Source organism: Corynebacterium glutamicum ATCC 13032 (assembly GCF_000011325.1).
Taxonomy (GTDB): Bacteria; Actinomycetota; Actinomycetes; order Mycobacteriales; family Mycobacteriaceae; genus Corynebacterium; species Corynebacterium glutamicum.
On record NC_003450.3, the window covers coordinates 3,169,605 to 3,284,947 of the forward strand.

The window sequence follows — 115,343 nt, forward strand, 5'->3', positions numbered from 1 at the left end:
TCTCCCTGGATATCGGCGGCATCGAAGCCAAGACGTGGGGATACGTCTCTGACACCGGGGATGCGGCCATTGAGGCCACCGCCGGCGACGTCCTCCAGGTCGATATCACCAATGAACTGCCTGAGAGCACCTCCATCCACTGGCATGGCATCGCACTCCACAACGCAGCCGACGGTGTGCCCGGCATGACCCAGGACCCCATTGAACCTGGCGAGTCTTTCTCCTATGTTTTTGAAGTCCCCCACGGTGGCACCTACTTCTACCATTCCCACACCGGCCTGCAGCTTGATCGCGGCCTCCACGCCCCACTGATCATCCGTGACCCGCAAGACGCTGAGGACCAGGACGTCGAGTGGACCATCGTGCTCGACGACTGGGTCGATGGCATTCAGGGCACTCCCGACGATGAGCTCGACAAGCTCACCGGAATGGGTTCGGGCGACCATAACGGGAGGATGGGAATGGGAGGTCACGGCCAGATGATGCACGGCACCCCGGACCGGGTACTGGGCGGGGATGTCGGCGATGTGATGTATCCGCACTACCTCATCAACGGACGTATCCCCCGTGCTCACCGGACCTTCGAGGCTCGCCCGGGCGACAAGGCCCGCCTGCGGTTTATCAACTCCGGCGGTGACACCATCTTCAAGGTGGCCCTCGGTGGTCACCGCATGACTGTCACCCACACCGACGGCTTCCCTGTCCAGCCCTGGGAGACCGAATCGATCTACCTGTCGATGGGCGAGCGTGTCGACGTCGAGGTCATCCTCGGCGACGGCATCTTCCCGCTCACGGCTTTGGCGGTGGGTAAGGACGACCGCGCCTTCGCCGTCATCCGCACCGCCGGCGGCCAGGCCCCCCGCCCCGATGTCGACTTCCCCGAGTTGTCGTCCACCGGACTGCTTCTGTCCTCCCTGAAGCCAGCAGACCGTGCACTCCTGCCCGAGGGCACACCAGACCGAGAAGTCAGCATCGACCTGGGCGGGCAGATGATGCCGTATGAATGGAGCATTCTCACCGACGGCCAATCCTCCTCCGCGACCGTGCAGGAGGGCCAGCGCCTGCGGATGGTCATGCGCAACAGGACCATGATGCCCCATCCCATGCACATCCACGGCCACACGTGGGCGCTGCCCGGCAGCGGCGGGCTACGCAAGGACACCGTCCTTCTCCGCCACGGTGAAACCATGATCGCCGACCTGATCGCTGACAACCCCGGTGAGTGGGCATTTCACTGCCATAACGCCTATCACATGGAAACCGGGATGGTCAGCTCGCTTCGCTACGAGTAACCCCCACAGCAGGGTTGAGTGCCGAGGTGGGCAGAGTCGCTGCAGACCACCCACCGGGCAGCACGATGACCTTCCTCGGTGTTGTGGTCTTCCGGGACAACCAGAACACCGTCTTCTTCCTCACCGCCCCGGAATAAGGAGATCTAATCCATGCCGAGCACACCCCGCAGAGCCGCCATCGCGGTTGCCGCGGTGCTCACCGCCGTGACCCTGGTGGCCTGTTCCTCAGGCGACGGCGCCCGAAACGCCGTCGCCGTCGGGGGGCACCTTCCAGTTCCACTCACCAGGAGGCCAAACCGAGATTATCTACGCAGAGGAGGAACGTGCCCCGCTGCCGGACTTCTCCGGCCCGTCGCTGATGGAGGAGGGTGAGGAGATCAGCCTGTCTGATTTTGAAGGCGAGGTCGTCGTCCTCAACGCTTGGGGCCAGTGGTGTGCACCGTGTCGGGCGGAAGTCGATGACCTGCAGCTTGTCCAGGAGACTCTCGACCCCCTCGGTGGCACGGTGCTGGGCATCAACGTCCGTGACTACAACCAGACCATCGCCCAGGACTTCAAACTCGACAACGCGGTGACCTATCCCTCGATCTACGACCCGCCGTTTCGTATCGCTGCGGCCCTGGGTGGGGTGCCGACCTCGGTCATCCCGACCACCATTGTCCTGGACCGAAGCCACCGCCCGGCCGCGGTGTTCCTGAGGGAGGTCACCGCGTTGTCTGGTTAGTCCTGGGAGGTGATGAGCTCGAGGACGATCTTGCCGCGGGCGTGGCCCTGCTCAACGTGGGCCAGGGCCTTACCGGCCTGTTCCAGCGGGTAGGTCGTATCGACCTTCGGGTCGACCAGCCCGTACTGGACCACCCCGGTGATCTGTCCGACCATTTCCGGGGTGCGGCGCAGCACCTGTCCACCGAGTTCTCCCACGGTGGCAGCATCAGCCGCCGAGATCACGTGCGCCGGATTCTTCGCTAAGGGAGCAACCACCCGCAACGCCTCCCCGCCGACTAGGTCGAAGACTACGTCCACACCGTCAGGGAGCAGCGCACGCACCTGCTCCGCGACGGCGTCGCCGGTGGCGACGAAGATAGCACCGGTGGATTCGATGAGCTCGCGCTTGTCCTCGTGGTCAACGCCGACGACCTGGAACTTGTGGACCCGTCCGATCTGCGCGGCCATCAGCCCGACCCCACCACCGGCCCCATTGATCAGCAACGACTGGCCTGGTTCAAGCTCGACCTGGTGAGTGCCGGCGTAGGCGCTCGCCCCAGCGACCGGGATCGCGGCGGCGTCGGTGAACGAGATCTCCTCCGGCTTTAGCACGGTACTCTCTGCCACCAGCAGGGTGTCCTCGGCATATCCGCCGACGCCGGGGGCCACCAGGCCGAGCACCGGATCGCCGACCGCGAAGCCCTCCACACCGTCTCCAACGGCGGTGACGATCCCGGAGGCCTCCTCGCCCAGGGGTGCCGGAAGCTCTCGCGGGGTTCCGGCAACCCCGGAACGGACCTTCCAATCAAGCGGGTTGACCCCGGCCGCGTGGACCTTGACCCCGAGTTCTCCCGGGCCTGGCTGGGGGGTGTTGCGGGTGATCAGTTCCTGGTTTTCCGGGCCGCCGTACTCGTTGGACACGTATACCTTCGACATCGTGTGCTTCCTCTCCTCGTGAATTTCTTTCCTGTGGTCACGGCCGTTTGCGGCCTTGCCTGTCACGGTAGGAAGATGATCACCGCGAGACCATGACGTGGATCAAAGAGTGAAAGAAGTGATCACGAAGGACCCCACCGACATTGGGGGATCTATCGCGCAGGCCCCTTCGTGCCGCTAAGGTCGGTGTCGCTTGCCACAGCGTGCCCAGGGCCTCTCGATGCCCTAGGTGAGGCCTGCCCCTGTTCCCAGCAGGAGCAGGCATTTTTCTCCGTCGTCACCCTTCGGGGACGGCAGGACCCTGACATGCATATCCCACACCGCCTCAACGGTTGCGCACCATGAATCCCGAAAAACCGGCTAGTACCGGTTAAACCTGCGGCAGTGGGGAGGCCCTGAGGCGAAGGTCGGTGATGCAGGTGGCTCCGTCCGTACCGGTGGTGAAGTAGGAGTAGCCGATGAACCCGTTGTCGAAGGTGGTTGCCTGCTCCGAGACGAGCACCGCACCCGTGCCGTCCTCAATGATCTCCAACTCCTGGGCGATTGAGACCACCTGCGCGCTCTACCTGCCCGTCGAGGCCCTGGCCGAGGTCGTGGACGCCTACCCGCAACTGGCGTTGGCGATCATGCGGATGCAGCAGGACCAATTGGTCCGGTCCCGGGAACGCGAGACCGCACAGACCACCTCGACTGTCGAGCAGCGCGTGGCCGCCGCCCTCCAACACCTGGACGCCAAGCTCGGGCAAATCCGACAAGACGGATCCAGCCTGCTGCAGGTCCGCCTGCGCCGCGACGACGTGGCCGGCACCACCGTCGAGTCCGCCTCCCGGGCAATGGCGCGGATGAAGAAAACCGGTGTCATCGACTCCGGCCGCGAATGGATCGCCATTACCAACCACCAGGCCCTGGCCGACCTGGTCGCCGGCCTCTAAACGCCCACATCCCTCTCTCTTTCCCAGGACAATTTCCCGGTAGGAGAGATTTGTCGTTGTTTGATCCAGGTCAAGGAATTAACCCGGAAAGGACCGTATCTTTAAAGGTGCAAGCACAGGAACATGACGATAAAAGATGAAAGGACCTGGTTACGATGACCGCCCCCGCCACGCTGAAGAACACCACCTTGCGCTCTGATGAGTTCACCTGTCCGAGCTGTGTCGCCAAGATCGAAAACAAGCTGAATGGTTTGGACGGCGTGGAGAATGCGGAGGTGAAGTTCTCCTCCGGACGCATCCTGATCACCCACGACCCACAGAAGGTCTCCGTACGTGACCTGGTCACCGCGGTAGCCGAGGTCGGTTACACCGCCAAGCCGTCGGCGATCTGACGCACTCCCGACCCCACAAGCCCGCCCGCACCAGAAAGTGCCGGCGGGCCATCTGTGCCCCCGGGCTACGAGCACCACAGTCTTTTTGCGATCCATATCTCACTTTGCGGGTACTTGATGCGGATCAAGGTACTTTCTCCGGATTGTTCATAACTTAATGAGTATCACAGAAAACACCTGATCTTCATCATGAAAGGACACCACCATGGCCGAAGTAACCTTTGCCAGTCTCCACGAGAAAATGAACTTCCTGCTCAAGGACCACGGGGTCGAGAACTTCGACGAGTCGGATCTGGACCTCGAATCCGTCTCCTCACTGCACGCCAAGGCGAACGCGTTATGCGCCGCCCACGGCGGTGACCCCTCCCGCATGGCGAACGATACCCTCGCCCAGCTGCACCCGAAGCTGGACTTCCTGATGAAGGGGCACGGCGTGGACACCGACACTGCCCGCCTGGACTTGAGCACACTGGAGGCTGTGGATGCCAAGGTCAACGCCGTTGTCAACGCCCACGATCATTAGCGACTGGACCATCTTTCCGAAGTGGGAGCCGCGCTGTCCTCATGTCCACACCGACCCGTGAACGACAGGGACCGAATCTTCTCGCAAGAACTCGAGCCCTGAATACAGGCGACATCCAGGGTGCCATACGCAACGGCTACTCCCGCCTATCACAGTGTGGCGGCGTTGTACCGCGTGAGCCGTCCTGCGGGCCAGGACGACACTATCCACCTAGGACATCTCAAGGAGACCCGTGACGCCTACCAGTGACGCGTAGATGACGACCTCGCCCTGTTCCCCTCCCTTGCGGCGCCCGACCCACACGGCCGCCACCCGATCCGGGAATGGCTGAGCACTCACACCGGCCCTCTCATGGACCCCGGCTGTACCGCCAAACCCTCGGCCTACTAAACACCCCCTATCCGAGTACCCGGGAAAGGAGCATGATCGACGCCACGTCATCTCCACGCCAGGAACCCACCAGCACCGTGCGGTGCTGGTGGGTTCCTGGCGTTGACAGGCCACGTGGCATGCTCTTCTGCTCCACCTCGTCAGGTCGGAGGTGTGTGGGTGATTGATCCAGGTCAAGGAAGTTTCTCCGGAATTGTCCTAACTTAATGAGTGTCACAAGAAAAAGACCCTCAAAAAGTAAAGGACACCCATCATGAAGACCTGGAAAACCTGGGGCATCGTCGCCGTCTCAGGCCTGTTGATTATCCTGTCCTGGCTCACCCCCGCTGGGTGGCTGTCAGACGGATTCATGATCGCCGCCGCGGTGGTCGCCGGCTGGCAGATCGCCCTCTCCGCCGTCCAGGCCCTGCGCATTAGGATGATCTCGATTGACCTGCTGGTCATCGTCGCCGCCATCGGCGCGCTGTTCATCAACAACTACTGGGAATCCGCCGCCGTCACCTTCCTCTTCGCCCTCGGCAAGGCACTGGAGAAGGCCACGATGAACCGCACCCGCAAGGCACTGTCTGACCTGGTGGACGCTGCCCCCGAGACCGCCACCGTGCTGCGCGACGGTGAGCCCGAAACCGTTGAGATCTGGGAACTGGCCCCCGGTGACGTCGTGCTCGTGAAAAACGGCGAGCAGATCCCCGTCGATGGACGCGTGCTCTCCGGACACGGTGGGGTCGATGAGGCCACCATCACCGGAGAATCCGTCCCGGCCGAGAAGGCCGCGGACTCCGAGGTCTTCGCCGGCACCTGGCTGCGCTCCGGTGTGCTGCGCATTGAGGCGATCGGCATCGGCTCGGATTCCACCCTGGCCAAGATCATCCACCGTGTCGAAGACGCCCAGGATGACAAGGCAAAAACCCAGACGTTCCTGGAGAAATTCTCGAAGTACTACACCCCCGGCGTCATGATCGCCGCCCTGGCCGTCGGCCTGATCACCCTGAACGTTGAACTGGCCCTGACCCTGCTGGTCATCGCCTGCCCGGGTGCCCTGGTCATCTCGATCCCGGTCTCGATCGTCGCCGGTATCGGCCGCTCCGCCAAGGACGGCGTCCTGATCAAGGGCGGGGAATACCTGGAGACCTCCGCGAAGGTCGACACCGTAGTCGTCGACAAGACCGGCACCCTGACCAACGGCCGCCCCGAGCTGACCAACGTCGACGTCCTTGACCCCGCCTACTCGGACGATGAGGTGCTCACCCTGGCCGCCCGCGCGGAAACCGCCTCCGAGCACCCCCTGGCCGAGGCCATCATCCGCGGCGCGGAGAACAGGGGCTTGACCGTGGCGATGGTAGAAAAGGCCGAACCGGTCGCCGGCCGCGGCATCCGCGCTGACGTGGACGGTGCCACCGTGGCCGTGGGCTCAGCCGACCTGCTCGATCACACCCCGGATAACACCCGCATTCTCGAGCTCAACGAACAGGGCAGGACCGCCATGTACGTCGGCATCAACGGCAAGGCCGTGGGCATCGTCGCTGTGGCCGACACCATCCGAGATGATGCCCCGGCCGCGATCAGGTCCCTGCACAATAAGGGAATCCGCGTGGTCATGGCCACCGGTGATGCCGAACGCGTCGCCCGCAACGTCGCCGCCGAGCTCGGTGTCGATGAGGTGAGGGCAGAACTGATGCCTGAGGACAAGCTCGAGATCGTCAAGGAGCTGCAGGCGCAGGGCCGGGTCGTGGCCATGGTTGGCGACGGTGTCAATGACACCCCGGCACTGGCCACCGCGGACATCGGTGTGGCGATGGGTGCGGCCGGTTCGCCTGCCGCCATCGAGACCGCCGATATCGCCCTGATGGCCGACAAGCTGCCGCGGCTGCCCTACGCCCTGGGTCTGGCCCAGCGCACGGTGCGCACCATGCGGGTCAACATCGGCATCGCCCTGCTCACTGTCACGATCCTGCTGGCCGGTGTCCTGCTCGGTGGAGTGACCATGTCGATTGGCATGCTCGTCCACGAGGCCTCCGTCCTGCTGGTCATCGCGATTGCGATGCTCCTGCTGCGCCCCACCCTGAAGGAAGACAAGGACAAGGCAGACGTCAGTACTGCTGACGCCGCGAAGGAGACGCTGAGCGCCTAACGACACAATCGCCACAGCCAGCCCCGCCGGTTTCCTCCAGGTCTTCCCGGTGGGGCTTTCCCCTGTGCACCAGATCCCCGATCTCATGTAGCTGCACTGTGACGGTGCTGTTGCAAAGTTGGGCGGAGAGCAGCGAAGACTCAGTTTCTCATTCCCTGATCGCCGCTGCGTGTGGGCGTTGTTAGGCCGTCTCGAAGACCCGGTTGACGATCACCGCGTCCGGGTTCGGTTGCCCGTGAGGGCAAACATCATGCCTTGCCCTTTCCGCAATGAGTGCATCGCCTCCATCCCTTTCAACGTCCGATATGCAGATGTCTAAGTTCTTAAACGCGCCTTTCGGCCCGAGGATCCGTTTCAGCCGACCATGGTCGCCTTCCAGGATGTTGTTGAGGTATTTCACCTACCGGTGTTCCACTGTTGGCGGGCAGATTCCCTCTGACTTCAACTCGGTGATTGCCCTGGCTAGGGAGGGTGCTTTATCGGTGTTGATCACTCTGGGATACCCGGCTGACGCATTGGATCTGAGGGCCTTGGCCAGGAAACGCTTCGCTGCGGCCACGTTCCGCTTCGGAGAGAGGTAAAAGTCCAGGGTCTGGCCACCGGCGGTGATCGCCAGATCAGAGGTAGCACCACCTGCCGCCGACCCGGATATAGGTCTCATCCACCCGCCAGGAACTGGCCTGCCAGTCAGGCACCTGCCGGTACCACCGTGTTTGCTTGTCCAGCTCAGGGGCGTATTTCTGGACCCAGCGGTAGATCATGGTGTGATCGACCGGCACGCCCCGCTGAAGTCATCATTTCCTCCAGATCTTAGGTCAGCTCACCCCGTAGCGGCAGTGACCTGCGCACTGCCCACAGAATGATCTCACGGGGAAATGACGACCGGAGAAGATACCCATGGCTGTGATTATTTCACGTCGCTCTTCCTACTGCCCCAACTTTGCAACAACACCCAAAATCCCACCCTGACCTCAGAAAAAGTGCCCCTCTAGATTCGCTTCAAACGGTCTAAGGAGGCCAAACCCACACTCTGGCCCCTTCGACATTTTCGACGCCTTAAATCGCCACCAAATCAGCCATCCCCAAAACCCCGCAACAGACACAAAAGCCTCAAAAGCCGCAAGACCCCAAAGCTCCCAAAAAGGACGAAAACCGCCGAGAAGAAGTTCTCCTCAGCGGTTTTCACCAAAACACAATTGGAAGCTTATGCCTCTGCAGAACCCTGCTGCTCTGCGACCTGGCGACGAACGTCATCCATGTCGAGTGCCTTAACCTGGTTGACCAGATCATCCAGTGCAGGAGCTGGCATGGTGCCGGCTTCGCGGTAGACCATGATGCCGTCGCGGAAAACCATCAGAGTTGGGATGGACTGGATCTGCAGTGCTGCAGCCAGGCCCTGGTTTGCTTCGGTATCAAGCTTGGCGAAGGTTGCGTCGGTGTGGGTTTCGGAAACCTTCTCGTAGGTTGGGGCGAACTGGCGGCAAGGTCCGCACCAGGATGCCCATGCGTCTACGAGGACAATTCCGTCGCCGGTAACTGTGCTCTCAAATGTTTCTTCGGTTACATCGATGGTTGCCATTAAGAATCTCCGTTCAAGATTTGTAAGGTCTATATATAGACCAACTTTCAGCGGACTGTAGTTATTCCCGGCCAAGGATTTTCTTCATTGACCGGCAGCTCGTCTGATTCACTGCACATCGTACATTGGACGGTGGACACGTTTCAGAGTCCGCTGGATTTCATCACATCGGAAGGAAGAGAATTTTGAGTACCAAAAATTACCACGTCGAGGGTTTGACCTGCGCAAACGGTGTAGCTTCCGTAGAGGATGAAATCGGCATTGTTGCGGGCACCCAGGGTGTGGATATTGATATTGAGACCGGCCGCGTCACGGTGACTGGTGAAGGTTTCACTGACGAGGAAATCATTGAGGCTGTCGCGAACGCGGGCTACAAAGTTTCTGGGCGGTAGCACAATTACACATTCATCTCATCGATTCCGATGAGATTGCCACCCCCAAAATGGGGCGCCTATTTTTTTGACCGCCACCCACGGTAGCGCTTGTGCGCTCAGCCGGGGTGGCCGTTTGCGTGTACGGGTTTTGCTTATCGACGCCCACTTCTGATTTTAAAGGCAAATATTTTGTGTCACAGCGAGTAATCTTTTCGGGCATGAACCTAACCCGGAATGACAGGCTCGATCGACTGCCCGTAACTTCCAAACATAAAAAGATTCTTGGCGGCTCAGGTATCGGCTGGGCATTGGATGCCATGGATGTCGGACTGATCTCTTTCGTCATGGCTGCGTTGGCCACTCATTGGGGCCTATCCCCTACTGAAACTTCCCTGCTCGGATCCATCGGTTTCGTTGGCATGGCCATCGGCGCTTCGCTGGGCGGTTTGCTGGCGGACAAGTTGGGGCGTCGACAAGTTTTTGCGTTGTCTTTGCTAGTTTATGGCGTTGCCACTGGCGCGTCGGCGCTTTCAGTGTCGCTGGCAATGTTGATGGCGCTGCGCTTCGTCGTTGGACTTGGCCTGGGCGCTGAACTCCCCGTTGCATCCACTCTGATTTCCGAGTTTTCTCCACGAAAAGTTCGTGGCCGCATGGTCGTTATCCTGGAGGCGTTTTGGGCGCTGGGCTGGATCATGGCTGCAATCGTCGGAACCTTTGTCGTGGCAGGATCCGATAATGGTTGGCGTTGGGCGTTAGCTCTTGGCTGTGTCCCTGCAATTTACGCGGTGTATGTCCGTCTCGGACTTCCAGAATCAGTACGTTTCCTGGAGAAGAAAGGCCGGCACGACGAAGCAGAAGCCATCGTTGTTTCCTTCGAAGAAGCTGCCGCTGCCGAAGGTAAAGCTGCCGATGCCACCACCGCTGTGGTTCATGACAACGCTGCCGAGGGTTCCGTATCCATCTGGTCAGCTGCTTTGCGCAAGCGCACCGTCGCGCTGTGGATCGTGTGGTTCTGCATCAACTTGTCCTACTACGGAGCCTTCATTTGGATTCCATCGCTGCTGGTTGCCGACGGTTTCACCCTCGTGAAGTCTTTCCAATTCACTCTGATCATCACCTTGGCTCAGCTTCCAGGCTATGCGGTTGCAGCGTGGTTGATTGAAAAGTGGGGCCGTCGCAGCACATTGGCCACGTTCCTGGTTGGTTCTGCTATCTCTGCAGCGCTCTACGGCTTGGCAAATGTGGAGTGGCAGATCCTGGTCGCAGGTTGTTTACTATCCTTCTTCAACCTGGGCGCATGGGGCGCACTGTATGCCATTGGGCCGGAGCTTTATCCCACTAATGTCCGTGGAACTGGAACGGGTGCTGCCGCGGGATTCGGGCGCATTGCTTCCATCATCGCTCCGCTCATTGTTCCGCCAGTGATTGCTTTTGGTGGACCAATTGCTTTGTTCGCTCTCTTTGCCACCGCGTTTGCGATCGCAGCGATTGCGGCGTTTACGCTGCCTGAGCAGAAGGGTAAGTCTCTCGCTGATTAGTGAGATCCTTCCACCAGTTTTTCACCTGCCCAACGATGGTGCGTTTCTGCGCCTGGCGGAAGTCCTCCAAATTGCGGGGCAGGTTCGCGATAACCGTGGCACCCTGGGTGCGGGTGACCACGATATCTTCGCGCAGCTGCATGGTACTGGGGTTATAGTCTCTTGATGTCATCTGCTGCTCTCCTTAAAATCTCGATTATTTGCTCTGCTTTATCGTCGGGAGCAGCTTTCGCTGCTTCCCTGACCTTGTGAAACTCAGAGCGAATGTTAAACACCCGCACCTCTCGGGATTCTGGATTGCGATAAGCCTCCAGAATTGATCCCCACGCATCCTTGTTCTTTGCCACTTCCTGCGCGCCTTCTTCTGTAAGGCGCGCCATTTTTCTGCCCATTTCATGGGAGATGGAAATCAGGCCTTCATCTTCAAGCATGGACAAGGTTGGATAGATGGTTCCTGGGCTTGGAGTCCAGTTACCTTCTGTTTGCTCACTGATGGTGGTGATGATCTGGTAGCCGTGCATTGACTCAGCTTCCAGCAGCACCAAAATCACATTGCGCAGATCGCCTCTGCCAGCACGTCCACCGCGACCACGTCCGGGTCGCCTGCCGTGATGATGTCCATGTCCGTGCCCTTCAGCGTGCCGTTGAGCATGACGCCTGCCCGGCCTTCCCCTGAATTCTCCGGATCCGCGTGATCCACAAGATTCATTGTTTAGTTCTTCAAAATGCATATCATTATCTCCTGTTCTTGAACTGAAGTTAACGATATATCGCAACATATCTCTACGTCAACGATATGGCTATTCTAGAACAACTTTGCAGGTCAGTCTATGTCGGTAAGTCTTGCCAAAGATAGGATTGCCTGGGCTGAGTGACTTAGAATCACTAAAGGCAGTGCCCCACATCGGAGTCACTGCCTTTAGAAAAATGAACTTTTCTTAACCGCGCGCCATGTCCACAAAACGTGAATAGTGCAGCTGGTGCGCCACCTGGACGGTATCGATCGGGCCACCACGGTGCTTAGCCAAAATGATGTCGGCCTCGCCCGCGCGCTCGTCGTCCTTATCCTGGGAGTCTGGGCGGTATAGCAGCATAACGATATCGGCGTCCTGCTCCAGCGAGCCGGATTCACGAAGGTCAGCAAGCTGTGGTCGCTTATCGGTACGGGATTCAGGTCCACGGTTCAGCTGGGAAATCGCGATCAACGGCACATCGAGTTCTTTGGCCAGCAGCTTGAGCTGACGGGAGAACTCGGAGACTTCCTGCTGACGGGATTCCACGCGTTTACCGGAGCTCATCAGCTGGAGGTAGTCCACCACGATCATTTTCAGATCATGCTTCTGCTTCAGCTTTCTGGCCTTGGAGCGGATTTCCATCATGGTGAGGTTCGCGGAGTCATCGATGAACAAAGGTGCCTGGGCTACCTTGTCTAACTTCTGCACCATCTTTTCCCATGCGGTTTCATCCATCTTTCCACCACGCATATCAGCCAGGCGGATTTCTGTTTCTGCAGAGAGCAAACGCATCACGATCTCTGACTTGGACATTTCCAAGGAGAAAATGACAGACGCCATGTTGTTCTTGATGGATGCCGAACGCATGAAGTCCAAGGCGATGGTGGATTTACCCACACCAGGACGAGCTGCAACGATGATCATCTGGCCACCGCGCAGACCGTTGGTGAGGTCATCGAGATCTTTGAAGCCGGTTGGAATACCGGTGGCGATGCCGCCGTCGTTGAGCATTTCCAGCTCAGCCATGGTTTCATCCAGAATATCGGCTAGGACTGCATAGTCTTCGCTCTGATTCTTTTGGGAAACGGCGAAGACTTCTTGCTGCGCGCGGTCAATCACCGCGTCAATTTCGGCGCCTTCATCGCCCTCGTAGCCGAGCTGGACGACGCGGGTGCCGGCGTCGACAAGCCTGCGAAGCACTGCCTTTTCCGAAACGATTTCCGCATAGTAGCGCGCGTTGGCTGCGGTGGGAACGGACTGGATGAGGTCGTGGAGGTACGCGCCACCGCCGACGCGGTCCAGATCGTTGGTTCGATCGAGGCGACCGGAGACAATCACGGGGTCAATATCACGGTTGTCACTGAACAGGTCAATGATCGCCTGGAAAATCAGCTGGTGGGACGGCCTGTAGAAGTCTTCTGGGGTGAGGATATCCAGAATGTCGATGACCGTGGTCGGACTGAGCAGCATCGCGCCCAGCACGCCCATCTCAGCGTCATTGTCATAGGGAGGTTGGCGGAAGTCTCGGTATTCACGGGACTCGTCCTTGCGACCCCTCTTCTTGAAGCCCTGAGAGTCTCCTCCCCTAGTTCCCTGACCAAAGGCCTGGGCCGGGGAGAAATCTTCAAACGCCGGAGCAGGGACATCTACGTGTGCGTCATCCGCGAAGGAATCGCTTGGCTCCTGTGGAGGTACGTAGTCATCATCAAAACTTGCGGCGTGTGTATCTGTAGCCATTTTCTTTTCCCCAATCTGATTCTAAGTTCACTCTAGCCCCTGCATAGGCCTTTCCAGAAGGCACGAAAGCCCCCACCCCGAGGCTTTGTGATTTCCAACTCAACAAGCCGTACAGACACATTCTTTTACAAAAACAATCCACAGAGCGTTAGGTTAACAACCCTAATTATCCACAGTTTTTAAAAGTTGCACACATTTGCACTCCACGCCTGTGGATAACTTGTGGATAACTTCCCCACAATTGACATGAATTGAGTCATATCTGCAGGTCACGACGGCGTGTCACACTGTGGATAACTAGTCTCAATCGGTGGATAACTATTCTCACCTGCGGTTTTAGTGTCCCAAACTCACCGACAATAGGCCTAAGCAGGGGTTATACAGAAAGAGAATAGAAGGTTAACTATCCACAATTACTCACAGTTATCCACAGGCCTGGGATAACTTTAAATTCGGGAAAATATCCCTTGTATATTTGTCAAAGTGTGTTAGATAAAAAATACTTCAGCCCCACTCCTGCTGTTTGGAGTGGGGCTGAAGAATGCTGTTGTCGTTGGGTGATTTACCTCTTCTGTGGGTAGATCACCGCCGTCGCGTGCGCGTTGTCGTTACGCTGCGACGACCTCAAACTTCACGCGGGAAACAATTCCGTCGGTGAGCTTTGCTTCTACCTGGTACTTACCGGTGGTCTTAACCAGGTTCTTCGGGAGAACAATGGCACGCTTGTCCAGGTTCGGGCCGCCGGCTGCCTTGACTGCGTCGACGATGTCGTCAGTCTTAACGGAGCCGAACAGTTTTCCGCTCTCGGAGGTGCGGACTGCAATGGTAACACCTTCAAGTGCTTCCAGTGCTACCTTAACTTCGCGAGCGTGGTCGAGGTCGCGAATCTCGCGAGCCTCCTGGGCACGCTTGATGCCCTCGATCTGCTTCTCAGCACCCGGGGTGGCTACGATTGCCAGGCCACGGGGGAGCAGCAGGTTACGTCCGTAGCCGTTCTTAACCTCTACGATGTCGCCAGCGACACCAAGGTTTTCAACGGCGGCGGTGAGGATCAGCTTCATGATCCCTGCCTTTCGTGGTTTTTGAGTGTTTGTGAATGTTTTAGAAAAGAAAAGCTTTAGAACGGTGGCTCATCGTCTGCGCCGCCGAACCCGCCGGAGCCAGCTGGTGGTGCAGAATTCCAAGGGTCATTGTCCGGTGCTGCCTGTGGGCTGCCTCCGCCAAATCCACCTTGGTTGAAGTTGTTACCCTGGGACTGGTTTTGGTTTCCACCAAATCCGCCCTGGTTGCTTTGCTGCTGGTTGCCTTGGTTTCCACCGAAGCCGCCAGAGTTCTGGTTGCTGAATCCACCTTGCTGGTTGCCTTGGTTTCCACCGAGGCCACCACCTTGGTTGCCGCCACCGTAGTTTCCGCCAGAGTTTCCACCGCGCGGTGTGCGCTGGACATCTGCCTTGGCAAATGTTAGTGATGGTCCGACTTCATCCGCTTCGACCTCAAAAACGCTGCGCTTTTCGCCCTCACGGGTTTCATAGGAGCGCTGCTTGAGGCGACCGGTGACGATAACGCGCATACCCTTGGACAGGGACTCTGCAACGTTTTCAGCTGCCTGACGCCAAACGTTAACGGTGAGAAAGAGGGCTTCGCCGTCTTCCCACTGGTTGGTTTGGCGGTTGAACGAGCGGGGAGTTGATGCAATGCGGAAGTTAGCCACTGCTGCACCCGATGGGGTGAAGCGGAGTTCCGGGTCAGCAACAATGTTGCCAACGACGGTGATGTTAGTATCTCCGATTGCCATAATCCTTCAACTACCTCTCTAGAGCCTTAAAGTTCTTTACTTGTCGAGTCGCAGAACCTTGGTGCGCAGGACACCATCATTCAGGTTCAGAACACGATCGAGCTCGAGTACGGTCGCAGACTCACACTTGAGATCGACGACGGCGTAAACGCCCTCTTCCTTCTTGTCGATTGGGTATGCAAGACGGCGCTTGCCCCAAACATCAACCTTCACAACGTCACCCTTGTCCTTGCGGACAACCTCGAGGAATTTATCCAGGGACGGGGCAACAGTGCGCTCATCCTGAGAAGGATCGAGAATGATCATAAGTTCGTATTGACGCACGGACCTCATCACCTCCTATGGTCTAGTAATTGTTTTTTCGGCCATGCCGTCGTTGGCATAGCAGGAGGGTCGTTGCGTCAGCAACCTATTCAAGGTACACCAAACGCGCGGAAATGTCGATTCCTGATTTATGCGTTTTCGTTCACAGTTCCCGCATGGAAGTTATGCTCTGCTTCCAGCGGCCTCGCTTCAGCGGTGGAGATGCTTGCCAACGTCAAAGCTGAAGCCGCGAGCATGCCTACAAAGGTGGTTGAAGTCTTAGATTTTTTCATCTGTTACCTGCCTTTCTACCTTCCTTAACGCACTTAGTTAGAGGAAAGTTCCCACGGGAGGAGGGAGACGTCGAAAAGCAAAATCTTTTAGGCGGGCGTGGTGGCCCAGAAAACCGCAATCGTCACCGGAATCACCGTGATCAGCACAATCGCGATGCTGAACAGCGTCCAAATCTGCTTATTCGATTTCTTATACATGAAGCTGGCAAACGCGCCGCCGAAACAGAGAAAACCCACAAAAACGCTGACCATGGTGACCAGCAAAACTGTTGTGCTCAACTTACTTCCTTCAATGCTTTTCGACGCTCGCCTGCGCCGAAGGGCCCGGCCAACAAATCGCGCCCGGCGTGCGCATCCATCACCGGATCTGCACGTCGTCCGAGCATCTGCCGGATTACACCTACTATCATGACCACAATGAAGGCATCTCGGGAAATCACGATGAGATCCAACATTTCATGGGGGAGTCCCTTGTTGTCCGTGCCGAGCATGTGCCACATCAAAATTGGCCACACCATGGCGTCTGTAACCATCCACGGGAACAGCACTTTCCACTGAGGAAATGCCAGAACAGCCAACGGGACCAGCCACAGTGAATACTGAGGACTCCACACCTTGTTAAACAGCAAAAACGCCGCGACAATCAAAAAGGCCAGCTCAGCGACTCGGGGAGTGCGCTGCACCTTGAGCCCAAGGATCAAAATGGCCACACACGATGCACCAAACAAGCCGAAGCTCAGCACATTAAGCAGCACTGGATCATTCAAATTGATCGGCAAATTACGGTCGATGACCTGGTAAATCGTGGTCCACTCCGCACCACGCTCCCGGTTCAGGCGCAAGAATTCATTCCACGCCTTGGGGTACGCGATCATCACTGGCACATTCACCACGAGCCATGTCACCGCAGCCGCTGCAGCCATGGTGATAAACGGCTTGAGATTCTTATTCTTGACCGCCAGCACCAAATACGCACCAAGAAGATAAAGCGGCCACAATTTGAACGCCGTACCCGCGCCGATCAGCACACCCGCAACCAAGGGGTTTCCGCGTTTCACCGCAAGCATCGCACCAATCACCGCCGCAATGGCTGGAGTATCCCAGTTGGTAAACGCATGCACAGCAACCAGGGGAGACGCCGCAACAAGGACGGTATCCCACACTCGATTGCCAGTGAGCTCCACCATCATGCGGATGACCAACACCCAAAAGAACGCCAACGCAAGCGCGGTGACGATGAAATAAAGACCAGATTCAGGCAGCGTATGAAACGGAATGACATCAACAACCGGGTACAAAAACCGCGTGATAATGCCACAAATCCACTGGAAAATTCCGCCCAACACCGGGTACTCCATGTACCTGGTGAGATCACCTTCCTGCCACGAAAAGGCATAAGGGAAACCTGGCGCATCAATTCCGCGCCCCCCATAGAGCGGAACGATGTCGTTGTAACAGGCTGAGGTGTACTGGCGACTTCCCGACCAGTTCAAAGAAACCACACCATCAGTACCTCTAGAACCCTGGATGCAATTGGCTTTTGTTAAAAACCCCATGGCCAAAAACACCAGGGAAGTGGTGATCAAAACACGCAGGGGAGTCCAGAACCGCTGAGTGCCCACCTGCGCAAAACGACCAAACCGACCGCCGATTGCATTGATAAAATCCCGTGCCACCGGTTCACTATCACCGGGCGATACGCGGTCTACCTTCTGCTGGTCCAATTTCTGGTCCATCGGCGGTCGGCTCCTTTTTAAGGTCGTTTAGGCTACGACCGGATTTTAGCCGATCCCTAAGAGATCTCCCGGGATAGTCAGCCCCGGCAGGATTTCTACCTGACCGTTACCGGTCTCCTCTGCAGGTGCAGTGGGATCTACAGCAGGGGTATCGATTACTGCATTTGGATCCTCCACTGGAGCTTCCTCGGTTGCTCCTTCTGGATCATTAGTCGCGATGTTTGGACTTGGAGTCCACACATATTCCGGAACTGGTGGGTTACCGTACCCCAATGCTGGAGCGATATCCCAAGTTTCGAGAGGGGAGTTCTCGAGGGCGTTATCCATGGTCTGCTTCCAGATCGTGGCAGGGGAGTTAGAACCATACATACTGCCACCCCAGGTGTTATACAATGCAGTGTTATCAGCAGTTCCGACCCACACCGCAGTAGCTAGCTGAGGTGCCGCACCCAACATCCACGCATCCTTGTTTGCACCGGTATCACCAAGCTGAGTGGTACCAGTCTTGGATGCAGAAACCTGGCCATCAGCCAGAGCGTTTCCGTTGGAGTATGCAGCGATTGGCCCCATGGCCTTGAGCAGATTCAGTGCAACCTTTTCAGAAACACGACGCTCGCCGTCGCCATCCTCGAACTCGTAGAGAACCTCACCGCTGACAGTCTCCACCTTGGACACGAAGTGCGGGCGGTGCCAGACACCTTCATTAGCGATAGTTGCCATCGCAGAAGCCATATCAAGTGGGCGGGACTCATACTGACCCAAGATGATGCCCTCATAAGGGGTCTCTCCGTTTTCAGTCAGTGTCTCAGGGATAGTTGGCAAAGACTTCGCGATACCCAAAGCATGCGCCATGTCCGCAGTATCCTGTGAACCATTTTCCAGATCCTGCTGCAAACGAATGAAGCTGGTGTTGTAAGAATGCAACAACGCCTGCTCGATGGAACAGGAACCACAACCGCTGCCACCGACGTTTCCGATTTGAGCATCACCCACAGTCACCGGCGCAGAGCTGTATGGCTGAGACAGTGGAATACCTTGCTGAAGTGCTGCTGCCAGACCAAAGATCTTGAATGTAGAACCGGTCTGAAGCGGAGCGTTTGCAAAGTCCCAACCAGTCGCATCCTCGCCGCCGTAATAAGCACGAACCGCACCATTAGAAGGATCAATGGAGACTACCGCTGCACGGTTGTTCTCAGACAGAAGATCCAACTGGTTTTGTACCGCTTCAACGGCACCTTCCTGAGTCTTTGGATCAATGGTGGTGGTGACCTGCAAACCACGGGTTTGCACATCATCCTCAGTGATACCAAGCTCAGACAACTCCGCCATCACTTGGTTCTTAATCAAACCATTAGTGCCGGTGGCTTCGGTGTACGCACTGTTGGACGCAGGGTCAGTGGTTTCAGGGTAGGTAGCAACTGCGCGCTCCTCTGCCGAGATAGCGCCAATTTCCACCAGGCCGTCCATGACATAGTTCCAACGCGTTTCCGCCTCAACTGGATTTGTCCAAGGATCCAACTGGCTTGGCAGCTGAATACTGGCCGCCAGCACTGCGCCCTCAGCAGCCGTGAGCTCTTCTACTGGCTTATCAAAGAATGCATGAGCTGCAGCCTGCACACCATAGGCATTTCGACCGAAGTACACAGTGTTGAGATAAGCCTCAAGGACCTCGTCCTTAGACCACTCATTGGCCATCTTCGCGGAATAGACCAATTCCTTAGCCTTACGGATCAGCGAACGCTCATCACCAACCACAGCCTTCTTCACATACTGCTGAGTAATGGTGGAACCACCACCCGCTGAAGAATCACCAGTGATTACGCCAAGTGCTGCTCGGGCATAGCCAGTAATGGAAAAACCGGGGTTTGTGTAAAACTCTCGGTCTTCCGCAGCCACCACCGCATTTTTCACAGTGTCAGGCACCTGATCGATCGTCACCATCTGGCGGTTGCCTTCTGGAGGAACGATGCGTGCCAATTCAGTCTCACCGTCAGATGCGTAAATCTGCGAAACCTGGGGTGAAACCAACTCTTCCGGTTCTGGAACATCAACCATGATGTAAGCACCCATGAAGACCATTACTGGAATCAAAATGACAGCAACAATGGCACCAATGATGGTGTTTCTTACAGCGTAGCCCTTAGAGTCGCTCTTTAAGCGCCTTTTGCCGCTGCTCTTTTTGGCAGGAGGATTTTTACTATTCGTCAACTGGTGTTTCCGTTCAATCAGATCTGGTTCTTATCTGAAGCTTGTGCTGTAGAGAATACTGCGCCTAAGCCTATTCATCTGAATCTGAGAATCAGCTGGCCGTCGCGGTTTCCGCCTTAAGCAGGTGATTCCACTTGCAGGTGGGACATACTTCAACAGTATGCACCGTTGCCTGCCGTCCATTCTTTACCAACTGTTCGATTTCTTCTTCACTTCGAGCAGAACCTGCCGCCCGACCGATTTCATCGCCATAAACCCACAAAACCACACGTAGATCCTCGCTGCCACAAATCGGGCAAGGATAATCTGCGAGGTGTCCGTGATATTTGCTCGCAGTCACCAAGATGAACTCGGCGTCACAAATTGTGTCTTTTTGCACCAACCCCGCCCGAAACTGACGGAGAGTCTGCCTACGAGCTAGTTGGTGACTGATCTCATTTTGATATTGCACCACGATTAAAAAGTGTAGCCGTAAGCCGACCAATGAAACGACCCTCTAGAAGCATCGTTTAGAATTGCTTTTAAGTGAATAAGGAACAGCACAGAATTAAGGCCTCGGAGTTATCGCTCACGCTACTTCTCAAGTGACGCCAAGGTAAGTTGTACTTTTTCTGTCCAAATTATTGCTTTTTCCGTAGATAGGTTATCGAACGGAAATTACTTGGCAATACCGCTATGCTGGCAGGCATGCCTAATTTAAACGCTGAGGAGCTAGCAGTCCGCGTGCGACCCGCGCTGACAAAACTCTACGTTCTCTATTTCCGCCGCTCTGTGAATTCTGACCTCTCGGGTCCACAGCTCACTATTTTGAGTCGCCTGGAAGAAAACGGCCCATCCCGAATTAGTCGCATCGCGGAACTTGAAGATATTCGTATGCCAACCGCTTCGAATGCTCTGCATCAGCTGGAGCAACTCAACCTGGTTGAGCGTATCCGCGACACCAAAGACCGCCGAGGCGTGCAGGTTCAGCTCACTGATCATGGACGCGAAGAGCTTGAGCGCGTGAACAATGAACGAAACGCAGAGATGGCTCGACTCCTTGAAATGCTCACCCCAGAGCAGCTGGAACGTACCGAAGACCTGGTGGATATCATTACTGAGCTTGCAGAGGTGTACGGTAGCTGGAAAGAGACCGACAGCGGTTCTTAACAGTTTTCTCCATCTCAACTCCGGAATTTGATGAAACAACCCCTTCGCGTACTTATTTCTTGTCGACCCGAAGAAAATTCGGGTGGCAAACGTAGTGAACAAAATGATGCTGTTTTTGAGTTCGCCGCATGGCTAGCTCGTACTTCAGACATCAATGTTCGTGGAATCACAACTTTCATACGCCCTTGGCCGTCTTCCTCCATCAGTAAGCTCGGAGGAAAATATCATAAGTGGTATAAGAATTTAGATTCTTACTACCGCAGTCGCACGATCAAGGGACTCAAAGAGGCCGGAGTTGAGAAGTCCCAATGGGACGATGATGTTTCAGTTTTTGTAGATGGTCCTTCTGAATCCACGCTGCTCACCCATGCTGCTGAAGAATTCGAAGCGGACCTCATTCTGCTTGGCTCTGATGCGACCGCACCAAAAGGCCGCTTTCTGGCCAGCTCCACCGCAGATGCCCTCCTTCACTCCTCGCCCGTCCCACTAGGACTTGTGCCGCGAGGGGTGAAGCTTTCCAAAAAGGGTGTCACCCGCGTCAACTACGCTTTCACCAATGAAAGCGATGACTTTGAGCAAGGTTTACGCTCTTCCGCGGAGCTCGCCACCAATTGGAACGTTCCTCTTCGGATCCTTGCTTTTTCACCCACAGGCATTACTTCCGCACCAACGTCGCGGAGCTTGGATATTTCCACTGAGCTTTCCTCCGAGTGGCGTGAACTAACGCTCGCCATGCTTGATCGAGCCCGTGATGGCGTCCTCACAGACCACCCAAACTTGAGCGTGAGCAGTGAAACCGGTTCTGGCTGGGGTTGGAGCGGTGCAATTGATGCTTTGCGATGGAAGAAAGGTGACCTGCTGTGCATGGGAAGCCATCGCACAGACACCCTTTCACGTGTCTTTGTCGGTTCGGAAACAATGGAAATTATCCGAAACTCTCCTGTACCGACCATCATTTATCCCGGTCTTTAGGCTCTCCAACAGCAGAGGACTAGACTTAAGTATGCCTGCAAAGGAGGACAACTTCATGAACACCCAACCAGAGCATCCAGAAAATGATCTAGTCGACGAAGCCGATTTTTCTAACCGGCCCAGGATCTACTCGGACGATCCTGATTCCTTGGCTGATGCGCCAGACCCAGCGCTGGAGCATGAGAAGAACAAGAAATCTTCACGCCAAGCACTCATTTATCTGTTTGCAGTTCCACTAGTTACATTCGTTTCTGCATACGTATTGGCCTGGGTGTCACGACTCCAGGGCGGTCCCATCTGTGACGCCGGTGAGGCCGTGTGGATTTGTTCCCGTGCTGCAGAACTGTGGTGGCCAATTACCACTAGCGTCATCGCATTTGGTGGCATGCTTGGATCTGCATGGATCCTCTATGACAAATACCGAAATTACCTACGCTGGCGTCCTTGGATGGGCGTGTTGTGGATTTTGATTCCATTCAGCATGCTGTGGGGAACCTCGGTGCTCACCTTGTCCATCTTGGGGCACTAAAAACTTCACATAAATGACAAAAGTCGGAACCTTTGAATCTTTCAAAGGTTCCGACTTTTCTCTTTCCCTACTTAGCGCCGGTAGATCCTAGGACTACTTCGAACTCCAGCAGGGAAGCGCCGGAAGCGACAGGCTTCTTATCTGAGCCGTGGGCTCCCTGGCCATGACCGCCCTTGGCCTTTTCGGCATCACGCCACGCGTTATAGCTGTCTTCATCAGCCCACTGGGTGACTACAAAGTAGCGGTCTTCACCGGAAACAGGGCGTAACAGTTGAAAGCCCTCAAATCCCGGAGCGGAATCCACGGCATTTTGGCGGGCTGCGAAGCGCTTCTCAAGCTCTTCACCAGCGCCTTCGGGTACGGAAATTGCGTTGATCTTAACGATGCTCATACCCAGCCACCATACCCTTTTTAAGAAGTAACGAGCGGATCAATTCCTTGCTCAGCGAAATCCGCAGCAATTGCTGCACAGCGTTCGCGCTTGCAATGACGGGTCTCAACATTGGCGAAGCAATCAGGGCACATCAACACGAGCTCGCGGCAATCATCTTCGTTGAGGCAGTGCTCAAATTTGTTGGTGGGAGTATCGCAATGGATGCAGTGTCCGACCTCTTTGTAATCCTCGCCGAATTCCATATGCATGCGCTTATCGAAAACGTAGAGGGAGCCTTCCCACAGGCCCTTGTTGCCAAACTGCTCGCCGTAGCGAACGATGCCGCCATCGATTTGGTAGACCTCTTTGAAACCACGGTTGATCATGAGTGAACTCAGGATCTCACAACGAATTCCGCCGGTGCAGTAGGTGACCACAGGCTTGTCTTTGAGATCGTCGTATTTTCCAGACTCAATTTCTGCGATGAAATCATGAGTGGTTTCTACGTCAGGGACAACAGCGTCCTTGAACTTGCCGATCTGGGCTTCCATTGCGTTGCGGCCGTCAAAGAACACAACTTCATCGCCACGGGCTTCCACAAGCTCATTGACCTGCTGTGGTTTCAGGTGAACGCCGCCACCGACGACGCCGTTTTCATCCACTTTGAGCTCATCTGGAGCGCCGAAGGCAACGATCTCATCGCGGACTTTGACACTGAGCTTTGGGAAATCCTCAGCGCCACCCTCGGACCACTTAAACTGCATGCGGTTGAAACCTGGGTACTCGCGGGTCTTTTTAATGTACGCCTTGCAATCATCAATATCTCCGCCCACGGTTCCATTGATGCCGTGAGTGGAGATCAGGATGCGGCCACGAAGATTCAGTGACTCGCAGAGCTCACGCTGCCACAGCTGAACCGCTTTAGGGTCAGAGAGCGGGGTGAATGCGTAATAAAGAAGAATTTTTGAGGTAGCCACAGTTCTTCAGTCTAGTGCGATGTGTGGCTACCTTAAAAACGAGGCTTTTACTCATAACGCAAGGCGTCAATTGGATCGAGCTTTGCTGCCTTGTTGGCGGGGTAGTAGCCGAAAAACAGGCCGATAGCCATGGAAAATACCAAGGCGATCACGATTCCACTCAGTGGTGGCAAGGAAATGTAGCCAATAGCGCTGGACATGATCAATCCCAAAATGCCGCCCAAAAGCACGCCGAGGATGCCACCGATGAAACAAATGATCATGGCTTCAACGACGAATTGCAGGCGAATGTCACGTCGACGAGCGCCGAGGGCTTTTCGGACACCGATTTCGCGGGTTCGCTCGGTGACAGACACCAACATAATGTTCATCACTCCGATGCCACCGACAAGCAAGGAAATTCCGCCGATGGCTGAGATACCCAAACTCATTGCGCCGAGAATGGTGTTGAACTCTTCGATCTGTTTACGGAAGTCCAACATGGCAACGTGGTGCGAGTCATTGTTGGCGTACAGCGCGTCGAAGTAGGTTTGCAGTGAACCCTTAAGTGAATCCTGGTCTACGCCCTGAGCTGCACGGATACTTAACGTGTTCAATCCATCTTCCGTGTGGGTGATGTCATTGGCCACCGTATATGGGGTGTAGGTGTGGACGGTTGGATTGCTTCCCACAAGTCCACCTGCTGCGGCTTCTTTATACACACCGATAACCCGCAAAAATGTCTCTTGACCGTTGAGTTCAAAAGCTACTTCGGACCCCAGAGCGAGGTTGGGGTTTGCGTCGAAAAGCGTATTAAAGGTGTCTGGGGCGATGACCGCAACGGGGCGCTGAGCGGCAACATCGTCTTGCGTGATGGCGCGGCCGTAGTTCATTTCGACGCCATTCATCCACATATAATCCTCGTTGACGCCGAGGAGATCGGATTTAAGATCTGCGGTGTCGCCGATGAGAGTGCCTTGCGTACCCATTCCGCCAACGCTGATTCCCGTGATGCTGCCTGCGAAACGATCGCGCAGCGTATCAACTGTTTCTTCCGGAATCAGATTGCCACTAGAGTTTGCAGCCCCAGAAAAAGCGAACATATCGGGTTCGGGGGAATCTTCGTCGGGGCGTTCCTCCACCTGCGCCGACAGATCATTCGCGCCCAAGCTTTCCAAACTATTCAAAGTTTGATCCTGCAGGGCTTTACCAATGGTCAAAATTCCGATGACTGATGCGATACCAATGATGACTCCTAACAGCGTCAACAATGCACGCATCTTGTTGCTTCTCAGGCTGGTGAGCGCCAAAAGAATTGATTCTGCAAGGCTCATGAGTGTTTCACCTCAGACCCAATGATGCGCCCGTCAACCATGGTGACCACCCGATCAGATTCATCAGCAAGCTCAGGGTTGTGAGTAATAAACACGATGGTTTTGCCCTGCTCCTTGTTGAGCTGGTGGAAAATATCCATCACCATCCGGCCCGTTGCAGAATCCAACGCACCAGTTGGTTCATCAGCAAGAATGATCTCAGGATCGTTCGCCAACGCGCGAGCAATGGCCACGCGCTGCTTCTGACCACCCGAAAGCTCATTGGGCTCATGGTTGAGACGCTCACCCATCCCGACCATTTCCAATAATTCAACCGCACGACTTCTCCGCTGCTTAGCCGGAATGCCCGCATACATCATGGGCATTTCCACATTCTTCAACGCATCGATCCGGCCAATCAGATTGAAGTTCTGAAACACAAAACCAATCGATTTAGCGCGGTGGCTCGCCAAAGCATCATCGCTGATATCCAACACATCCACGCCATCCAAGGTGTACGTGCCATCAGTTGGCTTATCCAACAACCCAATGATGTTCATCATCGTTGATTTACCTGAGCCGGACGTACCCACAACCGACACGAATTCGCCACGGTCCACATGGAAATCCACACCGTGCAACACGGTGAGTTCACCTTCAGATCCAATGTTGTAGGTCTTGACAATATTTCGCATTTCGATGAGGCTCATAGGCTAAATCACCTGGCCCACGGTTTGCTTGGCAGAAACGGCAGGGGCTGCAGGGTCAAAAGGGGCCGCAGGACTAAAAGGAGCCGCCGCCTGCTCCACCGTATCTGCGTGAAGTTTCACAGTTTCTCCGATGAGGCCCCGGTAGTTTCCAGGCTGGGTGAGCACTCGAGCGTCTTCTGAAATTCCAGCACCGCTGACTGCGATATCAAAGTCATCGGATTCAGCTGTTTTTACTTCTACTTCTTCTACTTTGTTGTCGTCGCTGATGATCAAAACAGCGTCTTTGCCGTCATCATTTTTGTACACAGCTTCCAAAGGAACGGTCAGTACGTGTGGTGCGATTTCATGGACGATGCGTACTCGAGCGGATCCGCCGAGGTTGAGGCCTTCGCGGTCGCCGGTGACGGAAATTTCGATGGGGAAGGTGACGTCAGTGTTGGTGGTTGTGGCGCCTGCGGCAGCTCCTTCACCTGTAGCTGGGGCACTGGCGGCAGCTGCAATGGGGGAGACTTTGGATACTCGGCCGGCGAATTCTTTGGTTCCGGTCGATGGGGTAGTGAAGGTGACGCGGGATCCGATGGTGACGTTGCTGATCTCCGCTTCTTTTACATTCGCGGTGATCTTCAGTTCGGAATCATCAGCAACACTCAACAGTGCGCCGGCTGCTGGTTGACCTTGGGCTGCCTGCACGGATGAAACAATGCCTGAGTATGGGGAGCGAACGGTGGTGTTGTTGATATCCATCCGCAGCTGGGACGTGGATCTGGTGGCGGCTTCATTATCTACTGATGCCAAACCTAAAGCTGCATCGATGGCGCTTGATTGGGCTTCCAATTGGTGTTGGGTGGAAAGCTGCGCGGTCTCGAGGCCAAGTGCTGCGTCTTGTTGTGCTGAGTGGGCTTCGGCAACGGCGCGCTGTGCGGCGGCTAGTTCTGAGTCAACTTTTCCGAGTGAATCAATGTAGATCCGCTCGGCTATTTCTAGAGCTTCAGTGGTGGATGCGACGCGTCGCTCAGCTTCCTCCAAAGCGGTGTAGGACTGCAAGTAAGTCTGATCTTGGCTAGGCCACGTGGAGGTTTTGGAAGCAATTGATTGTTCCAGGCCTGCAACCTTTGCTTCAGCTGCAGCGACTGCCTCTAGGTCACCTGCAGCGCGGGCTTGAGCTAGTTCGGATTCCGCAGAAGCCAAAGATTCTCTCTCATCGAGCAGACCAATGACATCGTTGAGGTTGCTGCGATCGTTGTTGAGCAGTCCGAAGTCCGCGCGCAGTCGTTCAATTTCAGCAGCATCTGCTTGCTCACGAGCTGCCTTGAGAGCATCCGATTGAGCGACCATGGTGGAATCCAATCCGCCATCCACATCTCGCTGCTTCGCTTCAAAACTGCGGATCGCATCCTGATATGCCTGTGAGGACGCCCGCAACGAGGACCGCGCCGAGTTGATCTCCGGGCTCAAACCACTATCAAGAAGTTCCCTGGACTGCTCATATGCTTGCTGCGACTGCGCGATGGAATTGCGGTTCGCCATGGCTGCACGCGCATTGTTGGCATCAGTTTCATCCAACTGTCGTTGCAGGGCAGAGGCATCCAACTCAGCCAACACCTGATCAGCTGCCACACGGTCACCAACCGCAACCGGCAAGTTCGCGACCGGCACAGTCAGACTGGTGTAAATGGTGGTGGTTCGCGCAGCTTCAATATTTCCGTTGACAGACACACGCGCCACGATTCCCTCGGAGGAAATCTCCCGAACATCAGAAGTGGCAATCACCTGGTCATTCGATGATGAACGCAGAAAATAAAACGAGGCAGCCGCAATGATCAAAATCAGGACCACGGCCACAATGATTAATTTCTTCGGGGCCAAGGAAAGCGAAGGTGGTAGTGCCACAGTGAGATGGCCCCGAGGATCAGGTAACCCCGGGGCACTCCTTTCATAAGTTCTTACAACAAGTCTGTATCCAAAATGCCAGGGTACGGACATACCATTCACAACACATCAGGGAATCCACCTACTTTGTTTTCCCCTAGAAATCCCCCATTTCATCACTCCCGAATGGGGGTAATGCTTGATCGATCAATTGAGTTGCTTGATCGATCAGGTCTGATTTCTGCTGGGAATCCCCACATTTTGGAACGTAGCGTCGATAAGCGTGCGGCGAAGCTTTTTCGGTCGCGGCCGTTATCTTTTTAAGAGGAGAAATTTTAGATGAGCACGTCCACCATCAGGGTTGCCATTGCCGGAGTCGGAAACTGCGCGACCTCCCTCATTCAGGGTGTGGAATATTACCGAAATGCGGATCCTTCCGAAACTGTCCCGGGTTTGATGCACGTCAAATTCGGTGATTACCACGTTGGCGACATTGAATTCGTGGCCGCGTTCGACGTCGACGCCGAAAAAGTAGGCATCGATCTTGCCGACGCCACCGAGGCTTCACAAAACTGCACTATCAAAATCGCCGATGTCCCACAGACCGGCATCAACGTGCTGCGTGGCCCGACTCTCGACGGCCTGGGCGATCATTACCGCGCGACCATCGACGAGTCCACCGCCGAGCCAGTCGACGTTGTCCAGGCGCTTATCGACGCAAAAGCCGATGTTTTGGTGTCCTACCTCCCAGTGGGCTCCGAAGAAGCCGACAAATTCTACGCACAAGCCGCCATCGATGCAGGCTGCGCCTTTGTCAACGCTCTCCCAGTATTCATCGCCTCCGACCCTGAGTGGGCTAAGAAGTTCACTGACGCTGGCATCCCAATTGTTGGCGATGACATCAAATCCCAGATCGGTGCAACCATCACCCACCGTGTCCTCGCACGCCTTTTTGAAGAACGTGGCGTTCGCGTAGATCGCACCATGCAGCTCAACGTCGGCGGCAACATGGACTTCAAAAACATGCTTGACCGCAATCGCTTGGAATCCAAGAAGGTCTCCAAAACCCAAGCAGTGACCTCCAACATTCCAGATGGTCCACTGTCTGGAAAGGTGGAAGACCGCAACGTCCACATCGGACCATCCGACCACGTCCAATGGCTCGATGACCGCAAGTGGGCTTATGTCCGCCTCGAAGGCACCGCATTCGGTGGAGTTCCCCTCAACCTTGAGTACAAACTCGAGGTGTGGGATTCACCCAACTCTGCCGGCATCATCATCGACGCTGTTCGCGCCGCCAAGATCGCCCTCGATCGCGGTATCGGCGGACCGATCATGCCAGCAAGCTCCTACCTGATGAAGTCCCCACCTGAGCAGCTTCCAGACGATGTTGCTCGTGAACGCCTAGAGGCATTCATCATCGAGGCGTAAAATTAGGCTAAAAATTTGGGTTAAGGTCCAGTTTCGATCCGGACTTTAACCCAATTCTTTTGCCAGATTCACGTTTTAGAAATAATCCTCGCACCACTGTTGACCGGCTTCAACAAAGTCTTCGGCAGTACCGAACACATGAGTCGACTCGGTATACATATCCCGCATGACTAGACCTGGATCTATTCCTTCAAGCATTCCTACTGATGTGGAAACACTCGGCATATACTTTTCTTTTGCGAAAGGAATCGGCCAACCTTTATCTACCAACCTCGGATTGGCAATAATGTACTTTCCCTGTTCCGTGGGCAAATTGATTGGCTCAACAACTTCCCACGGTGCTGGATCAGCGATGTTGACTACAACATAACCCGACTCAGGGTTGGAAGTTTTCAACATCCCAAGGGCTGGGTTGTTTGTCCCAGGTGGGCCATCGTAAAAACCACCGCTAAGTATCAGTTCATCCACCGCATTATCACCACAGATGTACATGTGAACGCTTATATTTCCGTCCTCATCATGGGAAATTCCAGATTTCCCTTGCGACTCTACGTTGACGTAGTTTCCGCAGCCTGCAAGGGCCAAAACCGGAAGAATTGGTGCAATCCACTTCAACTTCATGAGCTTCACCTTATACATCTCTATAAGAACTCGCCCGCTAAACAGCCTGAAACTGCTCGACAAAATCCAGTGCCTTAACGCTTCCGGTACAAAGCTTTGCGCTGGTACTTCGGCTCTGAAGTAACCAAAACTCCGAGGTTGCGGAAAATGCCCTCATCAACTGATCCGAGGATCGTGGTGGTGTGGACATCGCAGCCGCGGAGATTTTTCAGCTCGTCCAGAGCCCGGCGGGCAGTTTCGGAGTTCGCAGCAGACACTGACAAAGCAATAAGCACTTCATCAGTGTGCAGGCGAGGGTTGCGGGATCCCAGGTGCTGGGTCTTCAGCGATTGGATTGGCTCGATGGATTCAGGGGAGAGGAGATCCACGCTGCGATCAATGCCAGCGAGTTCCTTCAGTGCATTAAGCACCATCGCTGCGGAGCATCCGAGAAGTTCTGAAGTCTTGCCGGTGACGAGTCGACCATCGTTAAGTTCAATGGCACAACCCGGCGCGCCGGTGGATTCTTCAACATCAAGTGCTCGGGCAACCACGCGGCGGTCTTCAACGGTGCAACCGGCCTTGCTCATGACAATGGCGATGCGCGCTGAAATGGTATCGTCCTGCTCCTCGCGACGCTCGTCGACAAGCGCCTTGAAGTAACGCCGAACAATTTCTTGGCGGGCGGCTTCCTGGCACGCGGCGTCGTCGATAATTGCGCTTCCGACCATGTTGACACCCATGTCGGTGGGGGATTTGTACGGCGATGAGCCCGACAGCATTTCCAGCATGGTTTTCAGCAGCGGGAAGACTTCCACGTCGCGGTTGTAGCTGGTGGCTTTGGTGTCATAGGCGGCGAGGTGGAAAGGATCGATGATGTTGATGTCATCGAGATCTGCCGTGGCAGCCTCATAAGCCAAGTTAACTGGGTGCTCAAGAGGCAGGTTCCAAATGGGGAAAGTTTCAAACTTTGCGTAGCCGGACTTGATTCCGCGCTGGTGATCGCCATAAATCTGGCTCAAGCAGGTAGCGAGCTTTCCAGAACCTGGGCCCGGTGCGGTCACAACAACCAAATTGCGGGTGGTTTCCACATACTCGTTGATGCCGAAACCTTCCTCGCTAACAATGCGGCGAGCATCAGTTGGGTAACCTGGAATCACGCGGTGAACAGCAACCTTCAGGCCAAGGCGCTCTAGGCGCTGCTTGAACGCGAGTGCCTGATAGTTGTCATCCTCCAACTGTGTGAGCACCACATGCTCCGCCAAAAAGCCCAGCTCACGGAACACATCAATGAGGCGTAAAACATCTTCCTCATAAGAAATGTCGAGGTCGGCGCGGGTTTTCTTGCGCTCCAGATCCTTCGCATTGATTGCGACGAGGATTTCCAGCTCATCTTTAAGCTCAGTGAGCATAGCGATCTTGTTGTCAGGCGTGAAACCTGGCAGCACACGGGAAGCGTGCATGTCGTCGAAAAGCTTGCCGCCCATTTCCAGATACAGCTTGCCGCCGATCTGCTCGCGGCGCTCATTGATGTGCTGCGACTGCATCTTAATATAAAGGTCGCGGTCGAATCCGATGCTCATAGCGCCAACTCCCCAGTTGCTTCAGCTGAAATCTAACCCCTGAAACATTACCTGGACACCCTATGAAATGGGCAAGGCCCCAGGGAGGAGGCTTATCGCCGAGGTTGGTGGAAGTCGGTTTTCGCGAGGGGTCGGGGCGTAGCGATTTAAAGGGCTTTGAGGTTGCAGTGACCCATAGATTGGTTTTGAGTGGGTTAGGCCCTTAGAGGCGATTCTAGGAGCGTTACTTTTGAGGCGATTGAGGCTGCTGTGATTCCTGCGGGGTCACTGCAGGTTGACTGTTCAACTTCTCGTTACAGATCAGCGGAGAACTTAAAAATCGAACGAATTTTAGCAATCCCAACACTCCGTCCCCCAACTTGCACCTCCTGTGAGGTTCCACAGCAAGGATCCACCACATCCCACGGCAAATTCCGGAGTCTGTGGTGGATTCGTGCAGGATCCGGCGACGAAAAGTGCAAAAATCCACCACAAATTTCAGGATCAAAAATTTTGTGGTGGATTTTTGCACTAAGGAAGCCACTGACCCCCGGGCTGGTGGGGGTCAGCGCCTTAACGCTTTTCGACGTTTTACTCTTGGATGTTTCCGTCTACATCAACAATGTGTGCGCGGATGAACCACTGGAATTTCTCCAGCTCCGCGGCCTGGCTGATGTAGATGTCTTCAGTTACTGGATCCACTGGGCCGGCTGATGCCATGGACTCGCGAACTCCGGTCAGCACTTGGGTGTACACGCGATTGAGGTCAGTGAGGTGTGCTTGGACATTTCCGGCATTGCGCTCATATTGCAGTGGGGTGCGGTCAGCAACGTGGCCTTCTGGGGTTCCAACTGGTGCGCCTCCGAGGGTGGAAATGCGCTCTGCAACTTCGTCAGCATAGCCACGAACAAGGTCAACCTGTGGGTCGAGCATTTCGTGAACAGCAATGAAGTTGGGGCCAGTGACGTTCCAGTGCACGTGCTTCAAGATGAGGTGAAGATCGTTGTAGTCGGTGAGACGCTCCTGCAGTCCATCAATAAGCTGCTTTGCGTCATTCTCGTTGATTCCAGGGACTGTGTAGTTTGCCATGACCCCTATTATAGCACTGCTTGATAAATTGTCACCGGCCCTTAGCCTAAGCTTATTTATATTAGGTTGTCCTATCCTGAAAGTGCCGATTCCCGCAGGCCACGCTTAGTTTTTTATCAAATCGGCACACCGGCTACTAAGGTTGGTGATTATGCCTGAAGGACACGTGATTCATCGACTAGCTGGGGAACTCACCAAGAATTTTGGCGATACCATTTTGGACGCCACTTCACCTCAAGGACGCTTTACTTCTGAAGCGGCGATCATCAACGGTCACCGCATCGCGGTTGCGGAGGCTTACGGCAAGCACCTGTTCGTCGAGTTCGATGCGGATCACCCTGAGCACATTTTGTATATCCATTTGGGGCTGATTGGCACGTTGCAGTTTGAACCTGCGGAAGAAACCCGCGGGCAGATTCGCCTGCACCTTTCCGACGGGGAGATCGCAGCTAATTTGCGCGGACCCCAATGGTGCAGGTTGATCACCGATGCAGAGCGCACCCAGGCCATTGGAAAATTGGGCGCTGATCCGATTCGCGATGATGCCGATCCGGAACCAATTCGGATTAAGGTGCAGCGCTCAGGGCGAAGCATTGGTTCGTTGTTGATGGATCAGAAGCTTTTCGCAGGTGTGGGAAATATCTACCGTGCGGAGACACTTTTCCGCCTGGGGATTTCACCGTTCACCATTGGAAAAGACATCACCACGGCACAGTTCCGATCCATTTGGGCGGATCTTGTTGGGTTGATGAAAGACGGTGTTGTGACTGGTCGGATTGATACTGTGCGCCCGGAACACACACCGGAGGCGATGGGTAGGCCACCGCGGAAAGATGATCACGGCGGTGAGGTTTACACCTATCGGCGAACCGGTCAAGAGTGCTTTCTGTGCGCAACTCCCATCAAGGAGCAGGTCATGGAGGGTCGCAACTTATTTTGGTGTCCCGGCTGCCAACGCTAGACAGATTCACCTTTTGCTGTCATCATTGGCTCTACACGTTTAAATGAGGAAGTTAAGGAGTCGGCCGTGCGCTTTTATCAGCAACTACACCTGCTGCAAAAGCCTGCGCCGCCATGCCTTCTAAACGTGTTGAACTTCTAAAAACACATTTTTAAGCCCTCCCGGCGCAGCTGAAAACTCAGTCGCCGGGAGGGCTTTTTTGTACCCGAATTTGTACCCGAATTTAAGGAATCGCTATGAATCATGTTGTTAATTTTGCTTCACATTTGGAAGACGCAGCCCTGAAGCAAGCCGAAGCTACTGCCACCATGCCGTTTATTTACCCGCATGTGGCGTTGATGCCTGATGCTCACTTTGGGCTGGGTTCGTCGGTGGGAACGGTGTTCGGCACCAAGGGTGCGATCATTCCGGCGGCTGTGGGTGTGGATATAGGTTGCGGAATGATAGGAGTGTGTACCAATTACACGGCCTCTGACCTGGAGGGACGTGATTTGGTGACGCTTCGGGATTACATCGAGCGGGTGATTCCGTTGTCTCCTGGAAATTACAATTCCACCACCTTGAAGGAAACCGCGAAGGTGAAGGTCGCGGAGTTGGAGGAACTCGCGGAGCGCGATGGTGTAGATTTGTCGCACTCTCCGACGTGGAAGCGCCAGTTGGGTTCGCTTGGTGGAGGTAATCACTTCATTGAGTTGTGTCTTGATGAGTTGGATCGGGTGTGGATGTTTTTGCACTCTGGTTCCCGCGGTGTGGGTAACAAGATTGCCCAGAAGCACATCAAGATCGCGCAGGCCGAGTGTAAGAATGAGGAGCTTCCCGATAAGGATCTTGCGTACTTGACCGAGGGGACTGAGGAGTTTGAGTCTTACATCAAGGAACTGAATTGGGCGCAGCGTTTTGCGTTCCTCAACAGGGAAGAAATGATGGACAGATTCGCACGGGAGCTGGGTTTTTTCGTCGACAAGCAGCTTGAAGAGGTCGAGCGCATCAACTGCCACCATAACTACACGGTCCAGGAGGAGCACTACGGCGAGACCATTTGGCTCACCCGTAAGGGTGCCGTGTTGGCGGACGAAGGCACGCCGGCGTTGATTCCGGGGTCGATGGGCACCGCGTCGTACGTGGTCAGTGGCAAGGGCAACGCCGAGGCACTGCGGTCGGCGCCGCATGGGGCGGGCCGGAGGATGTCGCGCAACCAGGCTAAAAAGCGCTTCTCGACGGCCGACCTGGATTCTCGGATGGCGGGCATCGTCTACCGGCCCGGCAAGGAGTGGATCGATGAAATTCCCGACGCTTACAAAGACATCGATCAGGTGATGGCCGATGCTGCCGATTTGGTGACAATTCGCCATAAATTGCGCCAGATCGTCAACGTGAAAGGCACCTAAAGCGCATTAACGGTAAAGTGCGAGAGGTATTTTGACGGGTTTAGATTGAGGGATGTGGATAGTGCTGAAAATCCGACGGCTGCTTCTACGCCGTGTCCTTCCGCTACTCATCACCTTGGCGCTCCTGTGCGGACTGGTGCTTGCGTGGTTTATCTATCCTGCGAAGGCTGAGCCCAAAAAAGTTGATGTAGTTCTGGTGCTGGCCGGTTCCAGCGATGGTCGACACGAATATGGTGCCGAGCTTGTTGAAGAAGGCTACGCCAGCAATTACGTCGTCTCCAACCCGAGTGGCTCCAAAGACAAAGTGGGATATGCCCACTGCGCAGGAAAGTCACGGCCAAAAAATGCGGAAAGTTTCTGCATGGATCCTTACCCCGTGATCACCTCCGGCGAAGCCCGCACGTTTAACGAGCTTGCCAAAAAGGAAGGCTGGGAAAGCGTATTGGTAGTGACCAGCCGCACGCACACCCAACGCGTTCGCACCATGTTTGACCAGTGCTATACCGGTGATTCCACAGTGCTCAACGTCAACAGCCTAGGACGTACCGGGCTTCACAATGCAGTACTCCACGAGATTGGCGGCTTCATTAAATTTTGGATTACCGCTCCGTGCGCGGACACAAACTAAGGACGTTCCAGCTCCAACAGCCACTGTTTTGCTTCCAAGCCTCCTCTGTAGCCACCTAACGCCCCATCAGTGCGCAGTACTCGGTGACAAGGAGCAAAGATTGGCAAGGGGTTGGTGGCGCAGGCGCTTCCCACTGCACGAACCGCGCCCACATTATTAAGCTCAGCGGCGATCTGTTTGTAAGTTTTACTCTCCCCATAAGGAATGGACAGCAAAAATTCCTGCACTTTACCGCGGAAGCTCAGCAGATTTTGGCTTGGCCAATCCAGGGGAGTGCTGAACTCTTTACGTTTCCCTGCGAAGTATTCTTCAAGCTCAGCAACTGCCTGTTCCAGCACCGCATTGGTTCCCGGGGTCGACCCGACAGTACAAGCTGCGTAGTTTTCATCGGAGAATGCCACATAGGTTAGCCCTTGGTCACTTGCAACAAGAAGAAGCTCTCCGATTGGTGATTCATAGCGTAGATGGTGCATTTTTCAAGTCCTCTTTATACCCTCACAACAATTTTTCCTGAGGTTTTACCCTGCTCAACGAGCCGGTGCCCCTCCATGATGTTTGCAGCGTTGAGCCCATCCAGCACCGTTGCTGTCACGGACTCAAACTGACCCCGATCAACCATGTCGGCGATCTTATTCAGAATTTTCCCTTGTTCACCCATATCAGGAGTGTTGAACATAGCGCGGGTAAACATGAACTCCCAGTGCAAAGCGATCGCTTTTTGCTTAAAAGCGCCCAAATTGGGATCCACTGGATCATCGATGAGCACTAGGTGGGACTGGGGTTTCATCAACGTGGCGAGCTCTACTTCACGCCCAGTAGTCCACGAGCTGAAAACAAAATCCACGTCGGAGATTTGCTCACTCAAATCCTTGGAGTGATCAATCACCTCATGAGCACCGAGCTTTGTCACCCATTCTTGTGATTCAGGGCGAGAAGCTGTTGCCACTACTTTCAGACCAGTGAGAGCTCGAGCAAGTTGAATAAGAGCTGAAGGCACACCTCCTGAACCGCCCAAGACCAACAGTGTTCCAGTAGTTGACTGAGTTACTCCCAATCGGTCAAAAAGTGACTCCCATGCAGTGAGCGCGACAAGTGGGAGAGCAGCGGCGTCGTGTGCCCCCAAGCTTTGTGGTGCGTGACCCACCAGCCGTTCATCCACCACCTGGTACTCTGCGTTACTTCCTGGACGCTGATTGGATCCTGCGTAGAACACTTTGTCACCAACATTGAAGAGCGTGACCTGCGATCCAACAGCCACCACCTCACCTGCAGCATCAAAACCTAAAATTTTAGGATGCTTTTGCTTCCCGGCCCGCATGCGTACCTTGGTATCAACAGGGTTAATTGAGACCGCCTCAATGTGGACTAGCAGATCATGTGGTCCGGGAGTTGGTCGATCTACTTCTACATCGATCAGGAAATCTGGTTGATCAGAAGGGATGGAATCTAACATTGCAACAGCAGACATAGTGGGATCAGGGGTATCCATTTGCGCGCTCATGCCCCCGATGTTAGCCCTTGGGTACGTTTCATGCCCGTGTTTTCTCTGCTCAGCGATGTAATCTGCCGATTCTGTATTTGACGTGCTTTTTTAGCACGCCATTAAGCTAAAAATAAGGTTAGGGTGCGTTATGTTTTCAGGTATCAAAAGGTGCTAATGCCTTTATTGTGTTTCGCATTGTCATTTACCACATGAAGAAGCGGACCCGTTTAGGTTGAGAATCAAGTACCTGTCATCGAGAATTTCCTCAAAGATCTCAAGCCCAAACAAGACTCGTAGCAGAATGTGGCGCAGGCACACTGGCTACCAGCTGAGTTAGATTGATAACTTAGCTGGATATCCACCTTTTTAATCTGGCTGAATTCTTCACAGCGGGCTACTGTTTTTCGAGACTAACTTTAACGATCTAGAACTTGCCCGAAATATTGCTCAAAGCATCTCTCAAAGCACTGCCTAAAGCACTGCCCAGAGCCTTGCCCGGAGCTTTGCTCAAAGCATCTCAAGCATCAGGCAAGACCTCCCCATAAGTTCACTCAAGCAAGTTCTCCCGAACAGATTCACCCGAGAAGTCGACAGACCCCATTAAACAGCCCGATTCAAGAAAGGCTTCGCAGCCATGAGCACCACCACCGCGCCCGAAGCACGGTTTCCTGTCGTCCCTTTGACCGCCATGAGTTTCGCGGCATTTGTTTATGTCACGTTCGAGATGTTTGCAGTTGGCCTCATCAAGCCGATGGCCAGCGATCTTGGAGTGTCAGAATCCAGCATCGGCCTGTTGATGACTGTGTATGCGACTGTCGTTGCCGTGGTGACGATCCCTGCCATGTTGTGGGTTTCTCGATTTAACAAGCGCACAGTTTTCCTGATTACTCTGGCATTTTTGGCCACGGGCATTGTTGTTCAGGCACTGACCGTTAATTATGGAATGCTAGCCATCGGCCGCACTATCGCAGCATTGACTCACGGGGTGTTTTGGGCACTTGTTGGGCCAATGGCAGCGCGTATGTCCCCAGGTCACACTGGTCGTGCAGTAGGCGTTGTGTCGATTGGATCAACCATGGCGCTGGTCGTTGGTTCTCCGCTGGCAACATGGATCGGTGAACTCATCGGATGGCGTCCTGCCACCTGGATTCTTGGTGCGCTGACCATTGCGGCCGTGGCTGTACTCATTCCAACCGTTCCATCACTGCCACCACTTCCAGACACGGAATCAGAGTCCAAAGAAAAGAAATCCCTTCCATGGGGTCTCATTTCCCTGGTCATTTTCCTTCTCCTTGCCGTCACCGGTGTTTTTGCTGCCTACACCTACCTTGGCCTCATCATCGCTGAAACAGCAGGGGACAGCTTCGTGTCCATTGGCTTGTTCGCCTTCGGTGCACTCGGACTCATTGGCGTGACAGTGGCAACCCGAACTGTGGATCAACGCATGCTGCGTGGAAGTGTTCACACCACCACTTTGTTTGTCATTGCTGCAATTCTCGGACAGATCGCATTCGGATTAGAGGGCACACTAGCCGTAGTAGCTATCTTCCTTGCAGTCACCGTGTTTGGTGGAGCATACGGCGCTCTCCCAACCCTGGGAACCACCATCTTCCTCCATGCGGGTCGCGACCACCCAGATACTGCATCCTCCATTTATGTGGTCACTTACCAAGTGGGTATCGCGTCTGGCGCGGCACTTGGCGCGATGGCTGTGGATGCCGATTGGGTTGCTGGCACTTTGTGGATCATGGCTGGACTGTCATTGGCTTCCACGTTGGCCTTGGCGCTGTGGTCCCGCCCGCTACTGAAGTAGCAGCCCAAATTCAGCCCACTGAATCAACCCCAAAACCACCCAAAAGTCACACTTAGCAAACAATTAAATTCATCACAAACCACCCCTGTACAAAATTAGCAATAAAGGTCAGGGGTGTTTTGCAAATGTTCACATTGCGAAATTTTTGTTGAGCTACAGATTTAGCTAGTGTTTTTGTTCCAGAACCCTAAATGAGGTTCTACCCTTAACAGAGCTTCCCGCAAAAACACCGATTAACAAGGCTAAATGATATGACCATCGACCTGCAGCGTTCCACCCAAAACCTCACCCATGAGGAAATCTTCGAGGCACACGAGGGCGGAAAGCTCTCCATTAGTTCCACTCGTCCGCTCCGCGACATGCGCGATCTTTCCCTTGCTTACACCCCTGGTGTTGCTCAGGTTTGTGAAGCAATCAAGGAAGATCCAGAGGTTGCGCGCACCCACACGGGCATTGGAAACACCGTCGCGGTTATTTCCGACGGCACCGCTGTTCTTGGCCTTGGCGATATCGGACCTCAGGCCTCCCTTCCCGTCATGGAGGGCAAGGCTCAGCTGTTTAGCTCTTTCGCTGGCCTGAAGGCTATCCCTATCGTTTTGGACGTTCACGATGTTGACGCTTTGGTTGAGACCATCGCAGCCATCGCGCCTTCTTTCGGTGCTATCAACTTGGAGGACATCTCCGCTCCTCGTTGCTTCGAGGTGGAGCGCCGCCTCATCGAGCGTCTCGATATTCCAGTTATGCACGATGACCAGCACGGCACCGCTGTGGTTATCCTCGCTGCGCTGCGCAACTCCCTGAAGCTGCTGGATCGCAAGATCGAAGACCTCAAGATTGTTATTTCCGGCGCAGGCGCAGCGGGCGTTGCAGCTGTAGATATGCTGACCAACGCTGGAGCAACCGACATCGTGGTTCTTGATTCCCGAGGCATCATCCACGACAGCCGTGAGGATCTTTCCCCAGTTAAGGCTGCTCTTGCAGAGAAGACCAACCCTCGTGGCATCAGCGGTGGCATCAATGAGGCTTTCACCGGCGCGGACCTGTTCATTGGCGTGTCCGGCGGCAACATCGGCGAGGACGCTCTCAAACTCATGGCCCCGGAGCCAATCCTGTTCACCCTGGCGAACCCAACCCCAGAGATCGATCCTGAGCTGTCTCAGAAGTACGGCGCCATCGTCGCGACCGGCCGCTCTGACCTGCCTAACCAGATCAACAACGTGCTCGCGTTCCCAGGAATTTTCGCCGGCGCTCTCGCAGCCAAGGCTAAGAAGATCACCCCCGAGATGAAGCTCGCCGCTGCAGAGGCAATCGCCGACATCGCAGCTGAGGACCTCGAGGTCGGCCGCATCGTGCCTACCGCCCTGGATCCCCGCGTCGCCCCAGCAGTCAAGGCAGCTGTCCAGGCCGTCGCCGAAGCGCAAAACGCTTAAAAATTTGCTTATCGACGCCTCCCTCCCCGTCGAGGCGCCAATATTTTAAGAGCAAACTTGAGGCCCACAGAAGCAATTCTGTGGGCCTTCAAATTCACTGATCAAGAACTCACCACAACCCCGAGACCAGACCTTTAAATCAAACAAATTTTTGCACTTTATCCAATTCGCAAAAATCCACCACGAATCACAGAATTTCTGCGTCTTGTGGTAGATATTCGCATGCGCGTTCCACTGCGAAAAGCTAGACCAACTTGAGGTAGAGGGCGTCGAAAAGCTCTCTTGCCTTGGAGTAATGGTGCGCAAAGCGCGGCTGATGCGTCGTGCCGAATGGTGGCGTCGCGCGCGTGCCGCCTGGTTCGAGCTGCTCAAGGACGATAAGTGCGGTGCCGCGGAGGGTGGCGCGCTTCATTTCCAGAGGGATGACTGGGGTGTCGAGGGCGTCGGAAAGCATCGCGAGGAATTCTGGGTGGTCGGTGGAGACTCGTCCTGATGCGATGACCCGTTCAGGGGCTGCGCCGGCTTTCCCCATGTGTTCCCAAACGCGCTGGTAGGAGAGTGCGAGGGCTTCGAAAACGCCGCGCCACAAGTGTTCAGGGCCGGTTTGTTCCTGAATGTTGGTGATCGTGGCCTGCGCTGAGGCTGCCCAGCCGATGGAGCGTTCCCCGGAGAAGAACGGCAGGACAGCTGGGGTGCCTTCGAGGGGTTCGCGGATCAGCACTTCGTCGAGGTTTTCAGGCTTGATAATGGTGCGTTCCAGCCAGGTGACGGCGCGTCCGACGTCGTTGAGTGCGCCACCAACGATGCACTGGTCGCGGGAAACGCGGTAACACCACAGGCCAGAGGGGATCTGTTCGGGAACGCTCGGAAGGATCACGCGCATGGCGCCGGATGTAGCGGCGGCGACTGCGACGGTTTTAGAATCCACGGCGCCTGGGCCAATGTTGGAAGGCCAGCCGTCTGGAATGGCATGGAACCAAGGGATTTCTTCCAGGTGCTTCCACTTTTTGTCGACAACTTTGGCATCGGTGGCTGGTTCATCAGGGTTTCTGATCTCACCGAACAGAGCCGGATCAACACCGATGTGCTCCAAGATAGTCAGATCAAGTTCGCCGGTATGGGCGTCCAAAATGCCACTCCACGCGGCAATCGAAGTAGCCATTCCGGTGATGCCTGCAAGTTTGAAGTAGACGTACTCACCGATGGTCATCACATACTTGGCTTTGTTGAACTCTTCCTCGAACTCAGTTTTCAGCCACAGCAGGCGCGATGGGTGGTAGGAGGTGTGCAGGCAGACGCCGGTGCGGCCGTGGTAGGCCTCCTCATCGATTTCCGCGCGCAGCTGCTCCACATACTGTGCAGAACGAGAATCCGCGTAGGTAATGCACGGGGTGAGCGCATTGCCTTCACCATCGACCAAGATTAATGAGGATGCAAAAGAATCTAGCGCGACAGCGGCGATCTGATCTTTGATGTTGTGATGATCAGCCGCGTTCAAAATGCCATTAATAACTGAGGTGATCTCCGAAACCACCTGGTCAGCATCAATGGTGGAAACGCCCTCACCGGTGGTGAATTCATGGGATTCGCGCTGCTTGGTGCCTTTGATTGGGCAGCCGGAAGCATCATAAAGTCCACCTCGTGATGCAGTGGAACCAATATCCATAGCAAGGACATAAGGTCCACGTGAGTCATCAAAAGGGATGGACATTGTTGGAATTGATCCCATAAGGTTTCCTTTAAAGGTCTGACTAATAAAGAATATTCTTTAAGGATATAGCGTGATCACGCGAAAACATGCATGGGAGTATTGCTCAATTGCTGTGCTTCTCCCAGATCAACCACCTTGTCGGGATCGCCAAGCCTTGGCCCCAGTGCCACCAAGACTGCAAAAACTACTGCCAGAATCAGTGCGAGCCAAACCCACACCTTAAAAAATCTCTCCCCAAAGATCTTGGCAATTAATGCTCCCGCACCGGCACCAAGAGTATTGAAAATAAGGTCATCGATGTCGCTGTAGCCCAGCATGAAAACATACTGAGATATCTCAATAGCCAGGCTAAATAGCGCGCCCACCCGCATCGTGTGAATGACTGAATTCTTATGCCACGACCCAGATGTTTTTAACAGGACGTAGAACAGCACTCCGAAGGGGACAAAGAAAGCGAAGTTTCCTCCGTAACCAAATAGCGGAGAAAACCATGAACTGGATTCGATGAAGTCATTGAATGGCACTAAAGAAATCGAACGATTCCTATGGGCTTCCGGTACCCACAACAATCCAATGACGAAGAATGATTTCAACATGGTCAACGAAACCATGACAGCGCTGTAAGCAATCAGCGCGAGGGCAATCATCGAAGTGGAAGGGGCTCTCATGAGTCCTGATCATATAAGGACAACATGGATTTTTCGCCCGCGCAAGCGGAACTGCTGAAACCTTCTAGGCGATAAAACTTGAATACATCATCATCGCCATCACAGATAGTGAACCGCCCATGATGATTCCGCTGACTACCTTGGAGGATTTAAGCGAGACAAGCGCTGCTACGGATGCTCCAATGAGTCCGCCGATCGTATTAAACAACAGGTCATCGACATCTGAATATCCAATAGCAAACACCCATTGCAGAACTTCGATACTGAGGCTGGTGACGCTGGCAAACAGGATGGTTTCTACGAAGGGGAATCGATGGTTGAATCTACGGAGCATTTTGTACAGGAAAAACCCAAATGGCATGAACAGTGCGATGTTGCCAAAAGTGTTGGTCCAAGGCCCCCACCAAATTGGTGGATCAGCAAAGCCGTTGAAAAGCTCTAAGTCGATGGATCTGTATTGGTGTGCTTCTGTGTTCCACAGTCCGCCTAAAGAAAGGCGACTTTTAAGAAGTGTCATCATCACAAGCAGCACCAGGTACACGCCGAAGGAAAACGCGAACAGTAAAGAAGAGGCATTGAAGCTCTTCTTCACTGATTCGTCCTTTTGTGGCGGGGCATGGTGGGAACCGTGTGGCACTTGTGGAGCCTGGATTCCGGAGGCGTGAATGGTTGACATATGGCCAACCCTAGGGGGATGGCCTGTGTGTTCACTGTTAGGTTTCCTCAAAATCTTTAACGAACAACGAAGAGCTTGCCCGAGAGTATCTTGGGTCGCATGGACACAAAATTAGGCGCTGAATTGGGTACTGAATTTGATCTCATTGTTGTTGGTTTCGGCAAAGCAGGCAAGACTATCGCGATGAAACGCTCGGCAGCGGGGGATAAGGTCGCACTGATCGAGCAGAGTCCACAGATGTATGGCGGTACCTGCATCAATGTAGGTTGCATCCCCACGAAGAAGTTGTTGTTTGAGACTGCAACGGGCAAGGATTTCCCGGATGCGGTTGTGGCGCGTGATCAGTTGATTGGCAAGCTGAATGCCAAGAATCTTGCGATGGCCACAGACAAGGGTGTCACCGTCATTGATGGAAAAGCTACGTTTACAGCTAGCCACGAAATCACAGTAACTTCAGGTAGTGACACTCTTGTGCTGTATGCGCCAACGATTGTGATCAACACGGGCTCCACGCCGGTCATCCCCAATGTCCCAGGCACCGACAATCCGCATGTTTTTGATTCCACTGGCATTCAGCACATTTCGCCCCTGCCGAAGCACCTCGCGATCATCGGCGGTGGCCCCATCGGTTTGGAATTTGCCACGCTTTTCAGTGGACAAGGCTCCAAAGTCACCATCATCGACCGTGGTGAATTGCCGCTGAAAAATTTCGACAGGGAAGTAGCGGAGCTGGCCAAAACCGACCTGGAGGCCCGCGGAATCACCTTCCTCAACAACGCTGAACTCACCGGATTCAGCGGTGACCTCACCATCGCGCTCAAAGACCACGACCTCCTCGCCGACGCCGCACTTCTTGCCATCGGCCGACGCCCGGCCACCGACGGGCTCGGCCTTGAACAGGCGGGCATCAAAACAGGCACGCGTGGGGAGGTGCTTGTCGACGCCCACCTCCGGACCAACATCGACGGCATCTTCGCTGTAGGTGATGTCAATGGCGGCCCGCAGTTTACCTACGTGTCCTACGATGACCACCGCATTGTGCTGGATCAACTAGCCGGAACAGGTAAGAAATCCACTGCACACCGACTGATCCCCACCACCACGTTCATCGAACCGCCGTTATCCACCATCGGTGACAACACTGAAGGGGAAAATGTGGTGGTGAAAAAGGCCTTGATTGCAGATATGCCGATCGTTCCCCGACCAGAGATTATTAACCAACCTCACGGTATGGTGAAGTTTTTCGTCGACAAGCAATCTGATGCGCTGCTCGGCGCGACCTTGTACTGCGCCGACTCCCAGGAGCTCATCAACACCGTGGCGCTTGCCATGCGGCATGGCGTCACCGCCTCCGAGCTTGGCGACGGCATCTACACCCACCCCGCCACCTCGGAGATCTTCAACCAATTATTGGGCAGTTAACGCAGCGGATCGAACGGCTTGATGATCGGGTTGGTGTTGCCCGTAGCCATCAGCTCCGCCAAATACTTACCGGTGGCAGGGCCCAGCACCACACCCCACATGCCGTGACCACCGGCAACGTAAATGTTCTCCGCCTTGGTCTGCCCAATCAACGGACGCCCATCCGGAGTGACCGGGCGGGAACCCACCCACTCATCCTGACGATCGTTGAAATCAATACCTCTCATAACCTTCTTCGCCTGCGAAACAATCGCATCCACCCGGCCCTGCTGGAACGGCTCATCCGGACCGCGGAACTCCATGGTGCCCGCAATGCGGAAACGGCCCTCATACGGCGTGCAGGCCATGCGGTGGTGGGGAAGGTACACAGAATGCTTGGCAGGAATATCCGTTGCCACAGAGAAGGAATAGCCACGACCAGCCTGAACAAGAGTTTTCACACCGTATTCACGCGTTAGACCCGGCAGCCAGGCACCCGTTGCCACAACCACCTTGTCCGCTTCTTCACGGCTACCATCCGCCAAAATGACCGCGGGACGATCACCCTTCGCCACATGCACAACTTCTGCCCCGGCGCGGATCACGCCACCACGCTTCACCACAGCATCCGCCAATGACTGCACGTATGGACCCGGCTCGATGAAACGCTGGCCTTCCAAACGGTAAGCCACCTGAATTTGCTCATTCAGCATCGGCGCCAACTCTTGTGGATTCTCCAGTCGAGACATCTCCACTTTCTGGCCGTGCCTGCTCACGCCATCAATTTCCTTACGGAAACCCGCCGATTGGCGCTCTTCCTCAAAACCAATAACAAATGGACCTTCATGGGTGAGGCCTTCCACGCCACCGATCGACAGTTCATCAAAAGCTTCGAGCGCGACCTTATCGATCTCCGTGAGGTCCGCCATCGTGGAATCCCACTTGCGTTGAAAAGCCTGCGCCATAAATTGCGCCAAGAAAAGCCACAGTTTGGGATCCACACGAAGTGGCATATGCATCGGCGACACCGGATTGAACAGCTCTTTCGGACCATACGTCCACAGCCCCGGCTCCGACAACGGAATAGTTTTCGCCGGCGCTAACCAACCAGCATTACCCCACGAAGAACCTGCAGCGACACCATCCCGATCAAGGACGCTCACCTCGAACCCGTGCTCCTGTAAATGCCAGGCGGTGGCAAGACCCACTATGCCGGCTCCAACAACAATGACTTTTCCAGACGAACTCATGAAACCCTCCTGAGGGTGGGGTGGACTCCTAGTGCCCCCAGTATTCATGAGTTCGTACTTAAATGTATTGGTTTGGAAATTCCTATGGGGTTATTTCTTGCGGCCTTTCAAAACTAGCCAGCTGGCAAACGCAGCGAACGCCAAAATGAGTGCGACGATAGCGCCAACAATGAGCGGGGAGATTCCAGTGCTGCTTTCCTCAGTTGCGGTATTTTGAGCTGGCTCATCTGGTTGAGTGCTTGGGCTAGAGGATTCTGAGGTGGTTGCAGAAACCTTTTCAAACACTGGGCCTGGCTCTGCATCACCAAAAGCATCCGCTGCTAAGCGATAACGAAGGGGAAAAGACTGCTGGTTGCTGGCATCTCTGATTGTACTGCCACTGAGATCGTCATAGTGCACAACGAGGTAGTAATCGCCTTCAAACGTAAACGTGCTGGTGGCCTTAGAAGTAGTGCCAAATCCGCCTTCAGCAGGGAACATATTCAGATAAGTCAGTGCAACTGGCGCTGCAAAATACTCACTGGTGCCCTCACGTGGAGCGATATCCGTCCACATATCAACTCCGGCGTCCTGTCGTGTTGGCGAATACACTGCAACACCCAATTTGTCCGTCACGCCAGGATCATCTGGTGCCGTGTTTTCTACAACTTCCACAAAGCCATGCAGCTGCTGACCAGTTGCCATAGGCAGGCGATAAACGTGATTTTCACCAGGTACGATCTCTGCTTCAACACCTTCACCTGGAGTTAGCTCCGTAGCGTTGGTAAACCAAGATCCGCCAGTGGTGGGTGCCCATGTTTGTACTGCGGCCACGTCGAGATCTGGGATTTCACGCTGTTGATCACCGAGTGGAAGCCCTGACGTATCCGCGTGATTAAGGCGCTTTACCACGATCTCAACAGGTAATTCTTCTTCCCAATTGAAAGGCTGGCTTCTGGTGATTGCGAGAACCAGTTCATCGGTATCGCACTTATCTCCAATCACATCTGACTCCACACTGGCAACCAAAGGCCGCGCACCGTAATTATCAAGAATTTGATCATTGCTGATCGAACGATGACAGGTTTGATCTTGTTCATCTCCGAAAAGCAGTTCATTCCTAATGCTCAGGTAGTCGTTCCCGAGTCCAAAAGTCACTGGCGCAACATACGAGGTGGTTACCTGCACACGTTCATAATCTTCAACGGGAATGGACCAGTACTGAGTTACTTCGCCGTCTTTATTATCTAGTGCTGGAAGATCGGCTTTGAACAATTCCACATCATCTGGAATTGGGGTCAGGCTTGTTTGGCTGCTGTTGCCATCGATTTGTTCCAGGTCTGATTCATAGCCCACTGCCGTGCGGGTGGCAGCTCGCTTCAGTTCTGCCACAAGCGAATCCGCATCGCTCGCATCTGCATAAGTACCGTTTCCAGCCTGCGCAATGCACTCCAGTTCCGCGCGAGCAGACTCATCGACGTTGAATCCAACAGTGTTAATCACCAGATCAACACCCTGGTCGGCTAGTTCTGCAGCAACCTCACACACTGGAGGGGGCGTACACGTTGCAATGCCATCAGAGACCAATACGATGGTGCCAGATTGGCCTTCAGGCAATTCTGCTGCAGCCTTGCGCAGGGATTCACCAATCGGCGTATAGCCCCGCGGTTGGAGGCTATCGATGTGTTGTTTAAGCTGCTCAGCCTGCCCATTAGTTGGCCCGCGGACGACGGTGATGTCCTAGCAACCGGCTTCATAATCTTCTGGTGTTTCACCAGTGTTTCCGCCGTAGGTCACCAAACCTAAGTCGAGGGTTCCAGCGAGCTCATCAATAAACTGATTCGTAGCCTCTTTGGCGGCATCTGACCTGCTTTGCCCACCAGCATCTGGAGTCACCATCGATCCCGAGCTATCTAACACCAGCATCGTGGGAACTCCGCGGGATGTAGATTCTGTTTGCGCATTCGCGGTGGAGGGCACGCTTAAAACTATGAGAAGAATACTTGTTATTACGGCAAGGAATATCGTTTGCCGTTGTCTGGTGGATTGTCCAGCTAGGTGCACAATGAACACTCTCTCAGTCGTCGAGCAGAAAAATGGACTACCGTCAGCATTTTCAGCGGGAGGTCAGTTTCTTTGAGAATTACATAGCGATCGCAGCAAATACCGATCTTGGTAATTCAAACTAGCAACTTTGTGAGAAGTTCGACCTCTGAATAAAGAACTTTTTGACAACAATGTTCTTATTTAAATAAAAAATTCCGCGTGCATCATTCAATGCATACGGAATTATTTAAGATTGCAGTGGCAATTAGTAGCGTGGGATCTCCAGCTTGATGCCGGCCTGTGCAGCAGCCTGCTCGATTGCAGGAAGGTTTGCGTACACAAGACCGGAGATAGCAACTGCGGTTGCGGCCAGGGTGTAGCCGTACCAAGCGGAACCGAATGGGGTTACATCGTCGAAGTCCTTAGAGGAACCCCAGATGTCGCGCTCGTAGTCGCTAGCACCGAGTGCGTCGCCAACCTGAGAAGATGCAGAAGAACCGGTGGTGGACTGAGCCATTGCAGGAGTAGCGGTCAGTGCAAGTGCACCTGCGGTCAGCAGTGCAACGGAAGCAGTACGAAGTTTACGCATGAGAATATCCTTAAAATCGATTGTTAATTACCCAGATAAAGATTAGCAATGTTTCTTACTTTAAGCGCAGTTAATTGCAAAATTACCCCTATTACGGGAGGTCTAGAGCTTATTTAATTATTAGCTTTCCAATACAAAATTTAAATCCCAGAGCGATCTGCCCCACACTTACTTGATGCGGGAACAAATTTGAAGGTTTTTCAGTTGCTATAGGTATGACTACAGTTACTCAAGACCTTCTAGCACTTGACGAAGACGCACAGAACCTCCTTTTCCGTGAGGCTCGCACCGCAAATGCTTTCACTGATGAACCAATCTCTGACGAGCAGATCGAAGCAATCTTCGACCTAGTTAAGTGGGCACCAACCGCAATGAACTCCCAGCCTCTGCGCGTGGTAATTGTTCGTTCCGAAGAAGCCAAAGCTCGCCTCGTGCCATTGATGGCAGAAGGCAACCAGGCCAAGGTTGCTGCAGCTCCTGCGGTCGCACTTCTTGCAGCCGACATCGACTTCCACGAAGAAATGCCCAAGCTCTTCCCACCTTTCCCAGGCGCACGCGACATGTTCGAAGCCGATGAAGCTTCACGTGCTTCCTCCGCAGAACTCAATGCTGGCCTTCAGATCGGATACGCCATCATCGGTATCCGCGCAGCAGGTCTCGCCGCTGGCCCAATGACCGGCATGGATGCAGACGCTATCTCCAAGGAGTTCTTCCCAGACGGCCGCCACCGCGTTCTGGTTGCCATCAACATGGGTAAGCCAGCTGACAATGCTTGGTACGACCGCCTGCCACGCCTTGAGCAGGACGAAGTTGTCGAAACCCTCTAGAAACCACTCTAGAAATAGCTTTAGAAAGACTTAAATAGATGCCCCGGCTAGTTACATACTGGCCGGGGCGTTTTCCATTTACACATCTGTTCGACTCGCGCCCGAATGATGTCGCATCAACATGAGAAGCTACTTCCATACTTTTACTGATTGATAAGAATGGACAAAGACAATGAACCGCACACTCCGAACACTTGGCTGGCTTGCTGCCGTAATTCAAGAAGATCCGGAGCCCTGGTTCACCACTGATCCCGACACCGATTATGTCCCTTATGTAAATAGTTTCTCATTTGAATCCCTTTCCCTCGTTCCAGATGCTCTGATGCTGCTCAAACGTTCTCTTCACCTTGCGATGGAGCAACAGGACCTCCCAGTGAAGGATCTACAAGAAGCACTGAGGCACGTACTAGTTTTCAAATTCCACTTCAGGGAAGAATGGGAGCTGGAATTAGCATGGGACTCCGAGCGGACCAAGTCTGCGGTGAGAATTATTGAGAGCACAAAAGAATCTCTTGCCGATCAATACAGAGATTACAAATACGCATTCTTGCCTGAGCTAATTTTCCAGGAATCACGCGGGATCTTTGACTTTGAGCTGGAGGGATACACCCTCAAAGTAGGACAAAGCACGCTTTCCATTCCTTGGGACATGATCGCCAATGGTTATGTCCCTGCAAGTCTTCGGAATTTTGGAGAATTAATGGACCGTGACACCGGAGATCTTGATGCAGATCCCATTCTGAGACCTCGAGAACTCAAATTTGAGATCCATAATTGTCCAGATCTTAATCCTTGGATAATGCGGGAAACTTTTGATTTCATGATGGAAATCGCAACTGAAACAGGATGGTTCCATGCTCTCAACCCCGCATATAATTCCGTCTACACCTACGATCTTATTTCTCGCATGCCAGATTTCCTTGTTGAAGGGAGCTTTCGTCCGCATTCAGTGAAACGATCTTGGGAAAAAATTCAAAAGATAGCTAAAGCTGTTGAGTCTTATGCATCTCACGATTACTGCATGTCAACGCTGACACATGACTACAGGGCAATCGAGTTATCCCTGACGCCTACAAAAACTGAGGAACCAAGCACATAAGAAAACCTCGCCTGCCCACTAATCACAAAGCGGGCCGGCGCGGCTTCTAGGGGAATCTAAACCGAGGGGGATTACTTCACCACAAGGTTAACCATGCGTCCTGGAACAACGATCTGCTTGATCAGGTTCTTGCCGGAGATTTGCTCCTGCACCTTCTCGTCGGCAAGCGCTGCCTCGATGACCTGCTCCTGGCTGGCGTCGGCTGCAACGGTGATGCGACCGCGGACCTTGCCGTTGACCTGGACTGGCAGTTCGATTTCATCGTCGGTGAGCCATTTTTCCTCAAAGGTGGGGAATGGTTCGTAGGTGACGGTGTCGTCGTGGCCGAGCTTCTTCCAGAGTTCCTCCGCGATGTGTGGTGCGATAGGGGAGACCATGACGATCAGTGGCAGGACTGCGCCAGCTGGGATGGTGTCTGGGTATGTTTTGGTCAGGTAGTTGACGTATTCGATGAGCTTGGCAACCACGGTGTTAACGCGCAAGTTGGTGTAGTCGTCGCGGACGCCTGCGATGGTGCGGTGCAGTTGCTTGTTGTCATCGTCGGTGAGGACTTCATCGCGAGTGAGCACTTCGCCGGTGTTTTCATCGACGACGAGACGCCACAGACGCTGGAGGAAGCGCTGCGCACCGACGACGTCCTTGGTTGCCCATGGACGGGAGGTGTCCAAAGGTCCCATGGCCATCTCGTAAACGCGCAGGGTGTCAGCACCGAAGTTGTTGCAGATATCGTCTGGGGCAACGGCGTTCTTCAGGGACTTGCCCATCTTTCCGTATTCCTGGTTGACTTCTTCGCCCTGGTAGAAGAACTTTCCGTCCTTCTCTTCGACATCATCGGCAGGCACGTAGACGCCACGGGAATCGGTGTAGGCGAAGGCCTGGATGTAGCCCTGGTTGTACAGGCGACGGTATGGCTCCTTGGAGGAGACGTGGCCCAGGTCGAAGAGGACCTTGTGCCAGAAACGTGCGTAGAGCAGGTGGAGAACTGCGTGCTCGACGCCACCGACGTAGAGGTCTACGCCGCCTGGATCGTTTGGTCCGTGGGTTTCTGGGCGTGGGCCGGTCCAGTAGCGTTCATTTTCGATGTTGCAGAACTGCTCATCGTTGCTTGGATCGACGTAGCGCAGCTGGTACCAGGAGGAACCTGCCCACTGTGGCATGACGTTGGTGTCGCGGGTGTACTTCTTCTTGCCATCGCCGAGATCGAGTTCCACCTCAACCCATTCGCGGGCCTTAGCCAGTGGTGGGGAAGGCTCGGAGTCTGCGTCTTCAGGGTCGAAGGAGACAGGCTTGTAGTCCTCTACCTCTGGCAGCTCGACTGGAAGCATGGAGTCTGGCAGAGCATGTGCTTGGCCGTTTTCGTCGTAGACGATTGGGAAAGGCTCGCCCCAGTAACGCTGGCGAGCGAACAGCCAGTCGCGCAGCTTGTACTGGATGGTGCCGCGGCCAAGTTCCTTTTCTTCCAACCATTCGATGGTCTTGGCAATAGCCTCATCCTTGGCAAGGCCGTTGATATCCAGGCCGTTGTCGTTCGCAGAGTTGACTGCTTCGCCAGATTCGGTGAAAGCAGCCTCTTCGATGTTGCCACCTGCGACAACTTCCTTGATAGGCAGACCCAAAACGGTGGCGAATTCGTAGTCGCGCTCGTCGTGAGCAGGAACCGCCATGATGGCGCCGGTGCCGTAGCCGGTCAGAACGTAGTCAGCGATGAACACTGTGATCTGATCGCCGTTGACTGGGTTGGTCGCGTAAACGCCCAGGAAGACGCCGGTCTTTTCCTTGTTTTCCTGACGCTCCAGGTCGGACTTCGCGGCGATGGAGGCGCGGTATGCAGCGACAGCTTCCGCAGGGCTCGCCTGGCCATTGGTCCAACGGGCATCAACGCCCTCGTAGGAACCAGCCTTCTCCAGCAGCACGTCGACCAGCTCATGCTCAGGTGCAAGAACCATGTAGGTCGCGCCGAACAGAGTATCTGGGCGGGTGGTAAACACGGTGACGGTTTCGCCCTCTGCACTGAAATCAACTTCAGCGCCGCGGGAACGGCCAATCCAGTTACGCTGCATGGACTTGACCTTCTCAGTCCAATCGAGCAGCTCCAGATCATCGATCAGACGATCCGAGTACGCGGTAATGCGCATCATCCACTGGGACAAATTCTTACGGAAAACAGGGAAATTGCCACGCTCGGAACGGCCGTCCGCGGTCACTTCCTCGTTTGCCAACACGGTGCCCAAGCCTGGGCACCAGTTCACGGTGGAGTTCGAGCGATAAACAAGGCGGTAGTCATCCACCGCTTTTTGCTTTTCGACGTCTCCCAGCGCGTTGTAATCCGCCCCGTCCTTAGTCTTCAGCTCGCCGGACTCCAGCAACGGAATCAGCTCACTGATGGGACGTGCCTTCTGCTGCTCTGCATCGAACCACGAATTGAAAATCTGCAGGAAGATCCACTGAGTCCACTTGTAGAACTCAGGATCCGTGGTGGCCACCGCACGACGGGAATCATGGCCAAGACCCAGCGCACCGAGCTGGCGCTTCATGTTCTCAATGTTGGCCATGGTGGTGGTGCGTGGGTGTGTACCGGTTTGGATCGCGTACTGCTCTGCTGGCAGTCCGAAGGCGTCATAGCCCAAGGTGTGCAGAACGTTCTTGCCCAGCATGCGGTTGTAGCGGGCGAAAACATCCGTTGCGATGTAACCGAGTGGGTGGCCTACGTGCAGGCCAGCTCCGGATGGGTACGGGAACATATCCTGGACAAAGAGCTTGTCCTCAGGAAGTGCTTTACCGTCCGCAGGCGCTAAATCACCCACTGGGTTGGGTGCGTTGAATGTGCCGTTGTCAGTCCAGTAATTCTGCCACTCACCTTCGATCTTGTTGGCGAGTTCCGGGGTATAACGGAACGCCAGGGGAGTGGTGCCTTCGCTCGGGTTAGTCATGGTTAAACAGTGTAGTAGGTACACGGGACATCTCATGTGTGGAGGGCAATTCTTCCTCCCCTCAATAAGTAGATAGACTTGAAGAATTATGTGGAAACCACTGCTTATCGCCGTCGGACTGCTCAGTCTTGTCTGCGGAGCAATCGGCGTTGTATTGCCAGTTATCCCCACGACTCCGTTTTTATTGCTGAGTGCTTTCTGTTTCACGCGCAGCTCAGAGCGGTTGCATAATTACCTGGTCTCGCACCGAATCTTTGGCGAGTACATCTCCAATTACTACAACCACGCGATGACCCCGCAGCATAAATTCCGCACACTTTTGACACTGTGGTGCGGAATTATCCTTTCCTGCTTCCTCATCGGGGCAACCATTCCGTGGATCATCTTGCCGCTGATTGCCACCGGCGTGAGCATCCACATCATTCGTTTGAAGCCCCGACCAGAGGCGACTCCTACTGCGAGCTCTCCTGAAGCGGATTCAGGGTCCGAGCCACATTTTGCTGACGATCATAAGGCTTGATCGCTTCCAACAGTGTGCGCGCATCTAAATACGTCACCGACAGGTCGTAGTGGGTCTGCAAGTTGAGCCAAAACTGTGGATCGGGACCTAAATAAGCAGCTAAACGCAGCGCAGTGTCTGCCGTGATTGCGCGTTTGCCGTGCACGATCTCATTAATCCTGCGTGGTGGCACTCCTATTGCCCGCGCCAAGCCGTTTTGGGACAGCCCCAAAGGCTCCATGAATTCCTCACGGAGGATCTCTCCCGGCATCACTGGCCGGTCATTGTTGTTGCGTTCGCCTGCGTCCTGCACCGGCATATCGCCCCCAGTCATTTTCTAGTTGAGATTCATTATCATAACGCTTGACAGTACAACTATGTCGCATGGGGTACCTTCAGCGTGTTAACTGCAAAATGACGCATTGCGTCATACCCCAAAATCATCTTCCTTACCTATGACGCAATACGTTATGGGTAAGGGAATCACACCTTGGAACACCTAGTAGCGAAAGTGATTTTTTACAGGTTTACATCCCGAAAACCGACCCAAAAAAATTCCGAGAAAATCCCATCCTTGATCCAGTCATGGATACGGCACCCCCCTTTTTTTTAAGGCGCCTTTGAACAAGTTCCCGCCCGCGGTTTAAAATTCCCCAACCCAAAATTTTTTAGAAAATAAGCCAAAAAGTAACCCCTCAGTTTCGCCCCTGCCACCCAAACAGAGACCAACCCATGCCAATAGTCATTTGATGGATCCCAAAGCCTTAAAACGCCAATGAAGGCCGATTTCAGTGAAAGAGATAAAAAATGACCACATTCCCGCAAAGGAACATGGTCATTTAAGAATGTGTGGAAACTACAGCCAGCGCGGTGGCTCTGGAACCTCTCCAGTGGAAGAAGTGACTCCATCGGAACCGCGGCCAGCGGCGTAGCGAACAATGCCTGCAAGGCTACCGGACACTACTACCTCGTCCTGCCCTGGGGCGGCGGGGTAGCGAGTGCTGGAGGGCTCGTCGAGAAGCACAAGTCCCTCGCCGGCTCCTTGGCTTGTCCACTTTTGTGTGATTTCTGCAGCTAAGGTGCGCAGGATGACCTCTGGGATGTCGCCAAAGGTTGCCACTGCACCGAGGTCAACTGCGTGGATCCAGACTTCGCGGGAACGCATCCACAATGTTTCACTAGCTGGGACAGTGCGTCCCTGAGCTGTCAGAACCTCGTGTGACCAAGCATCTTCAGACGTTTCACGCCAAGCCACGTCCAGGCGTGCGACGGAGTGTTCATGCAGGTTACGCAACGCATCGGGATTGAGCGTGGAACCGTAGGCAATTTCCTCGTTGCGCGCTTCTGGCGACACGTACATTGGGGTTTCCTCACCAGTATTTGCCCAGTGCATGAGGTTGCACAGTGCGATGGCGTTGTATGCCACGTGGGCAATGAGGTGGGAACGAGTCCACCCTTCTAGCAGGGAATGCTCGCCGAACTCAGCGTTGTCCACGAGGGAGAGCTGACGGGAGTAGTGGGATGTGCCCAACCTGGCCAGTGTCAGCCGCTCCTCCAGCGGAAGATCGTGGAAAGTTGTCATTTATTCAAACACCGTCTTGTTTTCAATGAAGCCGAGGCCCGCAATCTCAACCTTTACGGTTTCGCCGTCACCGATGTAGCGCTGTGGGTTACGTGCGTGGCCAACGCCGCCTGGGGTACCGGTGACAATGACGTCGCCAGCATCCAATGGGTAGATGTGGGTGATGTATTCGATGAGCTTTTCTGGGCTAAAGACCAGGTCATTGGTAGGGGTGGACTGTACCTTCTCGCCCTCGAGGTAGGTTGCCAGCTCGCCGCCGAACTCAAAAGAATCTGGGGTAGTCATCCAAGGCCCGAAGCCAGCGGACTTTTCCAAAGACTTGCCCTGGTGCCACTGTGGAGTCTTTGCAGGTGCTGCGTACTGGAAATCGCGGGTGGTGTAATCGTTCATCACTGCGTAGCCAGCGATGTACTCAGCAGCATCGGCCTGCTTGACACGGCGTGCGCGCTTGCCAATGATAACTGCCATCTCGCCTTCCCAGTCGAGAGCCTTGTTAGCCCACTCTGGAACGACAACATCATCGAAAGGTCCGATGAGCGCGTCAGGGAACTTAACAAAAAGGGTTGGGGTATCAGGGAGGTCGCGGCCCATTTCTTTAATGTGGTTGGCGTAGTTAAGGCCGACGCACACAATCTTCTTAGGTGCTGGAACTACTGCATCTAGCTCCTTGTTTTCAAAGGTCACAGCCTCACCAGCAGCGTTTTCTGCCAGCTCGCGCCAGTTGGATTCCTGGAGTAATTCACCGACGTTGGCAAAGCCCTCGATGGTGGTAGCGGTGTTTTCAGATTCAACACGAGCAGCAATGGTGGTGCCGTTGGTGCGGATTGTTGCAAGACGCATAAGTTCTAGATTCCTTCCGGAGTAAAAGTACGTGCGAGGTTAAGGGCCTCGAAAATTGGTGTATCAGAGAAGCAGAACAAGTCGACGCCGTCAGAGCCAGCGACGATATTCCACTTCTGCCACGACGGTACATTGATCACATCGCCGTGGTTAGCTTCAAAGGTTTTATCTCCAACATTGATTGTTGCGGAACCCTCAAATACCTGGAAGCAACGGTTTCCTACCTCATGAATGGGGGCAGTGGATGCACCTGGGCGCAGGCGGTGGAACTCCGCGCGGATGGTGGTCATGACATCGCCACCGGTAGTTGGGTTGGAGAAGCGAATCGCAGCATGTCCCGGCGCGACTGTTCCTGGGTGTCCTGCTTCTTCCAATGCCAGCTGATCGTTGAGTGCTGCGTCGGTGTGCTCCCAGGCGTAGCGCCCAATTGGTGAGTAGGAAGTTTTTCCTGGGAAGGAGACTGGGCGAAGTCCTGGGTGGGCCCACAGGCGTTCTGAACGGGAGAGGTCTGGGGTGGATTCGTCAGTGAGTTTTTCGGTGCCGTACTCAAAGAATCCGGTGTCCATTTGGTAGGCAAATGGGATATCGAGCCCGTCTAGCCAGGCCATTGGCTCGGTCGCGATGTTGTGGTGGCCGTGGTAGTTCCAGCCTGGGGTGAGCAGGAAGTCGCCGCGTCGCATTGGTACTGGATCGCCGTTAACGACAGTCCACACGCCTTCGCCTTCGATAACAAAGCGGAATGCGTTTTGTGAGTGGCGGTGCTCTGGAGCGTTCTCACCCGGAGCGAGGTACTGAATTGCTGCCCACAGGGTAGGGGAGATGTAGGTATTGCCGTCTAAACCTGGGTTTGCCAGGCCAATGGCACGGCGTTCGCCACCGCGCCCAACTGGAACGAGTTCACCGGAGCGCTGCGCGAGCTTCAGGAGTTCCGCCCAATCCCACTTGTGTGCCACAGCTCGTGGTTCCGGGTGGTTTGGCATCAACCCACCGATTTGAGTCCACAGGGGCTTTAGATGCAGGTCATCCATGCGTTTATACATGGTGTCCAGCTCTGCCTGCTCTTCTGGAGTTGCGGGTGGGACTTCTTGCTTGACGTGTTCAGTTGCGTAATCGTTTTTACCTGGGGCGCCCATTGTTGGAGTCCTCCTTTACGGATGTTGTAGATGCGTATGAAGGGTGTGATTGCCCTTGAGATAAGCAATCCCCAACACCTGCATACGTCTAGCCCTTGAAGTGTTTGTGACTTCGAACATATTGGGCTTTGAAAGGTGACTCAAGATAATTCCGCTATGTGGAATCTAAGTATTCCCCTCAGGAAACGGGGGTGTGACAGCTCTGAAAATTCCCCCCATTCACCCTTTTTCGGGCACTCGGTAATCAGCTAAAGCCTTGTTCAGATCCCGCATATGTCGTTCCAAAACCTGCACCGCCTTCGGATAGACCTCCCGGAACCGATTCGACGGCACAGCCACTGTAATTGCACCTAAAACATCACCCACATCGTTGAGTAAAGGCTCCGCAACTGCACTAACGTCCTGCTCAAAGAAGCCAAAGTTTGCGCCATGGCCTCGATCCCGGGTCCTGCGAAGACGCTTTCTTAAATTCTCAAATTCCTCATCGCCCAGGCTGGAATACAGTGCCCGAAGCTCCCGGGCTGACATCTCTGCAAGCATCACTAATCCACCTGAATTTTGGATGGCGGGCATGACTTGACCTCGGCGATTGCCCACGCGCACCGGCAGGGAACCTTCAACACTGTGAATAAAGTGAACGCTATCTCCCTGCAGAATCACCAAGTGGGTTGTTTCGCCAGTTTCCTTGCCGATTGATTCCATGTAGTGGCTGCATTTTTTCGTCAAGTCAGCGCCAAGGCCTGGCTGCAGCGCGGAGGTCGCCAATGCAGAGCCTGGAAGGTAGGTGCGGGACTCGCTTCTGACTGCAAAACCCCGGTAGACCAGCATTGACATGGATCGATGGATCGTAGACGCGCCCACCCCAAGGGTTTCGGCGGCACCGGAAATGGTCAAACTTCCAGAGTCACGGAGCAGCAAAATGAGCTGCAATGCAATGTCGACAGAGCTTAGAAATTCTTTCGGGGGTAACCCCTGGGTGGGGGCGACGTTATCCATAATCACTCTTTCCAGATAGCGGAATCCCTTTGATTGTAACTTGGCTCACCTCGATTATGTGTTTATGACATCACACGCACCAGAATCGGGAGGACTTGTGACAGAGTCAACTCTCGGAGCATCGAATAGCTCCCAAACAATTGAAAATAAAGGCCTCACCATCTTGGGCATCAGCGGCCGACGCTTGGCTGCGGTGCTCATTGGCTGGTTTTTTGTCATTTTCGACGGCTACGACCTCATTGTGTACGGCACCGTCCAATCGGCCCTGGCTAAGGAGTGGAACTTAAGCTCTGCAACGCTGGGCACCATCGGCTCCACCGCGTTCTTTGGCATGGCGATCGGCGCTGTGTTCATTGGTCGACTGTCAGACCGCGTGGGCCGAAAAGCAGCGGTGATTGGATCCGTGCTGATTCTCTCTGTCTTCACCATGCTGTGTGCATTTGCTCCAAACCCATGGGTGTTCGGCGCTTTCCGTTTCATCGCAGGCCTTGGTCTGGGCGGCTTGGTGCCTTCAGTTAATGCGATGACCTCTGATTTGGTTCCACGTAAGACCATGTCAGCGTGGGCAACGGTGATGATGTCGGGCGTTCCCATCGGTGGTTCTATCGCGGCTGTGCTGGCACTTGTGGTTGTTCCTTCCTCGGAGGAGTGGGGCTGGCGCTTCATGTTCCTCATCGCGTTGATCCCACTGGTTGTCGGCTTGCCGATCGCCATGAAGGTCATTCCTTCCGATAAGGCCATCAAGGCGGATCACGACATTAGAGAAGGCCACGATGAGCCAGCAGGTTTCAAGGATCTGCTTGTCGATCGCTACCGCTGGATCTCCATTTGGTTCGCGCTCGCCACATTTGTCACCCTGCTCGCGTGGTACGGACTGGGCACATGGTTGCCTCGCCTCATGGAAACTGCAGGTTATGAGTTCGGCCATGCATTGATGTTCACCCTGGCTCTGAACCTCGGTGCAGTGATCGGATCCGTGGTTACTGCGTGGGCCGGCGATCGCTTCGGGCCAATCCGTTCCGGTGTCATCGCTGCAGGTATCGCCGGTATTGCACTGCTCCTGCTGCTCACTTACCCGCCTGTCACCGCGGTTTATGTCATTCTCATTTTGGCTGGCGTGGGCACCCACGGCACTCAGATCCTCATCATTGCAGCTGTCGCCAACTTCTACCCAAGCAACCTGCGTGGCACAGCACTGGGCTGGGCGCTAGGTGTAGGTCGTATTGGTGCTGTTGTGGCCCCGCAGCTCGCTGGCCTGCTGCTGGCATGGAACTTGGGCGTGAACTCCAACTTCATCATGTTCGGCACCGCTGCGCTGCTCTCTGCGCTGGCTCTCAGCGTGTTGCTGCGCCTGCAGAAAACCTACAGCGTCACCCACAAAGTCGAAATCCAAGGCTAACCCCCTTTTTCAACTCACAGTTAGGAAACTTCACCCATGTCTCTTCCACATTCTGATGAACTCCGCGGCCAAAAGATCATTATTTCCGGTGGCGGAATTGGTGGCGCAGCAGGTGCACTTGCGCTTGCTTTGCGCGGTGCCGATGTCACTTTGTACGAACGCGCAGCTGAGTTCAAGGAGGTCGGCGCTGGCCTCCAGATCGGTCCGCACGGCTGGCGAATGCTGGAATCCTGGGGTCTGCTCGACCAAATTGTCGTGGCCGGCTACCTCCCAGAAGACATGCAGTTCCGCGACGCTGTCAACCGCGAAACCATCCTGACCATGCGTTTCGATGAAGAATTCCAGCAGCACTACGGCGGTCGCTACCTGGTGATTCACCGCTCTGACCTGCTCAACATCCTGGTCACCAACGCCGAAGCAGCGGGCGCGAAGCTCCACAATGGCGTCCTGGTCACCGATTCCCGCACCGTCGACGGCGGTATCGAGGTGGACATCGAATCCTCCATCAACAAGGGCGAAGATAACAAGACTTTGCTTGTCGACGCCTTCCTCGCCTTCGACGGCATCCACTCGGTCATGCGCAAAAAGCTTGTCGACGACGCCCCCGTCGCCTCCTCCTACGTCGCCTACCGCGGCACCTCCAAGCTGGCAGAAGACGCCGAAATGAAGGACCTGAAATCCGTCATCGGCTACATCGGACCACACGTGCACTTCATCCAATACCCACTGCGCGGCGGAGAACTCCTCAATCAGGTCGCCGTCTTTGAATCCCAGCGTTACCTCGATGGACGCACCGCCGGCGACATCCCAGAAGACTGGGGCAACCCCGAAGAATTAGACCGCGCCTACAACCACTGCGACCCCTTCATCCAGGACCGTCTGGACACCCTGTGGCGCAACAACTGGTGGCAAATGTCCGACCGCGAGCCTCTAGAGAACTGGCGTATCGGCCGCATGTTGCTGCTTGGCGACGCCGCCCACGCACCCCTCCAGTACCTCGCCTCAGGCGCGGTCATGGCCATGGAAGACGCCGAGGCTGTCGCCCTCTTCGCTGCCGACGCTGCGCGTGCTGGCAACCTCGATTGGGAAGAGGTACTCGCAGAGGTGGAAGCTGAACGCCGACCACGCTGCAGCCGCATCCAAACCGTAGGCCGTTTCTGGGGAGAGCTCTGGCATGTGGAAGGCACCGCACGTCTCATCCGCAACGAAGTTTTCCGCCAAGCAGACCGCAATGGCTGGTTCATCTATGCAGACTGGCTGTGGGGTTACGATGCATCCAAGCGTGCCCACATCGCCAACCCTGAGCTCGGAGAAATGCCACAAGCACTGAAGGAATGGCGCTACGCCCTCCTCGAACAGAAATAGCAGCCTCACCTGTTAAGGGAAAATTGTGTGCTTTTCCCAGGCAGGCTCTTTAATGTCGAGTTCTTAAGTTCGATTTCTTAACAGCGATTTCAGTCGGAAAACCGGGGAAAACCGAGCGAAATCGCTGTTGAGAAATTGAGCTTGAGGTATTGGAACCATGAACTCGACACCGTGAAATCGCAGTTAAGAAACAACCGCGAAATATGGGCGTTTAAGGCGTCGAGGTTTCCGTATGGGTGTGAGTCTAGGGAGAGCCAGTTAAGGCCCTTAGAAGCGATTCTGTGAGGTCAAACTTTTAGGGATCTCGGTCGTGAATTCACCCTTTTCGAGGCAGACCAGACAGGCGTGACAAGATTGGCGAAAAAGCCGAGGTTTTGGCACGTGTGTCCGGTTTCCAATCCCCTAAACCAGACAGACGTGCCAAAACCTGGCGAAAATCCAGATTCTTGTCACGCCTGTCTGGTTTCTCCTTTTGAGCGACCCAAACCACGCCCGAACCACCGTTCCACAGCCCCCACGAACCCTCAAGACAGAAAAGATCGCACCAGCCGCATCGAGCTGGTGCGATCAAACCGCAGTAAAAACTACAGAAAATGCGGGTTTCTACTTGTGATGTTCCACATCCGATGGAGTGATGTCGAAGGCAACGCGGTCGTCTTCTTCGATTTCATCTGGGGAAGTGGTGTGCAGCTGGCCCTTGGCGAATTTGTTCACGATGACTGCGATTGCGCCGTCGCCGGTGACGTTTGCTGCGGTGCCGAAGGAGTCAATCGCGATGTAAGCGGCGATCATGAGGGCGACTTGTTCGGTGTTGAATCCGAGCATGGAGGCCAGCATGCCGGTTGCTGCCATGATGGCTCCGCCGGGAACGCCTGGTGCGGCGATCATGGTGATGCCCAGCATGAGGAGGAATCCGATGGAGAGGCCGACGCCTACTTCCATGTCGTACATGAAGACAACAGCGAAGGTGAAGAGGCCGATCTTCATCATCGATCCAGCTAGGTGGATGGTGGCGCACAGTGGGACAACAAAGCCTGCGACGTTGACATCAACATCGTTTTTCAGGGTCTGCTGGTAGGTCACTGGGATGGTTGCCGCTGAAGAGGAGGTGCCCAGTGCAGTGAAGTATGCAGGGAGCATGTTTTTGAACAGTTTCCATGGGTTCTTCTTGGATACTGCACCAGCGATAATGAACTGGATGGCTAGGAAGAGCAGGGTTCCCACGACGGCGAGAATCAGTACCTTGCCAAAGGCGGACATGATCTCCAGGAGGCCACCGTTCATGCCCATGCCGAGGAAGATGCCGAAGATGAAGAGTGGCAGCAGTGGGATGACAAAGGCGGTGATGGTCTTCATGACTACGCGCTCGAGTTCGCGGGTTACCTTGAACAGGGTGTCTGATTTAATTACAGCCATGCCCAGGCCGAGGCAGAATGCCAGCAGCAGTGCGGTCATCACTTCAAATGGTGGTGGCATCTCGATGTTGAAGTAGGGCTGGAGGGCACCTGCATCAAGGTCGATTTCGGTGACGCTTTGGTGGTCTTTCAGCAGCCATGGGTAGAGCGCTTGGGATGCTCCGTAGGCGATCAGACCGGAGAAGACGGTGGACGCGTAGGCGATTGCTGCAACAATGCCGAGCCATTTGCCAGCGCCTCGGCCGAGCCCTGCAATGGCGGGGGCGATGAGGGAGAAGATCAGCACTGGGATGAAGAAGCCCAGAAAGTTGCTGAATAGGCCGTTGAAGGTGGTGAAGATCTCAGCGAGCCACACCGGGAAGAAGAGGCTGCAGATGATTCCGAGGATGATGGCAACGATCACTCGGAACAGCAGCGACGAGCTCATGCTCTTTATGTCCATGGTTGTTCCTTATTTCTAATCAGGTGCTGTCTGAGCAATGCTCGGCAGCGCGTGATGGAATTTTGTGTGCGGCTTGGAAGTGACGGGTCACAAGGACAGCTCGTGTAGACCCTGCCTGGAGCCTTGACAAACTCCACCAAACAACTGCGACGTGTGTCAGATTACTGCAGGCTTGTGGTCAAACCTAGTTCTTTGGAGGCGGAGCATCATACCTTTTAATGTCAGGATCGTGCAGTGAAGAATTCAGGATGAATTACTCGCTGGAATATTGGTGGGGATAGAGTTGTTGTTATGACGGTGATCGGAATTATTCTTGGCAGCCTTTTTGGCGTTCTTGCAGTCCTTCTCATCGTGGTTGGTGCTTTGGGGTGGGCGGCTAAGCTCCCTGGCAACCCGGTTGTGGGCATTCGTGTCCCTGAGGTGCGTAAATCCCAAGAATTGTGGGATATGGCGCACCGTGTCGCTGGCCCGTTGTGGGTGCTGTCGGGAGTTTCCTTTGTTATTGCATCGCTAGTTGCGTTTGTTGCTTCTGGTTGGATGTGGCTTGTTGTGGCGTTGGGTGTTGTGGCTGCCATCGTGTTCATTGGTATGGGTGCGGGTATGGCTGCGCATACTGTTGCGATGGTTGACGCGAAGCGCAGTCGCGAAACCCCGCAGGCGCCTGTTTCCGCTGAAATTGAAGAGGCCGGTGGTGTGACTATTACCTCGCCGATTATCAACAAGACTCCGCTGAATGCCCCCAAGATTGACTTGGATGCAGTGCGTAGAGCTGCGGAAACTACGCAAGAACCCAAAAATGATTAATAATTGAGACAAGCTTCCCACTATGTGATAAAGTCCCATTTTGTGAATAACTCTTGTCTCAGTCAAAGCACCCAGTGGTGGTGGCGCGCTAACTAAGCGAGCCTGACACCTCAAGTTGTTTTCACTTTGATGAATTTTTTAAGGCTCGTACTTCGTTCGACGAAGAAGCGGGCCTTTTGTGGTTTTTAGCCCACAACCGGCAAGCCCTGGATCGAATGAAGCTCGCAGCGAGTAATTATTTGATGTTTCCCAGAAAGGCTTCAGCCCCACAATGATTTCCTCGGTAGGTGCCCCATGAGCACGAATCCCCATGTTTTCTCCCTAGATGTCCGCTATCACGAGGATGCTTCTGCATTGTTTGCCCACTTGGGTGGCACAACCGCAGATGATGCAGCCCTGTTGGAAAGCGCTGATATCACCACCAAGAATGGTATTTCTTCCCTCGCGGTGTTGAAGAGTTCGGTGCGCATTACGTGCACGGGCAACACGGTGGTAACGCAGCCGCTGACGGACTCGGGTAGGGCAGTGGTTGCGCGCCTAACGCAGCAGCTTGGCCAGTACAACACCGCAGAGAACACCTTTAGCTTCCCCGCCTCAGATGCGGTTGATGAGCGCGAGCGCCTCACCGCACCAAGCACCATCGAAGTGCTGCGCAAGTTGCAGTTCGAGTCCGGCTACAGCGACGCGTCCCTGCCACTGCTCATGGGCGGTTTCGCGTTTGATTTCTTAGAAACCTTTGAAACGCTCCCCGCTGTCGAGGAGAGCGTCAACACTTACCCCGATTACCAGTTCGTCCTCGCGGAAATCGTCCTGGACATCAATCACCAGGACCAGACCGCCAAACTCGCCGGCGTCTCCAACGCCCCAGGCGAGCTCGAGGCCGAGCTCAACAAGCTTTCATTGCTTATCGACGCCGCCCTCCCCGCAACCGAACACGCCTACCAAACCACCCCTCACGACGGCGACACTCTTCGCGTTGTGGCTGATATTCCCGATGCTCAGTTCCGCACCCAGATCAATGAGCTGAAAGAAAACATTTACAACGGTGACATCTACCAAGTTGTCCCGGCGCGCACTTTCACCGCACCATGTCCTGATGCATTCGCTGCTTATCTGCAGCTGCGTGCCACCAACCCGTCGCCGTACATGTTCTATATCCGTGGCCTCAACGAAGGCCGCTCCTATGAACTTTTTGGCGCATCCCCTGAGTCCAACCTCAAGTTCACCGCTGCTAACCGTGAGCTGCAGCTGTACCCAATCGCAGGTACCCGCCCCCGTGGACTCAACCCAGATGGCTCCATCAACGATGAGCTAGATATCCGCAATGAGTTGGATATGCGCACTGATGCCAAAGAGATCGCGGAGCACACCATGCTTGTCGATCTCGCCCGCAACGACCTGGCCCGCGTCTCGGTCCCAGCGTCGCGCCGGGTTGCGGATCTTTTGCAGGTGGATCGCTATTCCCGCGTGATGCACTTGGTGTCCCGTGTGACGGCGACGTTGGACCCAGAGCTTGATGCTTTGGACGCCTATCGGGCGTGCATGAATATGGGCACGTTGACCGGCGCTCCGAAGTTGCGCGCTATGGAGCTGTTGCGCGGCGTCGAAAAGCGCAGGCGTGGTTCTTATGGTGGGGCAGTGGGGTACCTGCGCGGCAATGGCGATATGGATAATTGCATTGTTATTCGTTCGGCGTTTGTCCAGGATGGTGTGGCTGCTGTGCAGGCTGGTGCTGGTGTGGTCCGCGATTCTAATCCTCAATCTGAAGCCGATGAGACGTTGCACAAGGCGTATGCCGTGTTGAATGCCATTGCGCTTGCTGCTGGTTCCACTTTGGAGGTCATCCGATGACACACGTTGTTCTCATTGATAATCACGATTCTTTTGTCTACAACCTGGTGGATGCGTTCGCCGTGGCCGGTTATAAGTGCACGGTGTTCCGCAATACGGTGCCAGTGGAAACCATTTTGGCAGCCAACCCGGACCTGATCTGCCTTTCACCTGGACCTGGTTACCCTGCCGATGCGGGCAACATGATGGCGCTGATCGAGCGCACACTCGGCCAGATTCCTTTACTGGGTATTTGCCTCGGCTACCAGGCACTCATCGAATACCACGGCGGCAAGGTTGAGCCTTGTGGCCCTGTGCACGGCACCACCGACAACATGATCCTTACTGATGCAGGTGTGCAGAGCCCTGTTTTTGCAGGTCTTGCCACTGATGTTGAGCCTGATCATCCAGAAATCCCAGGCCGCAAGGTTCCAATTGGCCGTTATCACTCACTGGGCTGCGTGGTTGCCCCAGACGGTATTGAATCACTAGGTACCTGTTCCTCGGAGATTGGTGATGTCATCATGGCGGCACGCACCACCGATGGAAAGGCCATTGGCCTGCAGTTTCACCCTGAGTCAGTGCTAAGCCCAACGGGTCCTGTCATTTTGTCCCGCTGTGTCGAACAGCTTCTCGCGAACTAATAAAAAAAGGATTTGATTCATGACTTCTCCAGCAACACTGAAAGTTCTCAACGCCTACTTGGATAACCCCACTCCAACCCTGGAGGAGGCAATTGAGGTGTTCACCCCGCTGACCGTGGGTGAATACGATGACGTGCACATCGCAGCGCTGCTTGCCACCATCCGTACTCGCGGTGAGCAGTTCGCTGATATTGCCGGCGCTGCCAAGGCGTTCCTCGCGGCGGCTCGTCCGTTCCCGATTACTGGCGCAGGTTTGCTAGATTCCGCTGGTACTGGTGGCGACGGTGCCAACACCATCAACATCACCACCGGCGCATCCCTGATCGCAGCATCCGGTGGAGTGAAGCTGGTTAAGCACGGCAACCGTTCGGTGAGCTCCAAGTCCGGCTCCGCCGATGTGCTGGAAGCGCTGAATATTCCTTTGGGCCTTGATGTGGATCGTGCTGTGAAGTGGTTCGAAGCGTCCAACTTCACCTTCCTGTTCGCACCTGCGTACAACCCTGCGATTGCGCATGTGCAGCCGGTTCGCCAGGCGCTGAAATTCCCCACCATCTTCAACACGCTTGGACCATTGCTGTCCCCGGCGCGCCCGGAGCGTCAGATCATGGGCGTGGCCAATGCCAATCATGGACAGCTCATCGCCGAGGTCTTCCGCGAGTTGGGCCGTACACGCGCGCTTGTTGTGCATGGCGCAGGCACCGATGAGATCGCAGTCCACGGCACCACCTTGGTGTGGGAGCTTAAAGAAGACGGCACCATCGAGCATTACACCATCGAGCCTGAGGACCTTGGCCTTGGCCGCTACACCCTTGAGGATCTCGTAGGTGGCCTCGGCACTGAGAACGCCGAAGCTATGCGCGCTACTTTCGCGGGCACCGGCCCTGATGCACACCGTGATGCGTTGGCTGCGTCCGCAGGTGCGATGTTCTACCTCAACGGCGATGTCGACTCCTTGAAAGATGGTGCACAAAAGGCGCTTTCCTTGCTTGCCGACGGCACCACCCAGGCATGGTTGGCCAAGCACGAAGAGATCGATTACTCAGAAAAGGAGTCTTCCAATGACTAGTAATAATCTGCCCACAGTGTTGGAAAGCATCGTCGAGGGTCGTCGCGGACACCTGGAGGAAATTCGCGCTCGCATCGCTCACGTGGATGTGGATGCGCTTCCAAAATCCACCCGTTCTCTGTTTGATTCCCTCAACCAGGGTAGGGGAGGGGCGCGTTTCATCATGGAGTGCAAGTCCGCATCGCCTTCTTTGGGAATGATTCGTGAGCACTACCAGCCGGGTGAAATCGCTCGCGTGTACTCTCGCTACGCCAGCGGCATTTCCGTGCTGTGCGAGCCGGATCGTTTTGGTGGCGATTACGATCACCTCGCTACCGTTGCCGCTACCTCTCATCTTCCGGTGCTGTGCAAAGACTTCATCATTGATCCTGTCCAGGTACACGCGGCGCGTTACTTTGGTGCTGATGCCATCCTGCTCATGCTCTCTGTGCTTGATGATGAAGAGTACGCAGCACTCGCTGCCGAGGCTGCGCGTTTTGATCTGGATATCCTCACCGAGGTTATTGATGAGGAGGAAGTCGCCCGCGCCATCAAGCTGGGTGCGAAGATCTTTGGCGTCAACCACCGCAACCTGCATGATCTGTCCATTGATTTGGATCGTTCACGTCGCCTGTCCAAGCTCATTCCAGCAGATGCCGTGCTCGTGTCTGAGTCTGGCGTGCGCGATACCGAAACCGTCCGCCAGCTAGGTGGGCACTCCAATGCATTCCTCGTTGGCTCCCAGCTGACCAGCCAGGAAAACGTCGATCTGGCAGCCCGCGAATTAGTCTACGGCCCCAACAAAGTCTGCGGACTCACCTCACCAAGTGCAGCACAAACCGCTCGCGCAGCGGGTGCGGTCTACGGCGGGCTCATCTTCGAAGAGGCATCGCCACGCAATGTTTCACGTGAAACATTGCAAAAAATCATCGCCGCAGAGCCCAACCTGCGCTACGTCGCGGTCAGCCGTCGCACCTCCGGGTACAAGGATTTGCTTGTCGACGGCATCTTCGCCGTACAAATCCACGCCCCACTGCAGGACAGCGTCGAAGCAGAAAAGGCATTGATCGCCGCCGTTCGTGAAGAGGTTGGACCGCAGGTCCAGGTCTGGCGCGCGATCTCGATGTCCAGCCCCTTGGGGGCTGAAGTGGCAGCTGCGGTGGAGGGTGACGTCGATAAGCTAATTCTTGATGCCCATGAAGGTGGCAGCGGGGAAGTATTCGACTGGGCTACGGTGCCGGCCGCTGTGAAGGCAAAGTCTTTGCTCGCGGGAGGCATCTCTCCGGACAACGCTGCGCAGGCACTCGCTGTGGGCTGCGCAGGTTTGGACATCAACTCTGGCGTGGAATACCCCGCCGGTGCAGGCACGTGGGCTGGGGCGAAAGACGCCGGCGCGCTGCTGAAAATTTTCGCGACCATCTCCACATTCCATTACTAAAGGTTTAAATAGGATCATGACTGAAAAAGAAAACTTGGGCGGCTCCACGCTGCTGCCTGCATACTTCGGTGAATTCGGCGGCCAGTTCGTCGCGGAATCCCTCCTGCCTGCTCTCGACCAGCTGGAGAAGGCCTTCGTTGACGCGACCAACAGCCCAGAGTTCCGCGAAGAACTCGGCGGCTACCTCCGCGATTACCTCGGCCGCCCAACCCCGCTGACCGAATGCTCCAACCTGCCACTCGCAGGCGAAGGCAAAGGCTTTGCGCGGATCTTCCTCAAGCGCGAAGACCTCGTCCACGGCGGTGCACACAAAACTAACCAGGTGATCGGCCAGGTGCTGCTTGCCAAGCGCATGGGCAAAACCCGCATCATCGCAGAGACCGGCGCAGGCCAGCACGGCACCGCCACCGCTCTCGCATGTGCGCTCATGGGCCTCGAGTGCGTTGTCTACATGGGCGCCAAGGACGTTGCCCGCCAGCAGCCCAACGTCTACCGCATGCAGCTGCACGGCGCGAAGGTCATCCCCGTGGAATCTGGTTCCGGCACCCTGAAGGACGCCGTGAATGAAGCGCTGCGCGATTGGACCGCAACCTTCCACGAGTCCCACTACCTTCTCGGCACCGCCGCCGGCCCGCACCCATTCCCAACCATCGTGCGTGAATTCCACAAGGTGATCTCTGAGGAAGCCAAGGCACAGATGCTAGAGCGCACCGGCAAGCTTCCCGACGTTGTGGTCGCCTGTGTCGGTGGTGGCTCCAACGCCATCGGCATGTTCGCAGACTTCATTGACGATGAAGGTGTAGAGCTCGTCGGCGCTGAGCCAGCCGGTGAAGGCCTCGACTCCGGCAAGCACGGCGCAACCATCACCAACGGTCAGATCGGCATCCTGCACGGCACCCGTTCCTACCTGATGCGCAACTCCGACGGCCAAGTGGAAGAGTCCTACTCCATCTCCGCCGGACTTGATTACCCAGGCGTCGGCCCACAGCACGCACACCTGCACGCCACCGGCCGCGCCACCTACGTTGGTATCACCGACGCCGAAGCCCTCCAAGCATTCCAGTACCTCGCCCGCTACGAAGGCATCATCCCCGCACTGGAATCCTCACACGCGTTCGCCTACGCACTCAAGCGCGCCAAGACCGCCGAAGAGGAAGGCCAGAACTTAACCATCCTCGTCTCCCTATCCGGCCGTGGCGACAAGGACGTTGACCACGTGCGCCGCACCCTCGAAGAAAATCCAGAACTGATCCTGAAGGACAACCGATGAGCCGTTACGACGATCTTTTTGCACGCCTCGACACGGCAGGGGAGGGCGCCTTTGTTCCCTTCATCATGCTGAGCGACCCTTCACCAGAGGAGGCTTTCCAGATCATCTCCACAGCAATCGAAGCTGGCGCAGATGCACTGGAACTTGGCGTACCTTTCTCCGACCCAGTTGCCGATGGCCCCACCGTCGCGGAATCCCACCTCCGCGCACTCGACGGCGGCGCCACCGTAGACAGCGCACTCGAGCAGATCAAGCGCGTGCGCGCAGCCTACCCAGAGGTTCCCATCGGAATGCTCATCTACGGCAACGTTCCTTTCACCCGTGGCTTGGATCGCTTCTACCAAGAGTTCGCTGAAGCTGGCGCAGACTCCATCCTCCTGCCAGACGTCCCAGTCCGCGAAGGCGCACCGTTTTCTGCAGCAGCTGCAGCAGCCGGAATTGATCCCATTTACATCGCTCCGGCCAACGCCAGCGAGAAAACCCTCGAGGGTGTCTCCGCCGCATCAAAGGGCTACATCTACGCCATCTCCCGCGACGGCGTCACCGGCACCGAACGTGAATCATCCACCGACGGCCTGTCCGCAGTGGTGGACAACATCAAGAAATTTGATGGCGCACCCATCCTCTTGGGCTTCGGCATCTCATCCCCTCAGCACGTGGCAGACGCGATTGCAGCGGGTGCTTCCGGTGCGATCACGGGTTCCGCGATCACCAAGATCATTGCTTCCCACTGCGAAGGTGAGCACCCGAACCCGTCCACCATTCGAGATATGGACGGTTTGAAGAAGGATCTCACTGAGTTCATCTCTGCGATGAAGGCAGCGACCAAGAAGGTTTAGGCCTTTAAATGTGGCAATGTTTCACGTGAAACATTGCCCTAAAGTACAGATGTACAAAGAAGCCGCCTCCTAGCTCTCGGGCTGGGAGGCGGCTTCTTTGTTTGCGGTTTAGGAAATCTCAGGGTTTTGGAGATCTTAGCTTCGAGCCGGTGGGGTAGGAGCGCCCGCCGGAGGAGCAATCTTAGGGTAGGTCCGAGCCCCAGCCGTTGGAGTGGCATCAGCTTCCGCCTTCTCCACGCGCTCACGGTTGGGAGCTGGATCCCAGTGCCCATTCACGACGCGCTTCTGGAAGACCATCGCGCCACCCAGAAGAACCGCTGCGATGATGAGCAACAAGATGAGCCCGCCAGCACCTTCCACCTTGGCTGCAGAACCAACAACGATTCCGAACCAACCAAAGTCCGCATCACCGAAAGTGGTGTTCTCTGACCCGAAGGAACCAAGCACACCAAGCAGGAAAGCAGGGAGGAAGGTAATCAGAAGACCGTTGGCAAAGGCGCCAAATACTGCTCCTCGACGACCACCCGTGGCATTACCGTAAACGCCCGCCGCGCCACCAGTGAAGAAGTGGGGGACCAAACCAGGCAGAATCAACGCGACACCAAAAGCTGGGTTCAGCCACGATGCAAGAACAGTCAGGCCAACCAAGCCACCGACGAAGGAAGACAAGAAACCAATGAGAACGGCGTTCTGCGCGTAGGGGAACACGATCGGTGCATCCAATGCGGGGATAGCTCCGGGAACAACCTTCGCAGCAATACCTTGGAATGCGGGGACCAGTTCACCAAGAATGGTGCGGACACCAAAGAGAATCACGGCAACTGCAACGCCGAACTGCAGACCTTGAGTGAAGGACTGCATGATGTAGTTGCCTACGTTGGTGGCGCCATTGGGGAATGCAGTGAAGGCTTCTTCTTCTCCTGCGCGCACCAGGAACAAAATAGCCAAAATGATGTACATGATCGCCATGGACAGAGCTGTAGAAACCATGGAGTCGCGGAGGAAGCGCAAGCCTTCCGGAACCTTCATATCCTCAGTGGAAGGGCTGGCCTTCTTGCCCTTGCCACCGACCAGTCGGCCGACTGCACCGGCAGCTACATAACCTGCGGTGCCGAAGTGTCCAATGGCAATGGAATCATCGCCAGTGATTCGGCGAGTCCACGGATGCGCGAACGCAGGCAACGACACCATGAGAATACCGAGCAAGAGAGCACCCACACCCACCACAATCCACGCATCAAATCCGGCGGTGGCCAAGATGATGGTGAGCATGGTGGACATGAACAGCACGTGGTGTCCGGTGAGGAAGACATAACGCAGGTTGGTGAAACGAGCCAACACCAAAGAGATGGCGAAGCCCAGAATCATCAGCCACGCCACCTGCGCGCCGTATTCAGCCTGTGCGATTCCGGCGATGGCTTCATTCGTTGGGACAACACCACGCATGCCTGTGGCACCCATGATCATCGCACCCAGTGGCTCCAGGGAGGCAGTGACCAACGTGGCACCCGCACCAATGAGCAAAAAGCCCAACGTTGCTTTGATTGCTCCACCGATAACCTGACCGACGGAACGCCCCATGGCACCCAATCCCACGGCGGTGATGATACCGATGAGGAAAGCCGGAACCGCAAGGATTTCATTAACGAGGAAAAGAGGAATGGTTAACCAGTCCATAATATTTTCGTCCTTTTAAAGTAGTTAGATGTCGTAGCGTTCACGAAGCGCAGCATCGATTTCATCGGTGCTCGTGAAGTCATTGATCACGTGAACCGGGATTCCAACATCACCCAACGTGCGGGCGATTTCACCAGAGGTCATGATGAGATCAGCTTCCTTGGCTTTGCCCTTGGCGGAGATAGTGTCGGTTGCCTCCACCGTCATGTATGGACCCCAACCCCAGGTGTCGAAAACTTGCTCAAGGGTGTTTTTGAGGAAGAGGGAGGTACCCAAGCCGTTGCCACAGACGGTGAGGATCTTGTCGTGGGTTTTGGATTGGACTGAGGCTGCAGGAGCGTCAGTGGGTGTTACAGCAGGAGCCACAGCAGGAGCCTTCTGCTTCGCCGGCGCTGCTGCCTTCTCTAAGATTGCTTGGATCTCCTCGGGACTTTGTGCCTCGTCGAGATCCTTTCGGTATTTTCCTAAAGCTTTAGCCAATGCCGCCATCGCTTGGGTATGTGCGGTGGCATCTTTGGCAGCGAGAGCAACGATGAGATTGACGGGATCATTCTTACTGTGACCGAAGGAAACAGGGGAGGCCAGGCGCACCCACGACATAGCGGTCTCGCGGACTGCTCTGCTGGGGCGGGCGTGCGCGAAAGCGAAACCTGGAGCGACCACAATGTAGGGGCCTTTTTCTTCCACGCTGGCGATCATGGCATCGGTGTAGGCGGAATCAATGCTGTTTGTCTTTTCTAGGAGTACACCTGCGGCGCGGATGCCTTCACGCCAATCGGTGACCGTGCGGTCGAGTTCTATGCGTTCTGCCTTTAGCAGATCTTTGAGTACAAACATAAGTAGATGTTAATTCACTGCATGTTGATTCGGATAGGGTCAAACATAAAGCCACACTTGCTAGATCTCCGTACGCCCCACGAAGACACCTCGAAGTTCCCACGCGAAATGTTTCACGTGAAACATCTGCTGATTTTTGTCTCCAAGTGGAGTTGAATGAGAGTTATGAACACTCCGGCAGTTCAGGTTCAAAATCTAAGTTTGAGTTTTGGGTCGTTCACAGCTGTCAACGGCCTCAGCCTCACGGTGGAGCAGGGGAGCATTCACGGCTTCCTCGGCCCCAACGGTGCAGGAAAGTCAACAACCATCAGGGCACTCATTGGAGTGCTAAAACCCCAAACAGGTTCAGTCGCTATTCTCGGCCAAGATCCTGTTGCTCACCCCGATGTCCTTCGAAGAGTTGGCTACGTTCCAGGAGATGCCACACTGTGGGACAACCTCACTGGGGCGGAAGTTTTCAGGGCGCTCGAATCACTCCGCAAGACTCCATCCAACCGAGCTCTAGAAAACGAGCTCATTGACGCCTTCCAATTGGATCCCTCGAAGAAGATCCGCGAATACTCGACAGGTAACAGAAGGAAAGTCAGTCTCATCGCGGCGCTCAGTCATGAGCCCGAGCTCCTCATCGTTGACGAGCCCACCGCAGGCTTGGATCCCATCATGGAGCAAGTCTTTGTCACCTATGTCCGCAAGGCACGAACCAACGGCGCGTCCGTGTTACTCAGCAGCCACATTCTCAGTGAGGTGGAGCAGCTGTGTGATTACGTCACGGTCCTTAAAGAGGGGCGAGCAGTTGCATCTAATGAGGTGAGCTATCTGAGGAAGATCTCCGCTCACCGCATTACTGCCACGATTCCGGCGGTACCTCAACACCTTGCTGGCAGGGGAGAAGTGGATTTCGATGCTGGCCATCTCAGCATCACCTGCGATGCCTCCGAGGTTCCCGATATTTTGCGCATCATCATCGACGCTGGCGGCCAGGACATCATCAGCACCGCGGCGTCGCTGGAGGAGATCTTCTTGCGTCACTATGGAGAAACCGTGAGTGGTTCAGAAAGCAAGGCATCACAATGATCCGTCTTAATCTACGTCTTCGTCGGATGCTCATTCTGTGGTGGCTGCTTGGCATCTGGGTATTTCTCATCATCACCCCGCCGTCATATGTTGCCACCTATCCGGACCTTGCGAGCCGTGGGCCGGTTGTCTCAAGTGTGCAAAATAATGTGGGCACTCAAGCAATGTATGGCTATCTTCCATCGCCTGGCACCATTGGGCAATTAACCGCCTGGGAAACTGGAGCATGGTTATGCGTGTTGTCGTCGGTGATGATGGTTTTGCTGTTTAGCTCGCTTCATCGCAAACCTGAAAGCTCGGGTCTCGTCGAGTATGTGTATGCCGCGGGGCGCAGCGGTTCTTCCCGTTTCGGCGCGGCGATCGCCACAGGCACGATTGTGTCTGTCCTCAACGGTGCGGTGTGCGCCTTCATCCTGCTCGCTTTTCGATATCTAAGCATTGATGAAATCACGGTCGCTGGCAGCATAGCGTTCGGCGTAACCATCACTCTCACCATGCTCGCCACCATGGCCATCACGAGCATTCTGCAGAGCTTGTGGGGGAGGGGAACCAACTTCAACCGCCTTGGCCTCCTCAGCGTGGGTGCCGCATTTTTGATCAGAATGTTCGCTGACACATCGTCGTCAAGCTGGGCAACTCACCTCAACTGGGTGTCACCGCAGGGCTGGCGCACAGTGATCGCACCCTTCACGGAAGACAGTTGGCTGAAGGCTTTGGTCTTGGCCATCGTGTGCGCGGCGCTCATCGGCGTTGCATTTACCCTCGATTCCCGGCGCCCCTTCGATGAAAGCCTGCTTCACCTTCGAGGTTCGAAGCGCTACCGCGAGCGAAAAATCCGAAGCCTGTACAGCCTGAACATGGTGCTTCACAGAGGAAATCTGATCACTTGGTCGATCGTCATCGGCTTGGTTCTGCTGATTTTCCTTCCCCTCATCGACTCACTCCTGCCGTCGCTGCAAGGCGATGCCGCGACGATGCAAGCCGTCGAAGCCTTCTTGCCAGCGGGCGAATTGCAGATCACCTTCATCGTCTACGTCTTCCAAATCGCGTCTATTCTGCTCAGCATCGCAGTGGTCTTGCCCGTCATCGGGTTCATCGGCCAAGAGCGCGAAGGCCTCATCGACGCGGTCCGCAGCACGGGCGTGCGCCGCTGGTCGCCCCTATGGGGCTGCGTTCAAGCATGCTTATCGACGCTAACCTCCTGCACCATTTTCGCCATTCTATGTGCTCTCCTGGGTTTGTATCTCCAACCGTCAACAGTGGAAGACGGGACCTCCCTCATGGTGCTTTCCGGCCTCTCAATTGCCGTCCATGCACTGTTCTTCCTAGGAATCGCAATCGCAGTAGCGGGACTTGCACCGCGCGTCATCCACCTTGCCTGGCTCCCCATTATTGCGGCGTCGGTAGTGACTCTCCTCGGCCCATTGTTCTCACTCACCGAGCAGCAAATGGAATTCTCGCCACTGACACATTCATGGGCAAACTCCGATGAAGCAGTGTGGCCGTTGCTCACATTCGCGATTATTGGTGTCGCCCTTGGGGGAGTAGGCCTACTTGGGGCGCAGCGAAGGAACCTACTTTAGCAACTGGCTAAATAAGATTCTCTGGACGATACTAGGCATTATGACTCAACCAGCCCCCATGTGTAGCCGCCGCATGTTTCTTCTTGGAACAGCAACAACCTTCGCAGGTGCTTTTCTTGCAGCCTGTGGTACTGAACCAGATCAGGAGGTAGCGGCTACTGAAGTCCCCGTCGGAAGCTCTGTCATCTTGGGTTCCGTAATCATTGCGCAGCCAACCGAAGGCAACTTCGTGGCTTACTCTTCTGCATGCCCACACCAGGGATCACGCATCACCAAGGTAGAGGGAGACACTGTTATTTGCACGAACCATAAGTCAGTCTTCAACATTTCCGATGGTTCAGTTGTGTCCGGCCCAGCCCAGAACGGACTCACCAGCGCCAATCTCAAGCAGGACGGCGACACTCTGAGCGCGTCCGTGCAGTAGAAAAACAGACAAAAAATGGCGATGTTTCACGTGAAACATCGCCATTTTTCTACCACGCACCTCGCACATAGGACGGTGGGTAGGGGATCTCATCGCGAGTTTTCCCCAGTTCATGCGCAGCAAATAGTGGCCAGGAAGGGTAGCGGAGGGCAGCTCGACCCAGCGAAATAATGTCCGCATCTCCACGATCAAGATGCCCCTGCGCCTGACCCACATGAGTAATTAATCCAACCGCGGAGGTAGGGATACCCACCTCTTGCTTCACACGACGAGCAAATTTCACTTGATAGCTCGGCTCCACAGGGATTGTCGCGGGTACTGCACCTCCGGTGGAAATATCGACTGCATCCACACCCAGCTTTTTCAGATCTGACACAAGCGAGACGGTTTGATCGTCATCCCACGAAGGTTCATCATCAATCCAGTCCGTGGCAGAGATCCGGGCAATCAGTGGCATCGAGCCCGGAATCACTGCACGGATCGCCTGGGCTACTTCCCTAAATAGTCGTGTGCGATTCTCAAACGAACCTCCATAAATATCAGTACGTTTATTTGCGACGGGAGTGAGGAACTGATGCAACAGGTAACCGTGGGCACCATGGACCTCCACAGCATCAAACCCTGCACGCACCGCGCGCTCTGCAGCAGCAGCGAAATCCTGAATAACCTTTTCAATACCTTCGCGGGTCAATTCGGTCGGATCTGCAAGCCCCGGCTGAGCGACAGCACTAGGCCCAAAGGTTTCCCATCCACCCTCGTCAACTGATTGAGTACCAGTAGGGAAGTTAGGAAGGGCCGGATATGTGCTCGCTTTGCGGCCTGCATGGTTAAGTTGCACACCGATCAGTCCACCTTGAGCGTGGACAAAATTTGTAATTCTCTCCCATGCCTCAACTTGGGCCTCATTCCATAGGCCAGTGCAACGCGATGAGATTCTTCCCTCTGGACTAATGCCGGTGGATTCCGCGATGAGGAGTCCGAAGCCGCCAACAGCTCGGGCTCCGTAATGCACGAGGTGCCAATCAAGTGGAACCCCATCGAGGTTATTGGCTTGGTACTGGCACATGGGCGCGAGCCACATCCTATTGGGAATTTCTAATCCACGGATTGCAATGGGAGTAAGGAGGGAAGTCATGGTGTCGAGAATAGTCCAAAAATCCACAATCCTTGCGCTGATTCAACCACGCAGGAAGTCAATTGATTAACGACACAGTGACGAAACTAAATAGAGCGATAAAATTAATGGGTTAATCCCACTATTTCATTTCAAGTAACTTGATTCACCGAGCATCAGGGAAACCAATATTGGGTTCACCTAAAACTGCTGGTCATTTCCATCGCCCATGCCCCCACGCGATGTCTTCTCACAGTACCACCCACAAGCCACAAGGAGGGTATGGAGGTGGGCGTCTAAAGCCAAATTTTTCCCGGTGTTTGAGGCGATTGCACCGTACACTAATGTGCATGCTTGAACGCCTCAAACGCCTAGATCCGCTCATTGTCCTCATTGTGCTGGCTGTCATTGTGGCGATCATCATTCCAGTTCGCGGGGTTGCTGCGGATTGGTTTGATGTCGCCGTCAAGATTGCCATTGCGCTGCTGTTTTTTCTTTATGGTGCCCGCCTATCCACCCAAGAGGCGCTGAATGGTCTGAAGCACTGGAGGCTTCACCTGACTATTTTGGCGATCACTTTCGGAATATTCCCACTTATCGGCATTGGGCTCGAGCCGATGACTGCATTTGTGTCGGAAGATATTTATCGGGGAATTTTGTTCCTCACGCTCGTTCCGTCCACCGTGCAGTCATCGGTGGCGTTTACCTCGATCGCTAAAGGCAACGTAGCTGGTGCGATTGTGTCGGCATCGCTCTCCAACCTTGCGGGTGTTTTCCTCACTCCGCTGCTGGTCATGCTCATCATGTCTGCGGGCGGGGGAGTTCACGTGGATTCCCAGGTCTTCCTCGACATTGCGATTCAGCTTCTGCTGCCGTTCATCCTCGGCCAGGTATGTAGGCGTTGGGTGAAGAATTTTGCGGCCAACAAAGCAACAAAAATCGTGGACCGCGGCTCGATCGCGATGGTCGTGTACTCCGCGTTTTCTGCCGGCATGGTGGCTGGCATTTGGTCCACTGTGAGCGTTCTAGAGATTATCTACCTCATTGTTTTCGCTATTCTGCTGGTGATGGCCATGCTGTGGTTCACGCTGTTCATGGCTACACGCCTTGGATTTAACCGGGCAGATTCCATCGCTATTCAGTTCTGCGGAACCAAGAAATCCCTGGCCACAGGCCTCCCAATGGCGGCAGTCATCTTCGGTGGCGCCAATATCGGCCTGCTCATCTTGCCGTTGATGATCTTCCACCAAGTCCAGCTGATGATTTGTGCATGGCTTGCAGCTCGTTATGGTCGTGATGCGCAGGAACAGAAAGCCAACGCCTAAAAGTCCTCAGTAGCTAGCCAAGCTGGTCAAGCAATGAAAGTGGTCACCTTCCGGGGGCCACTTTTTTGCATTCTAGGCAGTTCGGGCCGGTGTGAATAAAACACCTTCCCCAAATAGACAGCATGGTCTAGATTAGCTTGAAACGAAAGCGTACATTCGCAGCAACTAACGGAAAGCACACTCATGACTCACACTCTGCAGGCAACTAATCCCCTTGATCAAACCGCTTGGCACGCTTGGCATTTCTCCCGAAACAAAGAGGCCATCAGCCGCACCGGCGCCACCAGCCTGAGTGCCACAGAGTGGATTAGCGCCACCACACTCAAGGACGCGCACACTTTTCCTTCACTTCCCGGGCGATGGTATAAACGAGGCGGCGGGGTAGTGGGAGCACATTTACCACCAGCTTTCGCAACAACTGGAACGGTGCAACTGCGCCCCGGTGAGCTCTTGATAGCGGAAGATTTCACCCTCACCGTCATTGAACGGCTTGGACAGTTTGCACTTCAGGTTTTTGATGCACGCAATCCGAAGCGTTTTGAATTCCACTCCATCGCAGCTTTCCCACCGTCCGAGGAATGGCGGATTGAGGCTCGCTTCTTCCCGGAACCTGACACTGTTAACACCGCTGCAGCTGATGGAGTTATCGTTGCCACGCCTACTGCGGGTTGGGTGCACTTTTTGAAGGGCCGTCTGGATTACCGTCTTCGTGTAACCGTTCAGAAAAATAATCTACGGGCACTATTTAGCGACAATTCCTCGACGTTGGGCGTTTATCAGCATCGTTTTGTCGACATCCCACGCCCTGATGCCGAGGGAAACACCATCATTGATTTCAACCGCGCTTATCTTCCCCCAAAGGCATTGAACCGAAAGTTCCTGTGCCCATCGCCCAGCCTGAACAACCACCTCAATCTCACCGTGGAGGCAGGGGAGAAGTGGGTGGTTGCTGGAGGATAATACTTGCTAACCGTCCTAAACGGGCAAGTCAGCTGCGTTGCGCTCTTCCACTTCCGCTCGCATGACAGAAGTCAGCAGTCCCGGAAAACGCGCTTCCATATCTTCGCTGCGCAGCGCACTTAGAATGGCAGTTCCTTCATAGCGCTGAGTAATCAGACCCGCCTCACGGAGTACGCGGAAGTGGTGCGTTGAGGTGGATTTAGATACTGGAAGCTCGAAGGCAACACATGCCTGATCATTATGTCCGCACGACAGCTGCGACAGGATTTGTCGCCTAATAGGATCCGACAGCGCAAACATGATGGCATTTAAATTCATCTCGGCCAAAGATGGATGTTCCAATTTGCGGGCCATGACACCCTCCAAATGATCTCGTAAAACAGTATTGAATTTAGGTACGACTCTAATCGTACCTTGCCCTCAAGCCAAGCTAGTTGTACGATCAAACTCGTTGTATGGCAAACGTCGTACTAGTCGATCGAATGGAGCCTTTGGTGTCCAAGCTGTTTACCCCAATTCAAATCCGCGACATCACCATCCCCAACCGCGTGTGGATGTCACCGATGTGCACCTACTCTGCAGCCACCGGTTCAGGTCTTCCCACCGATTTTCACCAGGCTCATTACGCAGCTCGCGCAGCAGGTGGTGTCGGATTAGTCATGGTTGAAGCAACTGGAGTGAACCCCGTAGCTCCCATCTCCCCAGTCGACCTTGGACTTTGGAGCCATGACCAAATTGAACCATTCTCCCGAGTGACAGCAGCTATTCGCGCCGGTGGGGCAGTACCGGCCGTTCAATTAGCCCATGCTGGCCGCAAGGCATCCACCGATGCTCCGTGGAATGGTGGCGGATATGTTGGACCAGAAACCAATGGATGGGAGACTGTCGGCCCCAGCCCTCTGGCATTCCCAGGTTTGCCTGCTCCGCGCGAGCTGACGGTTTCAGAAATCCAAGAGGTTGTGCAGCAGTTCGCTGGCGCCGCCGTTCGTGCCGATCAGGCTGGTTTTGATGTCGTGGAAATTCACGCAGCACACGGCTACCTTTTGCATAACTTCCTTTCTCCGATCTCCAACAAGCGCACCGATTCATACGGCGGATCTTTAGAAAACCGCGCTCGCATCGTGCTCGAAGTCATTGATGCAATCCGCGCAGTGTGGCCAGAGGAAAAGCCTGTATTCATGCGCATTTCCACCACCGACTGGGTGGAGGAAAACCCACAGGATGATCGCGAGTCCTGGACGCTGAGCCAAAGCAGGCAGCTGGCTTTGTGGGCATCCGAGCACGGAGTTGATTTGATCGATGCCTCTTCTGGTGGCCTCGACATCGTCCCCATTCCGCATGACCGCGATTACCAAACCGCGAAGGCCGCAGATCTTCACGCAAGTACCGGAGTGACAGTCGCTGCTGTGGGGCGCATTGATGACGCCCAAACTGCGCACAATTTGGTTGATTCTGGCGATGTCAATGCAGTTTTCCTCGGCCGTCCACTGCTCAAGGATCCTTCCTGGGCAAACCAAGCAGCCCTCGCACTAGGTGCGGAACCCAGGTATGTTCACCAATACGACTACGTACTTTAAAGGAGAGTTGACATGAAGGTTTTCATCATCGGCGCTGCGGGTGGCATCGGCAATCGACTTTCCAGCCTGCTTCACGCCAGGGGAGATGCAGTTAGCGGCATGCACCGCAATCTTGAGCAGGCCTCAAAAATCACAGACACTGGGGCAACTGCCGTACTCGGGGATCTCATCCACAACAGCACGGAGGAGCTTGCGGAGCTTTTCCGCGGTCACGATGCCATCGTATTTTCTGCAGGCGCCCACGGAACAGGGCAAGAAAATACCACGCTTATCGACGGCGCCGGCCTCCGTAAAGCCGCCGACGCTGCCAGCGCGGCCAACGTTTCACGCTTCATCTTGGTCTCTGCGTTTCCGGAATCCTCCCGCGGGGAGAACACCACCGAGAACTTTGAGCACTATATGAAGGTGAAGAAGTCCGCCGATGTCTACCTCAGTCACACTGACCTAGACTGGGTTATTGTCCGACCAGGCGTGCTTCAAGATGAGGCAGGGGATGGTTTAGTCACTGCTGGCTTAGCGATTAATTACGGCAATGTTGCTCGCGATAATGTCGCAGCGTTCATTGATGAAGCTCTGCATCAACCGCAGTTGTCAAAGATCATTGTTGAACTCACCGACGGTTCAACTCCGGTGGCGGAAGCCGTAGAACGCCTCATCAAGTAAAGACGAAAAGAGGGAGAATGTTTCACGTGAAACATTCTCCCTCTTTAGCTACTTCTAGGAAGAGAGTGAAGAAGTGTAGTGCTGTGACTCGACTGCTTCAGGTCGCGCCCATCCCTGGAAGTGCTGGAACTGCTCTTGGATCTGAGCGCCCCACTGTGCTGGCTTGAAGTTCTGTGCGATGTCGGTGAAGTGCTGGATCTGATCAAACATAGTGATTTCCTTTGCTGAGGTTGAATGAGTTCGGGGAGTAAAAACAGCTGCGCTGCGATTCTCAAGGGGAGCAGGGCTCCTCGGTCAATGTTTCACGTGAAACATTGACCTTAAAGAGCGACTAGGAGCTGAGGGAGAAAGTGCTCTTGGCTGGCTCTACAGTTTCGGTGTTAAACCAATTCTGGAAGTGCTGCTGGAACTGCTCCTGAATCTGGACACCCCACTGTGCGCCCTGGAAGTTCTGTGCAATGTCGGTGAACTGCTGGAACTGATCAAACATAGTGATCTCCTTAAAGTGATTGTTGTAAAGAAGCAAGAACGTCTGTTGTAAAAGGTTTAAAAAAGCTTAAGGTATCGCTAGACTTGCCACGATGAGGCTTTACCTCCAACCGCAGCCCTCCCAGAACATCGGTTACCGATGGCGTCTCTCTGGCAGCTGAGTTGGCAGCAAAGCTAATCATTCCGGATCGCATTGGGGGATGTTTCACTTGAAGCGTCCCCTCATGTGTTCTTAGGAAGAGAGGGAAGAGGTACGCTCCGGCAGGGGAGCAGCCTCAGGGCGAACCCACTGCTGAATCTGCTGAGGGAAGTGCTGCTGGAACTGCTCCTGAATTTGAGCGCCCCACTGTGCAGGCTGGAAGTTTTGTGCAATGTCGGTGAAGTGCTGAATCTGATCGAACATGTTGAACTCCTTTTAAGTGGTTGAGTGAGATTTAGGAAGAAAGAACGACTGCAGAGAAGATGTCGGAAACGCTTCCCAGGACAGTGTTGAAGATGTTGACGATGTATCCCATGAAAAGAACTCACTTTCTCGTGTACTTGCAAGGTGTGCCAGCGACGGTGTGTTCCGTTGCTGTGACTTGAAGTTAACACCGAAAAAATTTTTCCCACAAACAGCGGTCAGACCAATTTTCAACTCCGTGACCTGCACAAATGCAAAAATACTGAAGTTTATGGGAATTCCCCCATCATCATGATCTAGCTGCGGAAATGGCATATCATCATGGCTAACCAACAAAGGTCATCTCAACCGGCTTAAGAAAATTCTGCCAGCTTTCTGCTGATTGAATCGTGCCAGCTCAGGGCATATCTCACCTAAAGTAAACACCATGAAATCAATCTTCATTTCCGGTGCGGCGAACGGAATTGGCAAAGCTGTGGCGTTGAAATTTCTTCACGAAGGTTGGCTCGTTGGAGCCTACGACCTCGCGGAAATCACCTACTCACACCCCAATCTTCGCTGGGGCTACCTCAATGTTCGACAGTCCGAGTCGTGGGACAAAGCCCTAGAAGACTTTGCGACGCACACCGGAGGCACCATCGATGTGGTGGACAATAATGCCGGCGTAATTATTGAGGGACCGCTGCAGGACGCAGAGGAGGGGAGCGTCGACAAGCTTCTTGCAATCAACGTCAATGGCGTGACTCTTGGTGCCCGCGCCGCTCATCCTTATTTGGCGCGCACGCCGGGCGCCCAGTTGTTAAACATGTCCTCGGCGTCGGCGGTGTACGGGCAGCCCCAGATCGCGGTGTATTCGGCTTCGAAGTTTTACGTCGCAGGTCTTACTGAGGCGCTGAATTTGGAGTGGCGGAAAGACGATATTCGCGTGGTCGATGTTTGGCCTTTGTGGGCGAAAACCGATTTGGTGAACGGCGTGAAGGCTAAGTCACTGAAGCGTTTGGGTGTCCGGATCACTCCGGAACAGGTGGCACAGGCGGTATGGGATGCGGTGCATCCGAAATCTCGGTGGGCGAAGGGAAAGGTGCATCACGGGGTGTCAAAGTTGGATAAGGCGCTGTATCTCATGAAATCTCTGTCGCCTGATCGGGTAGCGATGTGTTTTGCGCGACTAATCGCCGGATAAATGAATTGATTATTTTAGGCTCCCAGGGATTAAGTCTAGGGTGGAATGCAGAAATATTTCCTACGGAAGGTCCGTTATGACGCCTGCAGGTCCAGCACAATTACTCATTGTTGCTCTTGTAGTAATTGTCCTCTTTGGTTCCAATAAGTTGCCTGATGTTGCTCGGTCCGTTGGCCGTTCGATGCGCATTTTCAAATCTGAGATCAAAGAGATGAACAAGGATCAGATCGAAAGCTCCGATCAGACCTTGAAGAACTAAGGTTCCTCGCATCTAAAAACCGCCTGCCTTCTCTGTTTAGAGAAGGCAGGCGGTTTTTGTTTTGAGGCTTTGTGAGGCCTATCGGACGTCGATGAACTTCTTCAGCACCCAGCCCTTGGCTGCTATGACGATTGCACCAAGAACGATGGCTGCAACGCCAACGGTAATGAAGAAGACCTTTTCAGATCCTGCATCGGTTGGATCGTAGTAACCACCCAGGGTGCCGGACAGGGACGTACCCATGGAGACAGCCATCAGCCACACGGCGAACATGCGGGACTGGAATGCCTCGGGTGCGACCTTGGTTGCAAGTGAGTTGCCGACAGGGGAGAGCAGAAGCTCAGCGATGGTGAAGAGGAAGTAGACCCAAATGATCAGTGCCATTGGGGTAGAGTTCTCTGCACCGCCGGCGAACGGCAGGAAGAAGAACAGCGCGCAACCAATGACAATGTTGGCGACACCGAACTTCACTGCAGTAGACCACTGCTTTGCTCCGAGTTTTGTCCACAAGGTGGCAAAGATTCCGGAGAAGATGATGATGAAGATTGGGTTGAAGGAGTTGATCAATCCTGGAGGAAGATCAATGCCGAAGAAGTTACGGTCCAGGCGGGTGTCGGAGTAAACCGCGAGGACCGTGAACTGGGTTTGGAAGATCGCGAAGAAAAGCACGCCACCGATGAACATCGGGATGAATCCCAACAAGCGGGACTTTTCCGCTGCGGTGGTCAGTGGGGAAACGTACATCTGAGCAAGCAGAGCAATAGCCGCAATCAGTGCGATCGCTGCGGTGATGTTGGACAGCCATTCCAGCTTGATGATGCCCGTTGCGATGAGAGCGACAACTGCTGCGACAACCACGACTGCACCGATAATCCAGCGCGCATATTCATTCTTAGGCAGTGGGTTAGGAACAGTATGGCCTGCCGCACCGATGGTGGTTTTACGCATCGCCACGTATTGGATGAGACCCAAAGCCATGCCGACTGCGGCGATACCGAAGCCCCAGTGGAATCCTCCCCATCCCCACAGAGCGTTGGTGATCAGCGGGCCAAAGAGGCCACCGAGGTTGACGCCCATGTAGAAGATGGAGAAGCCTGCGTCTCGACGCGTGTCCGTGCGTGAGTACAGCTGGCCCAGCACAACCTGCGCTGCCGTCTTCACGCCACCTGAGCCAAGGCCGATGAGGACCAAGCCGATGGACAGTCCCGTATATCCCGGAATCAAGGCCAGGGCAATGTGGCCCAGCATGACGATGATCGCGGAGTAGAAGAGTGTACGTTCAGAGCCCAATACTCGGTCTGCAATGAACGAAGCCACGAGGGAGGTCATGTAGACGAAGCCGCCGTAGGCGCCCACAATGGACAGTGCAGCTGTCTGATTCATACCAAGTCCGCCATCGGTGACGGAGTAGTACAGATAGAAAGCAAGGATGGACTGCATGCCGTAGAAGCTGAATCGCTCCCACATCTCCACGCCGAAGAGATTTGCCAGCCCCCAAGGCTGGCCGAAGAATTTCTTTTCGCGGTGAGTTTCCGCCACTTCAGACCCTAGGTGGGGGTCGGAAGGTTCAGGACTCACACCGTCTTGAGTTGTGTCGGTGTTCATAACCTCTATGATCCTCCACCTAAAAGCACAACTCCAATTAGGCACCCAACGATCCCGCAACTGAAACACAGTTGAAAATAGCTAGAGGCTTAAGTTGATCACAGGGGATTGAACGGCAAATGAGGGAAATGTTTCACGTGAAACATTGAAAGAAGTCAGATACGGCTTCACAATTCCCTAAATCCCACAAATGCCCCTCGCTTGAAAAGCACTTTCGGACACCATGTGCTCAATAAGGAACAAAATGGGGGTAAAGAAGTGTGCGCGAAGGATATTAAGCGTTCCACAATCTCCAGCGCGACCACCCAAACAGGCTGCACGCCATCAGTGGACTTCCACACAAATGGCCCCCAATTTGAAATAATTCACAAATAGGGGATTGGGGCGCATTGCCTATTGGAAAACTGCCAACCATTGGCGAGCCACAGCCAACTTTAGCAATTCCTCATCAACATCTTGCCCTCGGACATAGAGGAAGTAAAAGTTTCTATCCATGCCCATCAAGCTAGCCAGGAACTGAACTCGACGCTCTTCATTCTCAACCAATTCGGGCACCGATTGGCTCAACCTCTGCATCATTGAAAGCCACTCATCGGCCACCGCAGCATCTTCGACCATCGCTTGTTCCATCGCCCCGAACACTTTGGCATTCGCTTTCCACACCTCCGTCATGGAGTCCAGCCATCTAAGAATGGACTCCAAAGTGTGTTCAGGGAGATCAAAAACTTTTAGGACAGGGGTGCGGACCGCGGGTTCAAGTTCCCGCATTTTAGCCATCATGAGATCGGGCTTGTTACGGAAATGAAGGTAAAGGTTTGCCCGGCTACCACCCGCTGCCTGAGCAATCTGATTCATGGAGGTGGAACCATAACCGTGCTCCAAGAAGAGTTCGTGGGCTACATCGATAAACCTTTGACGGGTCTCTGCGGCCTTGAGATCTTTCAGATTCATTGGTGTTGCTCTTCTTGTTGAGGGACGGGCTCTGATCAGTGTAGAACAACGCAATCGTTTTCGGTTCGCTTCGCCTGTGAATTGATGGAGATCGGTCTGGAATCCAAAGAATGCCAATGTTTCACGTGAAACATTGGCATTCTGGAGGGTTGCGTCGAAAAGCGAAATCCTACGCGCCCGGCGCGAGCACGATGTCGAAGCGCGTGCGCGCCCACGTCTGATCGCCGAGATCCCGACCATCTGGGGTAGGAGTGCCTGGCGCCTGCTCCTCAAACTTCTTGATCAACGAGTCCTTGACCCCGAAGACGGAATCGCCGATTTCTAGCTGCGGATCACCCTCAACGAAAATGTGAGTGACCAAGGTGCGCAATTCAGGAGCGGTCACCATGAAGTGAAGGTGGGCGCAGCGCACCGGCGAACGACCAACCGCCTTGAGCATGTTGCCCACGGGGCCATCGTGGGGGATTGGATAAGGAACCGGAGTCAGACCCCAGAAGCGGTAATCGCCATTGGCGTCGGTGTGCATATACGCGCGACCCGCCATGCGCTCATCGGCATATTGGACATCGTAGAGTCCATCTTCATCGCACTCCCACACCTCGATACGAGCATTCGGAACGGGATTGCCTTCAGTGTCGGTGACGGTTCCTTCAATCCACGCTGCCTGCCCCTGGGCGCCGCCGGCGATATCTCCACCCAGCTCAACCTCAGGAGCGTCATCGAGGAAGAATGGACCAAAGACTGTAGCTTCCGTTGAGTTTTCATACGCTTCGTTGTTCACCGCGATGGTCTGCATCGAGGCGCCCAAGGTATCGGAAAGCAACACAAACTCTTGGCGCTTGTCATCAGTAATGTGGCCAACCGCTGTGAGGAAATCAATGGCGTAATTCCACTCATCCTCGGTGAGGCGCACATCCCGGATGAAATCGTGCAGATGCACAACCAGCGATTCCATCAGCTGCTTGAGGCGCGGGTTTTCACACGCATCAAAAGATTGGAGGACACGGTTCACCAGATTTTCTTCAACAGCCTTTTGCTGCGCGCTGATGTTGTGGTCTGCGGTGGTGGTTGTCATGATTTTCTCCTTGAAAAATCGCCGGGTTAGTTACTGAGTACTGCGCTAAGAACTGCCGGATCCTCACCGTTGAGTGCTGCTTCGAGCAATCTGCTGAGGTTTTCCCGGGTCACTGGGCGAGGATTGTTGGCGGGAACTTTCTCCAACGTGACGTCCACTGCCTCAGCAATTCCTGAAGCCTCGAAGCCGTAGTCGGAAAGTCGTTTCGGTGCGTTGACTGACAAGCGGAGGCGTTGCAGGCCTTCTAGTGCGGTGTCAGTTCCAAAGGCTGCGGCTGCGCGGCGTTCAGCTTCTGGTGCGTCGCCTGCGTTGAATGCCAAAACATACGGCAGCACGGTTGCGTGGGTTTGGGCGTGGGGGAGGTTGAAGGTGCCTCCCAAGGTGTGGCAGATTTTGTGGTGTAGTCCGGAGCCTGCGGAGGCGAAGGATACTGCTGCGAGGTAGGCGCCGTAGAGGGCTTCGTCGCGTCCTTCGATGCTGTGCGGGTTCGCAACAATTTTCGGCAGTCCCTGGTTGAGTGCGCGGATTCCTTCGGCTGCAAGCACTGCGTTGATGGGATCGGCGTTGGGTCCCCACAAAGAATCAATGCAGTGCGCCAGGCCGTTGAGTCCGGATGCCACGGACATCTCCACTGGAAGCGACATGGTGAGTTCGGAATCGTAAATGACTGTTTCGGGGAGCACCTTCAGATCAACACCGGTTGTTTTGCGCGCTGCTTCCGTCAGACCCCACACGTTGGTTGCTTCCGATCCTGCGTAGGTGGTGGGGATCGCGACGATGGGCAGGGCAGTGGTCATGGCAATTGCTTTGGCCAAACCTATGGTGGATCCGCCGCCAACACACACCAGCAGATCAATCTCATTGTCGGTTGCCACTGCACGCGCACGTTCGGCTACTTCGATGGGCACGTGCATGACAACTTCGTCGTGCCAGATCGCCACCTCAATTTCTGAGGCCACCTTATGGGCGATCGACATTTCTCGTTCACCCGCAATGACCATGACCTTGGCTGAGCCGCGGCGTTCAACTTCCTGCTTTAAGAATGCACTGGACTTGCCATATCCAAACATGACTTTCTGTGGGAGGGTGTCGTGGTTGAATGCGAGTGAGTTGTTCACAGCGAGAATCACTTTCTAAAAGGTGTGGTGGTTTGTTAGGTGCTAGCCAAAGAGATCGGAGGGGGTTTAAGCCTTCTTGAAGATCTGGCCGGTGAATGCTGCGTGATCGAGTTCTTCAAGTGAGCGGCCACGGGTTTCAGGAACAAACTTGGTGACGAACGCCAGGGCAATGACTCCGACGACTGCGAAGATAAGGAAGGAGAAGGTGATACCCACGCCGGAGACCAGTGCTGGGAAGAACAACGCTAGGACGCCATTGATGCCCCAACCGCAGAATACCGAAATACCGGTGCCGATACCCTTCATTCGGACTGGGAAGATTTCCGCCAGCCACACCCACACTGCAACGTTGAGGAAAGTCTGCATGGAGAGCACGAACCCAACAACAAGGATCATGATGGCGAATGGTCGAATGGAGTTACCTTCTGGAAGGAGAGTGCCGGCAGCTGCGATCAAAAGGTGGAAGGTGGTGGTCAGTGACAGGCCGATGATGAAGGTGGTGCGGCGATCCAGGCGGTCCATGTTGCGCAGTGCGATCAGTCCACCGATGACGGCAACGGCACCGAAAGCAATGTTGGCAACCACAGCCATTTCTGCGCTCATGCCGGATTCCTCGAGGACGCGGGTTCCGTAGTACATGATGGCGTTGATGCCGGTGAGCTGCTGGGCAACTGCAACACCGATGCCGGCGATGAGCAGACGAACCAGCCATTTGTTGCTGAGGACTTCGCCGATGGACATGTGGGTGTGCTTGCTAGAAACCTGGCCTGAAGCCTGGCCCGAAGACTGCTTAACACCAGGAAGTGCCGCATTGTTTTCAGAGTGCACCGCGATGATTTCATCCATTTCGGCTTTCGCACGCTCAGGGGTACGGACGGTCTCCATGACGCGGCGGGCGTCGTCGTAACGCCCCTGGTTGACCAGCCAGCGTGGTGATTCCGGCATCCGCAGCATGCCGAGGAAGAGGGCGACGGCAGGGAGGGCACAGACGGCGAACATGATGCGCCAGATTCCATCAATAACTCCGTGTAGGGTGACGGCGATAAGCGCGTTGATCACGAAGGCAAGCAGCTGGCCGGTGACGATAGCAAGCTCGTTTCGGCCGGTCAGGGAGCCGCGGATTTCTAGTGGTGCGAGTTCAGCGAGGTACACCGGAACTACTGTGGAGGCGCCGCCAACCGCGAGACCCAACATGATGCGCCCGGTGACCAAGGTGGCAAATCCTGGTCCGTAGAACTGCCCCAGCTCACCGGCGGGGGAGAATACGACGAGGATTGATCCGAGGAAGAACAGCACGGACAAAGTGATAATTGCTTTTCGACGCCCGATTTCGTCCGAGATACGCCCAGCGAACAGCGCGCCAAAGGCTGCAGCGAAAACCAGTGAACTGATGACAACGCCGAGCTGCAGCACGTTGAGTCCGAGTTCTTGTGCCATGTGGCCTTCGGCGCCGTTGGCGACACCGGTGTCATAGCCGAAGAGAAGTCCGCCGAGACAGGCGACGAGGGAAATTTGTCCAAGTCGACGCGCTGGTCGGCCTGCTGTTGGTGCTGTAGTGGCCGATGTACTTGATGTGGCCTTGATGTCCGTCATGTTGTGTCCTTTTATCTTTGATGAAGTCACAATTGTTGCTATATGCAGCTCTTAACCGATCCAGAAAGCAGAGTTATGGAAAAGGGTTTGGAGCATTTAGCCCTGTGCACTTGTAAAGCTTGTTCAAACGACTTAAAACAACCGGGAAGGTGGCCGGCCTACGCTTTTAGGAGAAGGAGGGACGAAGGTGTGAGTCCCATTTCCTCGCTAGTTCAATGATTCTGGTTCTTTCATTGGGGTTGCCCCCGATTTCGAACTATCATCTACCGGACATCTTGTTCGTAAGATAAGCTTTTGTCAAGACTTTTTGTGTTGTGGGTTACTTTTTGTCGATATAGTTACCCAAGACAACCTGTTTAGCCGTCACAAAACACCCCATGCGGGGGCAAAATCAAAAACAACCTTTAGAAAAACGGATCAAATATGCAAACCATTCAGCTACTCACCAAAGCAGGACTTTTAGTAGACGCACTTTCGGCAGGGCCAAATACTCATTCTGAGCTGGCAAAACAGTTAAATGAGCCGAGGTCGTCGATCTATCGAATAACGTCTTCGTTAGAGGAAGTCGGGTACGTCAACATCACCAGCAGTGGCTTGTTAGGGCTTGGCGTAAACATCCTCCACCTGGGCGAAAGTGCCGTTGACGCCCTGCTTAACAGAACTTTATTGCGGGAAAAATTAGGCTGGCTCCGCGATCAGCTGGGCATGACCGCTTTCTTTTGCACCCTCCAAGATGACCGCATCATCAGTCTGGATTGGCAGGAGGGCGCAGATATTGATCTGATTTACCTCGCCCCTGGCCGCACGCTCCCGTCCCAAAAAGGTGCAGTCTCCCATGTGCTCCAGGGCAAAGACCTGCGCAAAGGGTGGAGTATTGATCACGGCGAGCTCACCGTTGGAGTGTCATCCTTAGCTGTCGCGGTGAAAAACGCTAACGGCGACGTCTTAGGTGCAGTGGCGGTAGCTGGGCTGAGTGCAAGCGTTGAGAGCAAAATCGACACCATCCGGGACACGTTGAAGGAAACTGCGTGCGCAATCGCAAACATGCCGCCAGCCAAAACGCAGGAATTCGATCCATCACGAATCAAGGAACCCAATTCACCTTCGGTAATCACCAAAGCGGCAACGCTCATGGATGTGCTCCGCACTGAAGGTCCCACCAACTCCGCTCGCCTAGCTGAGGTGCTGGGGGAGCCGATCAGTTCGGTGTACAGAATGCTCCACACCTTAACCGCGATCGGGTGGGTTGAGCAGGACGGAAAGCGCGGCTCCTATCGCGTTGGCCTAGCCATGCTCACACTTGCCGAATTGCAATTGCGCCATATGGATCTCCGCAAGATCGCCGCACTAACAATGCGGAAAATTCATGCACTCACTGGTGAAACCACATTTTTATGTGTTCGTCACGGCATTCGCGCGGTATGCATCGAGAGGGTCGATGGCGATCGTGTGAATAGTCGAGTTCTCCAGCTGGGAACCTCGCTGCCGCTCCATGTCGGTGCCGCACCTCGTGCGCTTCTCGCTTTTGAGGGACGCAGGGCCTGGGAAACATATGCCACAAACTTAGGATTCGAGGGCCATAACTGGTCTAAAGGACCGTCCAGAGGCGAGCTATTCCAACACTTGGACGAAGACCGCGATAAGGGTTTTTGCCTGGTAGACAATGAAATTACTCCCGGGATCGCCGCTGTAGGAGCACCGATTTACAACCATCGTGGTGAAGTCGTGGCAAGCCTGTCCATGAGTGGACTGCGGGACGGCATCCTCAGCGATACCACCGACTACTCGGCCGTGGAACTGATCCTGCAGGGGTCTGCGGAGATTTCCCAAGCGCTGGGAGCGACCATTGAGCACAACGGGGGCAACCAAAAACTACCCCAGGTAACCCCTCTGAGCATTGTGGTTTAAGCAATTCATTGACGTACAAAGTGATGCGTGTCATGATTGAGACACTTGTCCGGTAGGTGAGTCTTCGTGAGATACCCCCGGCCAGTCATACAGTTCAACCAAGCTCCACCACCCAGATAAAAACCTGCGGGTTGCGTTTTAGGAGAATTCCCATGAGTGATCAAAAAATTGTTGTTGGCCTGCTAGGCATCACCCACCCGCATGCGTCGGCGCGGGTGCGTGCCCTCCGTGAAATTGATGGGGTAGAGGTCGTCGCCGCCGCGGATACTGATTCCCGCCTCCAGTACTTCACCGACAAATATGATGTTGAACCCCGCGAGATCGATGACGTCTTGAACGACGATCGCATCAACGCCATCATGGTTCACTCCAAGAGCAAGGACATGGTCCCTCACGCCAAGCGCGCGCTCGCGGCCGGAAAATCCGTCGTCGTGGAGAAGCCCGGCGGGGGAACAGTGGCGGATCTTGAGGAGCTCCTGGCCCTCAAAGAAGCTGCCGATCCTCAGCGAATCGTGCAGGTCGGGTACAACGTCCGCCTGTCTGAATCGGTTCAGAGATTAAAAGAGCTTCTCGACGCCGGCCTCATCGGCGAAGTCGTCAGCGTGCAAGCACGCGGCGCCGCAAAAGTAGGTGAGCATATCACCGAGCACCTCAACCAACCCGCAGACATGGGCGGTGTGTTGTGGATTCTTGGCTGCCACATGCTCGATGCATTGGTGGAAGTCTTCGGAGCTCCAGAATCCGTGAACGCCCGAGTGCATAAGACCGCAAAACTCTCTGACGACACCAGCCGCGAAGACTCAGCCTCCGCACTGCTGTACTACCCAGATTTCTCCGTCAGCTTCAGCTTCGACGGCCACGATGATCTGGAATGGTTCGAAAGCTCCCGACTCACGGTCTATGGAACCAAGGGCATGATCGAAGCCGGAATCCTCCCTCAGACACTGCGCGTATACCTCAATGAGTCACGCCAGGGCTGGCCACAGGGTTGGACCGAGTGGACCCAGAGCTACTTCACCCCACCGTTTGCTCGCACAGAATCCAACAAATTCTCAGAGCTTCCAGAGCTAGAAAACATCAGCAACTTCCGCACAGAAATGCAGGGGTGGGTGAATTCCATTCGCACTGGATCCCGCAATGTGGCGCCAGTTGAGGATGCTCTCACAGTCGCTCGCATTGTCAGTGCATGCTACGAATCCGACAACAACCAGGGCATTTCCGTAAACATCTAAGAGGAGCACTCCATGAAACCACAACTTATTGCATCTTGCTGGACCAGCGCGGGAGACGCCGCACCCGATCGTGACGATCTCAGCAGCCCAGTAGCAATCGATGAGCGCATCGCTCTAGTCGCTGAAACCGGTTGGGCAGGCATTGGGCTTGTTCACGCCGATCTCATCAAAGCACGCGACACCATTGGCTACGAGGAATTGCGCCGACGCATCCACGCTGCAGGAATTGAAATCATTGAGGTGGAGTTCCTCAATGGTTGGTGGGCGACTGGTGCGGAACGCCAAGAGTCCGATGCCGTTCGTGCGGATCTGTTTGCTGCGGCGCAAGCTCTTGGTTCCCCACACATTAAGGTCGGAGCAGGAGAGGGCACCAATGGTGTGGTTCCCATTGCTCACATGGCCAGTGCGTTTACTGATCTCGCTGCGGAAGCTGAAGCTCATGGCGTCAAGCTCGCGTTGGAAGCAACTCCGTTTTCTCACCTGAAGACCATCTACGACGCGCTGGAAGTTGTCAGCCATTCCGATAGCCCATCGGCTGGACTCATGGTTGATATCTGGCACACCGCGAAAATCGGAATCCCCAACGATGAACTGTGGCGCAACATTCCACTGTCCAAGGTCAACGCAGTGGAGGTTGATGATGGTTTCATTGACACCCCAATTGATCTTTTCGATGACTCCACCAACCGTCGCGCGTACTGCGGTGAAGGCGAATTTGATCCCGCAAGCTTCATCCGTGGCGCCATCGACGCCGGTTGGACGGGCGCATATGGTGTGGAAATTATTTCCGCAGAGCACCGAAGCCTCCCGGTGAAAGAAGGGCTGCAACGTGCTTTCGACACCACCATCGCAGCGTTTGAACAAGCTGCTCGTCTCGCCCCCTCCACTAACTGATCTTTGAAAGGCTGAAAAAACTCATGACTCTTCGTATCGCCCTTTTCGGCGCTGGCCGCATCGGTCACGTCCACGCTGCCAACATTGCTGCAAACCCTGATCTTGAACTCGTTGTTATCGCCGATCCTTTCATTGAAGGCGCACAGCGTTTGGCAGAAGCCAATGGGGCAGAAGCGGTTGCATCACCAGATGAGGTGTTCGCCCGCGATGATATCGATGGCATCGTGATCGGTTCACCAACCAGCACCCACGTTGATCTGATCACCCGCGCCGTGGAACGTGGCATTCCTGCACTGTGCGAAAAACCCATTGATTTAGACATTGAAATGGTGCGTGCCTGCAAAGAGAAGATCGGCGACGGCGCTTCCAAGGTGATGCTGGGGTTTAACCGACGCTTCGATCCTTCTTTCGCTGCCATCAATGCGCGAGTGGCAAACCAGGAGATCGGCAACCTGGAGCAGTTGGTGATCATCAGCCGCGATCCAGCGCCCGCACCGAAGGACTACATCGCAGGTTCCGGTGGAATCTTCCGCGATATGACCATCCACGATCTGGATATGGCGCGTTTCTTTGTGCCCAATATCGTGGAAGTGACTGCAACCGGCGCCAATGTTTTCAGCCAGGAAATCGCGGAGTTCAATGACTACGACCAGGTTATCGTCACGCTTCGTGGCTCAAAGGGCGAGTTGATCAACATCGTGAACTCCCGCCACTGCTCCTACGGCTACGACCAGCGACTTGAGGCTTTCGGCTCTAAGGGCATGCTCGCCGCCGACAACATCAGGCCCACCACGGTGCGCAAGCACAATGCGGAAAGCACCGAGCAGGCAGATCCGATTTTCAACTTCTTCCTCGAGCGCTACGACGCCGCTTACAAGGCAGAGCTCGCAACTTTTGCTCAAGGAATCCGCGACGGCCAAGGCTTCTCACCAAACTTCGAGGACGGCGTCATCGCCCTTGAACTAGCGAATGCATGCCTTGAATCAGCTCAAACCGGCCGCACCGTCACCCTCAACCCTGCCAACGTTTAGTCAACGTCTAGTTAATGCCTAAGGAGAAAACCTCATGAAAAACATCACCATCGGAATGGTCGGCGTCGGCCGCATTGGCCGCATGCACGTCGCCAACATGCTTGCCGTTGCTGAAACTTTGAAGGAACGCGACCTCAACATTGAGATCGTGCTCGCAGACGCAATGCCCGGTTTTGCGGAGCAGGTGGGCGCGGACATGGGCGTGAAGGCGGCGGCAAGCGTCGATAAGCTTATTGAGGACGGGGTGGATGCCCTTTTCATTGCCACCAGCACCGCTGGCCACGTCGATGTTTTGCGCAAGGGCATCGCGGCAAAGCTGCCGATGTTCTGCGAGAAGCCGATCGCGTCGGATGTGCCTGAGTCGCTGAACATCATCCGCGAAATTGATGCGGCTGGCGCGACGGTTCAGGTCGGCCACCAGCGCCGTTTTGACCTCGGTTACCAGGAAGCTAAACGACGCCTAGATGCAGGCGACCTCGGCTGGCTTCATTCGCTCAAGGCCGTATCGAGCGATGCGTTTCCGCCACCGGTGTCCTACTGCGCTACCTCTGGTGGACTTTTCCGCGATGTGTCGCTGCACGATTTCGACATCATTCGCTGGCTGACCGGCCAGGATATTGTCGAGGTGTACGCCAAGGGCAGCAACAACGGCGACCCAGAAATCGGCGCAGTCGGTGACATCGATACCGGAGCGGCCCTACTCACGCTTGCCGACGGCACCCTCGCCACCGCCATCGCCACTCGTTACAACGGTGCAGGCCACGACGTTCGCCTCGATGTTATGGGCTCTAAAGATTCCACGATCGTTGGCCTGGATGAAAAGTCTGCGTTCGCTTCTGCGGAGGAGGGCATCGATTTCCCAACCGGCGAATCGCACCCAACGTTTGCCGAGCGCTTCGCCGACGCATACAAGAATGAGTGCATTGCGTTCGTGGAGTTGATCCTGGGAGAGCGGGAAAACCCTTGTACCCCTGCAGACGCTGTGGCTGCGGCGATTGTTGCCGATGCAGCTCAGCTGTCGCTGGTCACTGGCGAGCCAGTGAAGATTCCTACTGTACGGGAAATTCTTGAAGGTTCTGCGCAGCCAGTTGAGGTGCGTGCGCTGGTTCCATCTGCTTAAAACCTTACTGCTTATCTAAAAGCCGTCCCGCAGCAGTGGGTCGGCTTTTACGCTCCCACCAAATCCCTAAAGTTGCAGTTGAGACTTTGTGCCGCGGTGAACAAAAGACACCCCCTCTAGATGGGAGCCTAACGGCCAAACGGACACACTTGCAGGTTCCAAGCCCATTTAAGCAATGTGAACGCCTTAAAACGGCACAGAAGCTACTCTCGCTAAAGTAAACACCTAATTCACCTTGATCCCACCGAAAAGCAATGACAGATTCTCCTATAGTTCACATGAATTTAATTAGAAACTTTTAATGTATCTCCCAGGTGTTGGACACTCATTGACTTGCTATTTCTCAACCTCATCCTGCCTAACCAAAAGGATGGGGTTTTAGCTTTTGCCATTTTGCGTCCACATAAAACTTTCAACTCTTCATTGGATCTAGGAAAAATTATGAACATCTCAAAGCTCGGACTGAGGATCGCGGTCACAGCAACGGCGACCACAACGGCGCTTGCCCTCGGTGGCACGCACATGGCAGTTGGTCAAGAAACTGATCTGCTCAACGCTATGGAAACACTCGCTGGGGTTCCCTCAGACTTGGTGGTCACTGAAATCCTCCCCGATACCACCAGCTATGACAATTTTGAATTCTTTGAAGTTCACAACACCGGCAGTGCACCCGTGACCATTGGGGAAGGGGAGTACACCTTCGCCTATTCCTTTGACGATTCCGCCGATACGTCCCGCGACAAGGCACTGGATCTTGGCGGGGAAGTCACGGTAGATGCAGGCGAAACCATTGTGGTGTGGATTGAGTACTCCAGTTCAACTGTTGATACCGCTGCGTTTAGTGAGCAAGACTTCCGTGATTTCTACGGCATGGATTCCTCAGCCCGCATCTTCCGAGCAACTGGCCAGGCGGGTCTCGCTAACGGTGGTGATCGTGGCATCCGAGTTCTGTACAATGGTGAAGTTTCTGGTTGGTCCCACTACCCATCAGATAGCGCAGCGGTTCAAAAGGGAATTGACTTCGCGCTGCCAAAAGTAGGGGAGCAGGCCAGCATTGCAGTGCGCACCAAAACTGATCCAACTCCAGGATCAATTACTTCTGATCAGTTGATTCCTGGCGGATTGGACACTCCAGAAGAGCCTGAAGCCCCTGAAGACTCTCTTTTTGAAGGGCGCACTCCCCCTAGGGATGCAGCACCGCTGATCCTCACTGAACTAATGGTCAACTCCACCAACATGGGCAGTTCTGATGGTTTTGAGTATGTGGAAATCACCAACACTACTGCCGAACCCATCGATTTTTCCGATTACACCTTGAACTACCTGTACCCGCAGGATGAGTTCACCAACACCAACGAAGCCGTCTGGGCTGCGGAACCTGGTGATGTCATTATTCAGCCTGGAAAATCTCTCGTGTTTTGGATCAAAAATGGCCCCAATGATGAGGCAACCGCAGCAGATTTCAATGCAGAATATGGCACCAACCTGGAGGCTGGAAAAGACCTTGTTGAAATCTCCTCAGGTGGGATGGCCAATGGTACTGCCAGAGGAATGCAGATTCAGACCAACACTGGCCACATAGTCAACCGTGGTTTCTACAACATGGCTGGCGCTTCTGATGTGAAAGCCAACGAGGGTCTTCATTTCGCAGTGGATGAGTCTGATCTTCTGAAGCAAACGCTTGTCGGCAGCGGTGCGCCAACCCCGGGCACTGTGTACACTTCGCAGATTCCTAATCCACTGTCTGCCGTTATCGCTGATTCTTCTGTACCACTCATCACAGATAATACCGCAACCAGTATCAACCCTGCGGAGCCGTTTACCTTCGCCTTCAATATCACCGATGATGTCCAGGTGCGCACGGCAACACTGCATGTTACTTCCAGTGCTGGCGAAGCCGCGACAACCATCAACCTCACCGAGGATGACGGCTCTTTCAATTGGGCTCTGCCTGCAGCGGATCTCACCGGAAAATCCTGGTTCGAATACACCGTAACCGCCACCGACGGATTCAACAGCGTTACCACCGAGCCGGTACGCGTCACCGTCGACGGCGCCAACACCGACCCGCTGCGCCTCAACCTGGAAGAAAACCAATGGGTCAGTGGCACCACCGATGTTATCGGTGCTTCAGATGTCTTCGGCGACAAGCTTGAATTGCTTATCGACGACGCGCCTGCAGTCACCAACTCCAGCCTGTCTGCGGCCCCGACGTTTGCGATGGAAGTAACCCAAACTGATGTGTTCTTCCGCAACGGCATCCTTGCCGGTGGGGAAGAACTCCGCATTTTCGATCAAGGAACTTACGCCAACACCGAAACCATCTCCACACCAGTCCCGCTGTATCACATCAATGAGGACGGTACCCTCACAGTCAGTGTGTATGCGGGAACTAAAGCAGCACCAGAAATTGACCTCAACGAGAACAATGACGATTTCCAGATCAGAAACCTTCGACTAATTCTGCCTGATGGCCGGACCCTCACCCCTGCCGGAATTTCCGATTCTAATGCGTGGCTCAACATGGGAGACAGCGCTGGAAAACTCGATTTCTTCGATGCCACCTTCGCCCTCCCTGAGGATGCTTTCACCGGTGTGGCACACGCATGGGATACCACCCAAAGCACAGATGGAGAACACCACATCACCATTTCCCGCGAAGACGGCGGGGAAATCAGCCGCACCATCCGGGTTGATAATACTGCCCCAGAACTCACCGTTTCTGGAGTTGAAGAAGGACAAGAACTGCGCGGCACCGTAGAAATTGATGCCCAGGCAACCGATGCGGGTGCGGGCGTGAAGAGCGTCGAGACGCTTCTCGACGGCGAACGCGTGCAACTTCCACTAACCACCGGTTCCATCGCTTTGGATAAAGGTGAACACACCTTGGTTATCCGTGCAGAAGATGAAGTAGGAAACCGCACCGAGAAAACCATCACGTTTAGCACTCCGGATGAAAACCCCATCAGTGGTGACTACGCTCCAAGCAATGGGGCCACCGTGGGCGTCGGTGACGTTAAGTTATCTGCACGAGCAAGTGATCCAAGTGGCGATACTGTCAAGATGACGTTCCTGGAAGCCGATTCACCAAAATTAGATAGTGGTCGCGTCCGAATGTCATCAGGAACGGTAGAAGATGCCGGAAGTGTCTCGCGCGCCGAGGCGAAAATGTTGGAGAGGGGAGACGTCGAGAAGCTATCCAGCCTGGATGGGCTGGGCATGGAAGTTACCTCCGACGCCGCACTGCCGTACCAGCTTTTTGAAGTCGATGCGGCGGATGCACTCGCGGCCGACACTGAAGTGCGCCTGAATTGGGCGGGATCCGCCGATGGTCGCGCGCAGGTGATCATGTATGTTTTCGATGGCGAGGCGTGGGTTGAGGTGGATCGTCACTTGACCGGCGATGAGCTGGAAGAGTTTACGCTGCAGGGCGTCGTCAATGCGGAAAAATTTGCAATCGGCGGCACTGTCACCGTATTGATTCAGCACTCCGAAGGCTTCGCCGGTGCGGATCATTCAACTAGAAATTCCGACGTGACCGCAGCGCACCCGGATGATGTGGCTCGCTCTGAGTACGATTTCACCCTCGCGTGGGAATCTGACACCCAGTACTACAACGAGGAATTCCACGAGCACCAAACCAACATCCATGACTACGTGCTCGCCGAACGGGAGAACAAGAATATTCAGTTCATGTTCCACACTGGCGATGTTGTCGACGACTGGGATCAGCCCGCGCAGTGGGCCACAGCCAACCCCGAATACCAGCGCCTCGACGACGCCGGCCTGCCATATTCTGTCCTTGCCGGAAACCACGATGTTGGCCACACCAGCAATGACTACACCGAATTCAGCCGACACTTCGGCGAACAGCGCTACGTAGACAACCCGTGGTACGGCGAATCCTACCAAGACAACCGAGGGCACTACGATCTATTTTCTGCCGGCGGAATTGACTTCATTAACGTAGCGATGGGCTGGGGTCCAGACGACGAAGAAATCGCGTGGATGAACGAGGTCCTGGCCAAGCATCCCGAGCGTGTGGCGATCCTCAACCTCCACGAATTCATGCTCACCACCGGCGGACTTGGCCCGATCCCGCAGCGCATTCTCGACGAGGTCGCAGCCACCAACCCAAATGTCAGCATGATCATGTCCGGCCACTACCACGACGCATTCCAACGCACCGACTCCTTTGACGACGATGGTGATGGAGTAGATGACCGCACCGTCACCTCTATGCTTTTCGATTACCAAGGCCTACCGGAGGGCGGACAGGGGTACCTCCGACTTCTCCACTTTGATAACCAAGGCCAAAAGATGATGGTGCGCACCTATTCACCATCCCTGAAGGATTACAACTCTGATGAACCCTCACTGTTGGGGCCTGCAGAAGACCCCAACATGTATCAAGAATTCGAAGTGTCCTACGAGCAGCTCGGCATCAAACCAGAGGGCCGCACCCTGATCGGCGATTCCTTCAGCGCCGATTTCTTGACCTCCAATGAAATTGGAATAGTTGATGAGGTTCCTTCTGGAACGATCGCTTCCACGAACTGGAAGGACGTAACCGAAGGTCGCCACAGTTGGTATGTTCGCTCCGAGGATCCTTTCGGCGGCGTCGAGATTTCACCCGTGCAGTCCTTCATTGCCGGGGAAGAGGCTGGCGGGAACGCGCCCGGCACTGGAAGCTCCAATGGCGGTTCATCCCACGGATTATGGGGTGCGCTTGCGGGATTCTTTGCCGGAGCGGCAGCCCTGGCTGGAGCTGCGATCGCATTTGTCCCCGGAATTTGGGACTATGTGACCAACGCATTCAAGCGATAATTATGGATAGGTAAACGCTCTACACGGTTTAAGTGTGGAGCGTTTTTCAATGTTTCACGTGAAACATTGCAACAAAAATGGCGCTTTTCGACGCCCCCGCCGCCTCTTCACCGCTGTTAAGTGGCGGGCATTATGGTTGTCGGGGCGAGATGAACCCTCAATGTTTCACGTGAAACATTGAGGGTTTTACACCCAATTAAGAAAAAATGAATTAAACCAAAACTTCTTAATCGCAGGGGTTAAGGTAAGTTCAGCTAATCAATGAAACTTCCCCTTTCAGCCCGTTGAAGAACCAATGAGCCCTGCCCGCACCCAGCCCCGAGCGGCTTTCCTAAGGAAGCTCCGACCCATCACATGTAGCCTTTCCTTGGTTCTCGTAGGGTGCAGCAACACGGCAGAGTCCACGACCACCGATACGGCAGGCTCCACTGAAACTTCATCACAGATTTCACCCACCACTCCAGTCAGCACCACCGAAGCAGCGCCGCCTGAAGATCCAAGCGCAAACGCTTTGGAAGAGTATGCTCAGATCCTTGCCAATCCAAGCATCTACCCCTTAACCGAAATTTCACAATTCGTCCCCACAGGCACATATGCCTACACACTTGTTGAAGCAACTTCCGATTCCATCCCAGAACTACTACTCCGCGCCGATAGTCACGAATTCGCGCCAATTTTGGTTTTCACCTATGACGAAAACACACAATCCGCAACCCAAGCTGGAGGAGTCCTAATTGACGGTGTCGCCAGCGCCGGCGGTTCACGAGTCAAGGTCAGAGCTTCAAATTCAGGAGCAGGAATCTACCAATTGAATTGGTACTCGATACAACCAGTTGGCGAAAGCTCTTTGTACGGAATCCAAGGAAACTCCCTGACACAAATCGCAGACCCCGAGGATTTCATGGTCCGTGAACTATTACCTGACCACCACGAAATTACCTGGGTTGATTCCAACGACCCCTCCGGCCTATCAACCGTTCAGACTGGTGGAGCCAACATTCAACAAGCAGCCCCAACTCCCGTTCAACAGCCTGCGTCAAACCTGCACTACTTCTCTGGTGTAGTAACGATGCAGACCGCCGGCGAACTCATGCGAGGTGAACGAACTCCCAATGGTGAGCCTGCCACTGATCTCTATCTCGTACTGGTCCTTGATTCCCCAATTGAAATCACAGCACGAAACGCAGCTACAGACCCTCAGACTCGTACCATTTCCGAAGTCAGCCTCGGCCGATACATCCCCGCTGATGGTGACAATGATTGGATAGGCTACCTCGACACCCACGTGGAAATCACTGCAACAACGGATCAGGTCTGGTTCCCAACCGACACCGGTCTACCTCTTGGAATGCTTCGTCTAGCGGACTACAAAAGCATCTCATAAACCGACGCAGCACTCGTCGATAAGCACTTTTCGACTCCCCCGGCCACCAAAAAAGCCCGCCTTGCAGCGGGCTTTACGGTTATGCGTTTTGCTTTTCAGCACCTACGTTTTCCTCATCAGGAAACGGCATATGGGAAAGATCAATATTTGGATCCTCGTCCTGGTTCTTCACGATCTCCACGGCCTCAGACTTGGTTTCCACGGTTGGGAATGAGCCAAGCAGTGGCTTCTGTGAAGACTCGGTCATGAACAGCAGCGCCACACCTGCGATTGCAGAGAAGAACATGATGTAGAGCGCTGGAACGATATCCAGGCCAGTCTTCTGCAGCAGGAACTGGGTGATCAGCGGGGTTGTACCACCGAACAACGACACGGAAATGTTGTAGGAAATACCCATTCCAGAGAATCGTGACGCGGTTGGGAACAGCGCTGGCAGGGCAGATGCGGACAGTGCCACATACAAACCGGTTGGAATAGCAACCATGGACAGTGCAATCAGTACGGCGCCGATGGTTCCGGTGTTCATGATCAAGAAGGCAGGAACCATCAAGATCAGCGTTGCCGCAACAGCAGTCGCGTAGACAGGCTTGCGGCCCACGCGGTCACTCCACATACCAACAAATGGCAGCAGCAGGGACATAACAACCAGAATCGGCACGGTCACAGCGGCAGCGGATGCGGAGTGCAGACCGATCTGCTCCTCTAGATACACAGGCATGTAACTGGTTAGCGCGTAACCGGCGGTGTTGGTCGCTGCCACAATCGCAATACCAATCAGCAGTGGACGCCAGTGGTGGCGGATAACACCAGCCAGGCCCAGGCGTGCATAAGGATCTTCAGTGTCCTTTTCAACAACTGCATTTGGCTCGTCTTGGTTGTTCTCAAACGCAGGGGTCTCAGGGATACGAGTACGCAGGTACACCGCAATGATGCCCAGCGGGATCGCAGTCAGGAAAGGAATACGCCAACCGAAATCCTCCATGGCAGTTGCGCCATAGAAGTGAGTGGTCACCCAGGTAGTAATCGCCACGACCGAAGCACCCGCGGCAAAGCCCAGGTAGGAACCCATATCTAGGAAAGCTCCGAAGAAACCTCGTCGACGATCCGGCGCAAACTCAGCAACATAGGTGGTCGCACCAGCATATTCACCACCAGTCGAAAATCCCTGCACCATCTTCAACAGGTACAAAAGCACCAAAGCCCAAGCGCCTATCGACGCCGCCGTCGGCAGCAAGCCAATCAGCGCCGTAGACACGGCCATCATGGCCATGGTTACGTACAAAACCTTCTGGCGGCCAACCTTATCGCCAAGCGGACCCAGAACCAGGCCACCAAGCGGGCGAACTAAATAAGACACCGCGAAACCAAACATCACGGCCAACAACTGCCATTCTTGCGGCAGGCCTTGGGTAAATACTGCGGTCATCGTGACCGTCAAATAACCATAAATTCCGAAGTCGTACCACTCCATGAAGTTACCCACCACAGTGCCTTTAATGGCCGGACGGATCTTCTTTGGGGGAACAACGTTGACGTCATCGACTGTTAGTCTTGGTTCGTTCTTGATTTTCTTTTTTGAGCGAATCGGGCTCACGAGTAAAACCTCTCGTCATATCTTATGAGTGCATAACGGAATGTTTGTTTGTAGATGATCATCATCCAACGCACCCCTGGGCGGTGTTAACTTCTTCCTGTAAGACTCCTTAAAGCTTTGCCTATAAAAGGGAAGTGAAAACACCACCTCTCTTTTCAACATGAATCGACCTTAGTAAGGTTCGGGGTGAAAAGTCAGATCGTTTTCAAGTCTGGGAGCTGGAAGAATGCAAAAAGACCCCACACTCATGCAGGTGAGCGGGGGTGGGTTACAAATTGGTCACATTTCCAGATCTGTCTGAAAAATCAATAAATTCAGGCTCTTCACGGCCTGTGTGGGGAAGTTTTCTTATATTTTTCTTGGGAAAGTTACTGTTTTCGGTGCCGTGGAGGGCACCGAAATGGGCAACTTTATGCCTTTGAGTCACCCTCCCGAACCTCAATTGTGGATCCCGGTGGGAGCGCTTCAATCATCCGAATTTTGGCAAGAATCGGATTTTGCTCCAACACTTTCGCGCTGGCAAGTCGAGCACGGGTAGTTTTCACTTCATTTCGTGCACGTTCCAGATCAGTTTCGGCTTGAATTTTCGCAACGATCGATTCCTGCAACGCTCCCGAGTACTCCTGGGGAAGATTCAGATCCTTCAGCAAGATTGACGAGACTTCCACGCCCACATTCTTCGCAGCAGCTTGAGCAGCCACCAAAACAGGCTCTAGATCAATGCGCACCCCGATGAAATCCTCCAAAGGCATAGCGATAACCATTTCCCGCAATGCGATCTGAGCTGCCAAATAAATCTCTTCATCCGGGTTCTGTGAATCCGCGACGAACTTCACCGGATCAATCGTGGCAGCGGTGAGCGCCATGGTGATGGTTACGGCCATCGCATCCGCTGTAGGAATTGATTGGGGATGGACCTGAATCAGTCGCCTGCGCAAATCTACCTGTCGGAACTGATCCCCAGGGCGAGAAAACTCACGACCTTGCATGCGCGAGATCTCACCGGCACGCTGGCGCAACACGGCATGTCCAACCCGAGCAACCGGCGAGCGCAGGGCAGAAGTGCGCCACAGACCCTGACTGGGATCATTGATGAGCTGGCCAGCCTGGTGCATGCTCCACCCAAAATCCTGCGACCGCGACCTGAAAATACCCATACAATCACCTCAAACGTTTAGCGATTATCGCCGCTCCGGAACCACCAACAGCGGGGCAGCGGTGCGTCCCCCAAAACTTATAGTTTTAGGATCGGGCCGGGCCACAGGCTATGAGCAGCAAAAATCCGTAGCGACGATAACCTATTCAATGAGTAGTAGGACTTGAACCCACTTAGATCCTGAAATCTGTGCCAATGCCATCGCATCAGTTCAATCGGGAACACCCCGGAAATCCGGAAGTGCCCAGCAACCACAATGCGAAGCACCCGCCAGAATAGCGCAGCCCCTATCCAAAGGATAGGGGCTTAATCAATTTGTTGTGATTAACCAACCAAAAAGGCGCTTTTCGACGCCGCGGTGCTGGAATTTAAGTGCGAGCTCTCCATTGAAGTGAAGCCGCCAATAGATCCGCAGCCAGCAGATTATTGTGAAACCTCCGGAAAATTGTTCCACCATGCCGCATGAGCTTGACGTTTAGCTCATAGGCTAGATCCAGCATGAGGTCCAGATGTGGAAATTCCAAGTCCCCAAAAATGATGGCCTCTAAACCTTCCAAGGTGAAATACCATGCGGTCACTTCAGAAGCTTTATATCGATTATGGTGTTCCACTTGCCAAAATCCATCCGGGTGGGATAGCTCATCTGCCGATATTGAAGAGCGGGCAGTATTGATGAAAATTTCAACATTCGGTGCCTGCTTATCCCGATCATCAAATGCAACAAACGTTTCCAGCATCCCAGCGCTAAGCGCTAATAAGCGTTGATGGTTCTTAGACTTATTAGTAGTGGGCATTGCTGAACAAACCCATAAATGACGTTGGGTATTAAAGGGATCTGGATAAGTTTGATAGAGGTACCACCCAACAACATCTCGAAGTGGGCGATAATTTGGCTGTTGTGCAAGCTGAACAAATTTGGCGGACTCTGTACTAACTACATAGCTACCTGGTGGAATTCTTTTCTCACGATCCCAGGACAATGGGGAAGAGACTCCATTTTCACTATCAAAAACAAAGTCTTCCTCCCCACGAGGTTTGCCCGCATCCCTGATATTTCGAACTGAGGTAGATTCCTCAGTCATGGAAATCAAGGTCTTTTCCAAAGGATTCAAGTCTTCATTGGCAAAGGGAAAGAATTCCAGGGAAATAATGTCATCCCATCGTCGACGATGTCCCGTAAAGCGGTTCACCACATTCACCGACTGCCCAACATAGGCTTCACCTGTAGCAAAGCTCAGCCGATAGAGCCCTCTAAAATGTGGCTCATCACGAAGTACAAAAGCGATCGATTCCAAATCCCGGACATCGAATCTTTTCCCTGTGAAAAACTGCTTTTCCATAGTTACATACTGCGCTACACCTGCTTAAAAGGTCCGAAATTGAACATAAAATTGCAGCTTCCAGAAGTCACACTTCTGGAAGCTGCAGTAGGAAAACTCAAAGCTCCTCTACAATTCTCATGGTCTCAACGGCAACGCGGGTGACCTTAGCAATCAGCTCCACAATGTAGCGAGGGTTACCCACTTCATCAGCCCAATCATTGGGATCATTAACAATGCCGGACGCCTTATCTTTCTTCACCTGGTAACGGTCAATAAGCCATGCGATGGCAGAACGTGAACCTAGTTGATAGTTTTCAGCTTCTTCGGGGATGCCGCTGATGGTGATTGAGCTGTTGTAAATCAAGGTGGTATGGTCCTCCACCAATTTCTTGGTCTCTGGATCACGAACCTTAGCCCACTTCATCTTGGTAACACGCCAGGTCTCACGATCCGTGGGATCAGCTTTTTCTTTGACCTTTACCTCCACATCCCATGGTTCAACATCTTCATAGTTGATATGAAGATCCATCAATTCCTTGCCGGCTGTCACAAAGTGATCAAAGCGTGCGCGATCAGTAGGGGTTTCAATATGTGGCAGCATCTTCTTTAGATCAGCCGCATAGGCCTCACGATAGGCAGGATCATGCAACTGTGCATAAACAAAGTAGAAGATGTCATCCTTGGTGACATCCTCACCCAAGCTTGATTGGTAGAGCTTTAAGATCTCGTCGGTGATGTTATCGACGCGCCGGTAACCGTCAAGGATCTCGCCTTCAACTCCCTTTTTTGGGGTTGTGGAGAAAAGTCCATTACCGAAGTCTAATTCGCCTTCTCGAGTTTCGATGGGTTCCCAAGTCCATCGGGTAAAGAACTGTCCGGCGTTAGAACCCCACATAGCAAGATCTGGAAGTAGATTTGTTGCAAGGGTAGAGAATGGCTTGGCACTACCTGGGTTGACGATATAAAAGCCCTGGTTGTCATGTTCCGGGGTCGGGAACATTGACGGTAACTGGTATCGACGCTGGTTCAATGAAACATGGAAGTATGTCTGTTGAGGGAAAAATGGACGATACAAGGACATTTGGATGCTGCTTGGATCAAAAGAAAAAGTATCACCGCGTGACAAGGACATTTTTAGATTGGAATCCCAGGATATTTTCTTGCTATCCGCTAAATCAGGGTTCTGCTTAAGGAATTGATTAACGTCAGCTTCCTTAGGAGATGTCACTCCGTTATCCACAACCCACGAATTAAACCGTTGCTGAGCTTGTTCATAGGTTTCTAATAACCGGGTGATATTAGTTTTTACCTGCGCAGATGTTGGCCCATAGCACCAGGCATCGCGGCCAGTCTTTAGACCAGCAGAAAAGGTTTGAAAAACCTTTAATGCAGATTTGTTTTTCTTATCACCGAGTACAGGCCAGGTATCAAAATCTACAGAGCGCTGGCTGATCCAATCTCCATATTCATTAGGCGAAATAGTCTGCCACTCAGCGCCCTCAATTGTGGCAACGGCAATCTCGTTCAACTTCGCATCCGCGCTGAGATTGTCACCAATATCTTTATAAAGAATCCTGCAACCAGACAATTGTGGGTTTTTCACGGCAACAATGATTTGAGTACCCACACGGACATTAAAGACGTTGCCGCCCTCGCGCTTAGCCAAATCACCACCTGTTCGGGAATTGCCACGAAGGTTGAAAACATAAATCTCGGAGAAGTCCTGTGCCAAACTTAGGCGCACACCATCAGCGGTATTGCCGTCAACCCAACCGTTGTTAGAAACAAAAGCAACAACCCCTTGTGTGTGAATACGATCTGTTGCCCACCGGAAAGCACGTAAATAGGAGTCGTACAGAGAGTTCTTATTTGTTGCGGTCGAATACTTCGCATAAGAATCTTCAATACGTCGATCAAGAGTGGGGTACTTGAGGTTTGCGTTATTGTCATTCGCACTCGATTGCCCCACAGAGTAAGGCGGGTTACCCACAATAACCTGTACAGGAGTAAGTCTCTGACGCTCCATACGGTCATTGTTAGCAGTAAAAACATCTAGATCGAGTTTGTCATCGTCTTCATACATCTGGAAGGTATCACCCAACACAATGCCATCAAACGGCTCATAGACCGGCGCATCTTCACCATTACGCAGAGCACGCTCTCCCTCGAGACCAAAATAAGTGGTCTCAATGTTAACGGCCGCAACATAATAGGCAAGCAACATGATCTCAGTAGCGTGCAGCTCATTGGCATATTTACGGGCCAAATCTTCAGGCTTAATTAGACCTGACTGCAATAAACGCACCATAAAAGTACCCGTACCGGTGAAAGGATCAAGAACATGGACATCTTTATCGCTTAAGCCACGACCAAAATGCTTCTTGGACACATCATCGGCAGCTCGCAGAATAAAGTCCACGATCTCAACAGGGGTATAGACAATACCTAGAGCTTCAGATTGCTTTTTAAAGGCCTTTTTAAAGAATCGTTCGTAGAGGTCTTTAATTACTGCTTGTTTACCAGCTGCGGAGCTTACTTCAGCAGCACGGATACGAACAGAGTCATAGAACTTCTCAAGTTTTTCCGTTTCAGAGTTAAGTTCAGCACTATTAAGAGCATCTGCCATGCGTTGCATAACCTGGGAAACAGGGTTTTGCTTAGCGAAGCTTGATTCAGCAAATAGAGCGTCAAACACTGGTGCGGTGATCAGATGCTGTGACAACATGCTGATTGCCTCGTCGTCAGAGATGGACTCATTGAGGTTGCCACGTAGACCTTCAACAAATCGCTCGAACTCTTCTTTGATCGTTGGTGAAGCATTGTCTAAGAGCGCTTTAATACGGGTTATTTGTGCTTGGGCGATGTCAGCAACATCATCTGCCCAATCTTCCCAGTAGGTTCGGGTACCAACTTTATCTACAAGCTTGGTGTAGATCGCTTCTTGCCACTGTTCTAAAGAGAACAGTACGTATTGTGTAGCGGATTCAGCACTGTCATAGGGTGCGTTATCTCTATCTTTACTTGTAGGGCCAGTATGCTCAGTCTCAACAGGTAGATCCTTAATATTTCCCTCATTGAGCGCAATGGAGTTCACCATTGCGTTAAAACGGTCATCGTGAGCACGAAGGGCGTTAAGAACCTGCCATACAACCTTGAAGCGGCGTGAATCATTTAACGCAGCTGATGGTGCAACACCTGGGGGAACAGCAACTGGCAAGATGATATATCCGTAATTCTTACCTGGAGATTTACGCATAACTCGGCCAACCGACTGAACCACATCCACCATGGAATTACGGGGATTAAAGAAGATTACGGAATCCAAAGCCGGTACATCGACACCCTCAGAAAGGCAGCGCGCGTTAGTAAGAATCTTGGTTTCCATTGACTGGGTAGGAGCTTTAAGCCAAGTTAAACGAGAGTTTCGTTCCAGCGCATTCATTGATCCATCGACATGCTGGCATGCCACGCTCAAATTGAGGTTGTGCTCATCTACGTCATCGTTTTTAACCTCAAGCTCAGTCGTATAAGCATTGACAACTCGTGGAAAAGACTCCGCGATTTGCTGAGAAGTCTTAATGTCTCGCGCAAATGCAACAGCTCGTTCCATTGCTGCGTCAGAGCTTGAGAAACCAGTCTTGGTGTCTTGCTCTTTACCCGAACGCTTTGCCAAGCCATTCCACGCGCCAATAATTGCGGAAGTCATGTCCAGAGTGAGTTCTTCACCAGGTGTTGAACCCAAAACAGTTAAGGCACTGGCTGCAACTTGCTCATCAACTGTCATCACTACAACTTTGTAGTCAGTAAGCAGGCCTTTTTCTACTGCTTCCCCAAAACCCAGCCGGTGAAATTCGGGTCCGTAGATTGCTTCATCATCCATGGAAGAAACTTCAGCTGAATGATCTGCAGCCTTGCCCTTCACGGAGTCGTCGAAAAGCCTTGGGGTTGCCGTCATGTACAGCCGCTTTGCTGCCTTGATATAAGAAGCGTCATGAATGCGGGTGAAGTTTGAAGGGTCTTCTCCAGCCAAGGTGATGCCTGTGGTGCGGTGGGCTTCATCGCAGATGACAAGATCAAAGGGCTCAGCCCCAGCTTCTTGAGCCGCGTGAACAGCAGGAAGGGACTGGTAAGTAGAGAACACCACGGTCAATCCTGCTGCTCGCTTACGATGCTCCAGTTTTTCCGCAATCAATGCACCATCAGTACTTACCGGAACTTCAAGATCATAAGCAGCAATATCTTCTGCAGCCTTGGAGACCTTGGAGTCAGAACATACGGCGACAGGACGAAGATCCATTGTCTTTTGTGCAGTCCACTCTTTGAGTGTTTGCGAAAGCAAGCTGATGGAAGGGACTAGAAAAAGAATGCGAGCTTTATTGCCATTGAGTCGCGCAACCTCTTCAGAAAGACGCAGGGCAGTAAAGGTTTTTCCGGTACCGCAAGCCATGATGAGCTTGCCACGGTCATGAGTTTGGAAGCCTTCAATTGCTTTTTCAATAGCAGTTTGCTGGTGAGGACGAGGGCTATACGGCTCTTTAAGCTGCAGGTTAATAGTTAATTCAGAACCTGGATAGGCAATATCCCAGTCAATCGGGGATTCCGCAATTGCAGATAGACCAATGCGGTTAGTTGGAATGGTTTGGTTCTCCAACATCTTTTCCGCATTTGAACTCCACTTATCAGTAGTGGAAATAACGAGTCTATTGCTAAAGGAGCGTGTTCCTTCAGGGGTTTCAAAAGTGCGTCCCGAGGCTTCAAAGAAGGAATCTAGCTGTCCTTTTGCCAGGGAAGTAGTGGGAAGATAAAACTTGCACTGGATCGCCGTATAAGCATCATCGTCCTTGTTATAAGCCACTAAGTCGATGCCAGTATCCATGGTGCCACCGTTATATGGCCAATCGACCCAACGATGGACTTCATCAAACTCAGTGGAGAGAGTGGGGTCAGACTTAATGAAGTTGACCATGAGTTTTTCAAAAGCCAAACCCTGCGCAGACTGGGAAGGCAGTGTGCGCAGGGCGGATACAGCATCAGTAATCGTGGACATGCATTCCATTGTGTCCTATTCACTCAAAGGACATGTCCATTTGGTGGTCTTAGATTCGAAGTGCTACTTCAGGCTAACGAGCCAGCCGGTGCGGGAGGATTCCTTCTGGAAGCACTGCTCGCAAACGTCTTCTGGGATGACGCCGTAGCGCATGAGCTTGCCGAATCCCCAGCAACCGAGGCAGATACCAAAGACGGATTCTAAGGTGGCTGCTGCGATGAGCATGACTAGGACTACGGAAGCTGCAACGTTAAATCCAAAGGCCATAAGGATAAGGGAAGTACCGCTAAAGCCCAGGCCGATGGTCTGCGCGAAGCGCTTTGGTGGGCCAGGGGTCAGGATCGGTGCTTTCTTCAGCAGTGGTACAAGTACGTGTACTGAAAGACGTCCAAAGGGGGAGTAACGGGGTCCGCCGGCGACGCGCAATGCGAAGCCGAAGGTCAAGATGCTTGCCAAAATAATACGAAGGTCACCAGAGGCAAAAAGCGTGGCGGCGCTCAGCAAAACAACCAAACCCGCAGTGCAGCGAGCTGCATATTCGTTAACGGGGTTAGGGAAATCAAAAACGGCCATCGCTGGGTTCTCCTGTAGAGAGGTAATAAATTCTTAAAACTAATCACTTATGAACTAGTTGTTCTATGAAGCATAGACCTATTGGTCTACTTAGGCAATAGGTGCTTTAAGCAGCGGAAATCCCCGTGTTAGCAGTCACTAACACGGGGATTTGATCGGTATTTTAAAACTCTACTTGTTGTCCTCAGCAAGCCATACGGAGGTAAAAGGTGCGTTGGATGCAACAGCATCTTGAACCGCACGGGTAACCACACGCTTTGCGGTTGCCACTGCGTCTACAACCTCAGCACCCTTTGCGAGCTCTGCGGTGATAACAGCTGCGAAGGTGCAGCCTGCGCCGGAAACGCGCTCTTCACCAATCTTTGGCTCAGAGAAGACGTGGTAGGAGGATCCGTCGAAAAGCACATCCACGGCGTTCTCGCCGGGGAAGTCCATGCCACCCTTGACGACTACGTACTGGGGGCCTTGCTCATAAATGAGGCGGGCAGCCTCCTTGAGGTCCTCGACGGTCTCAAGCTTCTCAAGGCCGGAGAGGGTGGAAGCCTCGAAGTTATTTGGGGTAACGACGGTTGCTTGAGGCAGAAGTTCTACCCCTTGATCTTTCCCCGTTGTGGAATAAAGTTCACACCATCGTATCTTCAATCCCTGCAGGTCATTGGGCGAGTTACGGAGATGTTGCAGTGGCAGCCGGAACAAATGCTCAGTCCATTGGTAACCATCTTGCTGAACACCCAGTACTAAACGCTCATCGAGTTCTAAGAACAGATGGGTCAATCTCAGATGGTTTCAGATGGTTAAACGCTGAGGAAACCCGCTCACCAAAAGAAGTATTGGAAAGTGAAGGTGTGGAATTTACTTCTTCCAATAGGGCAAACCCTCAACAGCGATTGACTCCAGAGGAATTGCTCGCCTTCTTTGCAGCTGAGAATTAACTCACCCTTGCCCTTATACCCCATAGGGGTATAGCCTTGAGGGAGAGAGTACTTCACCTGAAAGGGGCCAGTGACATGGCATTAAAGAACTACACCGTTGAGGGCATGACCTGCGCACACTGCGTGGCATCGGTAACTGAAGAGGTAAGCGAAGTTAATGGCGTTAGCGCTGTTGACGTCACTCTAGAATCAGGAAACGTCGCTGTCAGTGGCGAAGGTTTCAGCGATGCAGAGATCCAGGCTGCTGTAGAGGAAGCCGGCTACAAGATCGTTGCCTCCTAAAGCACCCAAGAACATTTAAAAACCTGCCTCTTCACCATTTTATACCTGGTGAAGAGGCAGGTTTTTTCGTCGAAAAGCGTGGTTTAACCCGGGTTGACCAGCACCTTTGGTGCCTTAATGGCCGGGGTTGCGGTGACAAAAACTGGGGAGGTTTCAGGAATGAAGCGGGACGCGGTGAAGGCGAAGAGCGCAATGATGATCATGTATACCGCAGGGGCCAGCGGGCTGCCGGTCCAGGAGACCAATGCGGTGGAGATAAATGGAGCCGAGCCGCCGAAGATTGCGTAAGTGACGTTGTAGGTAATGCCGGCGGAAGTACCGCGGGTGACCTCTTGGAAGACCTCGGCCATCATTACTGAGGTAACGCAGTTAGCGGTAACCGCGCCGATTCCAAGCATTACCTGCGCAATCAAAGAAGCAGTCAAAGTACCTTGACCTGCAATGATGTAGGCCGGGATCGCCATAATTACTGTGCTTAAGGTAGCGAAAGCCATGATGTTCCGGCGGGGGAATTTATCAATTGCGCGGCCAACAAATGGGGCCACAATTGCTGCCATGCTGAGAGCGATGATGTTTCCAGCCAGCACTAACGTGCCCTCCAGTCCGACGGTGCTGCGCAGGAAAGTGGTCATGTACGTGGTGAAAATGTAGAAGCTCAGACCGGTGCAAGAGATAAAGCCACCTACCCGCAACATCATCTTCCACTCAGTACGCAATGCCTGCTTAATAGGAGCTTCGGGGCGTTCGGATGCGGGGCGTACATTTTCCTGGGCACCGGTGCGGATCCACCAGCCGATAAGCCCTAGTGGCACGGCCATCAGGAATGGAATGCGCCAGCCCACTCCCAACATTGACGTCGGGGCGGGCTGAACGATTGCGAAAAGGCTAGCACACACAATAAATAGAACCCCTCGCCGAAGCATTGGCGAGGGGGATGGGGACGTCGATAAGCAATTAAGCGCGGCACAAACTGCAAGGCGCTGACCAGCTCAATTGCGGGGTCGAGGGGCTAGGATCCGAGGATGTTTTCGATGTCGTCGAGCACTTCATTGGCGCCGAGAGGACCCAACCCCATGAACCAGCTCTCGTCATTGACCTCCAGGGCATGACCTTCTTGGACGGCGGGGAGGTTGTGCCACAGCTCGTTGGACAAAATGTTGTCCTGCTCGGTGGCCTCGGGCTTGCCGTAGGTGGAGTAGAAAATCCAGTCGCCGTTGGCATCGGTGATGTTTTCGGGGGAGATCTCCACGGCAAGATCGTCGATATTTTGGATCTCTGGGCGAGAAAGCCCCAGGTCCTTAAGGATTGCACCGATGAAAGAGAGGTTTCCGTACAGGCGGGTGCGACCAGGCATGAAGCGGACGAGTGAGATTTCTGGGCTGCCGTCGATGGTCTCGCGGACTGCATCGACATGGGTTTGGTACTCGTTGAGAACCTCGACGGCTTTGCCCTCGAGACCGAGCGCGTCGGCGGTGAGGAGGAAGTTTTCCTTCCAGGGGAATCCGGGGCGAATACTCAGCACGGTTGGTGCGATTTGGGAGAGCTGATCGTAGGATTCGT

Annotated in this window: 105 protein-coding genes and 3 pseudogenes (2 of these 108 cut by a window edge); 49 read left to right on the plus strand and 59 right to left on the minus strand. The window is 54.2% G+C overall.

Annotated elements, in window-relative coordinates; all coding sequences use genetic code 11:
* Together CGL_RS14780 and CGL_RS14785 are read left to right on the plus strand one after the other, a co-directional pair.
* Positions 1-1,292, plus strand: partial view of a multicopper oxidase family protein gene (locus CGL_RS14780; protein WP_003859486.1) — the 3' portion only. The gene continues 190 nt to the left of window position 1, outside the view; 1,292 of the gene's 1,482 nt are visible here — the last part of the coding sequence; its start codon lies beyond the left edge, outside the window; its stop codon occupies positions 1,290-1,292.
* Positions 1,293-1,442: 150 nt separating this feature from the next.
* Positions 1,443-2,016, plus strand: a pseudogene (locus CGL_RS14785) (TlpA disulfide reductase family protein).
* On the opposite strand, the gene CGL_RS14790 reads toward CGL_RS14785, so the two are convergent.
* Together CGL_RS14790 and CGL_RS14795 are read right to left on the minus strand one after the other, a co-directional pair.
* Positions 2,013-2,999 (minus strand): NADP-dependent oxidoreductase, encoded by a 987-nt coding sequence (locus CGL_RS14790; protein WP_231838278.1) that lies wholly within the window; start codon positions 2,997-2,999, stop codon positions 2,013-2,015. The pseudogene CGL_RS14785 and the gene CGL_RS14790 sit on opposite strands and share 4 nt — an antisense overlap.
* Before the next feature lie 304 nt (positions 3,000-3,303).
* A complete protein-coding gene (locus tag CGL_RS14795; protein WP_227747685.1) occupies positions 3,304-3,486 on the minus strand; it encodes a hypothetical protein in 183 nt (60 codons plus the stop codon).
* On the opposite strand from CGL_RS14795, the gene CGL_RS14800 reads away from it, so the two are divergent.
* The 4 genes from CGL_RS14800 to CGL_RS14815 all read left to right on the plus strand — a co-directional run bounded on the left by CGL_RS14800 (position 3,455) and on the right by CGL_RS14815 (position 7,301).
* A complete protein-coding gene (locus CGL_RS14800; RefSeq protein WP_227747686.1) occupies positions 3,455-3,865 on the plus strand; it encodes a Crp/Fnr family transcriptional regulator in 411 nt (136 codons plus the stop codon). The genes CGL_RS14795 and CGL_RS14800 overlap by 32 nt on opposite strands.
* Before the next feature lie 155 nt (positions 3,866-4,020).
* On the plus strand, positions 4,021-4,257 hold the full coding sequence (locus CGL_RS14805; protein ID WP_011015535.1) for a heavy-metal-associated domain-containing protein: 237 nt from the start codon (positions 4,021-4,023) through the stop codon (positions 4,255-4,257).
* Between the two features lie 205 nt (positions 4,258-4,462).
* Positions 4,463-4,780 (plus strand): hypothetical protein, encoded by a 318-nt coding sequence (locus tag CGL_RS14810; protein ID WP_011015536.1) that lies wholly within the window; start codon positions 4,463-4,465, stop codon positions 4,778-4,780.
* Positions 4,781-5,423: 643 nt separating this feature from the next.
* Positions 5,424-7,301 (plus strand): heavy metal translocating P-type ATPase, encoded by a 1,878-nt coding sequence (locus CGL_RS14815; protein ID WP_011015537.1) that lies wholly within the window; start codon positions 5,424-5,426, stop codon positions 7,299-7,301.
* Positions 7,302-7,482: 181 nt separating this feature from the next.
* On the opposite strand, the pseudogene CGL_RS14820 reads toward CGL_RS14815, so the two are convergent.
* Together CGL_RS14820 and trxA are read right to left on the minus strand one after the other, a co-directional pair.
* Positions 7,483-8,200: pseudogene (locus tag CGL_RS14820) on the minus strand (IS6 family transposase).
* Positions 8,201-8,505: 305 nt separating this feature from the next.
* A complete protein-coding gene (gene trxA / locus CGL_RS14825) occupies positions 8,506-8,880 on the minus strand; it encodes a thioredoxin (RefSeq protein ID WP_003861174.1) in 375 nt (124 codons plus the stop codon).
* Between the two features lie 185 nt (positions 8,881-9,065).
* Here trxA and CGL_RS14830 point away from each other — a divergent pair, with 185 nt between their 5' ends.
* Together CGL_RS14830 and CGL_RS14835 are read left to right on the plus strand one after the other, a co-directional pair.
* Positions 9,066-9,272, plus strand: a complete 207-nt coding sequence (locus tag CGL_RS14830; RefSeq protein ID WP_011015540.1) for a heavy-metal-associated domain-containing protein — start codon at positions 9,066-9,068, stop codon at positions 9,270-9,272.
* A gap of 200 nt (positions 9,273-9,472) precedes the next feature.
* On the plus strand, positions 9,473-10,792 hold the full coding sequence (locus CGL_RS14835; protein ID WP_003861178.1) for an MFS transporter: 1,320 nt from the start codon (positions 9,473-9,475) through the stop codon (positions 10,790-10,792).
* On the opposite strand, the gene CGL_RS14840 is transcribed toward CGL_RS14835, so the two are convergent.
* The 11 genes from CGL_RS14840 to CGL_RS14885 form a co-directional block, all read right to left on the minus strand.
* Entirely contained in the window at positions 10,752-10,964 is a 213-nt protein-coding gene (locus tag CGL_RS14840) for a hypothetical protein (RefSeq protein WP_227747687.1), read from the minus strand. The two genes, CGL_RS14835 and CGL_RS14840, sit on opposite strands and share 41 nt — an antisense overlap.
* The gene (locus tag CGL_RS14845) at positions 10,945-11,523 is read right to left on the minus strand and encodes a PadR family transcriptional regulator (protein ID WP_011015542.1); all 579 of its coding nucleotides are present in this window, start codon (positions 11,521-11,523) and stop codon (positions 10,945-10,947) included. The genes CGL_RS14840 and CGL_RS14845 overlap by 20 nt, the downstream gene beginning before the upstream one ends.
* 207 nt (positions 11,524-11,730) lie before the next feature.
* The gene (gene dnaB / locus CGL_RS14850) at positions 11,731-13,263 is read right to left on the minus strand and encodes a replicative DNA helicase (protein WP_011015543.1); all 1,533 of its coding nucleotides are present in this window, start codon (positions 13,261-13,263) and stop codon (positions 11,731-11,733) included.
* Between the two features lie 608 nt (positions 13,264-13,871).
* Positions 13,872-14,324: a 50S ribosomal protein L9 gene (rplI, locus tag CGL_RS14855; RefSeq protein WP_011015544.1), complete on the minus strand. Its 453-nt coding sequence runs from the start codon at positions 14,322-14,324 to the stop codon at positions 13,872-13,874.
* Between the two features lie 56 nt (positions 14,325-14,380).
* Positions 14,381-15,058 carry a single-stranded DNA-binding protein gene (locus CGL_RS14860; RefSeq protein ID WP_011015545.1) on the minus strand — a complete coding sequence of 226 codons (678 nt, stop codon included), beginning with the start codon at positions 15,056-15,058 and terminating at the stop codon, positions 14,381-14,383.
* Positions 15,059-15,094: 36 nt separating this feature from the next.
* Positions 15,095-15,382 (minus strand): 30S ribosomal protein S6, encoded by a 288-nt coding sequence (gene rpsF, locus CGL_RS14865; protein ID WP_003855074.1) that lies wholly within the window; start codon positions 15,380-15,382, stop codon positions 15,095-15,097.
* 128 nt (positions 15,383-15,510) lie between these two features.
* Positions 15,511-15,654, minus strand: a complete 144-nt coding sequence (locus tag CGL_RS15490) for a hypothetical protein (RefSeq protein ID WP_003855075.1) — start codon at positions 15,652-15,654, stop codon at positions 15,511-15,513.
* Positions 15,655-15,741: 87 nt separating this feature from the next.
* On the minus strand, positions 15,742-15,933 hold the full coding sequence (locus CGL_RS14870; protein WP_003861194.1) for a hypothetical protein: 192 nt from the start codon (positions 15,931-15,933) through the stop codon (positions 15,742-15,744).
* Positions 15,930-17,390, minus strand: coding sequence for a glycosyltransferase family 87 protein (locus CGL_RS14875; RefSeq protein ID WP_011015546.1), 1,461 nt, complete (start codon positions 17,388-17,390; stop codon positions 15,930-15,932). The genes CGL_RS14870 and CGL_RS14875 overlap by 4 nt, the downstream gene beginning before the upstream one ends.
* 45 nt (positions 17,391-17,435) lie before the next feature.
* Complete coding sequence (locus tag CGL_RS14880) at positions 17,436-19,598, minus strand: transglycosylase domain-containing protein (protein ID WP_011015547.1); 2,163 nt, start codon at positions 19,596-19,598, stop codon at positions 17,436-17,438.
* A gap of 91 nt (positions 19,599-19,689) precedes the next feature.
* On the minus strand, positions 19,690-20,082 hold the full coding sequence (locus CGL_RS14885; RefSeq protein ID WP_011015548.1) for a DUF5318 family protein: 393 nt from the start codon (positions 20,080-20,082) through the stop codon (positions 19,690-19,692).
* A gap of 191 nt (positions 20,083-20,273) precedes the next feature.
* On the opposite strand from CGL_RS14885, the gene carR reads away from it, so the two are divergent.
* Genes carR through CGL_RS14900 form a run of 3 tightly spaced genes read left to right on the plus strand, consistent with a single transcriptional unit; the run spans position 20,274 to position 22,248 of the window.
* On the plus strand, positions 20,274-20,747 hold the full coding sequence (gene carR / locus CGL_RS14890; protein ID WP_003855083.1) for a MarR family transcriptional regulator CarR: 474 nt from the start codon (positions 20,274-20,276) through the stop codon (positions 20,745-20,747).
* A gap of 30 nt (positions 20,748-20,777) precedes the next feature.
* Complete coding sequence (locus CGL_RS14895; protein WP_003861200.1) at positions 20,778-21,719, plus strand: universal stress protein; 942 nt, start codon at positions 20,778-20,780, stop codon at positions 21,717-21,719.
* Positions 21,720-21,750: 31 nt separating this feature from the next.
* Complete coding sequence (locus tag CGL_RS14900; RefSeq protein WP_003861203.1) at positions 21,751-22,248, plus strand: hypothetical protein; 498 nt, start codon at positions 21,751-21,753, stop codon at positions 22,246-22,248.
* A gap of 67 nt (positions 22,249-22,315) precedes the next feature.
* On the opposite strand, the gene CGL_RS14905 is transcribed toward CGL_RS14900, so the two are convergent.
* From CGL_RS14905 to CGL_RS14925, 5 genes are read right to left on the minus strand one after another with little or no spacing between them, the layout of a single operon-like run.
* Complete coding sequence (locus CGL_RS14905; protein WP_011015550.1) at positions 22,316-22,639, minus strand: antibiotic biosynthesis monooxygenase family protein; 324 nt, start codon at positions 22,637-22,639, stop codon at positions 22,316-22,318.
* A 20-nt stretch (positions 22,640-22,659) separates the two neighbouring features.
* A complete protein-coding gene (locus tag CGL_RS14910) occupies positions 22,660-23,598 on the minus strand; it encodes a rhodanese-related sulfurtransferase (RefSeq protein ID WP_011015551.1) in 939 nt (312 codons plus the stop codon).
* Between the two features lie 47 nt (positions 23,599-23,645).
* Positions 23,646-24,911, minus strand: a complete 1,266-nt coding sequence (locus CGL_RS14915) for an ABC transporter permease (protein ID WP_011015552.1) — start codon at positions 24,909-24,911, stop codon at positions 23,646-23,648.
* Positions 24,908-25,600 carry an ABC transporter ATP-binding protein gene (locus tag CGL_RS14920; RefSeq protein WP_003855103.1) on the minus strand — a complete coding sequence of 231 codons (693 nt, stop codon included), beginning with the start codon at positions 25,598-25,600 and terminating at the stop codon, positions 24,908-24,910. The genes CGL_RS14915 and CGL_RS14920 overlap by 4 nt, the downstream gene beginning before the upstream one ends.
* A gap of 3 nt (positions 25,601-25,603) precedes the next feature.
* Positions 25,604-27,442, minus strand: coding sequence for an efflux RND transporter periplasmic adaptor subunit (locus tag CGL_RS14925; protein WP_011015553.1), 1,839 nt, complete (start codon positions 27,440-27,442; stop codon positions 25,604-25,606).
* A gap of 366 nt (positions 27,443-27,808) precedes the next feature.
* Here CGL_RS14925 and CGL_RS14930 point away from each other — a divergent pair, with 366 nt between their 5' ends.
* On the plus strand, positions 27,809-28,900 hold the full coding sequence (locus tag CGL_RS14930; protein ID WP_003855107.1) for an inositol-3-phosphate synthase: 1,092 nt from the start codon (positions 27,809-27,811) through the stop codon (positions 28,898-28,900).
* Positions 28,901-28,975: 75 nt separating this feature from the next.
* On the opposite strand, the gene CGL_RS14935 is transcribed toward CGL_RS14930, so the two are convergent.
* From CGL_RS14935 to dps, 3 genes are all read right to left on the minus strand, one after another.
* Positions 28,976-29,521: a hypothetical protein gene (locus CGL_RS14935; protein WP_011266052.1), complete on the minus strand. Its 546-nt coding sequence runs from the start codon at positions 29,519-29,521 to the stop codon at positions 28,976-28,978.
* Between the two features lie 74 nt (positions 29,522-29,595).
* On the minus strand, positions 29,596-31,083 hold the full coding sequence (locus tag CGL_RS14940; RefSeq protein WP_011015555.1) for a DUF1846 domain-containing protein: 1,488 nt from the start codon (positions 31,081-31,083) through the stop codon (positions 29,596-29,598).
* A 570-nt stretch (positions 31,084-31,653) separates the two neighbouring features.
* Complete coding sequence (dps, locus tag CGL_RS14945; RefSeq protein ID WP_003861220.1) at positions 31,654-32,151, minus strand: DNA starvation/stationary phase protection protein Dps; 498 nt, start codon at positions 32,149-32,151, stop codon at positions 31,654-31,656.
* A 151-nt stretch (positions 32,152-32,302) separates the two neighbouring features.
* On the opposite strand from dps, the gene CGL_RS14950 reads away from it, so the two are divergent.
* The 3 genes from CGL_RS14950 to CGL_RS14960 all read left to right on the plus strand — a co-directional run bounded on the left by CGL_RS14950 (position 32,303) and on the right by CGL_RS14960 (position 35,128).
* A complete protein-coding gene (locus tag CGL_RS14950; protein WP_011266054.1) occupies positions 32,303-33,112 on the plus strand; it encodes an Fpg/Nei family DNA glycosylase in 810 nt (269 codons plus the stop codon).
* A gap of 236 nt (positions 33,113-33,348) precedes the next feature.
* A complete protein-coding gene (locus tag CGL_RS14955; protein ID WP_011015557.1) occupies positions 33,349-34,500 on the plus strand; it encodes an RtcB family protein in 1,152 nt (383 codons plus the stop codon).
* 52 nt (positions 34,501-34,552) lie between these two features.
* Positions 34,553-35,128 carry a YdcF family protein gene (locus CGL_RS14960; RefSeq protein WP_011266055.1) on the plus strand — a complete coding sequence of 192 codons (576 nt, stop codon included), beginning with the start codon at positions 34,553-34,555 and terminating at the stop codon, positions 35,126-35,128.
* On the opposite strand, the gene CGL_RS14965 is transcribed toward CGL_RS14960, so the two are convergent.
* On the minus strand, positions 35,125-35,601 hold the full coding sequence (locus CGL_RS14965) for a methylated-DNA--[protein]-cysteine S-methyltransferase (RefSeq protein WP_011015559.1): 477 nt from the start codon (positions 35,599-35,601) through the stop codon (positions 35,125-35,127). The genes CGL_RS14960 and CGL_RS14965 overlap by 4 nt on opposite strands.
* A gap of 14 nt (positions 35,602-35,615) precedes the next feature.
* Positions 35,616-36,629 (minus strand): zinc-binding alcohol dehydrogenase family protein, encoded by a 1,014-nt coding sequence (locus CGL_RS14970; protein WP_011015560.1) that lies wholly within the window; start codon positions 36,627-36,629, stop codon positions 35,616-35,618.
* 616 nt (positions 36,630-37,245) lie between these two features.
* On the opposite strand from CGL_RS14970, the gene CGL_RS14975 reads away from it, so the two are divergent.
* Both CGL_RS14975 and CGL_RS14980 read left to right on the plus strand, forming a co-directional pair.
* Complete coding sequence (locus CGL_RS14975; protein WP_011015561.1) at positions 37,246-38,424, plus strand: MFS transporter; 1,179 nt, start codon at positions 37,246-37,248, stop codon at positions 38,422-38,424.
* A 251-nt stretch (positions 38,425-38,675) separates the two neighbouring features.
* Positions 38,676-39,854, plus strand: a complete 1,179-nt coding sequence (locus tag CGL_RS14980) for an NAD(P)-dependent malic enzyme (protein ID WP_011015562.1) — start codon at positions 38,676-38,678, stop codon at positions 39,852-39,854.
* A 244-nt stretch (positions 39,855-40,098) separates the two neighbouring features.
* On the opposite strand, the gene CGL_RS14985 is transcribed toward CGL_RS14980, so the two are convergent.
* The 3 genes from CGL_RS14985 to CGL_RS14995 form a co-directional block, all read right to left on the minus strand.
* Positions 40,099-41,583 carry a gluconokinase gene (locus tag CGL_RS14985; protein WP_011015563.1) on the minus strand — a complete coding sequence of 495 codons (1,485 nt, stop codon included), beginning with the start codon at positions 41,581-41,583 and terminating at the stop codon, positions 40,099-40,101.
* A gap of 56 nt (positions 41,584-41,639) precedes the next feature.
* Entirely contained in the window at positions 41,640-42,233 is a 594-nt protein-coding gene (locus CGL_RS14990; protein WP_011015564.1) for a VanZ family protein, read from the minus strand.
* 64 nt (positions 42,234-42,297) lie between these two features.
* On the minus strand, positions 42,298-42,909 hold the full coding sequence (locus CGL_RS14995; protein ID WP_011015565.1) for a VanZ family protein: 612 nt from the start codon (positions 42,907-42,909) through the stop codon (positions 42,298-42,300).
* Between the two features lie 123 nt (positions 42,910-43,032).
* On the opposite strand from CGL_RS14995, the gene CGL_RS15000 reads away from it, so the two are divergent.
* Positions 43,033-44,331 carry an FAD-dependent oxidoreductase gene (locus CGL_RS15000; protein ID WP_041625711.1) on the plus strand — a complete coding sequence of 433 codons (1,299 nt, stop codon included), beginning with the start codon at positions 43,033-43,035 and terminating at the stop codon, positions 44,329-44,331.
* On the opposite strand, the gene CGL_RS15005 is transcribed toward CGL_RS15000, so the two are convergent.
* The 4 genes from CGL_RS15005 to CGL_RS15020 form a co-directional block, all read right to left on the minus strand.
* Positions 44,328-45,560, minus strand: a complete 1,233-nt coding sequence (locus CGL_RS15005; RefSeq protein WP_011015567.1) for a D-amino acid dehydrogenase — start codon at positions 45,558-45,560, stop codon at positions 44,328-44,330. The two genes, CGL_RS15000 and CGL_RS15005, sit on opposite strands and share 4 nt — an antisense overlap.
* A 90-nt stretch (positions 45,561-45,650) precedes the next feature.
* Positions 45,651-47,156, minus strand: coding sequence for a vWA domain-containing protein (locus CGL_RS15010; protein ID WP_011015568.1), 1,506 nt, complete (start codon positions 47,154-47,156; stop codon positions 45,651-45,653).
* Positions 47,157-47,279: 123 nt separating this feature from the next.
* Positions 47,280-47,519 (minus strand): VWA domain-containing protein, encoded by a 240-nt coding sequence (locus CGL_RS15015; RefSeq protein WP_231838279.1) that lies wholly within the window; start codon positions 47,517-47,519, stop codon positions 47,280-47,282.
* Between the two features lie 331 nt (positions 47,520-47,850).
* Complete coding sequence (locus CGL_RS15020; protein ID WP_011015570.1) at positions 47,851-48,174, minus strand: hypothetical protein; 324 nt, start codon at positions 48,172-48,174, stop codon at positions 47,851-47,853.
* Positions 48,175-48,389: 215 nt separating this feature from the next.
* Here CGL_RS15020 and CGL_RS15025 point away from each other — a divergent pair, with 215 nt between their 5' ends.
* Both CGL_RS15025 and CGL_RS15030 read left to right on the plus strand, forming a co-directional pair.
* Positions 48,390-49,001 (plus strand): malonic semialdehyde reductase, encoded by a 612-nt coding sequence (locus tag CGL_RS15025; protein WP_011015571.1) that lies wholly within the window; start codon positions 48,390-48,392, stop codon positions 48,999-49,001.
* Positions 49,002-49,173: 172 nt separating this feature from the next.
* Positions 49,174-50,100, plus strand: a complete 927-nt coding sequence (locus tag CGL_RS15030; protein WP_011015572.1) for a hypothetical protein — start codon at positions 49,174-49,176, stop codon at positions 50,098-50,100.
* Between the two features lie 71 nt (positions 50,101-50,171).
* Here CGL_RS15030 and leuS read toward each other — a convergent pair whose 3' ends face one another.
* On the minus strand, positions 50,172-53,030 hold the full coding sequence (gene leuS, locus CGL_RS15035; protein ID WP_011015573.1) for a leucine--tRNA ligase: 2,859 nt from the start codon (positions 53,028-53,030) through the stop codon (positions 50,172-50,174).
* Positions 53,031-53,118: 88 nt separating this feature from the next.
* On the opposite strand from leuS, the gene CGL_RS15040 reads away from it, so the two are divergent.
* The gene (locus tag CGL_RS15040) at positions 53,119-53,550 is read left to right on the plus strand and encodes a YbaN family protein (RefSeq protein WP_011015574.1); all 432 of its coding nucleotides are present in this window, start codon (positions 53,119-53,121) and stop codon (positions 53,548-53,550) included.
* On the opposite strand, the gene CGL_RS15045 is transcribed toward CGL_RS15040, so the two are convergent.
* The 5 genes from CGL_RS15045 to CGL_RS15065 all read right to left on the minus strand — a co-directional run bounded on the left by CGL_RS15045 (position 53,483) and on the right by CGL_RS15065 (position 58,080).
* Complete coding sequence (locus tag CGL_RS15045) at positions 53,483-53,848, minus strand: HigA family addiction module antitoxin (RefSeq protein ID WP_011015575.1); 366 nt, start codon at positions 53,846-53,848, stop codon at positions 53,483-53,485. The two genes, CGL_RS15040 and CGL_RS15045, sit on opposite strands and share 68 nt — an antisense overlap.
* Before the next feature lie 537 nt (positions 53,849-54,385).
* Positions 54,386-55,111 (minus strand): mycothiol-dependent maleylpyruvate isomerase NagL, encoded by a 726-nt coding sequence (gene nagL, locus CGL_RS15050; protein WP_003855155.1) that lies wholly within the window; start codon positions 55,109-55,111, stop codon positions 54,386-54,388.
* Positions 55,112-55,951, minus strand: a complete 840-nt coding sequence (locus CGL_RS15055; RefSeq protein ID WP_004567937.1) for a fumarylacetoacetate hydrolase family protein — start codon at positions 55,949-55,951, stop codon at positions 55,112-55,114.
* Positions 55,952-55,956: 5 nt separating this feature from the next.
* Positions 55,957-57,084, minus strand: coding sequence for a cupin domain-containing protein (locus tag CGL_RS15060; RefSeq protein WP_011015576.1), 1,128 nt, complete (start codon positions 57,082-57,084; stop codon positions 55,957-55,959).
* Positions 57,085-57,303: 219 nt separating this feature from the next.
* Positions 57,304-58,080: an IclR family transcriptional regulator gene (locus tag CGL_RS15065; protein WP_004567940.1), complete on the minus strand. Its 777-nt coding sequence runs from the start codon at positions 58,078-58,080 to the stop codon at positions 57,304-57,306.
* A 64-nt stretch (positions 58,081-58,144) separates the two neighbouring features.
* On the opposite strand from CGL_RS15065, the gene CGL_RS15070 reads away from it, so the two are divergent.
* Together CGL_RS15070 and CGL_RS15075 are read left to right on the plus strand one after the other, a co-directional pair.
* Complete coding sequence (locus CGL_RS15070) at positions 58,145-59,479, plus strand: MFS transporter (protein ID WP_011015577.1); 1,335 nt, start codon at positions 58,145-58,147, stop codon at positions 59,477-59,479.
* 36 nt (positions 59,480-59,515) lie between these two features.
* Positions 59,516-60,844, plus strand: coding sequence for a 3-hydroxybenzoate 6-hydroxylase (locus tag CGL_RS15075; RefSeq protein WP_011015578.1), 1,329 nt, complete (start codon positions 59,516-59,518; stop codon positions 60,842-60,844).
* Between the two features lie 603 nt (positions 60,845-61,447).
* Here the strand turns inward: CGL_RS15075 and CGL_RS15085 are convergent.
* Positions 61,448-62,686 (minus strand): dicarboxylate/amino acid:cation symporter, encoded by a 1,239-nt coding sequence (locus CGL_RS15085; RefSeq protein WP_011015579.1) that lies wholly within the window; start codon positions 62,684-62,686, stop codon positions 61,448-61,450.
* Positions 62,687-62,992: 306 nt separating this feature from the next.
* On the opposite strand from CGL_RS15085, the gene CGL_RS15090 reads away from it, so the two are divergent.
* From CGL_RS15090 to trpA, 8 genes are all read left to right on the plus strand, one after another.
* The gene (locus tag CGL_RS15090; protein WP_003855171.1) at positions 62,993-63,505 is read left to right on the plus strand and encodes an SdpI family protein; all 513 of its coding nucleotides are present in this window, start codon (positions 62,993-62,995) and stop codon (positions 63,503-63,505) included.
* Positions 63,506-63,547: 42 nt separating this feature from the next.
* Positions 63,548-63,601 (plus strand): trp operon leader peptide, encoded by a 54-nt coding sequence (trpL, locus tag CGL_RS15555; protein WP_020948662.1) that lies wholly within the window; start codon positions 63,548-63,550, stop codon positions 63,599-63,601.
* A 198-nt stretch (positions 63,602-63,799) separates the two neighbouring features.
* The gene (locus CGL_RS15095; protein WP_011015581.1) at positions 63,800-65,356 is read left to right on the plus strand and encodes an anthranilate synthase component 1; all 1,557 of its coding nucleotides are present in this window, start codon (positions 63,800-63,802) and stop codon (positions 65,354-65,356) included.
* A complete protein-coding gene (locus CGL_RS15100; RefSeq protein WP_003855176.1) occupies positions 65,353-65,979 on the plus strand; it encodes an anthranilate synthase component II in 627 nt (208 codons plus the stop codon). Before CGL_RS15095 ends, CGL_RS15100 begins: the two co-directional genes overlap by 4 nt.
* A gap of 19 nt (positions 65,980-65,998) precedes the next feature.
* The gene (gene trpD / locus CGL_RS15105) at positions 65,999-67,045 is read left to right on the plus strand and encodes an anthranilate phosphoribosyltransferase (RefSeq protein ID WP_003855178.1); all 1,047 of its coding nucleotides are present in this window, start codon (positions 65,999-66,001) and stop codon (positions 67,043-67,045) included.
* On the plus strand, positions 67,038-68,462 hold the full coding sequence (gene trpCF / locus CGL_RS15110; protein ID WP_011015582.1) for a bifunctional indole-3-glycerol-phosphate synthase TrpC/phosphoribosylanthranilate isomerase TrpF: 1,425 nt from the start codon (positions 67,038-67,040) through the stop codon (positions 68,460-68,462). The genes trpD and trpCF overlap by 8 nt, the downstream gene beginning before the upstream one ends.
* Positions 68,463-68,478: 16 nt before the next feature.
* Positions 68,479-69,732: a tryptophan synthase subunit beta gene (trpB, locus tag CGL_RS15115; protein WP_004567953.1), complete on the plus strand. Its 1,254-nt coding sequence runs from the start codon at positions 68,479-68,481 to the stop codon at positions 69,730-69,732.
* On the plus strand, positions 69,729-70,571 hold the full coding sequence (gene trpA / locus CGL_RS15120) for a tryptophan synthase subunit alpha (protein WP_004567954.1): 843 nt from the start codon (positions 69,729-69,731) through the stop codon (positions 70,569-70,571). The genes trpB and trpA overlap by 4 nt, the downstream gene beginning before the upstream one ends.
* A 135-nt stretch (positions 70,572-70,706) precedes the next feature.
* Here trpA and CGL_RS15125 read toward each other — a convergent pair whose 3' ends face one another.
* Positions 70,707-72,248, minus strand: coding sequence for a PTS ascorbate transporter subunit IIC (locus CGL_RS15125; protein WP_011015583.1), 1,542 nt, complete (start codon positions 72,246-72,248; stop codon positions 70,707-70,709).
* 24 nt (positions 72,249-72,272) lie between these two features.
* The gene (locus tag CGL_RS15130; RefSeq protein WP_011015584.1) at positions 72,273-73,085 is read right to left on the minus strand and encodes a PTS sugar transporter subunit IIA; all 813 of its coding nucleotides are present in this window, start codon (positions 73,083-73,085) and stop codon (positions 72,273-72,275) included.
* Between the two features lie 165 nt (positions 73,086-73,250).
* Between CGL_RS15130 and CGL_RS15135 the strand changes: the two genes are divergently transcribed.
* The 3 genes from CGL_RS15135 (at position 73,251) to CGL_RS15145 (ending at position 76,166) form a co-directional block, all read left to right on the plus strand.
* On the plus strand, positions 73,251-74,159 hold the full coding sequence (locus tag CGL_RS15135; protein ID WP_004567959.1) for an ABC transporter ATP-binding protein: 909 nt from the start codon (positions 73,251-73,253) through the stop codon (positions 74,157-74,159).
* Complete coding sequence (locus tag CGL_RS15140; RefSeq protein ID WP_011015585.1) at positions 74,156-75,742, plus strand: ABC transporter permease; 1,587 nt, start codon at positions 74,156-74,158, stop codon at positions 75,740-75,742. Before CGL_RS15135 ends, CGL_RS15140 begins: the two co-directional genes overlap by 4 nt.
* 73 nt (positions 75,743-75,815) lie before the next feature.
* Positions 75,816-76,166 (plus strand): Rieske (2Fe-2S) protein, encoded by a 351-nt coding sequence (locus tag CGL_RS15145; protein ID WP_003855195.1) that lies wholly within the window; start codon positions 75,816-75,818, stop codon positions 76,164-76,166.
* Positions 76,167-76,215: 49 nt separating this feature from the next.
* Here CGL_RS15145 and CGL_RS15150 read toward each other — a convergent pair whose 3' ends face one another.
* Positions 76,216-77,328 (minus strand): NADH:flavin oxidoreductase/NADH oxidase, encoded by a 1,113-nt coding sequence (locus CGL_RS15150; protein ID WP_011015587.1) that lies wholly within the window; start codon positions 77,326-77,328, stop codon positions 76,216-76,218.
* 302 nt (positions 77,329-77,630) lie between these two features.
* Between CGL_RS15150 and CGL_RS15155 the strand changes: the two genes are divergently transcribed.
* The gene (locus CGL_RS15155) at positions 77,631-78,605 is read left to right on the plus strand and encodes a bile acid:sodium symporter family protein (protein ID WP_020948664.1); all 975 of its coding nucleotides are present in this window, start codon (positions 77,631-77,633) and stop codon (positions 78,603-78,605) included.
* A gap of 183 nt (positions 78,606-78,788) precedes the next feature.
* A complete protein-coding gene (locus CGL_RS15160) occupies positions 78,789-79,565 on the plus strand; it encodes a DUF1684 domain-containing protein (RefSeq protein ID WP_011015589.1) in 777 nt (258 codons plus the stop codon).
* Between the two features lie 15 nt (positions 79,566-79,580).
* Here CGL_RS15160 and CGL_RS15165 read toward each other — a convergent pair whose 3' ends face one another.
* On the minus strand, positions 79,581-79,919 hold the full coding sequence (locus CGL_RS15165) for an ArsR/SmtB family transcription factor (RefSeq protein WP_003855203.1): 339 nt from the start codon (positions 79,917-79,919) through the stop codon (positions 79,581-79,583).
* 101 nt (positions 79,920-80,020) lie between these two features.
* On the opposite strand from CGL_RS15165, the gene CGL_RS15170 reads away from it, so the two are divergent.
* Positions 80,021-81,142, plus strand: coding sequence for an NADH:flavin oxidoreductase/NADH oxidase (locus tag CGL_RS15170; protein WP_011015590.1), 1,122 nt, complete (start codon positions 80,021-80,023; stop codon positions 81,140-81,142).
* A gap of 12 nt (positions 81,143-81,154) precedes the next feature.
* Entirely contained in the window at positions 81,155-81,805 is a 651-nt protein-coding gene (locus tag CGL_RS15175) for an NAD(P)-binding oxidoreductase (RefSeq protein ID WP_011015591.1), read from the plus strand.
* Positions 81,806-81,859: 54 nt separating this feature from the next.
* Here CGL_RS15175 and grtC read toward each other — a convergent pair whose 3' ends face one another.
* The 3 genes from grtC to grtA form a co-directional block, all read right to left on the minus strand.
* Positions 81,860-82,015 carry a type I toxin-antitoxin system antitoxin GrtC gene (grtC, locus tag CGL_RS15495; protein ID WP_003855208.1) on the minus strand — a complete coding sequence of 52 codons (156 nt, stop codon included), beginning with the start codon at positions 82,013-82,015 and terminating at the stop codon, positions 81,860-81,862.
* 121 nt (positions 82,016-82,136) lie between these two features.
* Positions 82,137-82,295 carry a type I toxin-antitoxin system antitoxin GrtB gene (grtB, locus tag CGL_RS15500; RefSeq protein ID WP_011015592.1) on the minus strand — a complete coding sequence of 53 codons (159 nt, stop codon included), beginning with the start codon at positions 82,293-82,295 and terminating at the stop codon, positions 82,137-82,139.
* 231 nt (positions 82,296-82,526) lie between these two features.
* Positions 82,527-82,697: a type I toxin-antitoxin system antitoxin GrtA gene (gene grtA, locus CGL_RS15505; RefSeq protein ID WP_011015593.1), complete on the minus strand. Its 171-nt coding sequence runs from the start codon at positions 82,695-82,697 to the stop codon at positions 82,527-82,529.
* A gap of 427 nt (positions 82,698-83,124) precedes the next feature.
* Here grtA and CGL_RS15180 point away from each other — a divergent pair, with 427 nt between their 5' ends.
* Positions 83,125-83,880 (plus strand): SDR family oxidoreductase, encoded by a 756-nt coding sequence (locus CGL_RS15180; protein ID WP_011015594.1) that lies wholly within the window; start codon positions 83,125-83,127, stop codon positions 83,878-83,880.
* Positions 83,881-83,956: 76 nt separating this feature from the next.
* On the plus strand, positions 83,957-84,139 hold the full coding sequence (tatA, locus tag CGL_RS15185; protein WP_003855212.1) for a Sec-independent protein translocase subunit TatA: 183 nt from the start codon (positions 83,957-83,959) through the stop codon (positions 84,137-84,139).
* A 78-nt stretch (positions 84,140-84,217) separates the two neighbouring features.
* Here tatA and CGL_RS15190 read toward each other — a convergent pair whose 3' ends face one another.
* The 5 genes from CGL_RS15190 to CGL_RS15210 all read right to left on the minus strand — a co-directional run bounded on the left by CGL_RS15190 (position 84,218) and on the right by CGL_RS15210 (position 90,481).
* Entirely contained in the window at positions 84,218-85,744 is a 1,527-nt protein-coding gene (locus tag CGL_RS15190; RefSeq protein ID WP_003855213.1) for a peptide MFS transporter, read from the minus strand.
* Positions 85,745-86,137: 393 nt separating this feature from the next.
* Complete coding sequence (locus CGL_RS15195; RefSeq protein ID WP_011015595.1) at positions 86,138-86,695, minus strand: TetR/AcrR family transcriptional regulator; 558 nt, start codon at positions 86,693-86,695, stop codon at positions 86,138-86,140.
* Between the two features lie 169 nt (positions 86,696-86,864).
* Entirely contained in the window at positions 86,865-87,770 is a 906-nt protein-coding gene (locus CGL_RS15200; RefSeq protein ID WP_011015596.1) for a dioxygenase, read from the minus strand.
* A 26-nt stretch (positions 87,771-87,796) separates the two neighbouring features.
* A complete protein-coding gene (locus CGL_RS15205; protein WP_011015597.1) occupies positions 87,797-88,888 on the minus strand; it encodes a maleylacetate reductase in 1,092 nt (363 codons plus the stop codon).
* A 66-nt stretch (positions 88,889-88,954) separates the two neighbouring features.
* Positions 88,955-90,481: a sugar porter family MFS transporter gene (locus tag CGL_RS15210; RefSeq protein ID WP_011015598.1), complete on the minus strand. Its 1,527-nt coding sequence runs from the start codon at positions 90,479-90,481 to the stop codon at positions 88,955-88,957.
* Positions 90,482-90,904: 423 nt separating this feature from the next.
* Here CGL_RS15210 and CGL_RS15215 point away from each other — a divergent pair, with 423 nt between their 5' ends.
* From CGL_RS15215 to CGL_RS15245, 7 genes are all read left to right on the plus strand, one after another.
* Positions 90,905-92,389, plus strand: coding sequence for an IclR family transcriptional regulator (locus CGL_RS15215; RefSeq protein WP_011266064.1), 1,485 nt, complete (start codon positions 90,905-90,907; stop codon positions 92,387-92,389).
* 152 nt (positions 92,390-92,541) lie between these two features.
* Positions 92,542-93,621 (plus strand): Gfo/Idh/MocA family protein, encoded by a 1,080-nt coding sequence (locus tag CGL_RS15220; protein WP_011015600.1) that lies wholly within the window; start codon positions 92,542-92,544, stop codon positions 93,619-93,621.
* Positions 93,622-93,633: 12 nt separating this feature from the next.
* Positions 93,634-94,515, plus strand: a complete 882-nt coding sequence (locus CGL_RS15225; RefSeq protein WP_011015601.1) for a sugar phosphate isomerase/epimerase family protein — start codon at positions 93,634-93,636, stop codon at positions 94,513-94,515.
* 23 nt (positions 94,516-94,538) lie between these two features.
* Positions 94,539-95,546 carry an inositol 2-dehydrogenase gene (iolG, locus tag CGL_RS15230; RefSeq protein WP_003855225.1) on the plus strand — a complete coding sequence of 336 codons (1,008 nt, stop codon included), beginning with the start codon at positions 94,539-94,541 and terminating at the stop codon, positions 95,544-95,546.
* Positions 95,547-95,580: 34 nt separating this feature from the next.
* Positions 95,581-96,666: a Gfo/Idh/MocA family protein gene (locus tag CGL_RS15235; RefSeq protein ID WP_011015602.1), complete on the plus strand. Its 1,086-nt coding sequence runs from the start codon at positions 95,581-95,583 to the stop codon at positions 96,664-96,666.
* Positions 96,667-97,107: 441 nt separating this feature from the next.
* Positions 97,108-101,493, plus strand: coding sequence for a lamin tail domain-containing protein (locus CGL_RS15240; protein ID WP_011266065.1), 4,386 nt, complete (start codon positions 97,108-97,110; stop codon positions 101,491-101,493).
* A 367-nt stretch (positions 101,494-101,860) separates the two neighbouring features.
* Complete coding sequence (locus tag CGL_RS15245; RefSeq protein ID WP_011015604.1) at positions 101,861-102,877, plus strand: hypothetical protein; 1,017 nt, start codon at positions 101,861-101,863, stop codon at positions 102,875-102,877.
* 79 nt (positions 102,878-102,956) lie between these two features.
* Here the strand turns inward: CGL_RS15245 and CGL_RS15250 are convergent, their stop codons facing one another.
* The 6 genes and pseudogenes from CGL_RS15250 to CGL_RS15275 form a co-directional block, all read right to left on the minus strand.
* The gene (locus tag CGL_RS15250; protein WP_011015605.1) at positions 102,957-104,471 is read right to left on the minus strand and encodes an MFS transporter; all 1,515 of its coding nucleotides are present in this window, start codon (positions 104,469-104,471) and stop codon (positions 102,957-102,959) included.
* Between the two features lie 410 nt (positions 104,472-104,881).
* Positions 104,882-105,628, minus strand: a complete 747-nt coding sequence (locus CGL_RS15255; RefSeq protein ID WP_011266067.1) for a slipin family protein — start codon at positions 105,626-105,628, stop codon at positions 104,882-104,884.
* A gap of 367 nt (positions 105,629-105,995) precedes the next feature.
* A complete protein-coding gene (locus tag CGL_RS15260) occupies positions 105,996-106,967 on the minus strand; it encodes a GIY-YIG nuclease family protein (RefSeq protein WP_011015607.1) in 972 nt (323 codons plus the stop codon).
* Between the two features lie 97 nt (positions 106,968-107,064).
* Complete coding sequence (locus CGL_RS15265) at positions 107,065-111,996, minus strand: DEAD/DEAH box helicase (protein WP_011015608.1); 4,932 nt, start codon at positions 111,994-111,996, stop codon at positions 107,065-107,067.
* Positions 111,997-112,059: 63 nt separating this feature from the next.
* Positions 112,060-112,569 carry a DUF4395 domain-containing protein gene (locus CGL_RS15270; protein ID WP_011015609.1) on the minus strand — a complete coding sequence of 170 codons (510 nt, stop codon included), beginning with the start codon at positions 112,567-112,569 and terminating at the stop codon, positions 112,060-112,062.
* Between the two features lie 171 nt (positions 112,570-112,740).
* A pseudogene (locus CGL_RS15275) lies at positions 112,741-113,157 on the minus strand (PfkB family carbohydrate kinase); the annotation flags it as partial.
* Positions 113,158-113,177: 20 nt separating this feature from the next.
* Between CGL_RS15275 and CGL_RS15800 the strand changes: the two are divergent.
* Positions 113,178-113,501, plus strand: a complete 324-nt coding sequence (locus tag CGL_RS15800) for an MGMT family protein (protein WP_306556787.1) — start codon at positions 113,178-113,180, stop codon at positions 113,499-113,501.
* A 75-nt stretch (positions 113,502-113,576) separates the two neighbouring features.
* Positions 113,577-113,783, plus strand: coding sequence for a heavy-metal-associated domain-containing protein (locus CGL_RS15280; protein WP_003860938.1), 207 nt, complete (start codon positions 113,577-113,579; stop codon positions 113,781-113,783).
* A gap of 83 nt (positions 113,784-113,866) precedes the next feature.
* Here CGL_RS15280 and CGL_RS15285 read toward each other — a convergent pair whose 3' ends face one another.
* Together CGL_RS15285 and CGL_RS15290 are read right to left on the minus strand one after the other, a co-directional pair.
* A complete protein-coding gene (locus CGL_RS15285) occupies positions 113,867-114,679 on the minus strand; it encodes an MFS transporter (RefSeq protein WP_011266071.1) in 813 nt (270 codons plus the stop codon).
* Between the two features lie 113 nt (positions 114,680-114,792).
* Positions 114,793-115,343, minus strand: partial view of an ABC transporter substrate-binding protein gene (locus tag CGL_RS15290; protein ID WP_011015613.1) — the 3' portion only. 478 nt of this gene lie beyond the right edge of the window; 551 of the gene's 1,029 nt are visible here — the last part of the coding sequence; its start codon lies off the right edge, out of view; it ends in the stop codon at positions 114,793-114,795.

Coding starts and splice junctions, on each gene's coding strand:
- CGL_RS14800 (WP_227747686.1), top strand. CDS start 3,455: ATGATCTCCAACTCCTGGGCGATTGAGACCACCTGCGCGCTCTACCTG.
- CGL_RS14805 (WP_011015535.1), top strand. CDS start 4,021: ATGACCGCCCCCGCCACGCTGAAGAACACCACCTTGCGCTCTGATGAG.
- CGL_RS14810 (WP_011015536.1), top strand. CDS start 4,463: ATGGCCGAAGTAACCTTTGCCAGTCTCCACGAGAAAATGAACTTCCTG.
- CGL_RS14815 (WP_011015537.1), top strand. CDS start 5,424: ATGAAGACCTGGAAAACCTGGGGCATCGTCGCCGTCTCAGGCCTGTTG.
- trxA (WP_003861174.1), bottom strand. CDS start 8,880: ATGGCAACCATCGATGTAACCGAAGAAACATTTGAGAGCACAGTTACC.
- CGL_RS14835 (WP_003861178.1), top strand. CDS start 9,473: ATGAACCTAACCCGGAATGACAGGCTCGATCGACTGCCCGTAACTTCC.
- CGL_RS14840 (WP_227747687.1), bottom strand. CDS start 10,964: ATGACATCAAGAGACTATAACCCCAGTACCATGCAGCTGCGCGAAGAT.
- CGL_RS14845 (WP_011015542.1), bottom strand. CDS start 11,523: ATGCATTTTGAAGAACTAAACAATGAATCTTGTGGATCACGCGGATCC.
- dnaB (WP_011015543.1), bottom strand. CDS start 13,263: ATGGCTACAGATACACACGCCGCAAGTTTTGATGATGACTACGTACCT.
- rplI (WP_011015544.1), bottom strand. CDS start 14,324: ATGAAGCTGATCCTCACCGCCGCCGTTGAAAACCTTGGTGTCGCTGGC.
- CGL_RS14860 (WP_011015545.1), bottom strand. CDS start 15,058: ATGGCAATCGGAGATACTAACATCACCGTCGTTGGCAACATTGTTGCT.
- CGL_RS15490 (WP_003855075.1), bottom strand. CDS start 15,654: ATGAAAAAATCTAAGACTTCAACCACCTTTGTAGGCATGCTCGCGGCT.
- CGL_RS14875 (WP_011015546.1), bottom strand. CDS start 17,390: ATGGACCAGAAATTGGACCAGCAGAAGGTAGACCGCGTATCGCCCGGT.
- carR (WP_003855083.1), top strand. CDS start 20,274: ATGCTGGCAGGCATGCCTAATTTAAACGCTGAGGAGCTAGCAGTCCGC.
- CGL_RS14895 (WP_003861200.1), top strand. CDS start 20,778: ATGAAACAACCCCTTCGCGTACTTATTTCTTGTCGACCCGAAGAAAAT.
- CGL_RS14900 (WP_003861203.1), top strand. CDS start 21,751: ATGCCTGCAAAGGAGGACAACTTCATGAACACCCAACCAGAGCATCCA.
- CGL_RS14905 (WP_011015550.1), bottom strand. CDS start 22,639: ATGAGCATCGTTAAGATCAACGCAATTTCCGTACCCGAAGGCGCTGGT.
- CGL_RS14915 (WP_011015552.1), bottom strand. CDS start 24,911: ATGAGCCTTGCAGAATCAATTCTTTTGGCGCTCACCAGCCTGAGAAGC.
- CGL_RS14920 (WP_003855103.1), bottom strand. CDS start 25,600: ATGAGCCTCATCGAAATGCGAAATATTGTCAAGACCTACAACATTGGA.
- CGL_RS14930 (WP_003855107.1), top strand. CDS start 27,809: ATGAGCACGTCCACCATCAGGGTTGCCATTGCCGGAGTCGGAAACTGC.
- CGL_RS14935 (WP_011266052.1), bottom strand. CDS start 29,521: ATGAAGTTGAAGTGGATTGCACCAATTCTTCCGGTTTTGGCCCTTGCA.
- CGL_RS14940 (WP_011015555.1), bottom strand. CDS start 31,083: ATGAGCATCGGATTCGACCGCGACCTTTATATTAAGATGCAGTCGCAG.
- dps (WP_003861220.1), bottom strand. CDS start 32,151: ATGGCAAACTACACAGTCCCTGGAATCAACGAGAATGACGCAAAGCAG.
- CGL_RS14950 (WP_011266054.1), top strand. CDS start 32,303: ATGCCTGAAGGACACGTGATTCATCGACTAGCTGGGGAACTCACCAAG.
- CGL_RS14955 (WP_011015557.1), top strand. CDS start 33,349: ATGAATCATGTTGTTAATTTTGCTTCACATTTGGAAGACGCAGCCCTG.
- CGL_RS14960 (WP_011266055.1), top strand. CDS start 34,553: ATGTGGATAGTGCTGAAAATCCGACGGCTGCTTCTACGCCGTGTCCTT.
- CGL_RS14965 (WP_011015559.1), bottom strand. CDS start 35,601: ATGCACCATCTACGCTATGAATCACCAATCGGAGAGCTTCTTCTTGTT.
- CGL_RS14970 (WP_011015560.1), bottom strand. CDS start 36,629: ATGAGCGCGCAAATGGATACCCCTGATCCCACTATGTCTGCTGTTGCA.
- CGL_RS14975 (WP_011015561.1), top strand. CDS start 37,246: ATGAGCACCACCACCGCGCCCGAAGCACGGTTTCCTGTCGTCCCTTTG.
- CGL_RS14980 (WP_011015562.1), top strand. CDS start 38,676: ATGACCATCGACCTGCAGCGTTCCACCCAAAACCTCACCCATGAGGAA.
- CGL_RS14985 (WP_011015563.1), bottom strand. CDS start 41,583: ATGGGATCAATTCCAACAATGTCCATCCCTTTTGATGACTCACGTGGA.
- CGL_RS14990 (WP_011015564.1), bottom strand. CDS start 42,233: ATGAGAGCCCCTTCCACTTCGATGATTGCCCTCGCGCTGATTGCTTAC.
- CGL_RS14995 (WP_011015565.1), bottom strand. CDS start 42,909: ATGTCAACCATTCACGCCTCCGGAATCCAGGCTCCACAAGTGCCACAC.
- CGL_RS15005 (WP_011015567.1), bottom strand. CDS start 45,560: ATGAGTTCGTCTGGAAAAGTCATTGTTGTTGGAGCCGGCATAGTGGGT.
- CGL_RS15020 (WP_011015570.1), bottom strand. CDS start 48,174: ATGCGTAAACTTCGTACTGCTTCCGTTGCACTGCTGACCGCAGGTGCA.
- CGL_RS15025 (WP_011015571.1), top strand. CDS start 48,390: ATGACTACAGTTACTCAAGACCTTCTAGCACTTGACGAAGACGCACAG.
- CGL_RS15030 (WP_011015572.1), top strand. CDS start 49,174: ATGAACCGCACACTCCGAACACTTGGCTGGCTTGCTGCCGTAATTCAA.
- leuS (WP_011015573.1), bottom strand. CDS start 53,030: ATGACTAACCCGAGCGAAGGCACCACTCCCCTGGCGTTCCGTTATACC.
- CGL_RS15040 (WP_011015574.1), top strand. CDS start 53,119: ATGTGGAAACCACTGCTTATCGCCGTCGGACTGCTCAGTCTTGTCTGC.
- CGL_RS15045 (WP_011015575.1), bottom strand. CDS start 53,848: ATGCCGGTGCAGGACGCAGGCGAACGCAACAACAATGACCGGCCAGTG.
- nagL (WP_003855155.1), bottom strand. CDS start 55,111: ATGACAACTTTCCACGATCTTCCGCTGGAGGAGCGGCTGACACTGGCC.
- CGL_RS15055 (WP_004567937.1), bottom strand. CDS start 55,951: ATGCGTCTTGCAACAATCCGCACCAACGGCACCACCATTGCTGCTCGT.
- CGL_RS15060 (WP_011015576.1), bottom strand. CDS start 57,084: ATGGGCGCCCCAGGTAAAAACGATTACGCAACTGAACACGTCAAGCAA.
- CGL_RS15065 (WP_004567940.1), bottom strand. CDS start 58,080: ATGGATAACGTCGCCCCCACCCAGGGGTTACCCCCGAAAGAATTTCTA.
- CGL_RS15070 (WP_011015577.1), top strand. CDS start 58,145: ATGACATCACACGCACCAGAATCGGGAGGACTTGTGACAGAGTCAACT.
- CGL_RS15075 (WP_011015578.1), top strand. CDS start 59,516: ATGTCTCTTCCACATTCTGATGAACTCCGCGGCCAAAAGATCATTATT.
- CGL_RS15085 (WP_011015579.1), bottom strand. CDS start 62,686: ATGAGCTCGTCGCTGCTGTTCCGAGTGATCGTTGCCATCATCCTCGGA.
- CGL_RS15090 (WP_003855171.1), top strand. CDS start 62,993: ATGACGGTGATCGGAATTATTCTTGGCAGCCTTTTTGGCGTTCTTGCA.
- CGL_RS15095 (WP_011015581.1), top strand. CDS start 63,800: ATGAGCACGAATCCCCATGTTTTCTCCCTAGATGTCCGCTATCACGAG.
- CGL_RS15100 (WP_003855176.1), top strand. CDS start 65,353: ATGACACACGTTGTTCTCATTGATAATCACGATTCTTTTGTCTACAAC.
- trpD (WP_003855178.1), top strand. CDS start 65,999: ATGACTTCTCCAGCAACACTGAAAGTTCTCAACGCCTACTTGGATAAC.
- trpCF (WP_011015582.1), top strand. CDS start 67,038: ATGACTAGTAATAATCTGCCCACAGTGTTGGAAAGCATCGTCGAGGGT.
- trpB (WP_004567953.1), top strand. CDS start 68,479: ATGACTGAAAAAGAAAACTTGGGCGGCTCCACGCTGCTGCCTGCATAC.
- trpA (WP_004567954.1), top strand. CDS start 69,729: ATGAGCCGTTACGACGATCTTTTTGCACGCCTCGACACGGCAGGGGAG.
- CGL_RS15125 (WP_011015583.1), bottom strand. CDS start 72,248: ATGGACTGGTTAACCATTCCTCTTTTCCTCGTTAATGAAATCCTTGCG.
- CGL_RS15130 (WP_011015584.1), bottom strand. CDS start 73,085: ATGTTTGTACTCAAAGATCTGCTAAAGGCAGAACGCATAGAACTCGAC.
- CGL_RS15135 (WP_004567959.1), top strand. CDS start 73,251: ATGAACACTCCGGCAGTTCAGGTTCAAAATCTAAGTTTGAGTTTTGGG.
- CGL_RS15140 (WP_011015585.1), top strand. CDS start 74,156: ATGATCCGTCTTAATCTACGTCTTCGTCGGATGCTCATTCTGTGGTGG.
- CGL_RS15145 (WP_003855195.1), top strand. CDS start 75,816: ATGTTTCTTCTTGGAACAGCAACAACCTTCGCAGGTGCTTTTCTTGCA.
- CGL_RS15155 (WP_020948664.1), top strand. CDS start 77,631: ATGCTTGAACGCCTCAAACGCCTAGATCCGCTCATTGTCCTCATTGTG.
- CGL_RS15160 (WP_011015589.1), top strand. CDS start 78,789: ATGACTCACACTCTGCAGGCAACTAATCCCCTTGATCAAACCGCTTGG.
- CGL_RS15165 (WP_003855203.1), bottom strand. CDS start 79,919: ATGGCCCGCAAATTGGAACATCCATCTTTGGCCGAGATGAATTTAAAT.
- CGL_RS15170 (WP_011015590.1), top strand. CDS start 80,021: ATGGCAAACGTCGTACTAGTCGATCGAATGGAGCCTTTGGTGTCCAAG.
- CGL_RS15175 (WP_011015591.1), top strand. CDS start 81,155: ATGAAGGTTTTCATCATCGGCGCTGCGGGTGGCATCGGCAATCGACTT.
- grtC (WP_003855208.1), bottom strand. CDS start 82,015: ATGTTTGATCAGATCCAGCACTTCACCGACATCGCACAGAACTTCAAG.
- grtB (WP_011015592.1), bottom strand. CDS start 82,295: ATGTTTGATCAGTTCCAGCAGTTCACCGACATTGCACAGAACTTCCAG.
- grtA (WP_011015593.1), bottom strand. CDS start 82,697: ATGTTCGATCAGATTCAGCACTTCACCGACATTGCACAAAACTTCCAG.
- CGL_RS15180 (WP_011015594.1), top strand. CDS start 83,125: ATGAAATCAATCTTCATTTCCGGTGCGGCGAACGGAATTGGCAAAGCT.
- tatA (WP_003855212.1), top strand. CDS start 83,957: ATGACGCCTGCAGGTCCAGCACAATTACTCATTGTTGCTCTTGTAGTA.
- CGL_RS15190 (WP_003855213.1), bottom strand. CDS start 85,744: ATGAACACCGACACAACTCAAGACGGTGTGAGTCCTGAACCTTCCGAC.
- CGL_RS15195 (WP_011015595.1), bottom strand. CDS start 86,695: ATGAATCTGAAAGATCTCAAGGCCGCAGAGACCCGTCAAAGGTTTATC.
- CGL_RS15200 (WP_011015596.1), bottom strand. CDS start 87,770: ATGACAACCACCACCGCAGACCACAACATCAGCGCGCAGCAAAAGGCT.
- CGL_RS15210 (WP_011015598.1), bottom strand. CDS start 90,481: ATGACGGACATCAAGGCCACATCAAGTACATCGGCCACTACAGCACCA.
- CGL_RS15215 (WP_011266064.1), top strand. CDS start 90,905: ATGCAAACCATTCAGCTACTCACCAAAGCAGGACTTTTAGTAGACGCA.
- CGL_RS15220 (WP_011015600.1), top strand. CDS start 92,542: ATGAGTGATCAAAAAATTGTTGTTGGCCTGCTAGGCATCACCCACCCG.
- CGL_RS15225 (WP_011015601.1), top strand. CDS start 93,634: ATGAAACCACAACTTATTGCATCTTGCTGGACCAGCGCGGGAGACGCC.
- iolG (WP_003855225.1), top strand. CDS start 94,539: ATGACTCTTCGTATCGCCCTTTTCGGCGCTGGCCGCATCGGTCACGTC.
- CGL_RS15235 (WP_011015602.1), top strand. CDS start 95,581: ATGAAAAACATCACCATCGGAATGGTCGGCGTCGGCCGCATTGGCCGC.
- CGL_RS15240 (WP_011266065.1), top strand. CDS start 97,108: ATGAACATCTCAAAGCTCGGACTGAGGATCGCGGTCACAGCAACGGCG.
- CGL_RS15255 (WP_011266067.1), bottom strand. CDS start 105,628: ATGGGTATTTTCAGGTCGCGGTCGCAGGATTTTGGGTGGAGCATGCAC.
- CGL_RS15260 (WP_011015607.1), bottom strand. CDS start 106,967: ATGGAAAAGCAGTTTTTCACAGGGAAAAGATTCGATGTCCGGGATTTG.
- CGL_RS15265 (WP_011015608.1), bottom strand. CDS start 111,996: ATGTCCACGATTACTGATGCTGTATCCGCCCTGCGCACACTGCCTTCC.
- CGL_RS15270 (WP_011015609.1), bottom strand. CDS start 112,569: ATGGCCGTTTTTGATTTCCCTAACCCCGTTAACGAATATGCAGCTCGC.
- CGL_RS15280 (WP_003860938.1), top strand. CDS start 113,577: ATGGCATTAAAGAACTACACCGTTGAGGGCATGACCTGCGCACACTGC.